128 protein-coding genes and 7 pseudogenes (1 of these 135 running past the window's edge) are annotated in these 108,911 nt (G+C 70.3%); 57 read left to right on the top strand and 78 right to left on the bottom strand.

What is annotated here, in order from left to right; all coding sequences use genetic code 11:
- The 29 genes from AB0G17_RS13080 to AB0G17_RS12940 form a co-directional block, all read right to left on the bottom strand.
- On the bottom strand, window positions 1-104 hold the start of the coding sequence (locus tag AB0G17_RS13080) for a hypothetical protein (protein WP_361380204.1). The gene continues 400 nt to the left of window position 1, outside the view; the window shows 104 of its 504 coding nt (coding positions 1-104); it begins with the start codon at window positions 102-104; the stop codon falls past the left edge of the window.
- A complete protein-coding gene (locus tag AB0G17_RS13075; protein ID WP_361380201.1) occupies window positions 104-493 on the bottom strand; it encodes a hypothetical protein in 390 nt (129 codons plus the stop codon). The genes AB0G17_RS13080 and AB0G17_RS13075 overlap by 1 nt, the downstream gene beginning before the upstream one ends.
- Before the next feature lie 10 nt (window positions 494-503).
- The gene (locus tag AB0G17_RS13070) at window positions 504-2,834 is read right to left on the bottom strand and encodes a hypothetical protein (RefSeq protein ID WP_361380198.1); all 2,331 of its coding nucleotides are present in this window, start codon (window positions 2,832-2,834) and stop codon (window positions 504-506) included.
- Window positions 2,834-5,404, bottom strand: coding sequence for a hypothetical protein (locus tag AB0G17_RS13065; protein WP_361380195.1), 2,571 nt, complete (start codon window positions 5,402-5,404; stop codon window positions 2,834-2,836). Before AB0G17_RS13065 ends, AB0G17_RS13070 begins: the two co-directional genes overlap by 1 nt.
- Before the next feature lie 142 nt (window positions 5,405-5,546).
- The gene (locus AB0G17_RS13060) at window positions 5,547-6,008 is read right to left on the bottom strand and encodes a hypothetical protein (protein WP_361380192.1); all 462 of its coding nucleotides are present in this window, start codon (window positions 6,006-6,008) and stop codon (window positions 5,547-5,549) included.
- 8 nt (window positions 6,009-6,016) lie between these two features.
- A complete protein-coding gene (locus AB0G17_RS13055) occupies window positions 6,017-6,514 on the bottom strand; it encodes a hypothetical protein (RefSeq protein ID WP_361380189.1) in 498 nt (165 codons plus the stop codon).
- Between the two features lie 9 nt (window positions 6,515-6,523).
- Window positions 6,524-7,510, bottom strand: a complete 987-nt coding sequence (locus AB0G17_RS13050; protein WP_361380186.1) for a phage tail tube protein — start codon at window positions 7,508-7,510, stop codon at window positions 6,524-6,526.
- On the bottom strand, window positions 7,510-7,779 hold the full coding sequence (locus tag AB0G17_RS13045) for a hypothetical protein (RefSeq protein WP_361380183.1): 270 nt from the start codon (window positions 7,777-7,779) through the stop codon (window positions 7,510-7,512). The genes AB0G17_RS13050 and AB0G17_RS13045 overlap by 1 nt, the downstream gene beginning before the upstream one ends.
- Before the next feature lie 24 nt (window positions 7,780-7,803).
- Window positions 7,804-8,268 carry a hypothetical protein gene (locus AB0G17_RS13040; protein WP_361380180.1) on the bottom strand — a complete coding sequence of 155 codons (465 nt, stop codon included), beginning with the start codon at window positions 8,266-8,268 and terminating at the stop codon, window positions 7,804-7,806.
- Window positions 8,268-8,828, bottom strand: a complete 561-nt coding sequence (locus tag AB0G17_RS13035) for a hypothetical protein (RefSeq protein ID WP_361380177.1) — start codon at window positions 8,826-8,828, stop codon at window positions 8,268-8,270. The genes AB0G17_RS13040 and AB0G17_RS13035 overlap by 1 nt, the downstream gene beginning before the upstream one ends.
- Window positions 8,806-9,066: a hypothetical protein gene (locus AB0G17_RS13030; protein WP_361380174.1), complete on the bottom strand. Its 261-nt coding sequence runs from the start codon at window positions 9,064-9,066 to the stop codon at window positions 8,806-8,808. Before AB0G17_RS13030 ends, AB0G17_RS13035 begins: the two co-directional genes overlap by 23 nt.
- Entirely contained in the window at window positions 9,066-9,455 is a 390-nt protein-coding gene (locus AB0G17_RS13025) for a hypothetical protein (protein WP_361380171.1), read from the bottom strand. The genes AB0G17_RS13030 and AB0G17_RS13025 overlap by 1 nt, the downstream gene beginning before the upstream one ends.
- A gap of 43 nt (window positions 9,456-9,498) precedes the next feature.
- A complete protein-coding gene (locus AB0G17_RS13020) occupies window positions 9,499-10,761 on the bottom strand; it encodes a phage major capsid protein (RefSeq protein WP_361380168.1) in 1,263 nt (420 codons plus the stop codon).
- A 63-nt stretch (window positions 10,762-10,824) separates the two neighbouring features.
- Window positions 10,825-11,565, bottom strand: a complete 741-nt coding sequence (locus tag AB0G17_RS13015; protein WP_361380165.1) for an HK97 family phage prohead protease — start codon at window positions 11,563-11,565, stop codon at window positions 10,825-10,827.
- The gene (locus tag AB0G17_RS13010) at window positions 11,555-12,874 is read right to left on the bottom strand and encodes a phage portal protein (RefSeq protein WP_361380162.1); all 1,320 of its coding nucleotides are present in this window, start codon (window positions 12,872-12,874) and stop codon (window positions 11,555-11,557) included. The genes AB0G17_RS13015 and AB0G17_RS13010 overlap by 11 nt, the downstream gene beginning before the upstream one ends.
- Entirely contained in the window at window positions 12,871-13,029 is a 159-nt protein-coding gene (locus AB0G17_RS13005; protein WP_361380159.1) for a hypothetical protein, read from the bottom strand. The genes AB0G17_RS13010 and AB0G17_RS13005 overlap by 4 nt, the downstream gene beginning before the upstream one ends.
- Window positions 13,023-14,537, bottom strand: coding sequence for a terminase (locus AB0G17_RS13000; protein WP_361380156.1), 1,515 nt, complete (start codon window positions 14,535-14,537; stop codon window positions 13,023-13,025). The genes AB0G17_RS13005 and AB0G17_RS13000 overlap by 7 nt, the downstream gene beginning before the upstream one ends.
- Window positions 14,494-14,745, bottom strand: coding sequence for a hypothetical protein (locus AB0G17_RS12995; protein WP_361380153.1), 252 nt, complete (start codon window positions 14,743-14,745; stop codon window positions 14,494-14,496). Before AB0G17_RS12995 ends, AB0G17_RS13000 begins: the two co-directional genes overlap by 44 nt.
- A gap of 246 nt (window positions 14,746-14,991) precedes the next feature.
- Window positions 14,992-15,435, bottom strand: a complete 444-nt coding sequence (locus AB0G17_RS12990) for an AAA family ATPase (RefSeq protein WP_361380150.1) — start codon at window positions 15,433-15,435, stop codon at window positions 14,992-14,994.
- 2 nt (window positions 15,436-15,437) lie between these two features.
- A complete protein-coding gene (locus tag AB0G17_RS12985) occupies window positions 15,438-15,719 on the bottom strand; it encodes an HNH endonuclease (protein ID WP_361380147.1) in 282 nt (93 codons plus the stop codon).
- Between the two features lie 14 nt (window positions 15,720-15,733).
- Window positions 15,734-16,081 carry a hypothetical protein gene (locus AB0G17_RS12980; RefSeq protein WP_361380144.1) on the bottom strand — a complete coding sequence of 116 codons (348 nt, stop codon included), beginning with the start codon at window positions 16,079-16,081 and terminating at the stop codon, window positions 15,734-15,736.
- 240 nt (window positions 16,082-16,321) lie between these two features.
- Window positions 16,322-16,702 (bottom strand): DUF6221 family protein, encoded by a 381-nt coding sequence (locus AB0G17_RS12975; RefSeq protein ID WP_361380141.1) that lies wholly within the window; start codon window positions 16,700-16,702, stop codon window positions 16,322-16,324.
- An 8-nt stretch (window positions 16,703-16,710) separates the two neighbouring features.
- Entirely contained in the window at window positions 16,711-16,848 is a 138-nt protein-coding gene (locus AB0G17_RS12970; protein WP_361380138.1) for a hypothetical protein, read from the bottom strand.
- 77 nt (window positions 16,849-16,925) lie between these two features.
- Complete coding sequence (locus tag AB0G17_RS12965) at window positions 16,926-17,696, bottom strand: hypothetical protein (protein WP_361380135.1); 771 nt, start codon at window positions 17,694-17,696, stop codon at window positions 16,926-16,928.
- On the bottom strand, window positions 17,693-18,205 hold the full coding sequence (locus tag AB0G17_RS12960; RefSeq protein WP_361380132.1) for a hypothetical protein: 513 nt from the start codon (window positions 18,203-18,205) through the stop codon (window positions 17,693-17,695). Before AB0G17_RS12960 ends, AB0G17_RS12965 begins: the two co-directional genes overlap by 4 nt.
- The gene (locus AB0G17_RS12955) at window positions 18,202-18,735 is read right to left on the bottom strand and encodes a hypothetical protein (protein ID WP_361380129.1); all 534 of its coding nucleotides are present in this window, start codon (window positions 18,733-18,735) and stop codon (window positions 18,202-18,204) included. Before AB0G17_RS12955 ends, AB0G17_RS12960 begins: the two co-directional genes overlap by 4 nt.
- Window positions 18,735-19,466 carry a DUF2637 domain-containing protein gene (locus AB0G17_RS12950; RefSeq protein ID WP_361380126.1) on the bottom strand — a complete coding sequence of 244 codons (732 nt, stop codon included), beginning with the start codon at window positions 19,464-19,466 and terminating at the stop codon, window positions 18,735-18,737. Before AB0G17_RS12950 ends, AB0G17_RS12955 begins: the two co-directional genes overlap by 1 nt.
- A gap of 57 nt (window positions 19,467-19,523) precedes the next feature.
- Window positions 19,524-19,844 carry a hypothetical protein gene (locus AB0G17_RS12945; RefSeq protein ID WP_361380123.1) on the bottom strand — a complete coding sequence of 107 codons (321 nt, stop codon included), beginning with the start codon at window positions 19,842-19,844 and terminating at the stop codon, window positions 19,524-19,526.
- Window positions 19,841-20,137 (bottom strand): hypothetical protein, encoded by a 297-nt coding sequence (locus tag AB0G17_RS12940; protein WP_361380120.1) that lies wholly within the window; start codon window positions 20,135-20,137, stop codon window positions 19,841-19,843. Before AB0G17_RS12940 ends, AB0G17_RS12945 begins: the two co-directional genes overlap by 4 nt.
- A 142-nt stretch (window positions 20,138-20,279) precedes the next feature.
- Here AB0G17_RS12940 and AB0G17_RS12935 point away from each other — a divergent pair, with 142 nt between their 5' ends.
- Window positions 20,280-20,537: a hypothetical protein gene (locus AB0G17_RS12935; RefSeq protein ID WP_361380117.1), complete on the top strand. Its 258-nt coding sequence runs from the start codon at window positions 20,280-20,282 to the stop codon at window positions 20,535-20,537.
- Between the two features lie 51 nt (window positions 20,538-20,588).
- Here the strand turns inward: AB0G17_RS12935 and AB0G17_RS12930 are convergent, their stop codons facing one another.
- The 20 genes from AB0G17_RS12930 to AB0G17_RS12835 form a co-directional block, all read right to left on the bottom strand.
- A complete protein-coding gene (locus tag AB0G17_RS12930) occupies window positions 20,589-21,290 on the bottom strand; it encodes a hypothetical protein (protein WP_361380114.1) in 702 nt (233 codons plus the stop codon).
- 94 nt (window positions 21,291-21,384) lie between these two features.
- Window positions 21,385-21,552: a hypothetical protein gene (locus AB0G17_RS12925; RefSeq protein ID WP_361380111.1), complete on the bottom strand. Its 168-nt coding sequence runs from the start codon at window positions 21,550-21,552 to the stop codon at window positions 21,385-21,387.
- Window positions 21,553-21,697: 145 nt separating this feature from the next.
- Window positions 21,698-22,036: a hypothetical protein gene (locus AB0G17_RS12920; RefSeq protein WP_361380108.1), complete on the bottom strand. Its 339-nt coding sequence runs from the start codon at window positions 22,034-22,036 to the stop codon at window positions 21,698-21,700.
- Window positions 22,033-22,233: a hypothetical protein gene (locus AB0G17_RS12915; protein ID WP_361380105.1), complete on the bottom strand. Its 201-nt coding sequence runs from the start codon at window positions 22,231-22,233 to the stop codon at window positions 22,033-22,035. Before AB0G17_RS12915 ends, AB0G17_RS12920 begins: the two co-directional genes overlap by 4 nt.
- A 112-nt stretch (window positions 22,234-22,345) precedes the next feature.
- The gene (locus AB0G17_RS12910; protein ID WP_361380102.1) at window positions 22,346-23,008 is read right to left on the bottom strand and encodes a hypothetical protein; all 663 of its coding nucleotides are present in this window, start codon (window positions 23,006-23,008) and stop codon (window positions 22,346-22,348) included.
- 47 nt (window positions 23,009-23,055) lie between these two features.
- Window positions 23,056-23,328: a hypothetical protein gene (locus AB0G17_RS12905; protein WP_361380098.1), complete on the bottom strand. Its 273-nt coding sequence runs from the start codon at window positions 23,326-23,328 to the stop codon at window positions 23,056-23,058.
- Window positions 23,325-24,227, bottom strand: a complete 903-nt coding sequence (locus tag AB0G17_RS12900; protein ID WP_361380095.1) for a hypothetical protein — start codon at window positions 24,225-24,227, stop codon at window positions 23,325-23,327. The genes AB0G17_RS12905 and AB0G17_RS12900 overlap by 4 nt, the downstream gene beginning before the upstream one ends.
- Before the next feature lie 101 nt (window positions 24,228-24,328).
- Window positions 24,329-24,565 (bottom strand): hypothetical protein, encoded by a 237-nt coding sequence (locus AB0G17_RS12895; RefSeq protein ID WP_361380092.1) that lies wholly within the window; start codon window positions 24,563-24,565, stop codon window positions 24,329-24,331.
- Window positions 24,562-24,888 (bottom strand): WhiB family transcriptional regulator, encoded by a 327-nt coding sequence (locus AB0G17_RS12890; protein WP_361380089.1) that lies wholly within the window; start codon window positions 24,886-24,888, stop codon window positions 24,562-24,564. The genes AB0G17_RS12895 and AB0G17_RS12890 overlap by 4 nt, the downstream gene beginning before the upstream one ends.
- Entirely contained in the window at window positions 24,885-25,322 is a 438-nt protein-coding gene (locus AB0G17_RS12885; RefSeq protein WP_361380086.1) for a helix-turn-helix domain-containing protein, read from the bottom strand. The genes AB0G17_RS12890 and AB0G17_RS12885 overlap by 4 nt, the downstream gene beginning before the upstream one ends.
- Window positions 25,319-25,561, bottom strand: a complete 243-nt coding sequence (locus AB0G17_RS12880) for a WhiB family transcriptional regulator (RefSeq protein ID WP_361380607.1) — start codon at window positions 25,559-25,561, stop codon at window positions 25,319-25,321. The genes AB0G17_RS12885 and AB0G17_RS12880 overlap by 4 nt, the downstream gene beginning before the upstream one ends.
- A 56-nt stretch (window positions 25,562-25,617) precedes the next feature.
- Window positions 25,618-25,917 carry a hypothetical protein gene (locus AB0G17_RS12875; protein ID WP_361380083.1) on the bottom strand — a complete coding sequence of 100 codons (300 nt, stop codon included), beginning with the start codon at window positions 25,915-25,917 and terminating at the stop codon, window positions 25,618-25,620.
- Complete coding sequence (locus AB0G17_RS12870; protein WP_361380080.1) at window positions 25,917-26,696, bottom strand: ERF family protein; 780 nt, start codon at window positions 26,694-26,696, stop codon at window positions 25,917-25,919. The genes AB0G17_RS12875 and AB0G17_RS12870 overlap by 1 nt, the downstream gene beginning before the upstream one ends.
- Entirely contained in the window at window positions 26,693-27,748 is a 1,056-nt protein-coding gene (locus AB0G17_RS12865) for a lambda-exonuclease family protein (RefSeq protein WP_361380077.1), read from the bottom strand. The genes AB0G17_RS12870 and AB0G17_RS12865 overlap by 4 nt, the downstream gene beginning before the upstream one ends.
- Window positions 27,745-28,404, bottom strand: a complete 660-nt coding sequence (locus AB0G17_RS12860) for a hypothetical protein (protein WP_361380074.1) — start codon at window positions 28,402-28,404, stop codon at window positions 27,745-27,747. Before AB0G17_RS12860 ends, AB0G17_RS12865 begins: the two co-directional genes overlap by 4 nt.
- Window positions 28,401-28,655 (bottom strand): hypothetical protein, encoded by a 255-nt coding sequence (locus AB0G17_RS12855; protein WP_361380071.1) that lies wholly within the window; start codon window positions 28,653-28,655, stop codon window positions 28,401-28,403. Before AB0G17_RS12855 ends, AB0G17_RS12860 begins: the two co-directional genes overlap by 4 nt.
- Window positions 28,655-29,458: a hypothetical protein gene (locus AB0G17_RS12850; protein WP_361380068.1), complete on the bottom strand. Its 804-nt coding sequence runs from the start codon at window positions 29,456-29,458 to the stop codon at window positions 28,655-28,657. The genes AB0G17_RS12855 and AB0G17_RS12850 overlap by 1 nt, the downstream gene beginning before the upstream one ends.
- On the bottom strand, window positions 29,455-29,760 hold the full coding sequence (locus AB0G17_RS12845; protein WP_361380065.1) for a hypothetical protein: 306 nt from the start codon (window positions 29,758-29,760) through the stop codon (window positions 29,455-29,457). Before AB0G17_RS12845 ends, AB0G17_RS12850 begins: the two co-directional genes overlap by 4 nt.
- On the bottom strand, window positions 29,760-30,239 hold the full coding sequence (locus AB0G17_RS12840) for a hypothetical protein (RefSeq protein ID WP_361380062.1): 480 nt from the start codon (window positions 30,237-30,239) through the stop codon (window positions 29,760-29,762). The genes AB0G17_RS12845 and AB0G17_RS12840 overlap by 1 nt, the downstream gene beginning before the upstream one ends.
- 79 nt (window positions 30,240-30,318) lie before the next feature.
- Window positions 30,319-30,588 carry a helix-turn-helix domain-containing protein gene (locus AB0G17_RS12835; RefSeq protein ID WP_361380059.1) on the bottom strand — a complete coding sequence of 90 codons (270 nt, stop codon included), beginning with the start codon at window positions 30,586-30,588 and terminating at the stop codon, window positions 30,319-30,321.
- Between the two features lie 665 nt (window positions 30,589-31,253).
- On the opposite strand from AB0G17_RS12835, the gene AB0G17_RS12830 reads away from it, so the two are divergent.
- Window positions 31,254-31,535, top strand: a complete 282-nt coding sequence (locus AB0G17_RS12830; protein ID WP_361380055.1) for a hypothetical protein — start codon at window positions 31,254-31,256, stop codon at window positions 31,533-31,535.
- A gap of 153 nt (window positions 31,536-31,688) precedes the next feature.
- Window positions 31,689-31,955, top strand: coding sequence for a hypothetical protein (locus tag AB0G17_RS12825; RefSeq protein ID WP_361380052.1), 267 nt, complete (start codon window positions 31,689-31,691; stop codon window positions 31,953-31,955).
- A gap of 75 nt (window positions 31,956-32,030) precedes the next feature.
- Here AB0G17_RS12825 and AB0G17_RS12820 read toward each other — a convergent pair whose 3' ends face one another.
- The 4 genes from AB0G17_RS12820 to AB0G17_RS12805 form a co-directional block, all read right to left on the bottom strand.
- On the bottom strand, window positions 32,031-33,293 hold the full coding sequence (locus tag AB0G17_RS12820) for a site-specific integrase (protein WP_361380049.1): 1,263 nt from the start codon (window positions 33,291-33,293) through the stop codon (window positions 32,031-32,033).
- A 591-nt stretch (window positions 33,294-33,884) separates the two neighbouring features.
- A complete protein-coding gene (locus AB0G17_RS12815; RefSeq protein ID WP_361380046.1) occupies window positions 33,885-35,342 on the bottom strand; it encodes a catalase in 1,458 nt (485 codons plus the stop codon).
- 202 nt (window positions 35,343-35,544) lie between these two features.
- Entirely contained in the window at window positions 35,545-36,459 is a 915-nt protein-coding gene (locus AB0G17_RS12810) for a 2-hydroxy-3-oxopropionate reductase (RefSeq protein WP_361380043.1), read from the bottom strand.
- Between the two features lie 57 nt (window positions 36,460-36,516).
- A complete protein-coding gene (locus AB0G17_RS12805; RefSeq protein WP_361380039.1) occupies window positions 36,517-37,371 on the bottom strand; it encodes a TIM barrel protein in 855 nt (284 codons plus the stop codon).
- A gap of 135 nt (window positions 37,372-37,506) precedes the next feature.
- Here AB0G17_RS12805 and AB0G17_RS12800 point away from each other — a divergent pair, with 135 nt between their 5' ends.
- From AB0G17_RS12800 to AB0G17_RS12770, 7 genes are all read left to right on the top strand, one after another.
- Entirely contained in the window at window positions 37,507-37,758 is a 252-nt protein-coding gene (locus AB0G17_RS12800; RefSeq protein ID WP_101392679.1) for a hypothetical protein, read from the top strand.
- The gene (locus AB0G17_RS12795) at window positions 37,755-38,132 is read left to right on the top strand and encodes a helix-turn-helix domain-containing protein (RefSeq protein ID WP_361380035.1); all 378 of its coding nucleotides are present in this window, start codon (window positions 37,755-37,757) and stop codon (window positions 38,130-38,132) included. Before AB0G17_RS12800 ends, AB0G17_RS12795 begins: the two co-directional genes overlap by 4 nt.
- Before the next feature lie 157 nt (window positions 38,133-38,289).
- Window positions 38,290-38,811 (top strand): 2-oxo-4-hydroxy-4-carboxy-5-ureidoimidazoline decarboxylase, encoded by a 522-nt coding sequence (uraD, locus tag AB0G17_RS12790; protein WP_361380032.1) that lies wholly within the window; start codon window positions 38,290-38,292, stop codon window positions 38,809-38,811.
- Window positions 38,811-39,209: a hydroxyisourate hydrolase gene (gene uraH / locus AB0G17_RS12785; RefSeq protein WP_361380029.1), complete on the top strand. Its 399-nt coding sequence runs from the start codon at window positions 38,811-38,813 to the stop codon at window positions 39,207-39,209. Before uraD ends, uraH begins: the two co-directional genes overlap by 1 nt.
- 5 nt (window positions 39,210-39,214) lie before the next feature.
- Window positions 39,215-40,162 (top strand): factor-independent urate hydroxylase, encoded by a 948-nt coding sequence (gene pucL, locus AB0G17_RS12780; RefSeq protein ID WP_361380026.1) that lies wholly within the window; start codon window positions 39,215-39,217, stop codon window positions 40,160-40,162.
- Window positions 40,163-40,296: 134 nt separating this feature from the next.
- Window positions 40,297-41,682 carry an 8-oxoguanine deaminase gene (locus AB0G17_RS12775; protein WP_361380023.1) on the top strand — a complete coding sequence of 462 codons (1,386 nt, stop codon included), beginning with the start codon at window positions 40,297-40,299 and terminating at the stop codon, window positions 41,680-41,682.
- 404 nt (window positions 41,683-42,086) lie between these two features.
- A complete protein-coding gene (locus AB0G17_RS12770) occupies window positions 42,087-43,397 on the top strand; it encodes a nucleobase:cation symporter-2 family protein (RefSeq protein WP_361380604.1) in 1,311 nt (436 codons plus the stop codon).
- An 86-nt stretch (window positions 43,398-43,483) separates the two neighbouring features.
- On the opposite strand, the gene AB0G17_RS12765 is transcribed toward AB0G17_RS12770, so the two are convergent.
- Complete coding sequence (locus AB0G17_RS12765) at window positions 43,484-44,260, bottom strand: chitosanase (RefSeq protein ID WP_361380601.1); 777 nt, start codon at window positions 44,258-44,260, stop codon at window positions 43,484-43,486.
- Window positions 44,261-44,464: 204 nt separating this feature from the next.
- On the opposite strand from AB0G17_RS12765, the gene AB0G17_RS12760 reads away from it, so the two are divergent.
- Entirely contained in the window at window positions 44,465-45,073 is a 609-nt protein-coding gene (locus tag AB0G17_RS12760) for a TMEM175 family protein (protein ID WP_361380020.1), read from the top strand.
- A 109-nt stretch (window positions 45,074-45,182) separates the two neighbouring features.
- Here the strand turns inward: AB0G17_RS12760 and AB0G17_RS12755 are convergent, their stop codons facing one another.
- Window positions 45,183-45,779 (bottom strand): TIGR03086 family metal-binding protein, encoded by a 597-nt coding sequence (locus tag AB0G17_RS12755; RefSeq protein ID WP_361380017.1) that lies wholly within the window; start codon window positions 45,777-45,779, stop codon window positions 45,183-45,185.
- Between the two features lie 160 nt (window positions 45,780-45,939).
- Between AB0G17_RS12755 and AB0G17_RS12750 the strand changes: the two genes are divergently transcribed.
- Entirely contained in the window at window positions 45,940-46,926 is a 987-nt protein-coding gene (locus AB0G17_RS12750; RefSeq protein ID WP_361380014.1) for a fibronectin type III domain-containing protein, read from the top strand.
- Here AB0G17_RS12750 and AB0G17_RS12745 read toward each other — a convergent pair.
- The 3 genes from AB0G17_RS12745 to AB0G17_RS12735 form a co-directional block, all read right to left on the bottom strand.
- The gene (locus AB0G17_RS12745) at window positions 46,916-48,124 is read right to left on the bottom strand and encodes an FAD-dependent monooxygenase (RefSeq protein WP_361380011.1); all 1,209 of its coding nucleotides are present in this window, start codon (window positions 48,122-48,124) and stop codon (window positions 46,916-46,918) included. The two genes, AB0G17_RS12750 and AB0G17_RS12745, sit on opposite strands and share 11 nt — an antisense overlap.
- Window positions 48,125-48,204: 80 nt before the next feature.
- Entirely contained in the window at window positions 48,205-49,824 is a 1,620-nt protein-coding gene (gene aceB, locus AB0G17_RS12740) for a malate synthase A (RefSeq protein WP_361380008.1), read from the bottom strand.
- Window positions 49,825-50,062: 238 nt separating this feature from the next.
- On the bottom strand, window positions 50,063-50,671 hold the full coding sequence (locus AB0G17_RS12735; protein ID WP_361380005.1) for a nucleotidyltransferase family protein: 609 nt from the start codon (window positions 50,669-50,671) through the stop codon (window positions 50,063-50,065).
- Window positions 50,672-50,824: 153 nt separating this feature from the next.
- Between AB0G17_RS12735 and AB0G17_RS12730 the strand changes: the two genes are divergently transcribed.
- Window positions 50,825-51,136, top strand: coding sequence for a DUF5955 family protein (locus AB0G17_RS12730; protein WP_361380002.1), 312 nt, complete (start codon window positions 50,825-50,827; stop codon window positions 51,134-51,136).
- Between the two features lie 244 nt (window positions 51,137-51,380).
- Here AB0G17_RS12730 and AB0G17_RS12725 read toward each other — a convergent pair whose 3' ends face one another.
- The 5 genes from AB0G17_RS12725 to AB0G17_RS12705 form a co-directional block, all read right to left on the bottom strand.
- Entirely contained in the window at window positions 51,381-51,959 is a 579-nt protein-coding gene (locus AB0G17_RS12725) for a hypothetical protein (protein WP_361380000.1), read from the bottom strand.
- A gap of 9 nt (window positions 51,960-51,968) precedes the next feature.
- Window positions 51,969-52,781 (bottom strand): papain-like cysteine protease family protein, encoded by an 813-nt coding sequence (locus AB0G17_RS12720; protein ID WP_361379997.1) that lies wholly within the window; start codon window positions 52,779-52,781, stop codon window positions 51,969-51,971.
- 9 nt (window positions 52,782-52,790) lie between these two features.
- Window positions 52,791-53,117 carry a hypothetical protein gene (locus AB0G17_RS12715; RefSeq protein WP_361379994.1) on the bottom strand — a complete coding sequence of 109 codons (327 nt, stop codon included), beginning with the start codon at window positions 53,115-53,117 and terminating at the stop codon, window positions 52,791-52,793.
- An 84-nt stretch (window positions 53,118-53,201) separates the two neighbouring features.
- The gene (locus AB0G17_RS12710; protein WP_361379991.1) at window positions 53,202-53,843 is read right to left on the bottom strand and encodes a response regulator transcription factor; all 642 of its coding nucleotides are present in this window, start codon (window positions 53,841-53,843) and stop codon (window positions 53,202-53,204) included.
- The gene (locus AB0G17_RS12705) at window positions 53,840-55,009 is read right to left on the bottom strand and encodes a sensor histidine kinase (RefSeq protein WP_361379988.1); all 1,170 of its coding nucleotides are present in this window, start codon (window positions 55,007-55,009) and stop codon (window positions 53,840-53,842) included. Before AB0G17_RS12705 ends, AB0G17_RS12710 begins: the two co-directional genes overlap by 4 nt.
- Window positions 55,010-55,142: 133 nt before the next feature.
- Here AB0G17_RS12705 and AB0G17_RS12700 point away from each other — a divergent pair, with 133 nt between their 5' ends.
- A complete protein-coding gene (locus AB0G17_RS12700; RefSeq protein ID WP_361379985.1) occupies window positions 55,143-56,180 on the top strand; it encodes an FtsX-like permease family protein in 1,038 nt (345 codons plus the stop codon).
- Entirely contained in the window at window positions 56,177-56,866 is a 690-nt protein-coding gene (locus tag AB0G17_RS12695) for an ABC transporter ATP-binding protein (protein ID WP_361379982.1), read from the top strand. Before AB0G17_RS12700 ends, AB0G17_RS12695 begins: the two co-directional genes overlap by 4 nt.
- A gap of 200 nt (window positions 56,867-57,066) precedes the next feature.
- Here AB0G17_RS12695 and AB0G17_RS12690 read toward each other — a convergent pair whose 3' ends face one another.
- Window positions 57,067-57,867 (bottom strand): IclR family transcriptional regulator, encoded by an 801-nt coding sequence (locus tag AB0G17_RS12690; protein ID WP_361379979.1) that lies wholly within the window; start codon window positions 57,865-57,867, stop codon window positions 57,067-57,069.
- A 334-nt stretch (window positions 57,868-58,201) separates the two neighbouring features.
- Between AB0G17_RS12690 and allB the strand changes: the two genes are divergently transcribed.
- The 5 genes from allB (at window position 58,202) to AB0G17_RS12665 (ending at window position 63,973) form a co-directional block, all read left to right on the top strand.
- Window positions 58,202-59,539: an allantoinase AllB gene (allB, locus tag AB0G17_RS12685; protein WP_361379976.1), complete on the top strand. Its 1,338-nt coding sequence runs from the start codon at window positions 58,202-58,204 to the stop codon at window positions 59,537-59,539.
- Between the two features lie 4 nt (window positions 59,540-59,543).
- A complete protein-coding gene (gene alc, locus AB0G17_RS12680) occupies window positions 59,544-60,674 on the top strand; it encodes an allantoicase (protein WP_361379973.1) in 1,131 nt (376 codons plus the stop codon).
- Between the two features lie 175 nt (window positions 60,675-60,849).
- Window positions 60,850-62,079, top strand: a complete 1,230-nt coding sequence (locus AB0G17_RS12675; RefSeq protein ID WP_361379970.1) for a histidine kinase — start codon at window positions 60,850-60,852, stop codon at window positions 62,077-62,079.
- Window positions 62,076-62,759, top strand: a complete 684-nt coding sequence (locus tag AB0G17_RS12670; RefSeq protein WP_361379967.1) for a response regulator transcription factor — start codon at window positions 62,076-62,078, stop codon at window positions 62,757-62,759. Before AB0G17_RS12675 ends, AB0G17_RS12670 begins: the two co-directional genes overlap by 4 nt.
- A gap of 122 nt (window positions 62,760-62,881) precedes the next feature.
- On the top strand, window positions 62,882-63,973 hold the full coding sequence (locus AB0G17_RS12665; protein ID WP_361379964.1) for a cytochrome P450: 1,092 nt from the start codon (window positions 62,882-62,884) through the stop codon (window positions 63,971-63,973).
- Between the two features lie 24 nt (window positions 63,974-63,997).
- Here AB0G17_RS12665 and AB0G17_RS12660 read toward each other — a convergent pair whose 3' ends face one another.
- Window positions 63,998-64,765, bottom strand: coding sequence for a hypothetical protein (locus tag AB0G17_RS12660; RefSeq protein ID WP_361379961.1), 768 nt, complete (start codon window positions 64,763-64,765; stop codon window positions 63,998-64,000).
- A 100-nt stretch (window positions 64,766-64,865) separates the two neighbouring features.
- On the opposite strand from AB0G17_RS12660, the gene AB0G17_RS12655 reads away from it, so the two are divergent.
- On the top strand, window positions 64,866-66,077 hold the full coding sequence (locus tag AB0G17_RS12655) for a cytochrome P450 (protein ID WP_361379958.1): 1,212 nt from the start codon (window positions 64,866-64,868) through the stop codon (window positions 66,075-66,077).
- A gap of 18 nt (window positions 66,078-66,095) precedes the next feature.
- Here the strand turns inward: AB0G17_RS12655 and AB0G17_RS12650 are convergent, their stop codons facing one another.
- Window positions 66,096-67,094, bottom strand: coding sequence for a Gfo/Idh/MocA family oxidoreductase (locus AB0G17_RS12650; protein ID WP_361379955.1), 999 nt, complete (start codon window positions 67,092-67,094; stop codon window positions 66,096-66,098).
- Between the two features lie 155 nt (window positions 67,095-67,249).
- Between AB0G17_RS12650 and AB0G17_RS12645 the strand changes: the two genes are divergently transcribed.
- The 13 genes from AB0G17_RS12645 to AB0G17_RS12585 all read left to right on the top strand — a co-directional run bounded on the left by AB0G17_RS12645 (window position 67,250) and on the right by AB0G17_RS12585 (window position 80,452).
- Window positions 67,250-67,969: a GntR family transcriptional regulator gene (locus AB0G17_RS12645; RefSeq protein ID WP_361380598.1), complete on the top strand. Its 720-nt coding sequence runs from the start codon at window positions 67,250-67,252 to the stop codon at window positions 67,967-67,969.
- Window positions 67,970-68,149: 180 nt separating this feature from the next.
- Window positions 68,150-69,154, top strand: a complete 1,005-nt coding sequence (locus AB0G17_RS12640) for a sugar ABC transporter substrate-binding protein (protein WP_361379952.1) — start codon at window positions 68,150-68,152, stop codon at window positions 69,152-69,154.
- Between the two features lie 128 nt (window positions 69,155-69,282).
- Window positions 69,283-70,266 (top strand): sugar ABC transporter substrate-binding protein, encoded by a 984-nt coding sequence (locus tag AB0G17_RS12635; RefSeq protein WP_361380595.1) that lies wholly within the window; start codon window positions 69,283-69,285, stop codon window positions 70,264-70,266.
- The gene (locus tag AB0G17_RS12630) at window positions 70,263-71,312 is read left to right on the top strand and encodes an ABC transporter permease (protein ID WP_361379949.1); all 1,050 of its coding nucleotides are present in this window, start codon (window positions 70,263-70,265) and stop codon (window positions 71,310-71,312) included. Before AB0G17_RS12635 ends, AB0G17_RS12630 begins: the two co-directional genes overlap by 4 nt.
- A complete protein-coding gene (locus AB0G17_RS12625; protein ID WP_361379946.1) occupies window positions 71,309-72,163 on the top strand; it encodes an ATP-binding cassette domain-containing protein in 855 nt (284 codons plus the stop codon). The genes AB0G17_RS12630 and AB0G17_RS12625 overlap by 4 nt, the downstream gene beginning before the upstream one ends.
- A 190-nt stretch (window positions 72,164-72,353) precedes the next feature.
- Entirely contained in the window at window positions 72,354-73,502 is a 1,149-nt protein-coding gene (locus tag AB0G17_RS12620; protein ID WP_361379943.1) for an ROK family glucokinase, read from the top strand.
- Entirely contained in the window at window positions 73,502-74,092 is a 591-nt protein-coding gene (locus AB0G17_RS12615) for a hypothetical protein (RefSeq protein ID WP_361379940.1), read from the top strand. Before AB0G17_RS12620 ends, AB0G17_RS12615 begins: the two co-directional genes overlap by 1 nt.
- A gap of 543 nt (window positions 74,093-74,635) precedes the next feature.
- The gene (locus AB0G17_RS12610; RefSeq protein WP_361379937.1) at window positions 74,636-75,022 is read left to right on the top strand and encodes a hypothetical protein; all 387 of its coding nucleotides are present in this window, start codon (window positions 74,636-74,638) and stop codon (window positions 75,020-75,022) included.
- Between the two features lie 158 nt (window positions 75,023-75,180).
- Window positions 75,181-75,378 carry a transposase gene (locus AB0G17_RS12605; RefSeq protein ID WP_361379934.1) on the top strand — a complete coding sequence of 66 codons (198 nt, stop codon included), beginning with the start codon at window positions 75,181-75,183 and terminating at the stop codon, window positions 75,376-75,378.
- 435 nt (window positions 75,379-75,813) lie between these two features.
- On the top strand, window positions 75,814-76,800 hold the full coding sequence (locus AB0G17_RS12600) for an MsnO8 family LLM class oxidoreductase (RefSeq protein ID WP_361379931.1): 987 nt from the start codon (window positions 75,814-75,816) through the stop codon (window positions 76,798-76,800).
- A gap of 246 nt (window positions 76,801-77,046) precedes the next feature.
- Window positions 77,047-77,148 carry a DUF1963 domain-containing protein gene (locus AB0G17_RS12595; protein WP_361379928.1) on the top strand — a complete coding sequence of 34 codons (102 nt, stop codon included), beginning with the start codon at window positions 77,047-77,049 and terminating at the stop codon, window positions 77,146-77,148.
- A 26-nt stretch (window positions 77,149-77,174) separates the two neighbouring features.
- On the top strand, window positions 77,175-78,368 hold the full coding sequence (locus tag AB0G17_RS12590) for a hypothetical protein (RefSeq protein WP_361379925.1): 1,194 nt from the start codon (window positions 77,175-77,177) through the stop codon (window positions 78,366-78,368).
- 68 nt (window positions 78,369-78,436) lie between these two features.
- Window positions 78,437-80,452 carry a PE-PGRS family protein gene (locus AB0G17_RS12585; RefSeq protein WP_361379922.1) on the top strand — a complete coding sequence of 672 codons (2,016 nt, stop codon included), beginning with the start codon at window positions 78,437-78,439 and terminating at the stop codon, window positions 80,450-80,452.
- A 165-nt stretch (window positions 80,453-80,617) separates the two neighbouring features.
- Here AB0G17_RS12585 and AB0G17_RS12580 read toward each other — a convergent pair whose 3' ends face one another.
- Complete coding sequence (locus AB0G17_RS12580) at window positions 80,618-81,103, bottom strand: NADAR family protein (RefSeq protein WP_361379919.1); 486 nt, start codon at window positions 81,101-81,103, stop codon at window positions 80,618-80,620.
- A 1,434-nt stretch (window positions 81,104-82,537) separates the two neighbouring features.
- On the opposite strand from AB0G17_RS12580, the gene AB0G17_RS12575 reads away from it, so the two are divergent.
- Both AB0G17_RS12575 and AB0G17_RS12570 read left to right on the top strand, forming a co-directional pair.
- On the top strand, window positions 82,538-83,242 hold the full coding sequence (locus AB0G17_RS12575) for a DUF4097 family beta strand repeat-containing protein (protein ID WP_361379916.1): 705 nt from the start codon (window positions 82,538-82,540) through the stop codon (window positions 83,240-83,242).
- 553 nt (window positions 83,243-83,795) lie between these two features.
- A pseudogene (locus AB0G17_RS12570) lies at window positions 83,796-83,935 on the top strand (IS630 family transposase); the annotation flags it as partial.
- A gap of 178 nt (window positions 83,936-84,113) precedes the next feature.
- On the opposite strand, the gene AB0G17_RS12565 reads toward AB0G17_RS12570, so the two are convergent.
- The 3 genes from AB0G17_RS12565 to AB0G17_RS12555 form a co-directional block, all read right to left on the bottom strand.
- A complete protein-coding gene (locus tag AB0G17_RS12565) occupies window positions 84,114-85,592 on the bottom strand; it encodes an aldehyde dehydrogenase family protein (RefSeq protein WP_361379913.1) in 1,479 nt (492 codons plus the stop codon).
- 101 nt (window positions 85,593-85,693) lie between these two features.
- Window positions 85,694-86,677, bottom strand: a complete 984-nt coding sequence (locus AB0G17_RS12560; RefSeq protein WP_361380592.1) for an aldo/keto reductase — start codon at window positions 86,675-86,677, stop codon at window positions 85,694-85,696.
- A gap of 667 nt (window positions 86,678-87,344) precedes the next feature.
- Complete coding sequence (locus AB0G17_RS12555; RefSeq protein WP_361379910.1) at window positions 87,345-88,175, bottom strand: oxidoreductase; 831 nt, start codon at window positions 88,173-88,175, stop codon at window positions 87,345-87,347.
- A gap of 183 nt (window positions 88,176-88,358) precedes the next feature.
- Between AB0G17_RS12555 and AB0G17_RS12550 the strand changes: the two genes are divergently transcribed.
- Together AB0G17_RS12550 and AB0G17_RS12545 are read left to right on the top strand one after the other, a co-directional pair.
- A complete protein-coding gene (locus AB0G17_RS12550) occupies window positions 88,359-89,174 on the top strand; it encodes an enoyl-CoA hydratase/isomerase family protein (protein WP_361379907.1) in 816 nt (271 codons plus the stop codon).
- A gap of 252 nt (window positions 89,175-89,426) precedes the next feature.
- A complete protein-coding gene (locus AB0G17_RS12545) occupies window positions 89,427-90,359 on the top strand; it encodes an SDR family NAD(P)-dependent oxidoreductase (RefSeq protein ID WP_361380589.1) in 933 nt (310 codons plus the stop codon).
- Here the strand turns inward: AB0G17_RS12545 and AB0G17_RS12540 are convergent.
- Window positions 90,305-90,949, bottom strand: a complete 645-nt coding sequence (locus AB0G17_RS12540) for a TetR/AcrR family transcriptional regulator (protein WP_361379904.1) — start codon at window positions 90,947-90,949, stop codon at window positions 90,305-90,307. The genes AB0G17_RS12545 and AB0G17_RS12540 overlap by 55 nt on opposite strands.
- 25 nt (window positions 90,950-90,974) lie before the next feature.
- Here AB0G17_RS12540 and AB0G17_RS12535 point away from each other — a divergent pair, with 25 nt between their 5' ends.
- The 3 genes and pseudogenes from AB0G17_RS12535 (at window position 90,975) to AB0G17_RS12525 (ending at window position 92,607) form a co-directional block, all read left to right on the top strand.
- Window positions 90,975-91,769, top strand: coding sequence for an enoyl-CoA hydratase/isomerase family protein (locus AB0G17_RS12535; protein WP_361379901.1), 795 nt, complete (start codon window positions 90,975-90,977; stop codon window positions 91,767-91,769).
- Window positions 91,766-92,050 (top strand): annotated as a pseudogene (locus tag AB0G17_RS12530) (alcohol dehydrogenase catalytic domain-containing protein); the annotation flags it as partial. The gene AB0G17_RS12535 and the pseudogene AB0G17_RS12530, both read left to right, overlap by 4 nt.
- 128 nt (window positions 92,051-92,178) lie before the next feature.
- Entirely contained in the window at window positions 92,179-92,607 is a 429-nt protein-coding gene (locus tag AB0G17_RS12525) for a zinc-binding dehydrogenase (RefSeq protein ID WP_361380637.1), read from the top strand.
- A 246-nt stretch (window positions 92,608-92,853) separates the two neighbouring features.
- Here AB0G17_RS12525 and AB0G17_RS12520 read toward each other — a convergent pair whose 3' ends face one another.
- Window positions 92,854-93,066: a hypothetical protein gene (locus AB0G17_RS12520; protein WP_361379898.1), complete on the bottom strand. Its 213-nt coding sequence runs from the start codon at window positions 93,064-93,066 to the stop codon at window positions 92,854-92,856.
- A gap of 467 nt (window positions 93,067-93,533) precedes the next feature.
- On the opposite strand from AB0G17_RS12520, the pseudogene AB0G17_RS12515 reads away from it, so the two are divergent.
- A pseudogene (locus AB0G17_RS12515) lies at window positions 93,534-93,678 on the top strand (aminomethyltransferase beta-barrel domain-containing protein); the annotation flags it as partial.
- A 9-nt stretch (window positions 93,679-93,687) separates the two neighbouring features.
- Here AB0G17_RS12515 and AB0G17_RS12510 read toward each other — a convergent pair.
- A complete protein-coding gene (locus AB0G17_RS12510; RefSeq protein ID WP_361379895.1) occupies window positions 93,688-94,707 on the bottom strand; it encodes a helix-turn-helix domain-containing protein in 1,020 nt (339 codons plus the stop codon).
- Between the two features lie 198 nt (window positions 94,708-94,905).
- On the opposite strand from AB0G17_RS12510, the gene AB0G17_RS12505 reads away from it, so the two are divergent.
- The 5 genes and pseudogenes from AB0G17_RS12505 to AB0G17_RS12485 all read left to right on the top strand — a co-directional run bounded on the left by AB0G17_RS12505 (window position 94,906) and on the right by AB0G17_RS12485 (window position 97,902).
- Window positions 94,906-95,424 carry a cupin domain-containing protein gene (locus AB0G17_RS12505; protein WP_361379892.1) on the top strand — a complete coding sequence of 173 codons (519 nt, stop codon included), beginning with the start codon at window positions 94,906-94,908 and terminating at the stop codon, window positions 95,422-95,424.
- 337 nt (window positions 95,425-95,761) lie between these two features.
- Window positions 95,762-96,667, top strand: coding sequence for a ribosome-inactivating family protein (locus AB0G17_RS12500; protein WP_361379889.1), 906 nt, complete (start codon window positions 95,762-95,764; stop codon window positions 96,665-96,667).
- Between the two features lie 158 nt (window positions 96,668-96,825).
- A pseudogene (locus AB0G17_RS12495) lies at window positions 96,826-97,024 on the top strand (transcriptional regulator); the annotation flags it as partial.
- 145 nt (window positions 97,025-97,169) lie between these two features.
- The gene (locus tag AB0G17_RS12490) at window positions 97,170-97,454 is read left to right on the top strand and encodes a transposase (protein WP_361379886.1); all 285 of its coding nucleotides are present in this window, start codon (window positions 97,170-97,172) and stop codon (window positions 97,452-97,454) included.
- A 55-nt stretch (window positions 97,455-97,509) separates the two neighbouring features.
- On the top strand, window positions 97,510-97,902 hold the full coding sequence (locus tag AB0G17_RS12485) for a RidA family protein (RefSeq protein ID WP_361379883.1): 393 nt from the start codon (window positions 97,510-97,512) through the stop codon (window positions 97,900-97,902).
- A 16-nt stretch (window positions 97,903-97,918) separates the two neighbouring features.
- Here the strand turns inward: AB0G17_RS12485 and AB0G17_RS12480 are convergent.
- The 3 genes and pseudogenes from AB0G17_RS12480 to AB0G17_RS12470 form a co-directional block, all read right to left on the bottom strand.
- A pseudogene (locus AB0G17_RS12480) lies at window positions 97,919-98,310 on the bottom strand (transposase); the annotation flags it as partial.
- 95 nt (window positions 98,311-98,405) lie between these two features.
- Window positions 98,406-98,687, bottom strand: a complete 282-nt coding sequence (locus tag AB0G17_RS12475) for an acyl carrier protein (protein WP_361379880.1) — start codon at window positions 98,685-98,687, stop codon at window positions 98,406-98,408.
- Between the two features lie 2 nt (window positions 98,688-98,689).
- Complete coding sequence (locus AB0G17_RS12470; protein ID WP_361379877.1) at window positions 98,690-99,784, bottom strand: beta-ketoacyl-ACP synthase III; 1,095 nt, start codon at window positions 99,782-99,784, stop codon at window positions 98,690-98,692.
- Window positions 99,785-99,946: 162 nt separating this feature from the next.
- Between AB0G17_RS12470 and AB0G17_RS12465 the strand changes: the two genes are divergently transcribed.
- From AB0G17_RS12465 to AB0G17_RS12445, 5 genes are read left to right on the top strand one after another with little or no spacing between them, the layout of a single operon-like run.
- Complete coding sequence (locus AB0G17_RS12465) at window positions 99,947-100,924, top strand: beta-ketoacyl-ACP synthase 3 (protein WP_361379874.1); 978 nt, start codon at window positions 99,947-99,949, stop codon at window positions 100,922-100,924.
- Window positions 100,925-100,937: 13 nt separating this feature from the next.
- Window positions 100,938-101,168, top strand: a complete 231-nt coding sequence (locus AB0G17_RS12460) for an acyl carrier protein (RefSeq protein WP_361379871.1) — start codon at window positions 100,938-100,940, stop codon at window positions 101,166-101,168.
- A complete protein-coding gene (locus AB0G17_RS12455) occupies window positions 101,165-102,124 on the top strand; it encodes an alpha/beta hydrolase (protein WP_361379868.1) in 960 nt (319 codons plus the stop codon). The genes AB0G17_RS12460 and AB0G17_RS12455 overlap by 4 nt, the downstream gene beginning before the upstream one ends.
- Before the next feature lie 36 nt (window positions 102,125-102,160).
- Entirely contained in the window at window positions 102,161-103,357 is a 1,197-nt protein-coding gene (locus AB0G17_RS12450) for a nucleotide disphospho-sugar-binding domain-containing protein (RefSeq protein ID WP_361379865.1), read from the top strand.
- Entirely contained in the window at window positions 103,347-104,288 is a 942-nt protein-coding gene (locus AB0G17_RS12445) for a hypothetical protein (RefSeq protein ID WP_361379862.1), read from the top strand. The genes AB0G17_RS12450 and AB0G17_RS12445 overlap by 11 nt, the downstream gene beginning before the upstream one ends.
- Here the strand turns inward: AB0G17_RS12445 and AB0G17_RS12440 are convergent.
- A complete protein-coding gene (locus tag AB0G17_RS12440) occupies window positions 104,256-104,882 on the bottom strand; it encodes a hypothetical protein (RefSeq protein ID WP_361379859.1) in 627 nt (208 codons plus the stop codon). The two genes, AB0G17_RS12445 and AB0G17_RS12440, sit on opposite strands and share 33 nt — an antisense overlap.
- Window positions 104,883-105,133: 251 nt before the next feature.
- On the opposite strand from AB0G17_RS12440, the pseudogene AB0G17_RS12435 reads away from it, so the two are divergent.
- The 3 genes and pseudogenes from AB0G17_RS12435 to AB0G17_RS12425 all read left to right on the top strand — a co-directional run.
- Window positions 105,134-105,429: pseudogene (locus tag AB0G17_RS12435) on the top strand (transposase); the annotation flags it as partial.
- 45 nt (window positions 105,430-105,474) lie between these two features.
- Window positions 105,475-106,053, top strand: a complete 579-nt coding sequence (locus tag AB0G17_RS12430) for a TetR/AcrR family transcriptional regulator (RefSeq protein WP_361379856.1) — start codon at window positions 105,475-105,477, stop codon at window positions 106,051-106,053.
- Window positions 106,054-106,133: 80 nt separating this feature from the next.
- Window positions 106,134-106,916 carry an oxidoreductase gene (locus AB0G17_RS12425; RefSeq protein WP_361379853.1) on the top strand — a complete coding sequence of 261 codons (783 nt, stop codon included), beginning with the start codon at window positions 106,134-106,136 and terminating at the stop codon, window positions 106,914-106,916.
- Here the strand turns inward: AB0G17_RS12425 and AB0G17_RS12420 are convergent.
- Window positions 106,880-107,699: pseudogene (locus AB0G17_RS12420) on the bottom strand (helix-turn-helix domain-containing protein). The gene AB0G17_RS12425 and the pseudogene AB0G17_RS12420 overlap by 37 nt on opposite strands.
- A gap of 413 nt (window positions 107,700-108,112) precedes the next feature.
- Here AB0G17_RS12420 and AB0G17_RS12415 point away from each other — a divergent pair.
- On the top strand, window positions 108,113-108,490 hold the full coding sequence (locus AB0G17_RS12415) for a hypothetical protein (protein ID WP_361379850.1): 378 nt from the start codon (window positions 108,113-108,115) through the stop codon (window positions 108,488-108,490).
- Window positions 108,491-108,525: 35 nt separating this feature from the next.
- On the top strand, window positions 108,526-108,777 hold the full coding sequence (locus AB0G17_RS12410) for a hypothetical protein (protein ID WP_361379847.1): 252 nt from the start codon (window positions 108,526-108,528) through the stop codon (window positions 108,775-108,777).
- Window positions 108,778-108,911 lie beyond the last annotated feature (134 nt).

Genomic DNA, 108,911 nt, shown 5'->3' with positions numbered 1-108,911 from the left:
GTCCATGCTGCGATGAGGTCGTTGAACGGCTCGCGGATCTCCTGGTTCAGGAGCGCGGCTGTGACGACCTCACCAACGACCCAGGTCCGGGGGGTGGCCACCATCAGACAGTCGCTCCCTTGGGATCATCCTCGTGCCGCCAGTTCCGCAGGTGCGGGAGCTCGTCCTCGACGGCCGCCTCGACAGCCGCCGGATCGTCGGGGAAGATCAGCCGCACCCAGCCGTAGCCGCACTCGGTGCACGCCATCCGGTGGTCGTCCGGGCTCACCACCTGAGCTGACCCACAAGGGCAGTCGGCAACCCAGCGGTTGTGATTGACCCGCGCGAACAGCCGCTGCCCGATCATGAATCCATCCGGCATGACCAGGCGCCGTTGTGTCCGCTGCTCGACCCATCGGAACACCAGCTCAGCCGGGGCGACCAGAATCCAGGCGTCCGGGGGCATGCTCGGCGGGGGCAGGTAGAACGTCTCTGCCCGCTGGACAGGGATCACGGGCGCCTCCTCAGTACGCGAGCCGGGTAGTGGAGTCGAGGACGGAGTAGGCCGAGTCATCCAGCACCCACACCGAGTCGACGTCCGACCGCGAGGTACGGAAGTTGATCAGATGCTCGTTGTGGCTGATCTGCTCGGTGTAGCCCTCGACAGTGACGGATGCAGTCGACGACGGAGCTTCGGCTGGCAGGCCGGTCACGGTGAACGCCGTGTCGATGTCCGCGTTCAGCAGCGCCTGGTAGGTGGCCGTGCTCAGGCTGGACGCGATGACGGGGAGCTGCCGCATCTCGGCGGGCGGGTCCGCGTACCGGAGGATCGTCCAGTACGACGCATCGAGCACCTCGGCGTCCGTCGTCTTCAGGACGTCCAGGCTCTGCTGGTACGGCCCGTAAGCGCTGATCGAGGCCGCGTTCTTGACCCGCTGGGTGGCACCGCCCGGCCGCGAGCCGATGATCAGGTTCACGAGCTTCTGATCGTCGTCGGCGAACTCCACGTCCTCCGTCTCCAGATCGGCGTAGGCGAGCGACAGGGACGGGACCGGGTTGTAGCGCACCGACCGGCCATGGAAAACCAGTGCGGCCGAGGCCCGGTCGCAGAACAGCCTGCCGCCCTCCGTGCGCTCCACGTCCCGCATGTGCGACATGGGCGACTGACCCAGCTCGCCCTGGGAGGCGACAGCGGAGAACAACCCGAGCCGGATCACCGAGGAAACCCCCGCGTAGGTGGCCAGGCGTGCGATCCGCTCCCACGACAACTCGCCCGCGTGGCCCGTCGTGCCCGTGACGTAGTGGTCGACGATGTCCGCGATGTGCGGCAGACCGCCACTCGCCACATAGGCCGCGACGTGGGAGATCGTGCCGTCCCACAGGGAGCCGCCCGCGTACGTCGCCCCCACCGTCAGCAGCCTCAGATCAGACAGAGGCGACGTGGTGACGCCGTACGAGGAGCCGTCGACCCACACCATCTGCCCCGCCTCGTCGTACACCAGATGGTGCACGTTGCCGTCGGCGAGGTTCGGCGTGTTCGCGGTGCTCGTCGAGGTCAGCCCCGCGAACACCTGGTCAACGCGGACCTTCCCGGTGCCGGACTCCAGGGAGATTGTGGTGGCCGACAGGAACGCGGCCGGGTCGCTGGTGGCCCACGACATCAGCGCGCGGCCCTGGACGCTCGTGGAGAACCAGCACTCGAAGATGAGGTCGCCGGCATGCTCCACGGTCGTGAGGCGATGCACGATATCTGTCGACAGGTACTTCCCCGCCGAGGACGAGGCCGGGGTGAACAGCGGCGTGCCGAGCCCGTCGGACGGTGGGCCGATGCCCTCGGCGAAGGCGATCGTCCCGCCGCTGCCGGCCTGCGTCACGGCGAGGGACGGGTATGCGTGACCGGACTGGTCGCCCGCCGATACCGACGACGAGGGCTCGGACAGCGGATAGTAGACCTCCGCTCCCTCCGACAGCACCTCTTCCACCAGCATCGGCCCCAGAGAAGGCCGTCGGCTGAGGAGCTTGAACTGATCGCTGGCCGTGAAGTTCACGGTGGAGAGCAAGCCCTGCCAGCTGGTCGGCCAGGACGTCGCCATGCCGAAGTAGCGAGCGTGCACCGTGGCCGGGGTGGACGACCACGAGGTGGCCGCCGCCCCCTCCTCGACCTGCCCCTCGTCCAGCCACACATAGTCGCCGACCGCTGGAGACGTCGTCGTGGTGGTGATGCGCAGCAGCTGCGAACCGCCGGTCGCGGTCCACGTCACCGTAATGCGCTGCCAGCCACCCGTAAGCGTCGAGGCTGAGCCGACGGTCGTCCCGTCGATGTCGAGCCGGACGGCCGGCGCGCCGACGGGCACCCACACGTGCACGGATGCCGTGTACTGCCGGCCGATGGTCAGCCCGTAGAGGCGGCACTGCTGGATGCCACCGGTGCCGCTGTTCCGCCAGCCGATGCGGTAGGCGTAGGTCCCGCTCTTAACGTGGGTGGTGTCCCGGTCGGCGGTGTTGACCGACGCAGACGACGAGTTGGCCCAGCCGTTGGCCAGCGACTCGAACCCGGGATCCGTCAGGTAGTTGATCCCGCCGAGCACGGTGACCCACACGGCGACCGGGCAGTTCCGCTTGACGTAGGGGTAGTACGGCGAGGATGCCCGGCCCGGGGTGAACCGGCCGTCGCTGTTGTCGAGCCGCATGGTCAGCGTGCCGGTCTGCGTGTCCGACAGCTCGTCCTCGGCGCCGCGGGTGATGTTCACGGGGCTGGACGCCGAGTACCTGACATACGGGGTGATGTCCGTCCACTGGATGTCGGTGGCGGTCGGCGCGTAGCCGAACCCGGCCAGTACGGTGAGCCGCGTCATCACACCCCCAAGCTGATGTTGACCCCGCCTACGCGCTTCAGCCCTACCAACAGCTTCTGGATCTGCTTGGCCGTCGCGATCGGGTCGAGCGCACCGGACACGTTGATCACTACCGGTGCATCACTGCGGGCCGCGATGACGGCGCGCTGGCCGATGACGGGCCGCCCGGCGGAGGCCGGGACACTGGCCTTCCCGAGCTGGCCGTTGTTGACGGCCGTCATGAAGTCCAGCCCGTACTCCGCGACGGCCTTGGCGTTCATGACGAACTCTCGGTTGCTCAGGCGGGCGATGATGCTGTCCGAGGTGCTCGTGCCTGGACCGCGGACGGGCCCGCCTCCGGGGAATCCGACCAGGCCGCCGCGGGCGTAACCGCCGCCCTCGTGGGCGACGTTCCCGACGTTGCTGGTGTGGGTGACGATGAACGTACTGACGGTCTTGCCGTCGAGCGCATCGAGCTTCCGCCGGGCCTCGGCGACCGCCGACTCCAGCTGAGAGATCTGCGCACGGATCGCGGACGTCCGTGAATCCGGCACGCTGGCGAGCTTGCTCCTGGCCGCGCTCAGCTTCTCCTGAAGGTCTTCCAGGTTTCCGCGCAACCTGGCTGTCTTGTCGGGGGTCTTCAGGATCTGGTCGGCGAGGGCGGCGGCCTGGTCCTTGTTCAGGCCCATTTGCCGTGCGTACTCGATCAGCTTGTCCCGGCCGCGGCTGTAGATCCCGTTGACGTACTCCCACGACTTGCCGCCCTGACGGGCGCTGGCCGCCGCCTCATCGGTCTTCTGCGCCAGGTCGTTCAGGGCGGTCGCGGCGACCCGCCCTTTCTCCGTCGTCAGGTTCAGTTCCCCGCCCGACATCGACAGCGCGCCGGCGTTCTTCTTCGCCGCTTCGGCCGTCTTGGAGATCGCGTCCTCGAATGCGATCTCGGAGCTGATCCCCTGCCGGTTCACGTCGTTCAGCGCGATGATCGACTGCCGCAGCCCGTCAGTGCTCTGCTTCTGGGCATCCAGTTGCGCCTGGACCTGCTGCGCCTGCGCACCGAACAGGCCCATGCTGCGGGCCGTGAGCTCCTGCTCAAGGGCGGCATCGGCGAGCGCCGACTTGTACTTGTCGAGGTGGCCGTTGATCTCCTTGGACGTGAAGCCCTGCTTCTTCAGGGATGCAGTGACCAGCTCCAGGGCCGCACTGGCTCGTTCCGGGTGGCCGCCCTTGACCAGTGAGGTCAGAGCGTCGTCCAGTGCGGAGAACGCCTGCTTCGCTTCCTTCACCGGCGTCGAGTCCATGTGGATCAGCCGGGTCAGGAACTGCTGAGTCTTGTCCATGTTGCTCGGACGGGACAGGGTTCGCAGCGCCTCGCCCAGACCCTTCAGGTCCGAGCCGAACGCGCGCGCCGCCTCGCCAGTGACCTTGCCGCTCGTGCCGAGCTTGGTGAGCGAGGTGGTCAGCCGGTCCACATCCGGCGGCGCCTGCTTGCCAATCGAAGACAGCTTGATCATGGCCAGGACCAGCAGGCCGATTCCGGACGCTGCCACCGCCAGACGGGCGCTGAGCGACAGCGCCATGAAGGACACGCGGAGCGTGTTCACCATGCCGGAGGCGCCGATGGCTGCCGTCCCCATCGCGGTGATTGCGGTGCGGACTGCGATGAACGCGCCGGCCGCCAGCTGAATCCCGCTCGTGGCCAGACGCACGGCACGGATCGCCACGGCGGCCTGCATCAGGGTGGTGATGAATCCGGTAGGCAGCGATGCCACAACCCGCGCGAACGCGCCGGCGAGCTGGAGCACGCTCAGCCCCATACCGGCCGAGGCTTGCAGGACGTTGACTAGCGCGGCGCCGATGCTGCGCAGCGTCTCGGCGAGGACCGGCCCGGACTGGCGGGCGTAGTCCATGAACTCGGCGTAGCCCTTACCGACCTGCCCCGTGTTCAGCACCCGCGCGAAATGGATCAAGCCGTTGTTGGCGTTACGCAACGCGCCCACGGCGAACGCGTCGAACTTGGCGAACGCGCCATCCAGACCCGGGGTCGACAGGCTGCCGCCGATGATGGCCATGAAGCGGGACAGCTCGCCGCTGGCGCCCTTCACCAGTGGGGTCAGCCGTGGCAGGAGCGCTCCTGCCACGGCCAGGCCCTGCGTGAAGACGGGCATGGTGTCGCTGGCGAGAGCGTCGGACCAGTCCGTGTATTCGTCCTTGAGCTGGCTGAGCGCAACCGCCGCCTGCTGCGACGCCGGCGGCAACTTCGACAGCTGCCGCAGATACTCGTTCTCGGCCTTGACCGCGCCGGCCGAGGCGGCGCCTGTCTTCTCGACCGCGTCCTCGAACTTCTTCTGCGCCTTGGACGCCTCGCCGAGCGCAGTGATTTGCGGGATGACCGCAACACCGAACGCCGCCACAGCCGCGCCCGCCGCGCCCGCCTGTACCGCCAGGGGGGCCAGTGCAGCCGCCGCGGGGATCGCGGCCGAGAACAGCGCCAGCCGGTCAGCGAACTTGCCCGCGGACCTTCCGGCATCGTCGAGCACTTTCGACAGCCGGTCGCGTCCCTCCAGGGTGAACGTCAGCGTCGTGTTGGCCACTACTGCTCACCTCCAGCCGTACGGGCGACGTCAGCCTGGTACTGCTGAATCCAGGCGATGGCAGAGGCAAGCTCCTCGCGCGAGAGCTGGCTGATCTCCCACGGGCGGATGTGGAGCAGGTGGGCGAGCAGCCAGCGCCACGTCAGGATGTCGGCGCGGATTCCGGTGACGTCCCTGCGTCGGCCTCGGCCGCGGCTTTTGGGCCCGGCTCCGGCGTCGACAGAGCCGCATCGACGTCGGCGGACTCGTGCGCCAGATTCCGCAGGTGCACGATCATCGAGGCGAACTCCTCGCTGTCCGGGGAGTGGTCCTTGCGCAGGGTCTCCACAAAGTCGTCGACCTCCGCCTGATCGAGGCGGGCGGTCAGCCGGCGCCGCCACCCCGGCAGGTCGAACGCACTGAACCGCAGGGTGGGCTCAGCGCGCTTGCGGAACACCCACAGCACGGCGCGCATGGCCGTGGGCGACTGGCTGCGCAGCGACAATTCGACCTGGTTCCAGTCCTCGCCGGTGGCCGACTCGATCGCCGCCGACTCGATCGCGGACAGGTCGTCCGCCGACACCTCCTCGACGGTGCCGTCTGCGTGCTTGTACGTGACGATCACGGATTCTCCTATTCGAGCCTGCGCCGCACGTCGTCCAGGACGCGGGCGACTTCGGCTTCCATGCGGGGCTGGCTGCGGCGGACCGTGGTGTCCCACCAGGGCGGGGTAGCCCACTGGGTGGCCCACCTGCGTCGGTTGCCGAAGACGGGGTGCCTGATCCGGCCCTCGTTGATGACGATCGGCATGCGCCGCAGGTCGGCGGGCAGCCGGGACCTGTCCACCCAGACCTTCGCGCCCGGGTTGGCGGTGGTGCGGACGCTGATGCGGATGGCCTGCGCGATCGTGGCGCGCAGCGGCCGGGTGGTCGGTGACCGCCCGGACCGCCCGCCCCCCGAGGACGTGATGTTCACCGACCGGATGGCCGACTGGAGGTCGTCCCGGAGCGGCTCGGCTGCACGCCGGATGCGCCGCTGCATCGACGCCCTGATGTTCTCGTGACCGGCCGCCCTCAGGCGACGCTGAAGTTCCAGCAGGGTGCCGGTGCCGGTGATGCGGATGTCCTGCACCGGATCACCTCACAGCGTGCTGTCCGTCGACATGTACTCGATGACCGGCTGATTCGTGCCGTCGAACAGCCCGGTGAAGCTGAAGGACGGCTTCACGACATCAAAGCCGTCCACGGTCGGCGGAGCATCGTCGAGCTTGATCGCCGGAAGCTTGATCCGGAACGTCTCGGCATAGGTCGACGCGATGATCGGGCCGACGAACTCCCAGACCAGGCTGGTCGCCGCGTCGCTGGTGTGCAGGTCGTCCAGGGTGGTGCCGACATAGTCGGTCTCCAGACTCCCCGAGATCTTGACGAGGTCGTTGGAGATCGGCTCCTTCTTCAGCCCGGACTGTCCGGCGTAGAAGCGGTCGGTCGCTTGAGGCCTCTCGATCTTGACCGAGACCTTGCGGATCCCGTCGAGGGCGGTCTCCCCACCGTAGGTGCCCGCCTTCACCGCCATCTGTCCGAAGTGGAACGGACTCATGGACGGGTACGAGGCGACAGCCAAGGTCTGGGTCTCATCGGAGTCCTTCGCGTCGATGTCGAAGGACGCCATCAGCATCCCGCCGACCTCGCACGAGAACTCTGCGCTGATGATCTTGCAGCCGAGGAAGCTCTTGTCCGTGACCACCCCGGTAGTGAGCGGCACGCCCTTCTGGATGGTCAGGCTCTTGCCCGCGACGTCTGCCAGGGTGTGCGTCTGGAGGTAGGCCGTGGTCACCGCCTGCTGGACGGGCGTGACCGACGTGCCCATGAGTGCTTGGAGCAGGACTCCCATGGCCTTGTTGGTGACCTCCATGTCCAGGCTGCCGGACGCCTGGCGCTGGGTCACCACACGCCGCGACGACAGAGCGAGCAGCCGCCCGGCCGCGATGCCCGCGGACTGCGCGGTGGTCTTCTTGAGCGCCAACGATTCCTTCGTGAACTCGATGAACTTGGTCGGCGCCGCGTAAGTGCCATACGCGCTCTCGGCCGCGATGCCCATCTGGGCACCGAGCCCGGATCCGATCGCCATCAGTCCCCAACTCCCTTCGGTGCCGCCTTGACCGTGGTCTTCTTCGCCGGGGCATGCTGCACCGATTCCGGCTGCCCTTCCGGCTCGGGGCTTGCGTCTGGCCACACCCAGTCGGGGGGCTCAGCAACCGGCTCCCACGTCCCGGCCTGGCAGACGTATCCGCCGAACCGCTCGTCAGGGACGTCGATCACCTCGTCCAGTTCTACGGCCCGGTCCCCGAGTTCCGGCACGGTGACCGGCTCGGGGCCGATGAAGCGCACACGCGCCATCGCTCTCTCCTTCGATAGGGGTGATCAGATACGGGCCCGGCAGGCGACGGTGAAGGCGAGACCGGCCATGGCGCCCTCAGCCTGGAACTGCGCGAGGCTGCCCACGGTGAGCTCCGACCACAGGACAGCGCCGTTCAGCGTGGGTGCTGTCGGCGCCGCGTCGGTGGCGCGTAGGGCGGCCTCGACTTCGCCGACCATCGCGAAGACCCGGGCGCGGCGCAAGGCCATGTCCTTGTCGCCCGCGCGGGACTCGGCGTAACAGGAGATGTCGAACGCCTCGTCACGCGTCCGGGCGCCCGCGCTGGCGAACGACTGGTTCAGGCTGACCGCCGCCTCGGCCGTGGGCTGCCACCCCACGAAAATCAGGTCCCGGTCGGTGACGTTCACCGCTGTCGGGCCGTCCACGATCCGCACCCCAGCCAGGCCGGGTGCCGCCCGCAGGGTTGCCAGCAGGGCATCCACCGCGGCCGGTACGCGCGAGGTCAGCATCACGCCACCGCCGGGGGCAGCTTGTAAGGCTCCAGCAGCTGGAGCACCCGGTTCGGCACCGCGTAGCCCCAACCTGGAACAGGCTCGTTCACGGAGTAGTCGTCACCGCCGCCGACCCCACCCAGTGCCCGGGACGCCCCGTACTGGGTGCGCCACAGGTGCTGGAGCAGGATGCGGGCAGCGACGTTGATCGTGGCCGGGATGTCGGCCCGACCGGCCTGGTAGGTCACCGTCCAGGGGCCGCCGCCGAAGTAGCGCCCGTCCAGCCGGGACAACTCGCCGGTTCCCGGGTCGAGGGCGAGGGCTGCGACGTCCAGTGGCAGCCCGGCACTGAGGATCGGCGTCAGGGACGTGAGGGACAGCACGGGGCGCTGCCCTAGGACCATGGTCGTACTGCCGTTGCCGTGGATCGTCTCGGTCACCGTGCGAGGCTCCACCGGGCCCACCAAGTTCTCGATGACCGCGGTCAGACTTTCGATGTAGGCGAGCAGTTCCACATCGTCGGCTGTCGTTTGGATGTCGAGCTGGGCCTTGGCCTCAGCCAGCGTCAGCAGCGCCATCGCGTCCTCCCTGCCGGGCCCGGGTGGTCCTGCCGCCACCGCGCGGCCGGGCGGGGGCGCGGCGAGCCTTCTCGGGCGCTGCGGCCTCGGGCGTCTCGGGCGGCTCCTCGCGGACCATGACCGCGCGGCGACCGTCCGCCCACACGGCCGCCTCGGGGCCGGGCAGGTCAACGACCTGCCCCGGCTCCCAGACGAACCCGTCACCCGACACGCCGGTCAGCATGCGGATGCGCGCCATCAGTCACCCAGCCCCTGGTGCAGGTCATTGACCTCGCGCTCGGCCCGGGACTCGGCGATCGTTACAGCCTTGTCCTGGGCCGCCTTCAGTGCGGCCACCGCCTCATCGGGTTCCGACGAGCCTGTGCCCTCGTCGACCGGCCCGTCGCTGACCCCGCGCGCCGCGGTGTCCACGGCGCTCGCGGCCTGCTGACCGAGCTGCTCCTTGGCCGCGGCGATGGCGATGTCCTTGTCGCCGATGAACTCGGGGTTGATCTGGTCCATGGACCCGTCCGGCCGGCGCGAGGCCATGACGATCCGGTCGTGGTCTCCGTGCTGTGCGGCCTTGGGTGTCGGCGTGTTCTCCAGCACCCCCGTGTCGGGGGCGTCCTTCTTCGGCGTGATCGCCATGTCGCGCGCTCCTTCTGCCTCGTGGCGGGCGGGGGTTGCCTGATCAGGTGGCGGAGTTCTTGTAGGCCTTGTAGGCGCTGAAGTCCTGCGGGGTGCCGTCCGCCCGCGAGAACGCGAGGAATGCGACCTGGAGGTAGTCGGCGTACCGCTCGGCCAGGCGCAGGGTCTGGATGTCGCGGACGTCGCGGATCAGGTAGCCCGCGACGAAGTCGCCGAACAGGATGCTCTTGGCGTTGGCGGCCATGACCGGCATGTCCTGGTTGACGGTGTAGTTGTAGCCCAGCACCCCGTCAGGGACGCCGACCTGCACCGACGGCTCCCACAGCGGGCGCCCCTGGGTGTCCTTCAGCTTGCGGACGGTGGCCAGGGTGGAGTCGGCCCACATGAACTGGACGCGCCCGGAGTTGCGGTAGGCCGGGTCCACGGAGTGGATGAGGTCGATCAGGTCGTCGTAGGTGACCGAGGTGGTCTGCCCGGTGGCACCCGTCTTGCCGACAGTCGCGTTGGTCTGCACACCCTCCGGCTGGGCTGTGCCGGTGCCGGTGGTGAAGTGCGTGTTCTGGATGCGGCCGATGCGCTCGCCGAGCTTGCGGGCGAGCCAGTTCTCGATGTCGAACGCGTTGTCCTGGAGCAGCTGAAGGCTGACCCTGACCAGCTTCGACGTGTACATGTAGGCGCCGACGTCGTTCGTTCCGATCGTCACATCCTGCTCGGTGACCTGGCTGTTCTCCGCGAGGATCGCGCCGACGTTCGCGGTGTCGTCGTTCGTCGGCCACGGCAGCGTCGCCCCGGTCTCCGTCGTGATGGCCTCGGAGACCTCGCGCATCGCGCCGTAGAACTTCATGGTCTCGACCATCTGGGCGCGGAACGGGGGCGGCACCAGGTACCCGCCAGCGGCGCCGGTGGCCACGCCGGCGGCGCGCAGCTCCTTGCCGTCGAACCAGCCGGTGCGCAGGATGCCGCGCTCCTCGCTGGTGAGGTCCTGGCTTCCGTCGCGCATCCAGGACCGCCAGGCGTTGTTGTACGCCTTCACGCCGTCCTCGCCGCCGTGGCGGGCGCGCGCCTCCTCGGCCTCCTCGGAGTCGCCCCCGGCAGTGATGACCTGGGAGTAGTCCACGGACGCCAGCGCCGCGTGGCGCTGCTCGGTCTCGATCTCTGCGGACAGCTGCTCGACGTCGGCCAGCGCGGCGTCCCACGCCTGCCGGTCCTCTGCGGACAGCGGCTTGTCGTCGCCGCGCGACTGGAACTCCTGGGCCGCAGCCCAGGCGGTAGCCCGCTTGTCGAGCAGGCTCTGAAGGTTGGGCATGGTGCCTCCCAGCACGAAGAGCCCCAGCGCCAACGGCGAGGGGCAGGGGGGTTGTGAGAGCGGCTACCGCGCGAGCAGGTAGCGGGCGGCGAGCGCCTCCATGCGCATCGCCTGACGGCCCCCAGTGGTCTCTCCCGGCTGGGTTGCGTCGTCGCCGCGAGTGGGCGCGGGGCCCGGCTCGCGGCGGAAGTCATTGAGCTCGGGCCGGTACTTCGCCCGGCGGTCGAATGCGTCGTCACTGCCGCGAGCAGCCAGCGCCACGCCGACCGAGCGCAGGCCGGCGTCCGTGTCCTCGTAGGCGGGAAAGGTCACGGCCGAGACCTCGTAGAGCTGCACCTCGCGGATGATCCGCAGCTCCGCCTCCACGGTGTTGCCGTCCACGGTCTCGACGGGCAGCGGCTGCCACTCGTCCTTGACCACCCGGAACCCGAAGCTCATGCCGGTGATGTTCTTGTTACGCAGGTTCACCACAAGGTCGTTGACGTACGACAACTCGGTGTAGAGGTCCGCATCGACCGCCAGCCCCATTTCGTCCTGGGACAGGCGCAGCGATCCGGCCGAGACCCGGGCCACCACCATGCGGGTGTCGTGGTCAACGAGCATCCGGGCGTCGCCCTCGGCCAGCGTCTTCGAGAACGCGCCCGCGGCGATCTCCTCGTAGAAACCCCAGCTCAACGGATTGCCGATGGCGGTTCGGCTGTTGAAGACGGCAGCGTGCCCGGTGAATGCGGGCGCGCCGCCGTCTGCGCGGATCTCCACCCCGGCCGTGGCCAGGGTGAGGTCGCGTCGCTCCTCAGTCCTCATCGTCCTCGCCTTCCTGCCGGTGGGATCCGCTCAGCAGCTCGGTAGCCGCGGTCAGGTGCTCGGCCGCGCGCGCCGCCGCATCCGCAGAGGGAGGCGGCGCGGCCGTCTTCACGGTCGGGTCCGTGCCCAGCGGAGCCATGTACAGCGGCTGGAGCCGCATGTCACCCTCGGGCCCGATCGGCGTCAAGTCTTCGAGGTCGCGGATGTCGTTCGCCGAGTACGCCCCGGTGTCCCGCATCGCCCGGTAGAAGGTGGCGCGCGCCGAGCTGTCGCCGCGCAGCAGGCCGCCGAGCGCGTACTTGGCGTACTGCGACGCCGACAGCAGCTCTTTGGTGACACGCTGCTCGGTCGGCGTCAGCCACGTCGGGGCGAGATCCCACGTCACGAAGCCCTGCGCTTGCTGCTCCAGCCCCGTCCCCCAGCTGGTCGACTTCTGCGTCTCCATCAGCAGGAACAGCGGCACCCCGAACATCCTGGCGACCTCGACGACCTGGAACTGCCGCGACTCCAGGAACTGGGAGTCGCGGTACGGCATCGTCACAGGGTGGAAGGACGCTCCCGAGTCCAGGACGGCGACGTCGTGCGCGGCCTGATGCCCGCTCATCTTGGCTTTCCAGCTTGCCTTCAGCTGCGCGGCCTGGTCCGGGTTGAGGCGCTGCTCGGTCTGGAGGACCCCGGAGATCATGTTGCCGGACCCGTACAGGCGGGCCGCGGACTTCTCCGCAGCCAGACCTAGCGCGATGCCCTGCGCCGCGGCCCGGATCGGTGAGCAGCCCGTCACCCCGTCATAGCCCAGGGCGGGCAGGTGCAGGATCTCCCGCGAAGTCAGGCGCACCACGCGCCCCTTGTCGTCCGTGACCCAGAAGACTTTGCCGCTGGGGTTGTCCTCGCTCGGCTGCTCACGGTCGACCCTCACCCGGTCCGGGCGGACCGGCCACAGCTGCGCGATCACGCCAGCTCCGTTGCGGATCTTCTGGAGGTAGGCGTTGCCCCAGAGCAGCCGGTGCACGTACACCAGCCGCCACAGCTCGAAGCGCGTCAGCTCGGGGTGCGGATCATCCAGCAGCGCGACCGTCGCCCGGTCCTTCGTCCCCGCCGTGTAGACATGAAGCGGCAGCGCGGCACTCACGTTCGCAACCACCGACACGGCCCGCCACACAGCGGGCATGTGCAGCGCGCTCGTCTCACTGACCGCAACGCCCGCCTCCAGCGGCGCGCCGGCACCCAGCAGCTCGGCCAGTGACCCGGCCGTCAGCGGCACCGCGGGGTTCTCCACGCTGCGGCTCTCGAACAGCCCGAAGAGGCTCACGTCGTCCCCTTCCGGCTCGCCTGCGCCCGCTCTACGACCACGACACCCAGCAGCCCGCCGAGGATGAGGGCGGCCGGCACGGACCACAGGGCCACCCCGGCCACCACGGCCGCCACGAACACGATCTCCAGCGCCAACAGCAGGGCATTCACCACAGGTTCGGCGCCCCTTCCGGCTCCACGTCGGCCCGCTCAGCCAGCCCCCACGCGGCGTGCGTGACACCCACCAAGGGGCTGATATCGACCGACACGCCCCTGCGGGCCCAAGCCCATCCGTCGCCCACCGGCCGCTTGTCCGCGCCCGACAGAGCCGTCGCCAGCGGCGCCTGGTCAAGGTGGACGAGCATCTGCTCGGACACCGCGTCGAAGAACTGCCCACATGCCGCGGCCGCCTCGCGCGTCTTCATCTCGATCAGCAAATCTTCCCGGCCGAGCTTCTCCAGCCCCTTGCGGATCGCAGGGATCAGGGAAGCGGCCGGGCCGCCGGCGTCGATGACCACGGCGCACGGGCCCCACTTCTCCACCAGCTCCATCAGCCGGTCCACGACCCAGCCGGTGCCCGGCCGGTGGTCCACCACCTCGACGTGGACGGCGGGCCCGCTCCGTCCGGCGGCACAGATCGCCGAGTGGGACCGCTCAGGGGTCGTGTCGACGGCAAACGCCACCGGGTCGGCCATCGAGCTTGTCCCATCTGCCAGCGCCCGCCAGGCGTCCTCACCGATGACCGACCACGTGTCGCCCTGGTCGGAGGGGTAGTCGCCGACGCCGAGCCGCTCCCTGTTGAAGATCTCCTCCGACATGGTCAGCCGCTCGCGCTCGGTGTGCTCCAGCGTGAGCCGGTAGCCCAACGCAGGGTTGGCCTTGGCCACAGACAGCGGGGACCGCGGGTCGTCGTGGTCGGTGCAGTCAGGGGCGCACTCACGCACGTGCGGGTCGATCGACCACTCCAAGTAGGCCAGGGACGGGTCAGGCTGCCCGGACTCCATGGCGGCCAGTGCCCGGCGCCGCAGCCGTGCCAGCTGCACGGAGGGGGAGCCGATGCCGGCCGATCCGAAGTACCAGACCTGCGGGTCCTGCACGGCCGCCATCGTGGGCATGAGCGCCCCCATGGCGTCGTCACCCAGGATCATGTCCTCGTCGAGGATGTTGCAGTTGCCGGTGAAGCCTCGGCCGCTGCCGCCACTACGGGCGAGAAAGCGCAGGCGCTGCCCGGTCAGCAGCTCGACCGCCTCCTCGCCGGTCGTCCGCCGCACGGCCTTGACCCGCTTGCGCAAGCTGTCCGTGTTTGTGATCAGCGCGACGATCCGTCGGAACGCCTCCACCGAGGTCTTGAACTCGTGGGCGCTGTGAAGGATCAGCTTCTCGCCGAGGAGGAAGAGGCCCGCCAGCTCGCGGGCCTCGATGATCCCGCCCTTCCCGTTCTGGCGAGCAACGTTGATCGCGACCTCGAACGCCGACCACGAGCCGTCAGGACGCTCGCCAAGACCCACGTGGAGCGCGTACTTCTGCCAGTCGTCCAGGATCAGACCGGCCATGGCCGACAGCTCCACGGCCTCTTGCCCGGCGCTGGAGCTGTACGACGGCGCGGTGAAGATGCGCGGGCGCTGCACGCCGCGCACCTCATGCCCCGCGACGGCGGCCCTCTCGTCGAGACGTGAGCTCATCGACGGCATCCCCCTTCACCGCGGGCGGGGACAGTTTGCGGATGTCGGCCATCACTGCGCGCAGCTGTGCGGCGACCGCGGCCAGGGCGGTCGGTGCCTCGGCGGTGTCGGCGGACCGGGCGAGGGAGAGGGCCAGCGCGCAGAGCCCGGGGGCGACGGCCTCGGCGCCGAGCTGATCGATTTCGGTGCGGGTCTCGTCTTCCACCATGATCAACCACCCCCGTCACGGTGCGTGACATGCGCTAATTCATTGGAACTCGGTTCGCGGTGATTACGGAGAGTCGCTAAATCACTGGAGGTGGGATCTTGGAATTAGGCCGCGCAAAAAATCGGGCGCGAAGGGCGTTTGGGTCGCCCGGGAAGTCGCTGAACTTTTGATCCACTCTCTCCATGTGACCGAGCGCCGGGACAACGTGCGGCTCCGCTCAGCCAAGATCGTTTTGCGCTTCGTTCTTCACCAAGCGCGCGACGCTTGGGGCGTGACGGCGCGTGAGCCGCCGCGGCGGTGGTCGCGGTACCAGCGCGTGACCACAGCGTCCATCTGAGGGTCACGCATGTCCCTGACGCGGGCACGGACGATGGCCTCGCCCGGGTCTACCACCACGATGCGGGCGCCGAGCCTGCGGTAGCGCGCGCGTGCCTTGGCCTGCGGCATGGTGTGGATCAGGTACACGTCGGTGGTGGTGAGGTGTCGCTCGGCCTCGTGGATGGCGGCCTGGCGTGCACGGTGGACGATGCGGAGCAGCGTCGGGTCGTGTCGGTGGTGGTCTGCTCCGGGGCCGGCCATGGCCAGGGCCATGAGGTCGAGGTCGATCACGACGTCCGAGGGCCGGGCGTGCGCTTTGATCCAGCTGGATTTACCGGCGGCCGGGGGGCCGGTGACGACGATCAGGCCCACGGTCACCATCTCCGGGATGCGCGGGCCTGCTTGATCGTGGTCCGGTTCCCTCGTGCGCTGTTGCAGCGGCGGTGTGCCGAGCGCGCGTTGGCCGGATCGAGGAGGTCGCCGCCTCGGCTGAGAGGTACGAGGTGGTCGAGGGTGAAGGCGAGCGGGTGTCGGCTGGCCTCTGGCCCGGTGATCTCGTACGGGATGTTGTGGCCGCAGATCCAGCACGGCAGGCCGAGGGCGCGTTGCCGGATGCAGAGGCGGCGATACGGGCGCCCGTTGCGGATGCCGGCCACGGCCACCTCCCGGTCTACTGACCGCCGTCGGCTCCTGCGGTGATGGCGTCCTCCAGGGCGTCGCGCCCCTGCTGGTTCGACTGCGCGATGCCGTCCATGTACGCGTCGAGGTAGTCGTGGTCCGAGAGGCCGATGCACGGCTTCGGGGTCGGTGTGGACGGTACCTCGCCGTTCGGGCCGGGCGGGAGCGCGGCGACGGCGGTCGTGCACCGCTCGACGATCTCGGCGTGGGAGAGCGCGGGCGCCGTGGTCGGCGCTGAAGTGGTGCTGCTCGGCTGCGTCTTGGAGTCGTCGTCGCTGCCGCACGCGGCGAGCGCGAGGAGCAGAGCAGCGGTTATGACGGTGGCCGGGATGGTGCGCATGTTCCCCCCTGGATCTCGTGTGGTGGGGGGATGGTGGCACGGGCCGGGGTGGTGCGGGAGGGGTACGGCAAAGCCCCGCGCGGTGGCGGGGCTGTTGTTTCCGGGCATGCCGGATCTGCGGCCCATGATGGGGGCTGATCGTCCGGGATGCAACTACGAGGCCCCGCCGCGTCAGGGGGGCGCGGCGGGGCCGCTGCCGGGCGCTACCCGGCGCGAGACTCCAGGGTGGCAGCCCGGAGGCTACGGCCGCCACTCCTCGCGGTAGTCAGGGTGGCCGGCGTAGGGCAGGGCGAGCAGGCGGAGCAGATCGCCGTGGATCTCGTCGCGGCCCATGAGGAGAGCATGGTTCTCAACGCGAGCGACCAGCTGCCGCTTGGCGTCGACCTCGGCGAGGACGCGGGCCGGGTCGTGACGCAGGACGAACGGCAGAACCTCGGCGTCGACGTCGGACAGGACCACTTTGTTCCGGCCCGGGTCGGCAACGGCAACGTACTCCTCGAACACAAAGCTTCCGTCGTGGTCGCGGATCTCACGACGCTCCCACGATGGACCTGGGGCGGCGTGCGCCGCCCGCTCGTCCTCGTCGAGGCGGTCGCGGAGGAACTGCACCAGATCATCCATGAGAGACATCATCCCGCCTTCGGCTTGCCGGGGACGGGCTTCGGCTCCGGCGGGTAATGCCCACCACGCGACGCCTGATACGTCGTCGCGTGCTTCGGGTCGGGCCGGGTCTCCGGCGCGGTCGGGATGTCGCGGCGCAGTGCCATGATGACGGTCCTGTCTCGTGTGCGGGATAGGGACCGGGGCGGCCGGGATGCCTGGCAGCTGTCGGCCGCCCCGGGGTTCATGTGGCCGAGTGGCGGCCGGTCTTGATCACGCGGACGTGCGTACGCGCGGGCTGCTCGGGGTCGTTACGGATCTCCATCCGTACCCCCGCGATCTCCCGTAGCTCGGCTGTAGCTGTAGTTGTAGCTGCGCCTGTAGCTGGATCCTGACCTGCATCAACTACAGCTACGGGCTGGGCTACAGGCGGCGCCGGAGCGGGGTCGGGGAGGGCGTCCAGACGGACCCCCGTGGACACCCGGCGGTCGGGCCCCCGGACGCTGCCGGACACGGGCACCCCGGCCTGGTCGAGGACGGCCCGCACGTCGCCCGTCGTCCAGGCCTGACCGGTGGCCGTGGTGAGCCGCTCGGCGAGGGTGGAGAGGTGGGCGCCTTTTCCGCGTCCGGCGGCCCGCCGAATGAGGTCGAACAGCTCGGCGTCAGAGACCGCTCGCACGGGCTTGTCGTCGGCCTCCGGGAGGGGCTCCTCAACGGCGGCCGCCGCCGGTGCCGGACTGGGGCGCAGTGGTCGGCCGGAGCGCCACGCGGCGATGCCGAGGAGCGCGGCCAGGCCCCACAGGACGGCGGGGGCGGCGCGGACGATGCGCCACAGGATCCACAGTCCGGCGAGGAGCAGCGCGGCGCGGAGCCAGACGCCGAGTTCGGCCTGCCATCCGGTGAGGTCCCGGCGACGTCCGGCGCGCACCCAGGCGGCGGCGCGGTCGGTGACGCGGCGGGCGAGGAGCGCGGCGCCGTGGACGAGGCGGGACGCGGCGCGTTCGAGGCGGCTCACAGTGCTCCCCCGGCGACCAGCGCGTGCAGCTGCGCACCGGCCTGGTTGACCAGGCTGGGCAGACTGTTGAGGAGGGAGGCGACACCCGCGGTGATGCACAGGCAGGCTCCGCACCATGCGCCGCCGAGGATGCGCTTCTTGTCCGCTTTCCCGGCCGCCCGCCATGCGAGGACCACAACGACGGTGGCGAGGAAAACGATGACCGCGCCGTCCGGGCTGAGGGCGCCGAGCGAGCCGCGGGGAAGCGGGGCGCTGCTGGCGCTACCGGTGGTGACCGATACGGCCTTGTCCCCGGTCGAGTTGGCGACGCGGGGTGCGCAGCCGGACAGCCAGCCGAGCAGTCCCCCGGCGCACATGGTCGACATGGCGCCGAGGAGCGCGCCGAGACCGAACGGGGCCAGCTGCTTGGGGTCGCGTGATCCCTTCCACCAGGGCCTGATATTCGCGTAGAGCACGCCGAGGGTGATGGCCAGCCCGGCGAGGGACAGGCCCGCTGCGCCCGCGTTCACCGTGTCACCCCCGTAACCAGGGTGACCGGGTCGTACCAGCCCATGGCGCCCGTGCCGCCGATCAGGGCGGTGAGGGTGAGCAGGCGCGCCCACCAGCGGCCGGTGTGCTGGTCGAGGAGCAGCGCGACGCTGGCTCCGATGATGGCGAGGGCGTAGGCGCCGCCAATGCTGGCCGCGGCCCGGCAGGTGTGCAGCACTTCGGACCAGGTGGCAACCGGCCCGTGTCCGTCGGGCGGGAGCGGCAGGAGGACGGCGGCGGCTCCGGCGGTGAGGGTGCGCCAGCCGAGGAGGCGGGTCATCCACGACCAGTCCCAGCGCGGCGCGTCCGGGACGACCGCGATCGGCTGGGCACCGCGCTGGAGCACGTCGACAACGACGTGCACCTCAACGGGGCCCGGGGTGGGCGGGTCGGGCCATGGCCATGCGAACGGCGGCATTGGCGGGGGTGGCGGCTGCGGTGGTGCAGCCGGGAGCGGCAGCGGAGTGCCGGACGGGATGATCCGCGTCGGGGTGATCGGCTTCGGCTTCATCATGCGCTCCTCGGGAGCTGCGCCTGGATGCGCTGGGCTCGGCGCTGGCCGATGCGCAGCTCGGTCTGGAGCTGGCGCAGCGAGGCGGGTCGGCCGGTGTCGGCGAGCGCGGCTGCGTTGAGCGCGAGTGCGGCTGCGTGCAGCTCGGCGTCCGTGTCGGGCGCGTGGAGCTCGGCCACTGCGGCCGGGCGCTGGTCTGCGGCGGATGCGCAGTCGGCTGCACTCAGGGGCGGATGCGCGGGGCGCTGCGGCAGGGGCGGGAGGGCCGTCTCGATGGCCTCGGCCGCGGCCTCCTCGAAGGTGGCCGCGATGGGCTGGGGTGTGGCCGGGATGCGGCGCAGCGCCTCATGGACCTGCCGCATGAGTGCACCGAATGCGATCAGTGCAGCCGTGGGCGGGATGGCTGCGACGACGTATTCCAGTACGGATGCGTGAGCGCCGACCCCGGCGACGTTGAGTGCGATGGAGCCGAGCGAGCCGAGTGCGGCGAGTGCGATGGCCCACCAGTCGACTGCGCCGCGCAGGGAGGCGCGCAGCACAAGCAGCTCCCCGGCGACGATGAACAGGTCGATGGTGGCGGGCCATGCCCATGCCCGGGGGCCGGAGAGGCCGTTGACGTCAGCGATGTCGTGCAGGTGCTCGTAGCTGAGCCAGAACGCGGTTCCGGTCAGGGTGATGGTGACGAGTGCGGCGCCGGCGGCGAGGGCCGTGACGGCGTCGGGGCGCTTCATGGGTGCTCCAGGGGTGGCCCGGCCGCTGGCGTGCTGACGGCCGGGCCGGTCGGCGGGTCAGCGGCGGCGGGCGGCGATACCTCGCCAGCGGGCGGCTTCGGCGCGGGCGGCAGCCGCGGCGCGGGCGGGCTCAATCCCGGCGATGCCCTCGCCCGGGTCGTGGCCGTCCTCGCTGGCGATGTAGCACTCGATGAGGGATTCGACCTCGTCGAACATGGCGGCGCCGGGCGCCTCGTCGTCGTCGGGGTACGGCATGTCGATGCTGCCCCAGATGATCAGGCGTACGGCGCCGTCAGGGTCCAGGCCGGAGCTGTTCTCCAGGGTGGCGGCGATCTTGTCGAGGGTCGCGGCGACGTCCTGGGCCGTCGGCTGGATCATCGGGCACCTGCCGGAATCTTGCGGAGGCGCAGTGCGTACTCGCCGCGGGTGATCGGGGCGCCGACGCGCGGCATGACCGCGAGGAGCTGACGCTCCAGTGCCTCGGCCTCGGGGCTGAAGCCGTGCCGCTCGGTGCTCTCGGCGCAGGCGCGGGCGAGGCGGGTGTCCTCGGTCATGGCCGCGTGGGGCCGGACGCGGGTGAGGCGGTCGGCGATGGCGGTCAGGGCCTTCGTGGTGTCGCTGGTCGGGTCCGGCGGGGGTTCTGCGGTCTGGGTGTGCTGGGTAGGCTCCATGGAGCCTGCTCCTGTGATCGCTGGGGGTGGGCACCCCCGGCCCATATGGCGTTCCAGCGCCGGGCCGGGGGCTTTGTTGTTGCCCGACCCACGGTAGTCACCTCGTTGCCATATGGCAACGAGGTGAGGGAAGATGGTGCCCATGGCCGAGCCCGAAGGAGGGCCAGACATGGTGTCGTTCCGCGAGCTGGCGCGGCGGCTTGTCGCTGACGGAGTCGTCGAGAGGATCACCCATCAGCGGGTGTCGAAGATCGCCGAGACCGATCCGGACTTCCCGCCCGTAGTGCCGGTCGGTCGCTCGAAGGCCGTCGACTATCGGCTCGCGCGCCCGTACTTCGCGACGCGGAAGTCTCGACAGGGCCAGCGCACCGACCTTCAACGCCCGGCCTCCGAGGAGTAGCTCGCGGCACACGTGAGCCCCCGCCCCTTCCCGGGCGGGGGCTCTCTGCTGCTACGCGGCGGCCGGGGCGGCGCTCCAGGACGCTCGGCATCCGCCGCACGACGCCCGCATGCCCTGCATGGTTACCTGCCCGCCGCAGCGTGGGCACGGCTGGGCGAGCGCGAGCGCGGTGTCAACGCCTCGGTCGAGGGCCTGCTCGGCCCGCCAGATCGCGGTGCGTGTCGCGTTGCGGATGACGTGGTGGTCGTCGACGTCGAGGAGCCGGAACGGGCCCGGCTGGTCGGTGACTCGGGCGGTGAGCCAGTTGACGGCGGATTCCAGGCCGCGCACGGTCGTGCCGATGGGCCAGCGTCGCGGGTCGGCCGCGTCCTCGGCGGCGCGCTGCCGGCGGCGGGCGGCCTTCGTCGGGGAGAGCACCAGCCCGTGGGGGGCGGCGGCCATCGGGGCGAGCTGCGCGCGGGACGCGACTACGTCGGCGCACTGCCGCATGTCGACGGTGATCTCCCGCATCGCCTCGTAGATGTCGAGGCGGAGCGGGATCGGTCGGGCGCCGATCTGCTCGGGGCTGCGCTCCAGGGCCCGCAGTGCGGCGGCGGCCTGGAGTGCGTCGCGCTCGTCGGGTTCGGTGGCTGCGGCGAGGTGGGCGCGGATGCCGACGCCGTACCAGGCGTGAGCGGCGGGGGTGCCGAGGGTGTTGGCGAGGTCGGTCCATCTGAGGGTGAGGAGGTGGAGGGCGGCGCGGGTGGTGGTCATCGTGTGCTCCGTGGCGGTGGGCAGGTACGGTGATCGCACCGGATGGGGCGCGCCTGGCCTGGGGAGGTCGAAGAGGCGCGCCCCATCGCTGTGTTCAGGGGGCGGCGGCCCGGTCGTACTCGGCGAGCAGGTGCTCGACGTGGGCGCGCAGTAGGTCCGCCTCGGCCGGGGACTGCACGCCGCGTTGTACGCGGGACAGGAGCACGAGGAGCGAGTCGCGGAACTCGTAGCCGACGCCGGGCGGTACGGGCTGTTCGGTCACAGGTACTCCCCAACAGGGACGTCGACCATGGGTCGGGTGGGTGGTAGGTCGGGGTCGAGGTCGTCGTCGAAGCAGAGGCAGTACTGGTCTGCGTCGGACCAGTAGCAGCCCTCCTCGGCCCACAGGCATGGCGGGGGTTGGCCGGTCATCGTGCGGTCTCGCGCCAGCGGTGGCAGGTGGCCTCGTGCATGAATCCGCAGGACGTCCACCACTTTTCGCAGCACGCGGAGGCTGCGGCGACGGCGACGCATCCGTCGATCGCGTCGGCGACGGCGGGCGGCTGGTCGGCTGCGGTGGGCCGTGCGGCCCGCTCCTCGGCCCGTGTGCTGACGTACAGCGCGGTGTTGGCGCAGAGCCCCGCTCCGGCTCCGAGAGCGGCTGAGAGGGGCCACAGGGCGTCGTGGGCGTAGAGGGTGGCGAGGGACAGTAGTCCGATTCCGAGGAGCCAGAGCGCGGCGGCTCGGGCGTACTCGCCGGGCGTCACGGGGTCACCGCGATCTGGCCGAGCGGCACACCGGCGGCGATCTGCCTGTGCAGTTCACGCAGTCGAGTCATGGCGTGAGGTCCGCGGCGGCCGAGGGCGCGCTTGGCCGGGGTGGGGAGCGCGTCCCAGCAGGTGGGGCACAGGTACTGCCTGGGGTGACGCTGGCGGCCACAGTGGGCGGGGCACGGGGTGGTCATCGGTCGTTCCTCCAGGGCGTGTTGTGGTGGTCGCAGCTGTGGCCGGGTCACGGGATGCGGTCCGGGTCGATCGGCCCCCACGGCGGACGCGGGGGCGGAGCGGGCGGGGTGCTCACCGCGGCTCGCTGGTGGTCGTGCGCCCCGGGCAGGTGGTGGGCGCCTCGCTGCTGATCCGGTCGGTGAGCGGCAGCTCGAACGGAGTCCGGCCGCAGCACGGCGTGAGGCCGGAGCCGTCCGGCGGGCAGCCGTGGACGACCTCGGGGTCCGGCGCAGGCCGCTCCTCCTCGTCGGCCATGCGGAACAGGCGCTCGCTGACGTAGACGGCACCGGCCTCGCGGTCCTGGGCCATCTCGCCGCCGCTGCCCCGCAGCTCTTCAGCGCACTCGCCCGCCACGTTCGCGGCCTCGCGCAGGATCGCGGCCCGATCGGCAGGCATCCGCTTCGCGATCTCCACAAGTCGGGCGAGCCGCTCGCGGGCGCCCTCACCAGTCAGGTAGTCGCCACAGTCGCAGCCGGTGACCTCCGTGATGCAGACGTCCTCGAAGTGCAGCCGCTCCGGATGCCCGCAGATGCATGTGGGCTCGTCGGCGGGGAGGGTGGCCAGCACCGCGTCGGCGAGCGCGTCCACGTCGTAGGCGCACAGGGCGCAGCGGGCGTCGTACCGGTGATGCCGGTGATCCGCCGTGCCCTCGTAGTCGGTGCGCCGGGTGGTGAGTAGCGCCTCGGCGATGCGGGCGCGCAGTCCGGCCCGGTCGGCGTCAGGCTGGTCGGGCATGTGCTGCTCCTCGTGTGCGGGGTCGGGTGGAACCGAGTGGCGGGCGGTCAGGCGCAGATGACGCAGCGGTGGTCGGCGGACTCGGTGTCGTGGCAGCGGTCGATGCAGCGGCGGCAGTAGGGCGTGAGGCTGTACCTGGCGTGTCCGTCGAACCGGGCGTCGTCCGGGTCGAACGGCTGCCTGCACTTCGCGCACGCCGCGGGCTCCTCGGTGTCGGGCATGTGGTGCTCCTTCGTGCCGGTGATGGCGGTGATCTCTCGTGGGTCGATGCCGAGGCGGGTGAGGTGGTGGGTGAGGGCGCGGCGGGTGGCGGGCGTCATCCGGCTGTTCCTTCCTGGCGGTCCCGGGCGCGGTCGGCTTCGGCGGCGGCGTCGAGCTCGGCCATGCGCTGGCGGAAGCTCGGCGGGGTGGGGGTGGCGCCGCCGGGCAGGCCGACGAGGAACGCGCCTTGCGTGGCGGGGCGTTCGCGGGCGAGCCAGGACACCCAGAGCGGGCCGAAGTCGGCGGCGGTGGTGCCCTTGGCTTGGTGGTGGCGTACGAACTTTGCGGTGGCCGTGGCGGCAGCAGCTGCGCCGAGGCGGGTTAGGTCGGCGGCTGCGGCGGTGTGGTCGGCGGGGTTCGGTTTCCAGCCCGGAGGGATCTGAGAGAGAGGCGTCTGTGCGCGCGTGCCACTACCTGCACTCTGCTCTCTACGATCACCCCCCTTATAAGGACGGGTCGGGTCGGGTCGGGACGCGCGCGCGCGAGTCCCCGGTGAGTCCCCCCGGGACACGTCGCTGTGACCTGGGAGTTCGTCAGAAACGGGCCTGTGAATCGAGCTCGATTCGTCGTCGATTCGCGAGCGATTCGAGTCCGAATCGGCTCCGATTCGCGAACGATTCGCGGCCTCTTCCCGCTGACGGCGCTTCTTCGCGGCCGCCTTCTCCCGGCCCTCGCTGACCTCGTCACGGCTCGGCTGGTAGATCGCGAAGTCGTGCATCACGAAGTCGTCCCCGCCCGGCTGAGGGCAGCGCGCGCAGCCGTGGCCGGCGGCGTGCCACAGGCCCACCTGGACGAGCTTCTTCACCTGCGGGGCGGTCCCGTACATCGAGGCGATGGGGCCGGGGATGACGCCGTCCGTGAGGTGCATGGCGCTGTACGCGCCGCACCGCATCCACAGCCCCACGGCAGCGTTGCCCGCCCGAAGGATCTTCGGGTGGCTGTGTGCGGTGTCGTCCACCTTGAACCACGTCATCGACCGGTGCTCTTTCGCGCGAAGGTGCGGGGAATCGTTTGTGCTTGATCAGCGCGGGGCGGGCGGGGAAGAGCCCGCCCCGCCGGTCAGTGCAACCGCTCGTTCTCGTACGCCTCAGCCGCTTCCGCTGCCCGACGGGCGAGCACTTCCTCGGCGCAGACCTTGTGCGCTGGGGAGCCCTTCGAGTCGCGCAGCCGAGCGGGCTTGCCGCAGTAGCGGCAGGGACGCGGACGGGAGTCCCAGTGCGAGGAGCCGGACCAGTCGAGGAGCCCGGAGGCGGGCGGCTCGGGCGGCGGGGCGCGGCGGCGCCGATCGCCGGTCACGCCGCTGCCCTCTTCCCGAGGGCGCGACCCTGGCCAAGGCGCCGGGCGAGCGCGCTGCGCTCGTGCTCCGTGAGACCGCCGCGTACGCCGCTGCGCGATTGCGGGCGGCTCCCGCCTTCCTCGTCCATCGCTGAGCGGAGGCACACCGCCTTGACGGGGCACTCCAGGCAGATGGTCTTGGCCCGGCGGATGGCCGGCGGGTCATACCGGCCGGGGAACATCACCTCGGGATCGACGCGCGCGGGCTCCAAACACCCGCCGTGGTGGCGCCAGTCGTCACGAGGATCAGCGGCGTCAGGGGCATGACGCGGGATGAGGTTCACCGGCCACCGCCGAAAATCGCGGCGTAGGTGTCGTTGGTGCGATCGCGCATCGGCCGGTCCTCGACGTGGCCGGGGGCGACGCAGCCCTGCATGCCGCAGACGGCCTGGACCAGTCCGACAGGGGCGCGCTGGTAGCGCACGAGGAACGCGGCGACGGGCGCGGTGTAGCGGGTCCCACGAAACTTGAAGTGCGTGAAGCCCCCTGAGTGCGTGGGGCCGGCCCACTCCCAGTGGCCGTCGTCGAGGATGCGGCACCGCTTGCGCAGGGCGTGCTCCAGCGTGTCCGGGGACCGGGCACCGGCGCGGCATCTGGGGATGTCGAGGGCACGGCGGGCTCGGGCCACTGTGCGGTGTGAGACGTGGGCACGGGCAGCGATCTGCGTGTCCGTCAGGCCATCACGCAGCATCTCGGCAACGTCAGATCGGATCTTCACGCCGCCTCCTGCCCAGGCAGCAGGTGGCGACGCTCCCTCTCGGACAGCCCGCCCCAGACGCCGAACCGCTCGCCCCGGGTGAGCGCGTACTCCAGGCACGCGGCACGGGCGTCGCAGGCCATGCAGATCGCCTTAGCCGTGCGGCAGGTGACACCCGTCTCGGGATAGAAGATCTCCGGGTCGGTCTGCGCGCACATGGGGGTGACCCCCGTCGGCGGCACGAATGCTTGAAGCCTCACCGCGGCCGGGCGGCTCTGGGTCTGCCCGGCCGCGGGAGTGGTGAGGTCGAAGAGCGTCACTGCGCCACGCTCCTCGGCTTGTCTGCGCGCCGCTCCTGCCAGCGGGCGCCCGCGTCGAGGCTCGGGTTCGAGAGGCCGGTGGCGTCGTCGAGGCGCCGCTGAAGCGCCGCGATCCGCCGGTCCTTCGCGGCAAGCTCGGCCCGGTGGCGGGATGCGGCATCCACGTTCTGTGTGGCAACCCGATGCAGCGCGCCACTGTGGATACCGGCGAGCTTGCGGGCGTCGTCACGCTGGTCGGTTCGGACCTGGACTAGGTCTCTGAGGCGGGCGATCTCCCGCGACTTGGCGCCGAACATCACGCACCCCCGCTCGTACGGGCGCGGTACATGCGGCCGCCGATCGAGTCGAGCGTCTCCAGCTCGCCCGCCTCGTTCGGCACCCGGGCGTTCAGCATCCCGAGACCGCGAAGTTCGGTGCGGATCTGGTCGAGGCGGCTCGGCGTCGTCGCCGGGTCGAGCTGCTCGTCGCGGTACGACTCAGCCGTACGGACCGGCGCCTCGCCCCGCTCGATCCCGGAGGCGTCCGGGTCGGCGTCATTCGTGGGGACCAGGCCCCCGAGGAACAACAGCGACCGCAGCGCGGTGGACAGAGCCTTCGCGGTGCCCTTGTCGGCCGAGTCCATCGACTCGCCCGCGGACTGCACCTCGATGCTGTCGCCGGTCGGCCCCATGATCTTGTAAGTGACCGTGACGGTGCACTCGCGGGAGTTCTTCCCGCCCGACGTCTTCACGTCCCGGTACGCCGTTTCGGTGCGGATCGGCAGGACGAGCACGCCATGCAGGCGGCAAGCGGGTCCGAACGCGTTCAGGGCCGCGTCGACCCCCCGGAACCGGTAGCTGTTGGACGTGCCGGCCACCCCGAAGAGGCTGCCCTTGCTGATGGCCCGGACGTCGCCCATGACCCGGGACCAAGCCACCCACACGGGCACCTGCTCGGGGCCGTCTGGGCCGGGCTCGGGGATGCCGGGGTCCTCCAAAGGAGCCGGGGTGTACTCGGCGTCCGGTTCGGCGTCGAGGGTGGTGGGGGAATCGGTTCGGCCAGCGGCGGCCGCCGCCCGGTCAGCGAGAGTGGTCATACCTTGTGCGCCTCTCGTACGTCGTTCGGGATGTTGATGCGGCGCGAGACCCGGTCCTCGACACAGGCCGCGTACGCCTCGGGGTGCTCCTCGCGCAGGCGGGACGTGTCGCAGTACTCGCGGGACTGCTCGCGGTACTCGTAGGCGATGTGGCCGCCGAGGTAGGCGGCGCTGCCCTTGCCGAGCGCGCCGACCAGGCGTGCCTTCGCCCGCTTCTTCCGGCTGGCGGCTTCGCTCTCGTCGGCCCCCGCGTCCAGGTAGTCGGCGAGCGCGTCCTGCACGTCACCGTCGCGGTCGATGTGGACCTCCGATCCGTCGCGCTCCGGGTGCAGCTGCTCGTACAGGTCGAGCAGGACATCCGGGTCGGCGTCGGCGGGCAGGACCGGCGGGCGCCGCTCGGTGATCTGCTGCCACGCCCGTGCCCCCGCGGTTCGCAGGTCCGCGATCAGTTGCTCGTGCTCGGCGCGGTACACGGTGAACTGCCGGTAGTCGTTGCCGCCGATCAGGCAGGCGACGTGCAGGTGCGCGTAGCCGCACACGTCGATCTGGTGGAGCACCTGCGCGAGGACGTCGTCGGGGCAGCCGGTGCGCCACTGCGGCGCCTTGAACGCCGAGCGGCACTTGACCTCGACGGCGCAGCGTTCGCGCGTCGTCGCCGAGACCGGGCACTTCAGCACGCGCCGGTCAAGGGTGCACATCTGCCACGGCCGGTCCGTGTTCGCGACCAGGCCGACGCGCTGGACGACGGACCGGTTGCGGCGCGCCCACTCGCGGGCCACCGTCTCCTCCATCAGCCGCCCCCACAGGGCCGGTTCCGAGTCGTCGCCCTCCAGCGGCAGCCCGCCGGTCTTGTCGTGGTAGACCGACAGCGCGTTGCCGTAACGGCTCAGGCCGAGGATCGCGGCCATGTCCGAGGAGCCGATCCCCGAGCGCCGGGCGGTGAGCCAGGCGTCACGGTCGGCGTCGGCGGAGAGGATGAGGCGGCCGGTCGGGGTGACCCGGCGGCCGGCGGCCGGGACCGTGGTGGTCCCGGCCTGCTCGGTCGTCTTCATCCGGCACCACCGCCCTGCGGCGCGGGCGTGTAGTAGTGCCGGTTCGCCGCGCCGTGGGACTGGAGGAACCCGATCCGGTGCAGGGCCTTGAGGTCCTCCCGGGCCGCCTGACGCGTCGGCGTGTGGATCCCGATCGAGCGGTAGAACCGCTGCGCGCGGCGCGTCGTCCACTGCCCGCCGACTCGGTCGATCTCGCGGGCGAGCACGGCGAGCCGTACGGCCAGCAGGGACCGATGGCCGGGTCCGGCGAGCTGGACGGCGAGGCGCAGCCGCAGCTCGTCGTCGAGGACCAGTGCGACGGGCTGCCCGTCAGCGCTCATGCATGGGATGAGCGTGTTCTCGTCGTCGGTGTCGCCGGAGGGGCCCATCACGAAGCGGTCCCAGAACACGGCCAGGGGCATCGCTGCGGGCTCGGCCTTGCGGGCGTGTGCCTCCAACTCGTCGGCCATGCGGCGCAGCTCGGCGGCGTCGGCGTGCATTACCGTGTGCGCGGTGCGGCCGGGCGCCCACAGCTGGTCCGCCTGGGCCGCGATGTGGTCGGCGCCCTCGCGGAAGTCGGCGGCCTGCATCGCGTCCAGCGCCGCTGTCCGTGCGGCGGGCTCGATGGGACCGCCCCCGAGCAACACGTAGATCGCGTACCTGGCGTCGTTGCTCACGGCATCCTCCGGCGGCGCTGCATCGGCAGCGGGTGAGCGGCCAGGTAGGCGCGGGTCGCGACCATGGCCGGGTGGCGGATGTCGGCGGCACTTCGGCCGGACGAGGGCGCGGGCCGTCCGTCCGTGCGCGGGCGCAGACCGGCGGGCAGATGGTCGGCCACGGCCTGAGCCACGGCCGGGAGGATGCGGAAGACGAGCGCGACGGCCAGCCCGTACAGGACGAGGGCGATCGCGATGCAGCGAAGGACCATCACGACGACACCCCCGGCTCCGGGAGGTCGCGGCCGAGCTCGTACGGGTGGTGCAGCGGCGAGTCGTGCGGGTCCTCGACGGCGGCACGCGGCCTCACGAGGAGCTGGCGCAGCTTGGTTGTGGACTCGATGAACCGCGTGCTGTCCGGCTCGATGACGACGCTGACCGACTCGAACGCCGTGCAGTCGCAGAGCCGGACGGGGCCGACCGTGCCGTCCGCCGCCCGCAACCGGGACAGCTCCCCCCAGCAGGCGGTACCCGCGTGGTGATGGTCGGCTCCCGAGTGGCCGCAGGCGCAGCGCGCGCCCCGGGGCGGGAACGGCACGGCGACCGGAGGCGTCGCCCCGTCACCCAGCCGGGCTCGCAGCTGGGCCAGTTCCCGCACCGCGACGCGGAACTCGTTCTCCGCCCGGAGCCGTGCCTCGCCCGACTCCTCGACCCGGGCGTGCAGCTGCACGTTCGTCGCGAAGACGTCGTTCCGCTGGTCTCGCCATGCGTCCCGCTCGGCCTCGGCCGCCCGCAGCGCCAGCGTCACCTCGGCGAGGGCGGCGTTCGTCTCGTGGCGCTCCGCCCGCAGCCGAGCCAGCTCGGTCCGCTGATCCTCCTGGGCACCCATCGGCACCGGCAGCGCATCCGCCGACCCGACGATGCCCCGCTCGGCCAGCTCGACCAGCGTCGCCATCACGTACTCCGGGCACCGGCACACATCAGCCAGCGCATACAGCGCAACCCCGTCGCGGGTCACCGCACGCCGCGTCCACACGGCGCCGTCCCGCGTGTTCACCACCAGCGGGGCGCTCATGCGTCCCCACCACCCTCACGCTCCGCCTTCAGACGGGCGATCTCCTCACGGGCAGCGGCAAGCTCGTCAGCAGCGGTGCGCTGCCGGTCAGCGACCTCGGCAATCTGGTCCCGCCACCGCTGCACTCCCGCGAGCACCCGGTCCGCGACCGCGAGCTGCTCATCGACGCGCATGCCGGACGGGAACATCATCTGCAACTCGTTGGCGCGCGGGTCACGGCTCGGCCGCAGGCGGAGGGACGCGATCGGGAACGGGGCCGACTCGACAGTTCCTGACGTGGTCCAGAAGTCGCAGGCACGCATCACAGCGACACCTCGCTCGCGTCAGCCGCCGCCGTCAGAATCGTGACGGCCGCCTCAGCTGTACGGCCCTCGGCGTCGCCCCACTCCTCGACGATCGACTCCAGCGAGAAGATGTCCCCGTACGGGGGCTCGGGGGCGATCGTCAGCGCCACGACCCCGATCGCCGTGTCCGCGAGCTGGCACTCGCGATGCGGGTCACCGGTGGCCGCGCACTTGATCGCGGCGACGATGCTCATTGGCCGCTGCGAGTGCGGCAGTTCGTCACGGCTGACCTCGCGGTCGCACGGGTCGAGCAGGTAGTCGCCCTGCCACAGGCCGGTCAGCCGCAGGATCCGTGCCGCGCCGAGCAGGACCGCCGGAACGGTCGTCGGCCGGGGGATGGTGATCCCGGTGACCAGGACCGGGCGCCGGGCGCCGGTCGGGACGGACGTCGCCGAGTAGTCCTGCTCAGGCGGGCGGTGGATAGTCTTGGTGTTCACGGTTCCTCGTTTCTCGTGTGGATGAGGTGCCGAGGGGCTTCCTGGACCAGGCCCGGTCCGGGCGGCCCCGCTTGGTTGATCAGCCGACGCGCTGGACCGCGCCGCGACGCGGCAACGGACGCAGGGACGCCAGCGGGTGCGCGCCGCCCGACGGCGCGGGGACGGCGGCCAGAGGGCCGGTCGTCGGCTCGTGGTGGTGGATCGCGTCGATGCGCTCCAGGTCCGCGTCCGAGAAGGTGACGACGCGCCCCTTCTTGCTGTGCGGCAGGCGCTTGATGTGCCTGCGGAGCCACGACTCCTCGACGCGCAGCTCTGCGGCCGCCTCGGGGTACGTGTAGCGCCGGCTCATGACGCGGCCGCCGCGAGTGCGCCGGTGTCATCCGGTGCCGGGGTTGTGCGCCCGGTGGGCGCCCACAGAACCAGTTCGTCGACTCCAAGCCGTCTGGCAATTGCCAGAGCCACCCGGCGAGGGGCGGTGCACTGAGTGCCGGTCCGCAGAAAGCCGATCTTGCTGGGGTGGACCCCAACCTCGGTGGCGAGGTCTCGGACCGTGATGCTGCGCCCGTCGCCCGTCCGTCGCATGAGGAGTACGAGCAGGTCAGGGCTGACGAGGAGCATCTGGCCGTCAGCAGTAGGCACTGTTCACCTCCGTGTTCAGAGTGTCTATGTTCGTGAACAAGGACGACAGTACACAGCCGTAGACGCTCTGTCTACGATCGTGAACAAAGAATCCGGTGGGCGGGAATTGGTCAATACCGCTTTGCGCCCTATCGTGACCGTCTACGAACGTAGACACTCTGTGGTGACCCGTGAACAATGCGGGCGCCTGATCAGGGGAAAAGCTCGGCTCTCCCGATCAGTCACATAGACATCAGGTGTGCGGCTGGGGAGCGAGCAGGCAGGATGACCACTATGGCTGAGCAGCGAAATACCGAGCTGAGTACGCTCGTCCGCGATCGGCGGGCTGAGCTAGGCCTCAGCGGGCGGGCAGTAGTTGAGCGATCCGGCGGGGGAGTGAAGTCCGGGTGGCTCAACAAGCTGGAGCACAACACGGCGGCCGCCCCGACCCCTGAGCAGTTGCGCGGGTTGGCTCTCGCGCTGGACCTCCCGCTACGCCTCCTCCAAGAGGCCGCCGCTGCCCAGTTCCTGGGCATGGGTGAGGTCTGGTCGGGCGACCACCGCGTCCGTGTGCTCGTCGCCCGCATCGAGGAGATGTCCCCCGAGGACGTCGAGCAGCTGACCCAGATTGCTGACACCTTCTCCCGCAACCGCGGGCCCGCCAAGCCGTCGGAGTAGTACTACTTTCGACTACTCTCCGGTTCACTCTGGTCACAGTTGAACTGCTGTGGCATTGTCTGTGATCCGCCTGGGGGGCGAATCTGGAAGCTCACGCCTGCATGCTCGAACATAGGGGCTATATGTGGGCGGCGACACAGGGAGCTCGATTCGATGGCAGACGCAGAAGGTGAAGACAAGCAGGATGAGACAGACGGCGAGCGGCCAGCCGCCCGCTTCGAGATCAGAGACGAACTCCCAGGTGGACGCCTCGTCTACCCACTGATCGTCAACGGAGAGATGGTGTGGCTTGTGCTCCGCGGCCACATGACCGACGAACTGTGCGCCAGCGTGAACGAGTACCTACGTCACATCGTGGACTCGGGCATGTGGGACCAGCAGGACGGGGGCTTCACCGGAGACCCACGAGACGCCGGATAGCCCCCCGCCCCATAGCTCATACCACTCGCCGAAGGCCGCCCCGATCCCCCACCGGGGCGGCCACCGCGAGGGTAACTAGACCACCCTCTTGAGCGCCGGAGTCGCCGGCGGGCGGTCCACAGACATCGCGTTCTGAACAACTGCCGTGATCTCGGCATCGAGAGAGCGCACCAGATGCCCGTACCGGTCCACCGTCGTCGTGATCGACTCATGCCCTAGGCGCCCCTGAATGGCGGGCAGAGGAACGTTCCTCTCGATGAGCCATGCAACGTGCGTGTGCCGCAGGTCATGAATCCGAGGGCGCTTCGTCAGCCCCTTCTGGACGGCAGCTCGCACCGCTGGCGCCCAGCAACGCTCATGGAAGTTCGAATGGCGCCAGTACTTCCCGCTAGGCGTAAGGAAGACGTATGCGTCCGGCCCCTTACCAGCGATCAGGCGTCGGGCCATGGTCACTTGAGCAGGGGAGAGCGCCACCCTGCGCCGAGACTTCCGTGACTTGGGCGGACCGAGCTTCAACGGGTCCGTGCTGCCCTTCTTGGCGCGCTTCCAGGCGCGTTGGACCGATGCGGTAGGCGTGCTGGACCCGAGACTGAGGTCGCGCACTTGCAGCGCTGTGGCTTCACCCCATCGCATCCCAGTACCCACAAGCCAGTCCGCCAGGTCGCGTGCTGCGGGGTCGACGATCTCCTGAGCGAGGCGCTGATACTCGTCCCGCTCCAAGAACGTCATCTCCTCCTCGGTGTGGCTGTCCACCCGCGGCAAACGGGTCTTCGTGCAGCAGTTGACCGTGCGCAGCTGCGGCGTGGCGTCGACAGCTGCTTGCACGATCGAGAACATGAGGCCGTGCCGGTTGGAGATGGATTTGGGGCTGGCCGGTTTGCGGATCCACTTGTCAGCTTCCGTCGGGTGCGGTTGCCCCGTTTCCTCGGCTCGGATCCAGTCCTGCACGTCGTCCGCGGTGATGTTGCAGATAGTCGCAGGCCCGACGTGCCCATTCAGCTCGGTGTGCCGAATGCGCGACAGATGGAGCCTGACCTCGCTCAGGTAGTCATCCCGGGTGCGGTCTTCAATGCCCGTCAGCCTGTTGATGTACCGCTCGGCCCACGCGGTGAACGGCATGTCGCCGGGAACTGCTGCGGCCTCAACGAAGCCCTGCCCGCGTACCCACCCGTGAGGCCACCGCTCGCCGTGGGCCACGACGAGCAACTTGAACTGTTCGGCCGGCATCTCCTCGGCGAAGTTCTCGGACTCCCACGTTCCGCCGCGTCCCCCTTGGAGCCATCGGACTTGGTAGGTGAAGGAGCCATCCTTACGCTCGCGCTTCCTGATGGTCGCCATGGTAGGACGATAGGCCCATTTCCGGGGTGGCGTTTGGCCTGCGTTTGGCCACAAAATGAAACAAGATCAAGGCCTCACCTGAACATGCAGGTGAGGCCTTGATCATCGAGCGCTCGGTTCGGGACCGTAAACCGAACCCAGCGCCCGGGCTCTGAAGTGGGTACCGCCCGACGGGACGAGGCCGGCGCGACAGGACGTTCGCACCGCCGGGCGGAGCTTGGTGGGGGAGGTGGGCCGGCGGGCGGAGTCCGGCGCAGCCGGGCGAAGCCTGCGGAGCAGTGCGAGCGCGGCCGGGAGAAGTGGTCGTTCGCACCGCCGGGCGGAGTCGAGTGGGGGAGGGGTACGAGGCTCCCCCAAGCCCGTAAGGCGGGATCGCGGCGGCGGGCGATTGGTTTGGCCCTGGCGTCCTTCCTTCAGGTCAAGAAGGGGCCGGGGCGGACCTTGACCACCGCACTGGCATCGACGCGCCGCCGCGATCACCGGGTCGTCCGAAACCACCGGCCACCCCTCATCCGGGCCGATGGTTCGGACTGCGTACGGACCCGACCTCCCGTCAGGTCCGTACGCGGTCTGGGGAGATGCGACCGGGGATCAGTCCTCGCGCAGGGCGCGGACCGCCTCCTCCACGCGCTTGCCGTACTCGGCGTCCGCCGCGTGGAAGTGGGCCAGGTTCTTCTCGATCACGTCGTCGCGGGAGACTTGCGAGAGGCCGCCGGCGATGTTGGCGATCAGGCGGGACTTCTCGTCGTCCGACATCAGCCGGTACAGCTCGCCCGCCTGGAAGAAGTCGTCGTCCTTGACGTGGGTGGGAGCGGCGTGGGTGCCGGTCCAGCCCGCGACCGCCAGCGGGGCGGACAGCGCCGCGTCCGTCTGGGACGGGCCCGCGTAGGAGTTGGGCTCGTAGTTCTTGTCGTGGCGCGAGCCGTAGCGCGTCGCCATCAGGCCGTCGCGGCCGTAGTTGTCCGCCACCGTCGCCTTGGGCGCGTTCACCGGCAGCTGGGTGTGGTTGACGCCCAGACGGTAGCGGTGGGCGTCCGCGTACGCGAAGAGGCGGCCCTGGAGCATCTTGTCGGGCGACGGGCCGATACCGGGAACGAAGTTGTTCGGGGAGAAGGCCGCCTGCTCCACCTCCGCGAACACGTTGTCCGGGTTGCGGTCCAGGACCAGGCGCCCGACCCGCTGCAGCGGGTAGTCCGCGTGCGGCCACACCTTCGTCAGGTCGAAGGGGTTGAAGCGGTAGTCCGCCGCCTCGGACGCCGGCATGACCTGGACGTACAGCGTCCAGGACGGGTTCACGCCCCGCTCGATCGCCTGGAGGAGGTCGGTCTGGTGGCTGTTCGCGTCCTTGCCGACCAGCTCGGCCGCCTGCTCCGACGAGAGGGAGCGCACGCCCTGGTTCGTCTTGAAGTGGTACTTCACGAAGAAGGCCTCGCCCGCCTCGTTCGTCCACTGGTAGGTGTGCGAGCCGTAGCCGTTCATGTGGCGGTACGACGCCGGGATGCCTCGGTCGCCCATCAGCCAGGTGATCTGGTGCGTCGCCTCGGGGGCGTGCGCCCAGAAGTCCCAGACGTTGTCCGGCTCCTGCTTGCCCGTGAACGGGTCGCGCTTCTGGGAGTGGATGAAGTCGGGGAACTTGATCGGGTCCTTGATGAAGAAGACCGGGGTGTTGTTGCCGACGAGGTCGTAGTTGCCCTCTTCGGTGTAGAACTTGAGCGCGAAGCCGCGCGGGTCGCGGACCGCGTCCGCGCCGCCGAGCGAGTCCGCCACCGTGGAGAAGCGGATGAACGTCTCGGTGCGCTTGCCGACCTGCGAGAGGAAGTCGGCCTTGGTGAAGCCGGTGACGTCGTCGGTCACCTCGAAGTAGCCGTACGCGCCGGAGCCGCGGGCGTGGACCACACGCTCCGGGATCCGCTCACGGTTGAAGCGCGCGAGCTTCTCCAGCAGGTGCTGGTCCTGGAGGAGGATGGGGCCACCGACGCCGGCGGTGGCGGAGTTCTGGTTGTCGGCGACGGGGGCGCCGGACTCGGTCGTAAGCACGCGCTTCGACATCGTGACCTTCCGTACGGGAGCTGCACTGCTGAGCGGTCTGCGGTGTCAGGAGCGTAGGTACGCCCCGAAGCGAACGTCAACAGTTTGTTGAAAATGAAGTGGGGTGTTCCGGGCGGCGGCGACGCCTGGGCGCGACAGGACAGGTGTCAGCGCCACCGCCGCCCGGAAGTCTGGGGGAGCCGGAAGGCTCGTCAGGCGGGGGTCAGAGCTGGGCGCCGGAGAGGCGCTCGACCGCGCGCAGCAGCGCCGAGTGGTCCAGGCCGCCGTCGCCCTGGGCGCGCAGCGAGGCCACCAGCTGGGCGACGACCGCGCCGACCGGGAGCGCCGCACCGACGTTGCGGGCGGCGTCGGTGACGATGCCCATGTCCTTGTGGTGCAGGTCGATGCGGAAGCCCGGCGCGAAGTTCCGGTTGAGGAAGTTGTCCTTCTTGCGGGTCAGCACGGTCGAACCGGCCAGGCCGCCGTTGAGGACGTCGAGCGCCGCCGCGAGGTCCACGCCCGACTTCTCCAGGAAGACCACGGCCTCGGCGCACGCCTGGATGTTGACCGCCACGATGAGCTGGTTGGCGGCCTTCACCGTCTGGCCGGAGCCGTGCGGGCCGCAGAGCACGATGGTCTTGCCCAGCGCGTCGAAGATGGCCTTGGCCTCGTCGAAGTCGGCCTTGTCGCCGCCGACCATGATGGAGAGCACGGCCTCGATGGCGCCGGCCTCGCCGCCGGAGACCGGGGCGTCCAGGACGCGGACGCCCTTGTCCTTGGCGTTCTTCGCCAGGTCGACCGAGGTCTGCGGGGTGATCGAGGACATGTCGATCAGGAGGGCGCCCTGCTTGGCGTTGGCCAGGATGCCGGCCTCGCCGTAGGCGATGGCCTCGACCTGCGGGGACGCCGGGACCATGGTGATGATCACGTCCGCGTCCTTGACCGCGTCCGCGATCGAGGCCGCCGCGGTGCCACCGGCGGCGGCCAGGCGGTCCAGCTTGTCCTGCTCCAGGGTGAAGCCGGTGACGGAGTAACCCGCCTTGATCAGGTTCTCGGACATGGGCGAACCCATGATGCCGAGGCCGATCCACGCGATCGCCGGGCGGGTGGGCTGGGAAGAACCGGCAGGGTTGCTCATGGGGGTGCCTCTCTAACTGCTGTGGTACGTCAAGAAGTTCAGGGGGAGGCCGCGGCCTCAGTGCGCCGCGCGGGCCTCGGCCGGGAGCCACTCGAAGGACGCGGCCGCGTCGGCGGCTTTGTACTCCAGGCCGATCCATCCGTCGTAACCCGCCTTCGCGAGCTGGTCGAGCAGCGCCTCAAGGGGCAGCGAGCCGGTGCCCGGCGCGCCGCGGCCCGGGTTGTCGGCGATCTGCACATGGCCGGTCTTGTCCGCGTAGGCCTCGATGACCTGGGAGACGTCCTCGCCGTTCATCGACAGGTGGTAGATGTCGAGGAGGAACTTGGCGTTGCCGAGGCCCGTCGCCGCGTTGACCTTGTCGACGACCTCGATCGCGGACGGGGCGCTCACCAGCGGGTAGAGCGGCGACTCCGGCTTGTTGAGGGCCTCGACCAGGAGGATCGCGCCGATCCGGTCGGCCGCGCGGGCGGCCAGCACCAGGTTCTCCAGCGCGAGCGCGTCCTGCACCTGCGGGTCGGCGTCCTCCACCCGGTTGCCGTAGAGCGCGTTGAGCGCCTTGCAGCCCACCGAGGCGGCGAAGTCGGCCGCGACCTCGATGTTGGCGCGGAAGCGGTCCGACTCCTCGCCGGGTACGGAGAGGGCTCCGCGGTCGGGCCCCGGCAGGGCGCCCGCGTAGAAGTTCAGACCCACCAGCTGCGTGCCGGCCTCGTCGAGCGCCTTCTTCAGGGCGTCGAGCTCGGCCTGCGCCGGAGTGGGGGTTTCGATCCAGGGCCACCACAGCTCGACCGCCGTGAAGCCCGCCGCGGCGGCGGCCGCGGGGCGCTCCAGGAGCGGGAGTTCCGTGAAGAGGATCGAGAGGTTCACATCGAAGCGCTGGTCCGAGACGCGATCATGCTGAAAAAGAGGAGCCATGAGGTTCGGCGCTCCTTCCGTATTGCGGAAGTTACTTTCTGCTTGATGGAAGGTTGCAGGGTGGGCGGCGAGCTTGTCAAGGGGCCCGTCCGATCGGCCTCCCGGATCTCGCGATCCGGGCAGTAGGTTGTGCGCGTGCGATTGAGAGTGGAGTTCACGACCGAGCCCTTCGACCTGGACGAGGCGCCGCCGCATGCGGTGGCCGCCCGTGAGGTCCTGCAGACGGCGGCGCTCGACGCCGTGGACGTGGGCCCCTTCGGCAACACCGCCGAGGGCGGCGCCGACCAGGTGCTCACCGCCGTCGACGCGCTGCTGCGCAAGTCCCTGGCGGCCGGTGCCACCCGGGTGTCGCTCCAGGTCAACGTGGTGGGGGAGGGTGAGAAGTGACCGAGCCTGCCGACCACCCGCTGGTCACGGCGGTCAAGCCGCTGGTGGACGCCATGGGGGCGGAGATACTGGGCCCCGACCAGGCCCAGCCCGACGACGTGGTGCTCAGCTGGGAGGGCGAGGACGTCATCGCGGTGCGGCTGCCGCAGCTGTCGGACTCCCTCGATCACATCCTGGCCGCCATGGAGCGCCGCCACGGCAAGCCGCTGGCCGAGCTCGACCGCAAGGCCAAGCAGTCGGTCGTACGGACCCTGGAGGCGCGCGGAGCCTTCTCCGTACGCCATGGGGTGGAGACCGTCGCGTCTGCCCTCGGGGTCAGCCGCTTCACCGTGTACAACTACCTGAACAGGGAAAACGCGGCCAAAAGCGAGTGAGAACGCCCACCTGCGAGCCGTGCTCGCCGAGCCGCCGTCCGGGATCCCGGGCGGCGGCTTTTTGTTGCTCCAAGTTTTCAACAAAGTGTTGACGGGATGTTTCCGAGGGCGTTAGCTATCCGCAGCCCGTCCAGCACCCAGGCCACGGAGGCCGTTCGTGACTTCGACCTCGACGCCGGGCCTCGCCCGGTTCAACACCTCCGACGACAGCACGGCGCTCGCCGCGCTCCACGAGGTGTGCGCCAGCTCGGCATGGGGGAGCAAGCTGCTCGCCCAGCGCCCGTACGCCACCGTCGACGCGCTCTTCGCCGCCAGCGACGCCGCCATGGCCGAGCTGGACGTGAAGGACCTGGAAGAGGCGATGGCCGGGCACCCGCCGATCGGGCGGCCGAAGCCCGGCGACCCGACCTCCGCCCGCGAGCAGCGGGGGATGGCCGGCGCCACGGAAGAGCTCAAGGCCGAGATGCTCGAACTCAACCTGGCGTACCAGGACCGGTTCGGCCATGTCTTCCTGATCTGCGCCACCGGGGCCACCGGTGAGCAGATGCGCGACGCGATGAAGGCCAGGATCGGCAACACCGCCGAGGCGGAGCGCGAGATCGTGCGCGCCGAACTCGGGAAGATCAACCGAATCCGGCTGACCCGTCTCGTGGAAACAGCAGAAGAGGACAGGGACTGATGAGCACCGCCACCACCGCTTCGGTGTCCACGCACATCCTGGACACCAGCATCGGGCGCCCCGCCGAGGGCGTCGCCATCTCGCTCGCCGCCCGCTCGGGCCGCGACGCCGGGTGGGTGGCGCTCGGCGGATCCGCGACCGACGCGGACGGGCGCTGCAAGGACCTGCCGGCGCTGCCGGAGGGCACGACCCACGTACGGCTCGACTTCGAGGTCGAGCAGTACTTCAGCAAGAACGACGACCAGCAAGCCGAGGCGCAGCAGGACGCCCCCCGCGTAAGGGACAGCGGTGCGTTCTTCCCGGAGGTGGCGATCACGTTCGCCGTCGTGCCGGGCGAGCACTTCCACGTACCGCTGCTGCTCAACCCGTTCGGCTACTCCGTTTACCGAGGGAGCTAGCAGACATGACTGACATTTCCCGCCCCAATCGCCCCGTGATCCTCGGCCAGAACCAGTACGGCAAAGCAGAGAACCGCGTCGTCAAGATCACGCGGGACGGCGACACGCACCACATCAAGGACCTGAACGTCTCGGTCGCCCTCTCCGGCGACATGGAGGACGTGCACTACTCCGGCTCGAACGCGAACGTCCTGCCGACGGACACCACCAAGAACACGGTGTTCGCCTTCGCCAAGGAGCACGGCATCGAGTCCGCCGAGCAGTTCGGCATCCACCTCGCCCGTCACTTCGTGACGTCGCAGGAGCCGATCCACCGGGCGCGCATCCGCATCGAGGAGTACGCCTGGGAGCGGATCGCCACCTCCGACGCCAACTCCAAGTTCATCGGCTCGGACGAGGTGCGCCACTCCTTCGCCCGCAAGGGCCAGGAGCTGCGCACCACCCAGATCACCTTCGACGGTGAGAACTGGGAGGTCATCTCGGGCCTGAAGGACCTCACGGTGATGAACTCCACCAACTCGGAGTTCTGGGGCTACGTCAAGGACAAGTACACGACGCTGAAGGAGGCGTACGACCGCATCCTGTGCACCGACGTCTCCGCCGCCTGGCGTTACAACTGGACCAGCGACGAAGACCGGATGCCCAACTGGGAGAAGTCGTACGAGCAGGCCAAGAAGCACATCCTGCAGGCCTTCGCCGAGACGTACTCGCTCTCGCTCCAGCAGACCCTGTACCAGATGGGTTCGCGGGTCATCAACAGCCGCAGTGAGATCGACGAGATCCGCTTCTCCCTGCCGAACAACCACCACTTCCTGGTCGACCTCGAACCGTTCGGGCTCAAGAACGACAACGAGGTCTACTTCGCGGCGGACCGGCCCTACGGTCTGATCGAGGCCACCGTCCTGCGGGACGGCGTCGAGCCGCGGATCCCGGTCGACATGACCAACCTCTGACGCGGAGCGCCCCCGGACCCCGCCGCCCGGGGGCGCGTTCCCTCCCTCGGCACCCGTGGGCCTCCCGGCCCCGGCACTCAAATCCTCTAGGGTCCTGCCGTGCCCACTCATTGACGGAAAGAAGAGGAAGCACGATGGCACCATCGGCAGCCCAGCGCATCGTCATCGAGAACTGTGCGATCGCGACCGTAGACGCCGACGACACCGAGTACGCCTCGGGGTACCTCGTCGTCGCCGACAACAAGATCGAGTCGATCGGCGCGGGCAGCGCCCCGGAGGGCGTCACGAACGTGGTCCGGCGCATCGACGCCACCGGCCACCTGGTCACCCCCGGCCTGGTCAACACGCACCACCACTTCTACCAGTGGATCACGCGCGGCCTGGCCACCGACCACAACCTCTTCAACTGGCTCGTGGCGCTCTACCCCACCTGGGCGCGCATCGACGAGCAGATGGGCCGCGTCGCCGCGCAGGGCTCGCTCGCCATGATGGCCCGTGGCGGTGTCACCACCGCGATGGACCACCACTACGTCTACCCGCGGAACGCGGGCGACCTCTCCGGCGCGATCATCGGCGCCGCCTCCGAGATGGGCGTACGGTTCACCCTCGCCCGCGGCTCCATGGACCGCAGCAAGAAGGACGGCGGTCTGCCGCCGGACTTCGCCGTCGAGACCCTGGAGGGCGCGCTCGCCGGGACGGAGGAGACCGTCGACCGGTTCCACGACGCCTCGTTCGGCTCGATGACCCAGGTCGCGGTCGCCCCCTGCTCGCCGTTCTCGGTCTCCACCGAACTCATGAAGCAGGGCGCCGAGTTGGCCCGCCGCAAGGGCGTACGGCTGCACACCCACGGCTCGGAGACCGTGGAGGAGGAGCAGTTCTGCAAGGAGCTGTTCGGCATGGGCCCCACCGACTACTTCGAGTCGACCGGCTGGCTCGGCCAGGACGTGTGGATGGCGCACTGCGTCCACATGAACGACTCCGACATCGCCGCGTTCGCCCGCACCGGCACGGGCGTCGCCCACTGCCCGTCCTCCAACGCGCGGCTCGCGGCCGGTATCGCCCGCGTCCCCGACATGCTGAAGGCGGGTGTCCCGGTCGGTCTCGGTGTCGACGGCACCGCCTCCAACGAGTCCGGTGAGCTCCACACCGAGCTGCGCAACGCGCTCCTGATCAACCGTCTCGGCGCTCACCGCGAGGCCGCCCTCAACGCCCGCCAGGCGCTGCGGCTCGGTACGTACGGCGGCGCCCAGGTGCTCGGCCGCGCGGCCGAGATCGGCTCCCTCGAAGCCGGCAAGCTCGCCGACTTCGTGCTCTGGAAGCTCGACACCCTGGCCCACGCCTCCATCGCCGACCCGGTCACGGCACTGGTCTTCGGCGCCGCCGCCCCGGTGACGGCGTCGTTCGTCAATGGCAAGCAGATCGTCGAGGACAACCGGCTCCTCACGGTCGACGAGGACGCCATCGCCCGCGACACGCGGGCCGAGGCGCAGCGCCTCGCGCGGATCGCCGCGCAGGACTGATCCCGGCCCGGGATTCCCGCCCAGGAGTCCGGCCGAGGGGGACGGCCCTCGGCCGGTCGCCGTGGACCCGAGCGGGGTCCGCGGCAGCCGCGCCCGGGGGGTGCGCACCACATGGACGTGCGCACCCCCCGGGACGGTGACCCGTGCCCATCCCCGCACGGTCGCACCGCCGCTCCACGCCGCACCCCGTACCCGTACGAGACCCTGCCGTGCGCCGTACGTAACACCGCCGCATCACGCACGCGTCACACTGCACCACCTCCCTGACACCCGCGTCGCCGCCGACGCGTAACTGACCGGAGGAACCGCCCGTGGCCCCGCAGCCCAGGTTTCGCAACGATGCAGTCACTCCCGACCCCGCCACTCAGAAGCACCCGGTCGACGAGACCCTGCCCCCACTGAAGATGTTCACCAGCGGCCTCCAGCACGTGGCCGCGATGTACGCGGGCGTGGTGGCCCCGCCCATGGTCGTCGGGCCCGCCGTAGGGCTCACCGCCAAGGAGACCGCGTTCCTGATCGGCGCGAGTCTCTTCACCGCCGGGCTCGCCACCCTGCTCCAGACCATCGGGTTCTGGAGGGTCGGCGCCCGGCTCCCGTTCGTCAACGGCGTCTCGTTCGCCGGTGTCACGCCGATGATCGCCATCGGCAAGGACCGCGGCCACCAGGGCATGGCCGTCATCTTCGGGGCGGTGATCGTTGCCAGTGTGCTGGGCTTCGTGCTCGCCCCGTACTTCAGCAGGCTGCTCCGCTTCTTCCCGCCCGTCGTCACCGGCACCGTGATCACCCTGATAGGCGTCTCGCTGCTGCCGGTCGCCTTCCGCTGGGCCCAGGGCGGCAACGCCACCGCCCACGACTACGGTTCGATGAAGAACATCGGGATGGCCGCGCTCACCCTGGTCGTCGTGCTGGCGCTGCGCAGGCTGCTGCGCGGGTTCCTCCAGCAGATCGCGATTCTGCTCGGCCTGGTCGTCGGCACGCTGATCGCCGTGCCGTTCGGCATGACCAGCCTGGACGCGATCCGCGGCGCGGACGCGGTCGGCTTCCCCACGCCGTTCCACTTCGGCGCCCCGCACTTCGAGGCCGCCGCCATCGTCTCGATGTGCATCGTGATGCTGGTCTGCATGACCGAGTCGACCGCCGACATGCTGGCGCTCGGCAAGATCGTGGGGCGGCCGGCCGACGAGCGGACCATCGAGGGCGGACTGCGCGCCGACACCCTCGGCAGCGCGCTCAGCCCGCTCTTCAACGGCTTCATGGCCAGCGCGTTCGCCCAGAACATCGGCCTGGTCGCGATGACCAAGGTGCGCAGCCGCTTCGTGGTCGCCACCGGCGGCGGCATCCTCATCCTGCTCGGCCTGTGCCCGGTGGCCGCCTCCGTGATCGCGCTGGTCCCGCTGCCGGTCCTTGGTGGCGCGGGCATCGTGCTCTTCGGCTCGGTCGCGGCCAGCGGCATCCAGACGCTGTCCACGGCGGCCCTGGACAAGGGTGAGAACGCCCTGATCGTCGCGGCCGCGCTCGGCATCGGGCTGATCCCGATCGCCGCGCCGACCTTCTACGACGCCTTCCCGGAGAACGTCCGGGTGGTGCTCGACTCCGGCATCTCCACCGGCTGTGTGGTCGCGATCGTGCTCAACCTGGCCTTCAACCACCTTGGCCGGAAGGCGGGTTCGGAGGAGTCGGCGGTGTTGCCGGAACCCGTGGCGGCCGCGCACTGAGCCCGCTGTGCCCGGCCCGCGCGCGAGCGGCGCGTACGACACCCAGCCCGTGTCGTACGCGCCGCTCTCTCATGCGGGCGCCCGGATCAGTCGATGTGGTACGGATCGCCGTATACGTGCCAGTCGAGCGGTGTGTCGAGGTTGAGGTTGCCCTTCTTCAGGAACACCCGCTGCTCGGTGTCGACGCGGCTGGTGTCGCTGTGCGCCTCCTCCTGCTTCATCGCCCATACCCGGGCGTCGAGGAAGGCGTTGAGGTACTTCGTCTCGTCGCCGCCCTGAGCCGGCGGCTTCGCCTTGGCCAGGGCCTTCTTGCGGATGCTGCTGAAGCTGGTGGGGTCGGTGCCGTCGCCGTGCATGACGATGGCGTCGTAGTAGATGAACTGGCCGAGCGTGCCCACTCCGTCGGCCTTGCCCTGCTTGACGGCCGGGTCGAAGTAGACCCGGTCGCGCTCGTCGTTCTGGGCGTGCTTGAAGGCGGTCTCGGAGGCGGCCGTCTTCCAGTCCTTGGTGAAGCTGGGGTCGAGCCCGGCGTGCGAGTCGCTCCCGTTCACCTTGCGCAGCGCGGGCAGGTACTTCTGGAGCACGTTCCCGGGCTCGCGGGCGGAGTAGAGCTCGACCAGGTCCAGCATGTCGCCGGTGCCGGAGCAGAACCCGATGATCCCGGCGGTGTAGCCCCGGCCGTCGCCGATGTCCTCGATGTACTTGTACTGGCCCTTCCAGTTCAGTGAGGAGTTCTCCGCGCTGGAGACGAGCTCCATCGCGATTTCCTTCTTGGCCGGGTCGTCGAGCCCGGTCGCCGTTGCTGCCATGGGGGCATTGTGGCTGGTCACGGCGGTGGCCGTGGCCGCGGGTACGGCGATCACGGCGGCGCCGACCACAGCCGACGCGGTGATCCTGAGACGACGTGCGAGGGCGCTGCGGTGGGGGGTGAGCACCTGAACCTCCTGGGGGAGTTCGTCGTTCACTGTTTTGTTAGGAAACTTTCCTACCACTACCCCGACCGAGGCGTACAGCCTTGTGTCACAAGGAAGTTGAAGAATCCGGCCGCGTCGGGTTCAGTTCACCCGGTGAATGAATCGAGCCGGGTGGAGGCGTTCAGCGACGGTGTCTTCGCCATCGCGATCACCCTCCTGATCCTGGAAATCAAGGTCCCCCCGCACGCGGGCGACCACCTCTGGAGCGATCTGGCCGACCAGTGGCCCTCGTACGCCGCCTATGTGGTCAGCTTCCTGGTCATCGGCATCATGTGGGTCAACCACCACACGCTCTTCAGCTATGTGGCACGCGTCGACCGCACGCTGATGTTCCTCAATCTGCTGCTGCTCATGACCGTCGCGGCGATCCCATGGCCGGCCGGGCTGATGGCCGAATACCTCAGGGAGGACAACGCCTCACACGTGGCCGCCGCCGTCTACAGCGGGCTCATGGTCGTCATGGCCCTCAACTTCCAGGCGCTGTGGTGGCATGTGACCCGGACCGGCCACCTCTTCGACGAACGCGTCGACTTCACGGCCGCCCGGGCCACCCGCGCCCGCTTCGCGCTCGGCTCGCTCGCCTACCCGGCGACGGTGCTGCTCGCCTTCGTCTCGGCGCCACTGACGCTCGCCGCGCACGGGGTGCTCGCGGTGTACTACGGCTTCAACCAGCTCAGGGTCCCCACGAGGGACCCTGTCTGACGTTCCGGGCGGCCGCGGGCAGGAGCGACCCGGCCGGGGGGTGCCCAACGGGCCTTCCGGTCGGCCGGGGCGCTGCTCCTCGCCACGGCCGCCGCCGTGGCCGCCGGGCTCAGGCGGCCCAGCCCGGATCCCGCCCGCTGAGCCCGACCGCCCGGTCGAGGAGCGGGGCTTCCTTCGGCACCTCGACGACCGGCCCGAACGCGGGGGCGCGCCTCGCGTCGTCCCGGCTCGCGTCGAGGAAGCCGTGGACGACCTCCAGGCTCGCGGAGCCCGGATCGTACGGCTGGCCGGTGGCCCGCGCCAGGTCCCAGCCGTGCACGACGAGTTCGTCGAGCGCGACCAAGCCCGCGATCGCGGCGGGGAAGGTGACGCCGCCCGCCTGGGTGTCCCCGTCCCAGGCGTCCGGCGCGCGCCACGCCTCGGCCAGCGAGGCCAGCCGCCCGGGCAGTCCGGTGCGCCAGTCCGCGGGCAGCACGGGCGTGACGGACCCGGGGTCGGTGGCGGTGGAGGGCCCGAACTCCTTGCGGGCGGCCGCGTCGAAGGCGGTGGTGAGCCCGTCGATGTGCCCGAGGAGCTCGCGTACGGAGTACTTCGGGCAGGGCGTCGGCGCCCCGAGCTGATCGTCCCGTACGCCGCCGAGCAGGCGGGTCACGGCGCGGGCGGCGGGGCCGAGGTCGGGCCGGGGGGTCTGTGTGTGCGTATCCATGCCAGTGCAGACCGGGCCGGCGGCCGGAACTCATCGCGTCCGGCGGAACTTTCCCTACGGGCACGGCGCGACCGGATCCGTCCGCCCTCTTGCCGCACGCCGCCACCTGTGCGATATAGGTCTGGACCATCCCGTACGGAGGCGGAGGGAGGGACCAGTCGTGCGACACCCCGTCCGATACGCCGTGTTGGTCTGCGCCGCCCTCGCCCTCGCCGCCTGCTCGGCCACCGCCGACGAGCGGGACGGGCGCGCGCCCACCGTGCCCGGCGGGGTGACCGCGCAGGCCGGCAGCGCCACCTCCGTGCACGTCATGTGGGAGGCGTCGGCCGACGACAAGGGCGTCACCGGCTACGAGGTCCTCCAGCGGGGCGCACGGGTCAAGGCGGTGCCCGGCGAGAAGCACATGACCGACGTCGACGGGCTCGCCCCGGCGACCGCCTACAGCTTCACCGTGCGCGCCCGCGACGCCGCCGGGAACCTCTCGGCCCCCAGCGCCCCCGTGGCCGTCACCACGCCCGCCCCCACTCCCGCCGACCACGGCCCGCCCACCGCGCCGGGTGCCCTGCGGGGCCGGGCCGACGGGAGCCGCGCGGTGACGCTGAGCTGGCGGCGGGCGACGGACGACGTGGGCGTCACCTCGTACGACATCTACCAGGAGGACGTGCGCATCCACAGCGTCTCCGGCAGCGCGACCGGCGCCCGGGTCACCGGACTGCGGCCCGGGACCGTCTACACCTTCACCGTGCGGGCCCGCGACGCCGCCGACAACTCCTCGCCGGACAGCGACCCCGTCGACCTGACCACGGCGCCGGCGCCGGGCGCGCCCGCCAGTACCGCGCCCACCGAGCTGAGCGCACGTTACGGCGAGGCGGCGGGGGTGCCGACCGTGGAGCTGTCCTGGCGCCCACCGGACACGGGCGGCCCGGTCACCTCGTACCAGCTCTTCCTCGACGGACGCTTCACCACCACGATCGTGTTCGGCGCGGGCCCGCCCCCGGGCCGGGCGTCGTACACGCTCACCGTCGCCGCCGAGAAGCCGGGCACCCGCTACAGCGTCAAACTCCGGGCCCGGCTGCCCGACGGCACATGGGGCGACCTCTCGGCCCAGCGGACCGTCGTCATCGGCGGCCGGGGCGCTACGAGTTGAGCCGGCGCCCGCCGAACGCGCCCGATCCGTCCGCCTGTTGCCACCACTTCTCCAGCCCGCTCTGGTCCATCGCGCTCCAGTCCGGCGTCCGCTGGACCAGGCCGACGCCCAGTTGGCGGCCCAGCTCGACCATGGACCGGCCGGTCGCGGCCCGGCCCGTGTCGTAGGCGCGCAGCGCCGCCTGCCAGTCAGGTGTGCCGGTCAGGCACGACTCCAGGGCGGTGGCGTCCTGGAGCGCCTTGACCGCGCCGCCGCCGGTGTGCGGGCGGGCCACCGTCGCCGCGTCGCCCGCGAGGACGAGCCGGCCGCCGGCGTAGTGCGGCGCGGTGAAGTCGTACATCGGCTGGACGAAGAGCTCGTCGGCGGTGGTCGTGCGCACCAACTGGCCCCAGTAGGGCGCGAGCTGCGTGTCCGCGATGTGGGCGAGCCGGGTGTGCAGGGTGGCCGCGAGGGTGCCCGGCGGGAGGCTGGTCGGGTTGTCGAAGCGCAGATCGAGGTCCGGGGGAGGGGCGGTGTACAGCACCCAGTTGACCCGCAGCCCGCCCCGGCCGTCGGGGATGCGGTAGATGATGACGTGCCCGCCGGGGAACACGGCGTACACACAGTCCTCGTCGGGCCACAGCTCCGGAGCCATCAGCCGATCGGCCGCGAAGGCGCCCCGCCAGGCCAGATAGCCCGCGTAGGCGGGGCGCACCTCGGGCCACGCGGCCGTGCGCACCGCCGAGCGGTAGCCGTCGGCGCCGATCACCACGTCGAACCGCTCGCTCTCGCCGGAACCGGTCGCCAGCTCCACCCCGTCCGGCGTGACCTCCACCGCGCTGACGGCCGTCCCGGCCCGGAAGTCGGCCGACTTGGGCACCCGTTCACGCAGTTCGTGCCAGAGCGGACCCCAGTTGTACGTACGGAACGGGAACGGCAGCGCCCCGATCCGCCGGCCCAGCGGGGCCGAGCCGTCCTTCACGTACCAGCACCGCCGGCTCAGCTGGAGCCACGGCATCGCGGCGTCCATGTAGCCGGCCGCCTCCAGCTCCGCGTACCGGTCGTTGTGCACGGCGAGCCCGACGCCCCGGTCCGAGAGACGGCCCGGGGCCCGTTCGAACACGGTGACCTGTGCCGCGCCGCCCCGGTGTGCCGCCAGCGCCGCGGCACATCCGGCGATACTGCCGCCGACTACGGCGACCCTGCCTCCACGTAACATCCGCTCATTCTGGCAGGGCGGATGCGGCGCGGGGCCGGAGGCGAAGGATTCGCCCCGGCCCCGCGTGGGGTGACGTCGGGTCAGCCGCGCAGCTGCTCGTACGCGGGCAGCGTCAGGAAGTCCGCGTAGTCCGCGTCGAGGGAGACCTGCAGGAGCAGGTCGTGGGCCTGCTGCCAGCGGCCGGCCGCGAAGGCCTCCTCGCCGAGCTCGGCGCGGATGGCGGCCAGTTCCTCGGCCGCGACCTTGCGGGCGAGGTCGGCGGTGGCGAGCTCGCCGTTCTCGAACACCACCCCCGCGTTGATCCACTGCCAGATCTGCGAGCGGGAGATCTCGGCGGTGGCCGCGTCCTCCATGAGGTTGAAGATGGCGACGGCGCCGAGGCCGCGCAGCCAGGCCTCGATGTAACGGATGCCGACCTGGACGGCGTTGCGCAGCCCGTCGTAGGTGGGCTTGGCGTCGAGGGAGTCGATGGCGATCAGGTCGCCCGGGGCGACGGACACGTCCTCGCGCAGCCGGTCCTTCTGGTTCGGCCGGTCGCCGAGGACCGCGTCGAAGGAGGCCATGGCGATCGGGACGAGGTCGGGGTGGGCGACCCAGGAGCCGTCGAAGCCGTCGCCCGCCTCGCGGTCCTTGTCGGCCTTGACCTTCTCGAACGCGACCTTGTTGACCTCGGCGTCCTTGCGGGACGGGATGAAGGCCGCCATGCCGCCGATGGCGTGCGCGCCGCGCTTGTGGCAGGTGCGGACGAGGAGTTCGGTGTACGCGCGCATGAACGGGGCCGTCATCGTCACGGCGTTGCGGTCCGGCAGGACGAACTTGGCGCCGCCGTCACGGAAGTTCTTGACGATGGAGAAGAGGTAGTCCCAGCGGCCCGCGTTGAGCCCGGCGGCGTGGTCGCGCAGCTCGTAGAGGATCTCCTCCATCTCGTACGCGGCCGTGATCGTCTCGATCAGGACGGTCGCGCGGACCGTGCCCTGCGGGATGCCGACGTAGTCCTGGGCGAAGACGAAGATGTCGTTCCAGAGGCGGGCCTCCAGGTACGACTCGGTCTTGGGGAGGTAGAAGTACGGGCCCTTGCCGAGCTCGATCAGGCGCTTGGCGTTGTGGAAGAAGTAGAGGCCGAAGTCGACCAGGGCGCCGGGGACCGGGCGGCCGTCGAGGCGCAGGTGGCGCTCCTCCAGGTGCCAGCCGCGCGGGCGCATCACGACGGTGGCCAGCTGGTCGGCGTCCTTCAGCGCGTACGACTTGCCCGACTTCGGGTCGGTGAAGTCGATCCTGCGCTCGTACGCGTCGATCAGGTTGAGCTGGCCCAGGACGACGTTCTCCCAGGTGGGGGCGGAGGCGTCCTCGAAGTCGGCGAGCCACACCTTCGCGCCCGAGTTCAGCGCGTTGATGGTCATCTTGCGGTCGGTCGGACCGGTGATCTCGACCCGGCGGTCGTTGAGCGCGGCCGGGGCGGGGGCGACCTTCCAGTCGCCGTCGCGCACGGAGGCGGTCTCGGGGCGGAAGTCGAGCGTGGAGGTGCGGGCGATCTCCTGGCGGCGCTCACGGCGGCGGAGCAGGAGCTCGTCGCGGCGGGGCGTGAACAGCCGGTGCAGCTCGGCCACGAACGCGAGGGCCGCGTCGGTGAGCACCTCGTCCTGCCGGGGCAGGGGCTCGGCGTCGACGATGGCCAGCGGGGACGGCGCTGGTGCGGACATGTGCTGTCACTCCTTCGCGGGCGGTGCCCTCACCGTCCGCCGGAAGTCAGAAATGGCACTCGGTGCCATGACCCCGGGATGCGACTGGGGGCGCCGTCTCTGTCATTCGGGCGCTTCTGAACAGTGGATACTAGTTTCCTCATAGTGGAAGTTCAATGGTTTGTTGATATCGAGATTCTCCGGGTCGACAGACCGTGGCGCTGGGTGCCACCGCGTTCACTCCAGGTGTACCGGAGGATCAGTCCAGGCGCCCGAGATCCGCCTCCGTGTCGATGTCGTACGCCTCGGCCACATCCCCGCACTCGACGAGCCTGATCTCCACTTCGTGCGCGGCGAGATAGGCGCGCGCCCCGCGGTCGCCGTGCGCGCTCGTCGCGACCGGCTGCCAGCGGTCGGCGCCGAAGAGCACCGGATGGCCGCGCTTTCCGTCGTACGAGGCCGCCGCGAGCGAGGCCGGTGAGCTGTACGCGGCTCTGACGCGCCCGATCGCCTCCGCGCCGATGCCGGGCTGGTCCACCAGGCTCACCAGGGCCGCCCCGGCTCCCGTGCCGGCCAGCGAGGCGAGGCCGGCGCGCAGGGAGGAGCCCATGCCCTCGGCCCACTCCGGGTTATCGACCAGTACGCAGCCGTCGAGGCGGGCGCGGGCCCGTACCTCCTCGGCGGCGGCGCCGAGCACCACGTGCACGGTGGTGCAGCCGCCCTCGCGCAGCATCCGTACCGCGTGCTCCACCAGCGGGCGGCCCCGGTGCGGCAGCAGGGCCTTGGGCCGGCCGCCGAGGCGGCGTCCGCCGCCGGCGGCCAGGAGCAGGCCCACGACCTGCGGTTCATCCTTTGTTGCTTCTGTCATGACCCCACGTATACCGAATGCTCCCGCCGAATTCCGTCGACACGGTGGCGCGCGCCGGGCGTGATGGCGTTAACTGACCCGCAACTCCCGTCAGTTGACCTTCGCTGACGGGCTGTGAGCACCGGCACCAAGATGTGTGTGGGGGAAGGAACTTTGTTGCGACGCGTGGAGCAGAGGCCCGTGACCGGCGGCGATGTGGATCCCAGGGTGGCGGGGCTGCGGGTCGCCGTGGCACGGCTGCGCCGGGAGCTGGCGGGGTACCCGGGGGAGTTTCCGGACCGGGCGGTCGCGGAGGACGAGCTCGCGGCGCTGGACGCGATGGCGGTGTCCGGCGCGCCGGAGGTCTTGCGGCTGCGCCGCTCGCTGCTGTTGATCGCGGGGTCGATAGGGTCGGTGAGCGCGCTCTCCGTGGCCGTGAAGGGGGTCCGGGAGGCGGTCGACTTATTCGGCGAGCCGACGCGCTGACGCGGTGCCCGGGGTTCGTCTGCGGGCCGGTGGGGGCTGGTCGGGCCCACGCGGCGGAGCCGCAAAGTGTGACAGCCCCGCGCCCCTTTGGTTCTTGTTTGTCTGCGGGCCGTCTTGGGTTGCTCGCGCAGTTCCCCGCGCCCCTAAAGATGCCGCTCCGCGGCAATCGCCCTGGGCGCCCCGGAGGGGCGCATTCAGGGGCGCGGGGAACTGCGCGAGCAACCCACCACAACCCGCAGAACCCTCAGCCCCCGCCCCGGTCGTCCTCCACCTCCGGTGGCAGTACGTCCTGCGGCGCGTTCTGGGCGAGCAGTGCGAAGAGCTCGGCCGCCGGGTAGGCGCGGTCCGCCTCGGCGCCCGTCGGGGCCGGGGCCGCCGGGATCAGGGTGTCCGAGGCGGGCGAGTGCAGCCAGACGGCGATCAGATGGACGGCCGGCAGGTGCAGCAGCCGCACCTCCGCGTCGTCCGGCTCACGCCCGGCGGCCTCCAGCGCGGCCGCCGTCCCGGCCACGAAGGGCCCGTAGTTGAGCTGGCTGAAGACATGGCCGCCCGCCTCGTCCCGTACCGTCTCGGCGAGCGCGACCGGCCCCGAGTCGTGCTGGACGAGATAGCGCCAGGCGACCGGCCGGGCCCGGTCCAGGCCGCCCGGCAGATCGGCGAGGCCGATCACGTACATCTGGAGCGGATGCGCGAGCCGGAGCTCGTCGGCCGTCGCGGGGAGCAGCGTCGCGGTGCGGACCCGGCCGAGGCCCGCGAGGAGCTCGACCCCGGCCTCGGCGGCCGAGCGCGACTCCTGGGGTGGCTGCGGTACGTGAAGCGCCATGGTCCGTCCCTATGCCCGGGTGTAGTAGCTGTGGGTCCAGGTTCCACTGCCCTGGTAGCTGGTGGCGAGCGTGTTGTAGACCTGGTCGGACCGGCCGTAGATCGGGTCGTCGACGGCCACGATCGCGTCCGAGCCGCTCAGCGGCGCGTCCACGCCCATCGCGGTGAGGAAGTGCCCGCCGCCGGTCGACCAGCCGATCCGGACGCACAGCGGGCGGCCCGCCTTGATCTCGGACTCCACGGTCGCGAAGTCCACCCGGTTGGAGACCATCCGGTCGAAGTGGCCGACGATCCTGAGCGGATTGTCCAGCGGCTGCTGCGAGTTGCAGCCCGCGCCGCTCGCCCCGCCGCCACAGCAGTCGGTGCGCCCGGTCTGCGAGTTGGCCACCGCGCACTGGGTCCAGGTGCTGCCCGCGTTGTAGAAGAGCGCGATGCTGGTCGACACGGCCGCCCAGCACCAGTTGGTCTGCTGCTGGTGCTGCATCGCGAAGGCGAGCCGGCCGCCGTCCCACAGCCGGTAGACCGGCTTGTCGTCCAGGACCGTGATGTCGGTGACGATGTGCAGCGGCGCGCCCCAGTCGACGGTGACCACGAAGCTCACCCCGTGGTTGGGGTCGTACGGCGGGGAGTGCGGGCTGATGTTGCTGACCCGCACCGGCGCCGCGCCCACGAACCGGGGGCTGTGCTTGAGGTCGTTGGGGTCGACGCTGTACTCGGAGACCGTGACCACCACCGTCGAGTCGTGGTCGATGATGCCCCAGTTGAAGTTCAGTGCGGTACGGCCCTGGAGGCCGGCCCAGTACTGACGTGCGGTACGCGGCATCGGCCCCCCTCAGCCGTTCTGGTACTCGATGGCGACCGGCGGGCCGTCCAGGACCGTGATGTCCGTGACGATGTGCAGAGGCGCGCCCCACTCCACGTTGACCGTGAACGTGACGCCGTGGTTCGGGTCGTAGGGCGGCGAGTGCGGGCTGATGTTCTCCACCGTGATCGTGGCGGCGCCGATGAACCGGGGGCTGTGCCGGGGGTCGTTGTTGTCCACGCTGTACTCGGACGCGGTGACGATCACCGTCGAGTCGTGGTTGATGATGCCCCAGTTGAAGTTGAGTCTGGTGCGTCCTTGCAGATTCCACCAGTACTGGCGGGCTGTCTGTGGCATACGGGGCCTCCGCGCGGGTCAGGCCGGACACATGCCGCATCCATGCCCGCCGCTATCGCCCGTCACGCGTGGGCGTAGACGAAATCAGCCCGGCTGCCTGATGAGCCGGCGCGCGCCGGCCGCCGCGACCGCCGCCGTGCGCGACTCCACTCCCAGCTTGGAGTAAATATGGACGAGATGGGACTTGACGGTTGCCTGGCTCAGGAAGAGCCGCTTGCTGATCTGCTGATTGGAGAGCCCCTCGCCGACCAGCTGCAGCACTTCGAGCTCCCGGCGGGTGAGCGCCTCGGCCGGGGTGCGCATCCGGTCCATCAGCCGGTGCGCGACCGCCGGGGCGAGCGCGGACTGCCCGGCCGCCGCCGTCCGTACGGCCGCCGCCAGCTCCTCCGGCGGCGCGTCCTTCAGCAGGTACCCGGCCGCGCCCGCCTCCACGGCCGCCAGGATGTCGGCGTCCGTGTCGTACGTGGTGAGGACGAGCACCCGGGGTGCGCCCGGCCGTGCGGTGATCGCGGCGGTGGCGGCCGAGCCGTGCATCCCGGCGCCGAACTGAAGGTCCATCAGCACCACGTCGAAGCCGTCCGAGGCCGCCAGCTCCACCGCCCGCTCGGCGGTCGCGGCCTCCCCGGTCACCGTGAAGTCCGGCTCGGTGTCGAGGACGGCCCGCAGCCCCGCCCGTACGATCGGGTGGTCGTCGGCGAGCAGCAGCCTGATCGGCGCCGTGGTCACACCGCACCCCGTTCCCGCACCGGCAGCGGCAGGGTGATCGCGACCGCCGTGCCCTGGCCCGGCGCCGACTCGACGCTCAGGGTGCCGCCCAGCGAGCGCGCCCGCGACCGCATCGCCGGGAGCCCGAAGCCGCCGCTGCCCGAGGGGCGCTCGCGGCCCGGGTCGAAGCCCTTGCCGTCGTCGACGACATCCAGTGCCACCGAGGTGTCCATGAAGCTCAGGGTGATCTCCGCGCGCCCGGCCGCCGCGTGCTGGACCGTGTTGGCGAGCGCCGACTGGGCGATCCGCAGCAGCGCGACCTCGTACGGCGTCGGCAGCTCGACCGGCGTGCCGCTCACCCCGAACCGCACGGCCGGGCCGGGCGTCGAGGCGCACAGGCGCTCCAGGGCGCCGGGCAGCGAGGCCCGCTCCAGCCCGGGCGGGGTCAGCGCCCGGACGAACCGGCGGGCCTCCGCCAGGTTGTCCTGGGCGGCCGCGCGGGCCTGCTCGACGTGGGCGCGGGCCGGGTGGTCCGCCGCGAGCGCGCGCTCGGCGGCCCGCAGCAGGAGCTGGATGGAGGACAGGCCCTGGGCGAGGGTGTCGTGGATCTCCCGGGCGAGGCGCTCGCGCTCGGCGAGCGTGCCCGCCGCGCGCTCCGCCCCGGCGAGCTCGGCGCGGGTCGACACCAGCTCCTCGATCAGCTCGCGCCGCCGCTCGCTCTCGCGGTACAGCGCGTCGTAGCCGAGGACGGTCGCCACCGCCACGGCCGCGCCGAGCGGCGGCCCGATGAAGGTGCCGGGAGTGATCTGCTCACCGTGAAGCAGGAAGCTCGCGATGGCCGCGCCCGCAGTCGCCGCCACGGCGGGCAGGCCCCAGCGCTGCGGCAGCAGGTGGAGCTGGAGGAAGTAGAGGGGGAAGGCCACCCACAGGGCGTCCGGCGACAGCGCGAGCAGCACCAGCCAGACGGCGCAGAGCGCGCCGAGCCACCCGGCGCCCGCGCGGGTGCGGGGCCGCACGGTGGGCGTCAGCACCCCTGCCGCGTACACCGCCGCCATCGCGCCCACCGCCGCCAGGGCTGCCGCGTCGCCCACCGCCCGTACCGCGACGAGCGCGAGCAGCCCGGTGAGCAGCGCGTGCAGACACAGGCGCGGCAGCCGGGCGGCCGGGGTGTGGGGGCGGGAGTCCATAGGCCTTCCAGCGTAAGCGGGCCCGGCCCCGGCCCGGTCAACCGAAAGTTTGATGTGCGGATACATCCTTCGATCCGGTCGAAGTGTGCTGTGGCGCGATGTCCCGGCGGGCCCGGGCCGGAAGGCTGGAGCCATGTTCGTCGCATGGAGAGACCTCCGGTTCGCCAGGGGCCGGTTCGCGCTGATGGGCACGGTGGTGGTGCTCATCACCCTGCTCGTCGGCCTGTTGTCCGGGCTGACCGCCGGGCTGGCCCGGGACAACACCTCGGCCGTGGCCGGGCTGCCCGCCGACCGGCTCGCCTTCGCGGCGCCGCCCGGCGGCCGGGCGGTGTCGTTCACGAGCTCGGTGCTCGGCCCGTCCGTCTGGGAGGGGTGGGGGCGGACGCCCGGGGTGCGCGGCGCCGAGCCGGTCGCGATCTCCACGGTGAACGCGAAGGCAGGGGAGCGGACGGAGGCGGTGTCGGTGTTCGCCGTCCGCCCCGGTTCGGGTCTTGCTGCGGTACGGGAGGGGGGCGTGGTGCTCTCGCGGGGCGCGGCGGACAAGCTGCGGGCGGCCGAGGGGGACACGGTCACCGTCAACGGCCGCGCGCTGAGGGTCTCGGCGGTGCGCGGCGAGGACGCGTACAGCCACACGCCGGTCGTCTGGACGGCGCTCGCGCCCGGGGCCCCGGCGACCGTGGTGGCCCTGACCCTCGGCGACGGCGTGGATCTCGCGGCGGCGGACCGGGCGCTCGGCACCACGACCCGCACCCTGGACGGTGCGCTCTCGGCGCTCCCCTCCTACCGGGCCGAGAACGGCTCGCTCCAGCTGATGCGCGGCTTCCTCTTCGTCATCTCGGCGCTGGTGGTGGGCGCGTTCTTCACCGTGTGGACGATCCAGCGCAGCGGCGACATCGCGGTCCTCAAGGCGCTCGGCGCGTCCACGCCCTACCTCCTGCGGGACGCGCTGGGGCAGGCGGTGCTGATGCTGTGCGCGGGGACGGCCGCCGGGACGGGGCTCGCGGCGGCGGTCGGCGGGCTCGTCGAGAACGCCGTGCCGTTCGTCCTCGACGTACGGACCACGCTGGTGCCCGCGCTCGTCCTGATCGGCCTCGGCGTGCTCGGCGCCGGCCTGTCCATCCGGCGGATCACCGCCGTCGACCCGCTGACCGCGCTGGGGAGTGCACGATGACCGCGCCGCTGTTCCTGGACTCCGTGACGCTGACGTACCCGGACGGCGACGGGCGGCTCACCGCCCTCGACGAGGTGTCCCTGACCGTGCCGCCCGGCACGCTGACGGCGTGTGTGGGGCCGTCGGGGTCGGGCAAGTCCAGTCTGCTCGCGGTGGCGGCGACGCTGATCACGCCCGACCGGGGCCGGGTGGTGCTCGCCGGGGCCGAGACGGGGGAGCTGAGCGCGGCCGAGCGGGCGGCGCTGCGGCGCGAGCGCGTGGGGATCGTCTTCCAGCAGCCGAATCTGCTGCCCTCGCTGACGGCCGCGGAGCAGCTTCAGGTGATGGCGCATCTGGCCGGCCGGGCCCCTGGGGCTGCCCGCGCGCGAGCCCTCGAACTGCTGGACGCGGTCGGTCTCGCGGACCGGGCGGACCGGCGTCCGCACCAGCTGTCCGGGGGGCAGCGGCAGCGGGTGAACATCGCTCGGGCGCTGATGAACTCGCCGTCGGTGCTGCTGGTGGACGAGCCGACCAGTGCGCTCGATCACGCCCGGGGGGCGGCTGTCCTGGACCTGTTGGTCCGGCTCACCCGCGAGCGGGGGACTGCGACGGTGCTGGTCACGCATGACGTGGCGCATCTTGAGCGGGTGGATCACGTCGTGGAGATGGCGGACGGCAGGTTGGGTGCGGGGCGCGCGGTCGCCTGACGGTCCCTCCGGGGAGGGGCGGGTTCTTTGTCTGCGGGCTGGTGGGGGCTGGTCGCGCAGTTCCCCGCGCCCCTGAGAATGCCGCTGCGCGGCAATCCCCGGGGCGCCCCGGAGGGGGCTTTCAGGGGCGCGGGGCGGTGACATGTGCGGCTCCGCCGCGCGGGCGCGACCAGCCATCCACCGGGCCTCACCCGAACCGCTCAGCCCTGCCCCGTGTTCGCCAGCGCAGCGGAGAGTTCCTCCGCGATCCCCTGCAGGATCGGGACGATCCGATCCGTCGCCGCCTCCGTCACGCGGCCCGCCGGGCCCGAGATGGAGATGGCCGCGGCCGTGGGGGAGTTCGGCACCGGCACCGCGAGGCAGCGGACTCCTATTTCCTGCTCGTTGTCGTCGACCGCGTACCCCGCCTGCCGCACCTGCTCCAGCGCGTCGAGGAAGCCCTCGGGCGTGGTGATGGTCTTCTCGGTCGCGGCGGGCATGCCGGTACGGGCGAGCAGCGCCCGGACCTCCTCCGGCGGGGTGTGCGCGAGGAGCGCCTTGCCCACGCCCGTGGAGTGCGGCAGCACCCGCCGGCCCACCTCGGTGAACATCCGCATCGAGTGCTTCGAGGGCACCTGTGCCACGTACACGATCTCGTCGCCGTCGAGCAGCGCCATGTTCGCGGTCTCGCCGGTCTCCTCGACCAGGCGGGCCAGATACGGCCGCGCCCAGGTGCCGAGCAGCCGCGAGGCGGACTCGCCGAGGCGGATCAGGCGGGGGCCGAGCGCGTACCGCCGGTTGGCCTGCTGGCGTACGTAGCCGCAGGCCACCAGCGTGCGCATGAGGCGGTGGATGGTCGGCAGGGGCAGGCCGCTGCTGGCGGAGAGCTCGCTGAGGCCGACCTCGCCCCCGGCGTCGGCCATCCGCTCCAGGAGGTCGAAGGCGCGCTCGAGGGACTGGACGCCACCGCTCGCGGCGGATGGCTTGGAGGCGTCGGTGGTGCTGGCGCTGGACGTCGGCACGGCGCGGTCCTTTCAGCTGGCAGGCGAGGCAGCAGCCTACCTGTGTGTTCTTCGCCGTACAGTGCGTACGTGGGGCGTCCTTGCCGGTCAGAGCGGGTTTGTCCGTTCCGGTGGGGCACCCCGTGGCGATAGCTACATTCTGGGAAGCGAAAGTCTAATTCCATTGTGTGGAAACCTCCAAGACCCACGCCGTCGGCCACCGTGGGAGCCCGGACACCCTTGACGGCTCCGCGCCCGGCGTGAAGACTCCTTCAACAGTTCGTTGAAATTCGACTGGCTGGATTCCATCGCGGAAGTTCCAGGCGGAAGTTCCATCGCGGAAGTGAGGGCTCGGGTGTCCGACGTCAACCTGGTACTGCGCTCGTCGCGCGTCATCACGCCCGACGGCACCCGCCCCGCCTCGGTCGCCGTCGCCGGCGGCGTGATCGACGCGGTGCTGCCGTACGACGCCGAGGTGCCCGCCGGGGCGCGCCTGGAGGACTTCGGCGACGACGTGCTGCTGCCGGGCCTCGTCGACTGCCACGTGCATGTGAACGACCCCGGCCGCACCGAGTGGGAGGGCTTCTGGACCGCCACCCGGGCCGCGGCCGCGGGCGGCATCACCACTCTCGTCGACATGCCGCTCAACTCGCTGCCGCCGACCACCACCGTCGCCAACCTGCGCGTCAAGCAGGACGTCGCCCGCGCCAAGGCGCACGTGGACGTCGGCTTCTGGGGCGGCGCGCTGCCGGACAACGTCAAGGACCTGCGGCCGCTCCACGACGCCGGAGTCTTCGGCTTCAAGGCGTTCCTCTCGCCCTCCGGTGTGGCGGAGTTCCCCGAGCTGAACCAGGACCAGCTGGCCCAGTCGCTCGCCGAGATCGCGGGCTTCGACGGGCTGCTGATCGTGCACGCCGAGGACCCGCACGAGCTGGCGGCCGCGCCGCAGACGCCCGGCCCCAAGTACACCGACTTCCTGGCCAGCCGTCCGCGCGTCTGCGAGAACACCGCCATCGAGTCGCTGATCGCCGCAGCCAAGCGGGTCGGCGCCCGGGTGCACATCCTGCACCTGTCCTCCTCCGACGCGCTGCCGGTGATCGCCGCCGCCAAGCGCGAGGGCGTGCGGCTCACCGTGGAGACCTGCCCGCACTACCTCACGCTCACCGCCGAGGAAGTCCCGGACGGCGCGAGCGAGTTCAAGTGCTGCCCGCCGATCCGCGAGGCCGCCAACCAGGACCTGCTGTGGGCGGCGCTCGCCGACGGCACTGTCGACTGCATCGTCACCGACCACTCGCCGTCCACCGCCGACCTCAAGACCGAGGACTTCGCCACCGCCTGGGGCGGCATCTCCGGCCTCCAGCTGAGCCTCTCGGCCGTCTGGACGGAGGCGCGCAGGCGCGGCCACACCCTGGAGGACGTGGTGCGCTGGATGTCCTCCGCCACCGCCTCGCTCGTCGGCCTGGAGCGCAAGGGCGCCATCGAGGCCGGCCGCGACGCCGACTTCGCGGTCCTCGCCCCCGACACGACCTTCACCGTCGACCCCGCCGAACTCCAGCACCGCAACCGCGTCACCGCGTACGCGGGCAAGACCCTGCACGGTGTCGTCAGGTCGACCTGGCTGCGCGGCGAGCGCATCCAGGAGAACGGCACCCCCACCGAGCCCACCGGCCGCCTGCTCGAAAGGAACAACTGACGCCGTGAGCGCGCTGCATTCCATTGCCCTGGCTTCCTTCACCGGTGACGCCAGCCCCTACGGGGGCGGCGACCCGTACGCGGACTACCGCACCGCCGACTTCCCGTTCACGCACTACGCCGACCTCGCCGACCGGCGCCTGGGCGCCGGTGTCGTCGCGGCCAACGACGAGTTCTTCGCCGAGCGCGAGAACCTGCTGAAGCCCGAGGCCGCCGAGTTCGACCCCGAGCACTTCGGCCACAAGGGCAAGATCATGGACGGCTGGGAGACCCGCCGCCGCCGCGGCGTCTCGGCCGCACAGCCGCACCCCACCGACGAGGACCACGACTGGGCCCTGGTGCGCCTGGGCGCCCCCGGTGTCGTCCGCGGCATCGTCGTCGACACCGCCCACTTCCGCGGCAACTACCCGCAGGCCGTCTCCGTCGAGGCCACCTCCGTCGCGGGCTCCCCGTCGCCCGAGGACCTGCTCGCCGACGACGTGAAGTGGGTGACCCTGGTACCCCGTACGGCGGTCGGCGGCCACGCGGCCAACGGGTTCGCCGTCGACGTCGAGCAGCGCTTCACACACCTGCGCGTCAACCAGCACCCCGACGGCGGCATCGCCCGGCTGCGGGTGTACGGCGAGGTCGCCCCGGACCCGCGGTGGCTCGCCGCCCTCGGCACCTTCGACCTCGCGGCCCTGGAGAACGGCGGCCAGGTCGAGGACGCCTCCGACCGCTTCTACTCGCCCGCCACCAACACCATCCAGCCGGGCCGCTCCCGCAAGATGGACGACGGCTGGGAGACCCGCCGCCGCCGCGACAAGGGCAACGACTGGATCCGCTACCAGCTGGCGGCGCACTCCGAGATCCGCGCGGTCGAGATCGACACCGCCTACCTCAAGGGCAACTCGGCGGGCTGGGCGGCGCTCTCCGTGCGTGACGGCGAGTCGGGCGAGTGGGCCGAGATCCTGCCCCGCACCCGTCTCCAGCCCGACACCAACCACCGGTTCGTCCTCGACGCCCCGGCGGTCGCCACGCACGTACGCATCGACATCTTCCCCGACGGCGGCATCTCCCGCCTGCGCCTGTTCGGCTCGCTGACGAGCGACGGCGCGGCGCGGCTGAACGCCCGCCACCAGGAGCTGGGCGGCTGACGACACCCGCCCACGCGCGGGGCGCTCCGGCCGACAGCACCGGAGCGCCCCGCGCCCTTGGGGGGCGCGACCGGCCACAGACCCCCGCAGCCGAAAGTCTCGGACCGTACGACTTTGGTAGCGCACCCCGGCCGGAACCGGATCCCGCGCCCCTGACCTGCGTAGCGTTGGTGGCATGACACCCGCTGGTCCCGAGTACCGCTGGCTGCTGCCGTCCGCCGTCGTCGCCCCCGAACTGCCGGGCGACCGGTCCGACCGGAGCAGGCCGCGCCGTACCGTACGGGACTGGGTCGTCGACACGCTCGCCTTCGTCTGTGCCGCCGCCATCGGGCTGCTCGCCACCGACGCCATGAAGACCCCCGGCTACTCCGAGGCCGTCCAGGCGATCGACCTGCTGGCGGGTGCCCTCGCCAGCTGCACGGTCTGGCTGCGCCGGCGGTGGCCCGTGGGGCTCGCCTCGGGGCTCGTCGTCGTCACCATCGCCGAGCCGGTCGCCTCCGGCGCGCTGCTCGTCGCCCTGTTCAGCCTGGCCGTGCACCGGCCCCTCAAGCCCGCCGTCGCCGTAGTCGGCGCCGCCGCCGTGCTCAGCTCGGTGCTGCAGCCGTTCGTGCGGCCCGACCCGCACACGGGCGTGCTGGCCAACGCGGTCACCGGCACCGTGATGATCCTCCTCGTCATGGGCTGGGGCATGCTCGTACGCGCCCGGCGCCAGCTCGTCGCGGCGCTGCGCGAGCGGGCCGTGCGCGCCGAGGAGGAGGCCGCCCTGCGGGCCGAGCACGCCCAGCGCCTGGCCCGCGAGGCCATCGCCCGCGAGATGCACGACGTCCTCGCCCACCGGCTCACCCTGCTCAGCGTGCACGCGGGCGCCCTGGAGTTCCGCCCGGACGCGCCCCCGGCCGAGGTCGCCCGCGCCGCCGGGGTCATCCGCGACAGCGCCCACGAGGCCCTCCAGGACCTGCGCCAGATCATCGGCGTGCTGCGCAGCCCCGACGAGGGCGCCGAGGACCGGCCCCAGCCGACGCTCGCCACCCTGGACGCGCTGATGGCCGAGTCCCGCGAGGCCGGGATGAAGGTCACCCTGGACAGCCGGATCGGGGATCCCGCCACGGTCCCGGCGGCCACCGGGCGCAACGCCTACCGCATCGCCCAGGAGGCGCTCACCAACGCCCGCAAGCACGCCCCCGGCGCCGAGGTCGCCGTGACCGTCACCGGCCGCCCGGGCGACGGACTCACCGTCGAGGTGCGCAACCCGGCACCCGTCGGCGACGTACCGGAGGTGCCCGGGTCGGGGCAGGGGCTGATCGGGCTGACCGAACGCGCCACACTCGCGGGCGGCCGGCTGGAGCACGGGCCCACGCCCGGTGGCGGGTTCGAGGTCCGCGCCTGGCTACCGTGGGCCTCATGACCATCCGGCTGCTGGTCGTCGACGACGACCCCCTCGTCCGCGCGGGACTCACCTTCATGCTCGGCGGCCGTGACGACCTGGAGATCGTGGGGGAGGCCTCCGACGGCTCCCAGGTCGAGGAGCTGGCCGACCGGCTGTGCCCGGACGTGGTCCTGATGGACATCCGGATGCCGAACGTCGACGGGCTCACCGCCACCGAGTCCCTGCGCGCCCGCTCCGACGCCCCCGAGGTCATCGTCCTGACCACCTTCCACGCCGACGAGCAGGTGGTACGGGCGCTGCGCGCGGGCGCCGCCGGGTTCGTCCTCAAGGACACCGCGCCCGCCGAGATCGTCGCCGCCGTACGCCGGGTGGCGGCGGGCGAACCGGTGCTCTCCCCGGCCGTCACCCGCCAGCTGATGCGGCAGGTGGCGGGCGCGCCCGAGGACGCGGGAGAGGGCCGGGCGGCGCGGGCCCGGGCACGGATCGGCCAACTCGCCGAGCGGGAGCGGGAGGTGGCGGTCGCCGTCGGCCGCGGCCTGTCCAACGCCCAGATCTCGGCCGCCCTCTTCCTCAGCGTGCCCACCGTGAAGACCCATGTCTCCCGCGTCCTGGCCAAGCTCGGCCTCAACAACCGTGTCCAGATCGCGCTCCTGGTGCACGACGCCGGACTCCTCGACGACGAGGGCGACGTACGCTGAAACGAGCCGACGCCAGGGGGAAGAGGAGCCGTGCCGCTCGTCGATCTGCGGGACCACGAGGCTTCACCGCCAACCCGTATCCGTACTACGCCAAGCTGCGCACCGAAGGCCCCGTGCACCGCGTGCGCACCCGTGAGATGGACGAGGTCTGGCTGGTCGTCGGGCACGACGAGGCGCGGGCCGCGCTCGCCGACCCGCGGTTCTCCAAGGACTGGCGCCAGACCGGCGACTGGGACTATGCGTCCACCGCGGTCAGCCACAACATGCTGGAGACGGACCCGCCGCACCACACCCGGCTGCGCCGACTGGTGGCGCGCGAGTTCACCCCGCGCCGCATCGAGGCGCTGCGCCCGCGCGTCCAGGAGATCACCGACCGGCTGCTCGGCGCCATGCTGGCCGCGCCCGGCCGCACCGCCGACCTGATGGACACGCTGGCCTTCCCGCTGCCGATGACCGTGATCTGCGAACTGCTCGGCGTGCCCGACCTGGACCGGGAGACCTTCCGCAGACTCTCCAACGAGGCCGTGGCCCCCACCCAGAACGACGGGAAGAACTCCTCGGTACGGGAGATGGGCGCCTACCTCGCCGAGCTCGTCGAGGACAAGCGGTGCGACGGGCCCGCCGACGACCTGATGAGCGCGCTCATCCGCACCGGACACGAGGACGGCGACAAGCTCTCCCCGGACGAGCTCATCGGCATGGCCTTCCTGCTCCTCGTCGCGGGCCACGAGACCACGGTCAACCTCATCTCCAACGGGGTGCGGGCGCTCCTGGGGCACCCTGAGCAACTCGCCGCGCTCCGCGCCGACTTCGACGGGCTGATCGACGGCGCCATCGAGGAGATGCTGCGCTACGACGGCCCGGTGGAGACGGCCACGTACCGCTTCACGCGCGAGAGCGTCGAGTACGGCGGCACCGTCATCCCGGCCGGGGCGCCCGTGCTCGTCGCCCTCGCCTCCGCCGGGCGCGACGCGTCCCGCTACCCCGACCCGGACCGCTTCGACATCCGCCGCGCCCCGCAGAGCCACCTCGCGTTCGGGCACGGCATCCACTACTGCCTGGGCGCCCCGCTCGCCCGGATGGAGGGCCGCATCGCGGTCCGTACGCTCCTGGAGCGCGCCCCGGGCCTCGAACTCGCGGCGGACGAGGCGTCGTTGGAGTGGCTGCCCGGGATGCTCATCCGGGGGGTGCGCCATCTGCCGGTGCGCTGGTGACGTGCGGCTTTGGCGGTGCCGCGCTCACGCCTTGCGGGCGGCCGCCGCCCTGCGGCGGTGCTCGCCGCGCAGCACCAGCCCCGGCCATTCGTCGCCGTACGCGCCGCACACCGAGACCGACCACAGCGACCACTGCTGCGGCACCGAGTAGTACGGCACGAGCAACCGCGCGGTGCGCAGCCGGGACACCTTCACCGGGACCAGCGCGGGCAGCACGTCCGGCTGCTGGCCCGCCAGGATCGCCTTGCGGCAGGACGCGCAGGCGGGCCTGCGGTCGGCCGCCGCCTCACGCGGCCCGGTCCGGCGCCGGGCCCGCTGCCGGTGCTGCTTGCGCGGCGGCGGGCCGGTGTGTTCGACGGCCGCGTGCAGCGGGTTGTAGTAGCAGCGCTCCGGCGCCCTGGGTTCCGGTTGCCCGGCGCGGCGCGCGTGCAGGGCCGCGAACCGTACGAGCGCGCGCTCGGCGAGCACCGCCGCGGCGGCGAGGTCCGGCAGGTCCGCGGCCTCGTCCAGCAGCTTGCCCGCCGCCTGGAACGCGTCGAGCACCCAGGTGTAGTCGCGCTCGGCGGGCGCGTCGAAGCCGGGAGTGGGGCCGTCCTCGCTTCGCTCCACCGGGAGTTCGGCCGCGCGCAGCACCTCGCCCACGGCCGTGACCCGGGCCGACACCAGCCGCTCAAGCCGCTCGCGGGCCGTCTCCCACTCGTCCAGGACCCGCTGCTGCTCCTCCTTCGACGGCTCCCACCGGCGCCCCTCGGGCGCGGCCGGACGCACCATTCCCAGGAACCACCAACGCATCGGCACCGCACCTCCCCTCGCTGCGACCAGGGTAGAAGCCCCCCAAGCTACTGGAGAGTTAAGGTGAGCCCGCTCACTCGGCCCCCTGAAAGGACCCGCGTTGACCAGCAACGCCATTGAGGACGCCATCGTCGACCTCGCCGCCCTCGGCGAGGACTTCACGCGTGACCCGTACCCGGTCTACGCCGAGCTGCGCGAGCACGGACCGGTGCACCGCGTCCGGATGCCCGAGGGCGCGGACGCCTGGCTCGTGGTCGGGTACGAGGCGGGGCGCGCCGCGCTCGCCGACCCGCGGCTCTCCAAGGAGTGGCGCAACGCCGCGCCCGGCCTCGGGGTGAAGCCGGTCGCCTCCGGCACCACCATGCTCAGCTCCGACGCGCCCGTCCACACCCGGCTGCGCAAGCTGGTCACCAGGGAGTTCACCCCGCGCCGGGTCGAGAGCATGGCGCCGGGCATCCAGCGGACCACCGACGGGCTGCTCGACCGGATGCTCCAGGAACCGGGCCGCCGGGCCGACCTGGTGGAGGCGCTCTCCTTCCCGCTGCCGATCACCGTCATCGGCGACCTGCTCGGGGTGCCCGCCCTCGACCAGGACAGCTTCCGCGAGTGGTCCAACGCCTCCGTCTCGGCGCCCGCGCTGGCCGACCGGATGGCCGCGGCCAAGTCGATGTCGGAGTATCTGACCGCGCTCCTCGCCGCCAAGCGCGAGCAGCCCGGCGACGACCTGATGAGCGCGCTGATCACCACGGCCGACGAGGACGGCGACCGGCTCTCCGGCCCCGAACTGCTCGGCATGGCCTGGCTGCTCCTGGTCGCGGGCCACGAGACGACCGTCAACCTGATCTCCAACGGGGTCCTGGCGCTGCTCAGCAACCCGGAGCAACTGGCCGACCTGCGGGCCGACTTCGACGGGCTGATAGACAACGCGGTGGAGGAGATGCTGCGCTACGACGGCCCGGTCGAGACCCCGACGTATCGTTTCACCACCGAGCCCGTCGACATCGGCGGCACGGTGGTCCCCGGCGGCGGACAGCTCGTCCTCGTCGCGATGGCCGACGCCAACCGCGACCCGGACAAGTACGCCGAGCCGTCCCGCTTCGACATCCGGCGCGACCCGCGCGGCCATGTGGCCTTCGGCCACGGCATCCACTACTGCCTGGGCGCGCCGCTGGCCCGCCTGGAGGCGCGGATCGCGATCCGCTCGCTCCTTGAGCGGTGCCCGGGCCTGGCGCTCGACATCCATCCGGCGGCGCTGACCTGGCGGTCGGGGATGCTGGTGCGCGGCCCGGAGAGCCTGCCGGTCAGCTGGTGAACCCCGGCCGCCGGGCGCTCATCCGGTGAACTCCGCGAGGGCGACCGGGCGGCGCTCGTGCCGGGAGCGCTCGCACGCCTCCGCGACGCGCAGCGCGTGCAGGGCCTCCCGGCCGTCGCAGGGGTTCGCCAGCTCGCCCCGTACCACCCGTACGAAGGCGTCGAGCTCGGCCCGGTAGGCGGGGGCGAAACGCTCCAGGAAGCCGGGCCAGGGGTCGGCGGCGGGCCCGGGCGCGCCGGGCTCGGCCGAGGTCAGCGGGGTGCGCTCGCCGAGACCGACGGCCAACTGGTCGCGTTCCCCGGCCAGTTCCATCCGTACGTCGTACCCGGCGCCGTTGCACCGCGTCGCCGTCGCCGTGGCGAGGGTGCCGTCGTCGAGGGTGAGCAGGGCCGCGGCCGTGGCGACGTCCCCGGCCTCGCGGAACATCGCGGGCCCGGCGTCCGAGCCGGTCGCGTACACCTCGGTGACCTCACGGCCGGTCACCCAGCGCAGGATGTCGAAGTCGTGGACCAGACAGTCCCGGTAGAGCCCGCCGGAGAGCGGCAGATACGCGGCGGGCGGCGGCGCCGGGTCCGAGGTGATCGCCCGCACGGTGTGCAGCCGCCCCAGCCCGCCGTCCCGTACGCGCTCGCGGGCCGCCGCGTACCCCGCGTCGAAGCGCCGCATGAATCCGATCTGGAGGACCGTTCCCGCGCTCTCCACCTCGTCGAGCGCCGCCAGCGTCCCGGCCAGGTCCAGGGCGATCGGCTTCTCGCAGAAGACGGGGAGCCCCGCGCGGGCCGCGCGGGCGATCAGGCCGGCGTGCGCGGCGGTCGCCGAGGCGATCACCACCGCGTCCGGGCCGGCCGCGAAGAGCTCGTCGACCGTGGCGGCCGTGGCCCCGGTCCGCGCGGCGGCCGCGGCGGCCCGCGCGGGGTCGGCGTCGGCGACGACGAGCTCGGTGACCGAGGGATGTCGGGCCAGCACCTCCGCGTGGAAGGAGCCGATACGTCCCGTTCCGATGAGTCCGATGCGCATGGCCAAAAGGTGACGGCGCCCGGTCGTCCTGTCAAGAGTTTGTCCTGACAATCAGACTTCACGACTTCCCGTCAACATGGCCCGAGCACTACGCTCACCTCGTGTCCAAGCAGCCCAGAACCGCGCCGGATCCCGCCGTGCCGCTCCAGCTCAGCGTGGACCGCACCAGCCCGGTCCCGCTCTACTTCCAGCTGTCCCAGCAGCTGGAGGCGGCCATCGAGCGGGGCACCCTCACGCCCGGCAGCCTCCTCGGCAACGAGATCGACCTCGCGGGCCGCCTCGGCCTGTCCCGCCCCACCGTCCGCCAGGCCATCCAGGCCCTGGTCGACAAGGGCCTGCTGGTGCGCCGCCGGGGGGTGGGCACCCAGGTGGTGCACAGCCAGGTCAAGCGCCCGCTGGAGCTGAGCAGCCTCTACGACGACCTGGAGGCGGCCGGGCAGAAGCCCGCCACCAAGGTGCTGCGCAACACAGTGGAACCGGCCACCGCCGAAGTGGCGGCGGCGCTGGGCGTGCCCGAGGGCGACGACGTCCATCTGGTGGAGCGGCTGAGGTACGCCCACGAGGAGCCGATGGCCCAGCTGCGCAACTACCTGCCGGGCGGGCTGCTCGCGCTCGACACCGTACAGCTGGAGGCCACCGGCCTGTACCGGCTGATGCGCGGCGCGGGGATCACCCTGCACAGCGCCCGGCAGTCGGTCGGGGCGCGGGCCGCGACGGCCGCCGAGGCCGAGCTGCTCGCCGAGACCGAGGGGGCTCCGCTGCTGACGATGCAGCGCACCACGTTCGACGACACCGGGCGGGCCGTGGAGTTCGGCACGCACGTCTACCGGGCGTCGCGGTACGCCTTCGAGTTCCAGCTGCTGGTGCGGCCGTGACCCGGCGCGGGAGCGGGCCGGGTAAGAATGTTCGGACAAAGTATTGACGTGTCCGTCCGTGCGCCGCTACTGCTATCTCCCGGGGGACAACCCCCGGACCCCCAGCCGGAAAAGCAGGCCATTCCACGGGAGCAGTAACCCACGTGCCGCGTAGCGCGGCCGGGACGGAAGGCGGACCCCATGCGCATACCCCGCACGGCAGCCACGGCGACGGCGGTGGTCGCGGCCCTCGCACTCGCGGTCGCTGGATGCAGCAGCTCGGGCGGCAAGAGCTCCGAGGAGAAGACGCAGGACGCCGGGGGCGGCGGCAAGGGCGTCTCCACACCCCGGATGAAGATCGCGATGATCACCCACTCGGGCGAGGGCGACACCTTCTGGGACATCGTCCAGAGCGGCGCGAAACAGGCCGCCGCCAAGGACAACGTCGACTTCCTCTACTCGGCCGACAAGGAGGGCCAGCAGCAGTCGCAGCTGATCCAGGCGGCCATCGACCAGAAGGTCGACGGGATCGTGGTCACCCTGGCCAAGCCCCAGGCCGTCCAGGACGTCGTCAAGAAGGCGGTCGCGGCGGGCATCCCGGTCGTCACGATCAACTCCGGCGCCCAGTACTCCAAGCAGCTCGGCGCGATCGGCCACATCGGGCAGGACGAGGGCGTCGCCGGCGAGGCGGTCGGCGAGCAGCTCAACGCGAACGGCAAGAAGAAGGCCGTCTGTGTGATCCACGAGCAGGGCAACGTATCGCTGGAAGAGCGGTGCGCCGGGGTGAAGAAGACCTTCAAGGGCTCGGTGGAGAACCTGAACGTCGACGGGACCAACACGCCCGCCGCCACCTCCTCCATCGAGGCGAAACTCCAGGCCGGCAGGGACATCGACGCGGTGGTCACGCTCGGCGCGCCGATCGCGGCCGCCGCGGTCAAAGCCAAGGGCGACGCGGGCAGCTCCGCCGAGGTCGACACGTTCGACCTCAACGCCGCCGTGATCAAGCAGTTCAAGGCCAAGGAGATCGGCTTCGCGGTCGACCAGCAGCCCTATCTCCAGGGGTATCTCGCGGTCGACGAACTGTGGCTCCTGAAGTCCAACGGAAATGTCGTCGGCGGCGGCAGGCCGGTCCTCACCGGCCCCGCGATCGTCACCGAGAAGGACGTGCCGGCGCTCGAGAAGTACACCGCTCGCGGTACCCGATGATCCGCCGCCGACCTCACGTGACCCATACTTGGGCGGCCGGGGCAGGTCCGCACCAGTCCCGGACGCACCTGGGAGTACAGCAAGAGGAGCACGGCGTCGTGGCAAGGGTTCGGACAGGGGTACGCGCGATCGGCGCGGTGCTGGCGGCGGTGCTCGGAGCTTCCCTGGTGGGATGCAGCAGCACCGGGGGCAAGCGCGCCGAGGACGCGCGCAAGGCCGCCACCGCCCAGGGCAAGGCGGCGGTGAACACCCCCCGCTGGAAGATCGCCATGATCACCCACTCGGGCGACGGCGACACCTTCTGGGACATCGTCCAGAGCGGCGCCAAGCAGGCCGCCGTCAAGGACAACATCGACTTCCTGTACTCGCACAGCGACCAGGGGCAGCAGCAGGCGCAGTTCGTGCAGGCGGCCATCGACCAGAAGGTCGACGGGATCGTCGTCACGCTCGCCAAGCCGGACGCGATGAAGGACGCCGTCGCCAAGGCCGTCAAGGCCGGCATCCCGGTGATCACCGTGAACTCGGGCTCCGAGAAGTCCAAGGAGCTCGGCGCGCTCACCCACATCGGCCAGGACGAGACCATCGCGGGCGAGGCCGTCGGCGAGGAGCTCAACAAGCGCGGCAAGAAGAAGGCGCTCTGCGTCCTGCACGAGCAGGGCAACGTCGGCCACGAGCAGCGCTGCGCGGGCACCAAGAAGACCTTCAAGGGCGATCTGCAGAACCTCTACGTCACCGGCACCAACATGCCCGACGTCCAGTCCTCCATCGAGGCCAAGCTCCAGGCCGACAAGTCCATCGACTCCGTGGTCACCCTCGGCGCGCCGTTCGCGGACACCGCCGTCAAGGCCAGGAACTCCGCGGGCAGCTCCGCCGAGGTCGACACCTTCGACCTGAACGCCAAGGTCGCCTCCGAGCTCAAGGACGGCACCCTCGGCTTCGCCGTCGACCAGCAGCCCTACCTCCAGGGGTACGAGGCCGTGGACCTGCTCTGGCTCTACAAGTACAACGGCGATGTGCTCGGCGGCGGGCTGCCGGTGCTGACCGGACCTCAGATCATCACCAAGGACGCCGCCGCCGAGCTGGAGGAATACACGAAGCGGGGGACCCGATGACCGCCACAGCGCCAGCGCCCGCGTCCGCCAAGGACGAGCGGCTGATCCACCGGTCCGTGCTGCGCAAGCTGCTCGGCCGCCCGGAGCTCGGCTCGGTCGTCGGCACCATCGCCGTCTTCGTCTTCTTCTCGATCGTCGCGGACAGCTTCCTGCGAGCCTCCAGCCTCTCGACCGTGCTGTACGCGGCGTCGACCATCGGCATCATGGCGGTGCCGGTGGCGCTGCTGATGATCGGCGGCGAGTTCGACCTGTCGGCCGGTGTGCTGGTGACGACGTCGGCCCTCGTCTCGTCGATGTTCAGCTACCAGATGACGGCGAACGTCTGGGTGGGCGTCGGGGTCTCGCTGCTGACCACGCTCGCCCTCGGCGCCTTCAACGGCTTCATGCTGACCCGTACCAAACTGCCCAGCTTCATCATCACGCTGGGCACCTTCCTCATGCTGACCGGTCTCAACCTCGGCTTCACCAAGCTGATCAGCGGCACGGTCTCCACGAAGTCCATCTCCGACATGGAGGGCTTCGGCTCCGCGAAGAAGGTCTTCGCCTCCCAGCTGAGCGTCGGTGACGTCGACCTCAAGGTCACCATCCTGTGGTGGTTCGGTCTGGTCGCGCTCGCCACCTGGATCCTGTTGCGCACCCGCTTCGGCAACTGGATCTTCGCGGTCGGCGGCGAGGCCGACGCGGCCCGCGCGGTCGGCGTACCGGTCTACAAGACCAAGATCGGCCTGTACATGGGCGTGGCGTTCGCCGCCTGGATCTCCGGCCAGCACCTGCTCTTCTCGTTCGACGTCGTTCAGTCCGGCGAGGGCGTCGGCAACGAGCTGATCTACATCATCGCGGCCGTCATCGGCGGCTGTCTGATCACCGGCGGCTACGGCTCCGCGATCGGCTCGGCGGTCGGCGCGTTCATCTTCGGCATGACCAGCAAGGGCATCGTCTACGCCGAGTGGAACCCGGACTGGTTCAAGTTCTTCCTGGGAGCGATGCTCCTTCTGGCCACCCTGCTCAACGCATGGGTGCGCAAGCGGGCGGAGGCGACGGCATGACGGACGCGACCCTGACCAAGAGCACCGGGAGCAGCGAGAGCGCCCTCGTGGAGCTCGACGACGTCAGTAAGTACTACGGCAACATCCGCGCCCTCGAAGGCGTCTCCCTGGAGGTCCACGGCGGCGAGATCACCTGCGTCCTGGGTGACAACGGCGCCGGCAAGTCCACCCTCATCAAGATCATCGCGGGGCTGCACCGGCACGACGCCGGCGCCTTCCGCATCGAGGGCGAGGACGTCTCGCTCGGCAACCCGCGCGAGGCGCTCGACCGGGGCATCGCCACCGTCTACCAGGACCTCGCGGTCGTCCCGCTGATGCCGGTGTGGCGCAACTTCTTCCTCGGCTCCGAGCCGACCAGGGGCGCGGGCCCCTTCAAGCGCCTCGACGTCGACCTGATGCGCCGCACCACCCACGCGGAGCTGCTGCGCATGGGCATCGACCTGCGCGACGTGGACCAGCCCATCGGCACCCTGTCGGGCGGCGAGCGCCAGTGCGTGGCGATCGCCCGCGCGGTCTACTTCGGCGCCAAGGTCCTGGTCCTGGACGAGCCCACGGCGGCGCTCGGCGTCAAGCAGTCCGGCGTGGTGCTCAAGTACGTGGCGGCCGCCCGGGACGCGGGCCTCGGCGTGGTCCTCATCACGCACAACCCGCACCACGCCTATCTGGTCGGCGACCGCTTCGTCCTGCTCAAGCGCGGCACGATGACCGGCAGCCATCTGCGCAGCCAGATCACCCTGGACGAGCTCACCCGCCAGATGGCGGGCGGCAGCGAGCTGGAGGAGCTCAGCCACGAGCTCCAGCGGGCCCCGGAGCCGGACCTCGGCGCCCGGCCCGCCGACACCGCCACGTAACGGCCGGGGCGGGCGGGGCGGCCGGGGCGGCACGGGCGCGCGAGGTCGGCTCCCGGCCGGGGTGGCAGAATCGGGCACGGCGGGCGCCGTCCGCCGCCGGTCACCCCGGCTCCCCGAGACCTCCAGGGACGACACCAGTCGTGCGAGCACTCCAGGACACCCCTCCGACTCCGCGAAGGGGTGCGGCCCGATGAACACCTACCGAGGCTCCGCCCGGGCCACCGTCCTGCGTACAGTCGGCACCCGGGAGCGCCGCTCGCACCTGACCGCCCCCCGCGTCCCCACCGTCGGCATCGACATCGGCGGCACCAAGGTGATGGCGGGCGTCGTCGACGCCGACGGCACCATCCTGGAAAAGATCCGCACCGAGACGCCGGACAAGTCCAAGAGCCCCAAGGTCGTCGAGGACACCATCACCGAGCTGGTCCTGGACCTCTCGGACCGCCACGACGTGCACGCCGTCGGCATCGGCGCGGCCGGCTGGGTCGACGCCGACCGCAGCACCATCCTCTTCGCCCCGCACCTCGCCTGGCGCAACGAGCCGCTGCGGGACGCCCTGCAGTCCCGCCTCGCCGTCCCGGTCATGGTCGACAACGACGCCAACACGGCCGCCTGGGCCGAGTGGCGGTTCGGCGCGGGCCGCGGCGAGGACCACCTCGTCATGATCACCCTGGGCACCGGCATCGGCGGCGCGATCCTGGAGGACGGCCGGGTCAAGCGCGGCAAGTACGGCGTGGCCGGCGAGTTCGGCCATATGCAGGTCGTGCCCGGCGGCCACCGCTGCGCCTGCGGCAACCGCGGCTGCTGGGAGCAGTACAGCTCCGGCAACGCCCTGGTCCGCGAGGCCCGCGAGCTGGCGGTCGCGGACTCGCCGGTCGCGTACAACATCCTGGAGCGGGTCAAGGGCAACATCCCCGACATCACCGGGCCGCTCATCACCGAGCTCGCGCGCGAGGGCGACGCCATGTGCGTCGAGCTGCTCCAGGACATCGGCCAGTGGCTCGGCGTCGGCATCGCCAACCTCGCGGCCGCCCTCGACCCGTCCTGCTTCGTCGTCGGCGGCGGTGTGAGCGCGGCCGACGACCTGCTGATCGGCCCCGCCAGGGACGCCTTCCGGCGCCATCTCACCGGCCGTGGCTACCGCCCCGAGGCCCGTATCGCCAAGGCGCAGCTGGGCCCCGAGGCGGGCATGGTCGGCGCCGCCGATCTGGCCCGCCTGGTCGCCCGCCGCTTCCGCCGCGCCAACCGCCGCCGGGTGGAGCGCTACGAGCGGTACGCCCAGGTCGCCGAGGCCGTACGCAAGTCGAGCTCCGCCCGCACCACCCAGGAATCGCCGTGATGACCCCCGCAGACCGGCCGGCCGTGCCGCGCCAGTCCCCGCCCCCGGACCTGCCCCCGGCCCCCGAGGACCGCCGGCACATGATCCGCCGCCGCTGGCTCACCGCGGTGATCATCGTGCTGCTCATCGGGGTCCCGGCCGGCTACCTGGCCATCTCCGCCGGTCAGAGCCGCGACAGCGGACGCGACAAGGAGTCGGAGGCCTCGGCGACCGGCCTCCAGAACGACTGGCCGTCCAAGACCCAGCGCCGCATCTACGACGTGCCGGTCCCGTCCTCCGCCACGGACGTCAAGTACTTCGAGACCAACAGCTGGGCGGTGAGCAAGCTGTACGTGCAGTTCCGCACCACCGCGGCCGGTCTCGCCGAGTTCCTCAAGGACTGCGGCACCAGCACGGCGGCGCTGCGGCCCGGTTCGGTGGCGATCGGCACGTCCGACGCGCAGAAGGTCGGCTGGTCGTTCCCGTCCGGCCACGACTGGGCGGGCACCCGCCACGCCCAGAAGGACCCGCTGCCCACGCAGGACATCACGGTGGACGAGAGCGACCCCGACAACCCGGCCGTCTTCGTGGTCTCCACGGCGACGCCGTGACCGGGCGGGCGCGTCGCGCGACCGCCTGACCGGACGGTAGCCCGTGGGCCGGGCATCGGGCAGTCTTCTCGCCGGAGGAGACGACCTGAAAGTGATGTTGAGGACCGCCACCGAGGAGGGGGCGTTCCCGTTCACGACGGCTGTTTGGAAGGACCCTGCGGCGAGGTCGTACTTCAAGGACGGATCGACGGGTGCCGTTTCCGGCCGGGGTGGCTATGTCGTGCTCCCGCAGGCGTGCTGGGTGAAGGTCGGAAACGTCCAGGGCGGTCGTGTGGTGCGCCCGGCGGAACACACCGTCGCCACGGTCGAGGCCGCCATGGAGCACGGCACGGCAGACCGCATGGGACTGGCGCGGCTGCTCGTGAACACGGCGCGGATGCTCGTGAACACGGCGCGGAAGACCGCGAAACAGGCGGACTGCGACACCCCGGACCTGCGCGCCCCAGCGCCCTGTCCGAGCCCACCGAAGAACACCCGACACGCGCGCGCGAGGTCTGCGGACTGCCCGGCTTCACACTGCCCCGTGACGGCGTCATCGCGAGCGTGGCCGAACCCGGTCAGGAACAGCTGAACCACCAGACCGGAACGTGGACATGCGACCTGGCCCTGGACGGAAGCGCCGACGCGCGCCTCTCCCTCACCGCCACTTCTGAGGCGACCCTCGCCCGGGCGGCCCTGAACCGACCGGGCACCTTCACAGACCTCCCCAGCGGCAAAGGACTCACCTCCCCCCGCCAGGAGGCGGTACTGCACTGCACCGACGGGGACGTCTGCTTCACCGCCCACTGGAACACCGCGTACGCCAATGCCCTTCGCAAGCACACAGGCGGTGACGTATCCAAGGCCGCAGACCTCCGGCGCGCCACCCTGCAGAACTTCCTCAACGCGACCGCCGGCTCTCACTCCTGCCCGAACGTAACCCTGATGTAGCGCGGGGAGGCCGAAGTGCCGAACAGGTACGTGAAACTCGCGGGGTTCGATCGGAAGCTGGACCTCACTGAGCCGGATCTTGGAGTGGCAGGCGGGGCCGTGCCCCTGGAACGCTTGTTGGCAGACCGCCGATTGCCCGGTGGAGCGGGCCAGCAGGGGTGGGGTTCGGCTCGGACACGGCTGTCTCTCTGCTGATCGCGGTGGGGGAGAACCCGGACCGCCTGGACAGTGAGGCGTCCTTCGCCGCTTTGTGCGGAGTCAGTCCAGTCGAGCGTCCTCGGGACGCCGGCAGTACCGTTGGCTCAACCGTGGTGGCGATCGTCAGGCAGATGCCGCGCTCCATCGCATCGTGTTGAACCGTCTGCGGGTCGAGCCGCGCACTCAGGACCATTACGAGCGCCGGGTCAAGGAGGGTAAGACCCGTCGCGAAAACGTCCGTTGCCTCAAGCGCTATGCGGCCCGCGAGGTCTTCCACCTGGTCAGACAGCTACAGCCAGGACCCCGCTCATAGGGACCGTCGTCGTAACAATCACCCCACGTGATCAGCCCTCCCCACCCGGGGAGCTCAACTGGCCTCCGGTGGGGACCGGTTGTCCACGGACGGCTTCGGCCTCGTGTCTGTCGGGCAGTGGGACGCGGCGGACGTAGCGACTGATGCGGTCGACCAGCGCGGCGACGGCCTCGGACCGGAGGCAACTGGCGTACGGACCTCACCCACTGGCCCGAGCGCCCTGGCAGCGGAGACCACCCGCACCTGAGGCGGCCACCGATCCCTTCCCTATGCTGACGGCATGATCAATGTGCCGATTTCAGCGCTGGAAGTCGCAGTGGTCGAAGCAGGGACCCGTGGCGTGGAGACCCTGCGCGACAGCGCCAACTTCGCTCGCAGGCTCGAACTACTGGGGTATCACCGGATCTGGTACGCCGAGCACCACCATTCGCCCGCGATCGGCGCCTTCCCGCCCGTGGTGCTGATCGCTCATGCTGCGGCCTCGACCTCAGCCATCCGGCTCGGGTCGGGCGGAGTGCTGGCGCCCAACCACGCGCCCATAACGCTGGCGGAGCAGTTCGGAACACTGGCCGCGTTGCACCCGGACCGCATCGACCTGGGTATCGGCCGCGGCCCCGGCACCTTCGACGAGGCCACCGCGCGGGCACTGCGCCGCGGAGCTGGACCGGCGACGGACGCGCAGTACCACGACGACGTCGCTGCGATCCTGTCGTTCCTGGTCGACGAAGTGGCACTCGGCCCGCTGCCGGAGCCATGGCTGCTGTGCTCCAGTACCGCAGGTGCCGCCCTCGCCGCGCGACTCGGCCTGCCGATCGCCGTCGCACACCACATCCGGCCCGACAACACCTTCACGGTGCTGGAGCGCTACCGGGCGGCGTTCATCCCGTCCCGCTGGTGCGAGCAGCCCCGCGTTGTGGTGTGCGTGGAGGCGATATGCGCTGAAACGGAGAAGGAAGCGGCGTGGCGAGCCGGGCCCATGGACGTCGTCAAGGCCGGGCTGCTCAAGGGGCTGAGCGAGATTCCCTTCCCCACGCCCGCGGATGCCGCCACTCATCCCTTCACGGCGGAGGAGCGACAGGCGCTTGCCGGTTTCCGTGCGCAGCAGGCGTGCGGGACGCCCGAGGCCGTCGTACGCCGGCTCGCGCAACTGGCCGCCGAGACCGGAGCAGACGAACTCATGCTGACCACACCTGTCTACGACCTCGACGCCCGCGTGCGCTCCTACGACCTCATCAAGAAGCACTGCGAGGCCACGAATGCACCGTGACAACCGCGCGGCACCGAACCGTCCGTCCTGCCCCGCCCACCAGCGCTGCCCCGCGCGCCGCATCAAGGAGGGCATGACCCGACGCGCGATCGTCCGTTGCCTCAAGCGCTATGCGGCCGGGAGGTCTTCAACCTGGTCAGACAGCTACAGTGAGGACGCCGCTCATAGGGGCCGAGTGATAGCGCGTGATAGGTGAGGGCCCCCGGCTGGCTTGCTCCTACGTTCGATAGCGAGGAGGTCGCGGACATGATGTGGGGCGACGTGGGCACCCTGTACTGGTTGATCCGTCCGCAGGACCTGGCCGAGCGGCGGTTCGATCGCGCCATGTTCACCTGGCAGTGCAGCTGATGACTGCCTCGCCTCCTGCTTGGGGCGTGCACTACACGCTCTGTTTGCCCACCGAAGCTGCCGCCAGGGATGCCGCAGCCGAGCTCGTTGCGATGGGGCACCGCCTGACAGCCGTCCGGGTACACGATCACTTCCGATTCGAGCCGTCGAGCTTCTGGTACGGCAAACCGCCGACGGATCCCGAACTGGAAGGCTGGTGGCAGGTCTTCTCGCTGGCCGTCTACAGCGGTCACGACCGCATGGCGCTCGAGCCGTTCCTCCGGAGCGAGCGCATACGGGTGGCGCAGCTCGCCAGGGTGCACGGCGGCTTTTATCAGGGCTGCAGCGAGGGCCACGCGGAGACCCTGGAACGCGTCTTTCCAAGGGCTGGGCTGCTTCACGAACAGGACCGAGCCGAGGTGCCCCTGCCCACCCCGATGCCCGCAGAGCCTGCTCGCCCCCCAGCCGCTCCAGCCTGGCCCAGCAGTGAACTCGGTGAGCCAGGGTTCGTGGTCCAAGCCGTCGTCACCGCTGCAGAGCGCCTGTACCGCACAGAAGAGAACGCACCAGCTGCGGCGGCATGGCTGCTCGCCGAGAACTTCGCGTTCGGTGAGCCCTATGAGACCGCGTACGGCTTCCTCGGTGACCTCGCGGATGCCGTGGCCCATCAGGGAACCTGCACCGACACCACCGTGGAAGCCATCCCGTTCCTGGCAGAACTGATCCAGGACGACGCCGTACCCGTCGCCTGCCGGTTGATCCTGCTCGACGACCTTCTGCGCCTGTCGGTGACTGGGCCTTCGCTGGCAGTGTCTCTGGCGGACCGGACCACCGCCCTGGGCACCGCACGGCAGGAGCCGCCAGCTGACGAGCTGACGCGCCGTGCCATCGGCCGCGAACTGCCGCGCCTGCTGACTCTCTGGGACAGAGAGAGCGACGCGGTCCGCTTCACCCTTGCCGCACTCGCCACCGTCTACGGTGAGCAGAGCTGGCCAGTGCGATCACGGCTGGCCGAACTTCACGCTCCGGCAGACACCTCCCGTGGCCAGATCGTGGCACTCGTGACGGCGTTGGCCGACGCCGATGAAGACGCTCTGGCGCAGGTGCTGGGCCGGCTGTCCGCATGGCTGCCGCATGTCGAGGAGGAGATGTCCAGCCCGAACGTGCCCCTGCGCGACCTTGCCCTTGCCGTTCTCCCCGATCTCGTCATGGGGGAGGTCGAGTCGGCCATCGGCCTGTGAGACCTGACGACGGGCGTCAGCCCAGCGCATGGGGAGACGGCGAGCTGTTTCGGGCAGGATGGGATCCCATGGGTGGGAGAGACAAGCTGCTTGAGCTTCTGCAACATGCGGGGCTGGAAGTCGTGGGGGACTGGCGGATCGAGGAGGTACTGCCGCCCCGAGCTGCTTGGCGACCGGTGATTTCGGGCGACACCACGCCGGCCGTGGCCGTGCGGGCAGACCTGCCCGACCCGGTCGTCGAGCTCAACGCGCAGTGGCACCGGCTCGCGACCGACAACGGGGTCGTTGGCGAGGACGGCGTATTCCTTATCGATGTCGCCGGCGACTGGACCGGCTGTGCGCCCAGGCGCTGGGCCCGGGTGCGACTCACCGGTGAGTGGGACCTCGCCGGTGTGCTCGGTGAGCGGCCCGGGCAGCCGGAATTCCTCACGCTCTCGACGGACGGCAACAGCCTGATCGGGGTGACCACCGAGGAGGACGAGGTCTGGTTCATCCTCCTTGACCACATCCGGGAACGGCAGGAGGCAACCGCGCGGGCGGCGGCCCAGGAGACCCCAGGGGAGCGGGAGGCCGCTTGGGCGGAGCTGTTTCGGGGACCGGGGCCTTCGGAGCGGCTGTGCGAGCTGTGGGCGCACGGGCTGGCACTCAACCCGGCCACACCCGACGACCTCCTCGCCCGCCTCCTGGGCCTGTCGCACCACATGATGTGGCGCCCACTGCCGACCGCAGTCGTCGAGGCGGCCATGGTCCACCCGGATCCGAAGGTGCGGCAGCATCTGGCCGAGGTCCAGCCGAACATCACGACTGAACAATGGGCGCGCTTGATCCTGGGCGAAGAAGAGCCCCGTAACCGGTGGATCCTCACGCTGCTCGCGGCGGACCGGCAGGTCGAACTCACCGACGCCGCGTACGAACAGCTCGCGGCGGACCCGTCGGCACGGATCCGCGAAGAGGCCGCTCGCCTTGCCGGACTGCCCGTGCGGACACTCACCGCTCTGACCGCCGACGTCGCGTGGTCCGTACGGGCCGCGGCCTGCCCAAGGGCCTGGCCTTATCTGGGGAGTGTGGCTAGACGCGCGCTTCTCGACGACGCCTCCGGGAAGGTCCGCATCGAGGCGCTCCTCCAGTACCACCGGGAGCACCCGATGGCCCGATCCGCCTTTGGTGCCAAGGGACTTGAGGCCACCGAACTACAAAGCCGTGCGGTGAAGACCTGCCGTCTGGAGCGCTCCCTCACCGAACATCTGGCCCACCACGGTGAATCGGCCCAGCGTTGCATGCTCGCGGGCAACCCGCACCTGGACCCGGACCTGGTCAACATCCTCGCCCACGACCCCGACGAGAAGGTCCGCTCTGCGGTGGCCGTACGCTCCGACCTCACCGAGGAACAGCGGGCGGCCATCGATATCGACTTCGACCCGCGCGTCCATCACTACCCGCTCGACTGGGTCGTCGCGCTGCACGAGGACCCCGCCGAGATGCGCCGCTTGGCCGCCTCCTCTCACCCTCTCGTACGCAGAAGCGTCGCCCGGGCCCGGCGCCTCCCGCCCGACGTCGTCGAACTCCTCGCCCGCGACGAGGACCGTGTCGTACAGCTCTTCCTCGCGGAATCCTGCGACGACGCGCCCGCGGACATGCTGATGAGGGTGTGGCAGTGGTGGACCGGCAGCCTCAGCACCCCCGATCGCCCTCACGGTCATCCGGACTTCCCCCGCACCGGCCTGCTCCGGTACGCCGACGACCCGAACCCGCGGATGCGCCAACTGGCCCTGGACGACCCGAAGTCGACGGCCGGGTTGGTCGAGCGGTTCAGCCGGGACAGCGACGAGGAGGTACGGCACCGGGCCGCGAAGGACCCCCGGCTGACGCCCGCATCAGCGGTCCGGCTGCTCGACGACCCACACGAGCACATCCGCGGCGCGGCCGCACGACACCCCGGACTGCCCGCGCGGGTGCTGATTCGCCTACTGAGGGACAGGGACACCGCGCAGGACGCGGCTCAGCATCCGGCCTTGCCCGTCCGCGTCATGGAGCAGATGCTGCAGCCAATCCAGCCTCCGGCCAGTGCCGCACCGGGGCCGTGAGCGCGACCCAGCCGTGTCGGTCGTCCGCGTCTGGACACTTCGGGCCAGGCCGGAACTCGGGCAGGCCGTCAGTGTGCCCGGCCGGACTCGACCCACAACAGGGTTTCGTTCGGACTTCGATGAGAGGGGATGTCGGGGAGTTTGGGCATCGCGCACCTGCTCAGGTCACAGCCCCAAGAGACCAGCACGCCGCGCTTGCAGTTCGGAACGGATGAGTTCGAGGAGACGGCCCGTCCAGTTGCGGCCCCGGCCGCCGTTGTCGCCCCAGAAGGCCGAGTCCGCGTCGTCGTAGATCACGGTGGCGTCATCCGTCGCCAACAGGATCTTGGCCAGGTCGGGATGCTGATCGTACTTGGCACGCAGCAGCTCGGTCATGACGGCGGTCCGGGCCTGCTCCCAGCCCTTGCGGCGCGGTCCTCCAGCCGCGAGCTTGCTTGCGGCAGAACCGGTGCCCGCCTCTACGATCGCGGCCCGGACCTCGGGTTGAGCGACCGAGAGAGCCCAGTAGGCATGAGCGACAGAGGGATAGCGCACGCTCTCCACGACGATCGAGGCGGGGTAGTCGTTGCGCTGGCCGTCCCTGCCTGGGTTGGCCACCGGCTTGTTCGGATTCGAGTGGTACAGCTTGACCGCTGGCGCATACGGAGTCACCGGTCCGTCCGTCGGCACCCGCGTGGGCCGCTCGGCGAGCCACCGGGCCCGGTCCTCGAAGTAGGCGACTGCTCGGTCGTAGACCTCCTGCGTGATCGGCTGAGCGAGCGGGCGGTCTGGCCACCGGGCCCTGCCACCAGCACCCGCAGTGGCCAGTCCTTGCTGTCCATGTCGCCCAGCGCGTAGCGGCGCTGCGACACGGGGTTATGCGGTTCGGGGAAGTGTAGTTGAGGGTGCGAAGAGCGCGTTCTCGTAGGCAATCGGGGAGCGTTGTCCGAGCCGGGAGTGTCGGCGTCGGGTGTTGAGCGGCTGGCCCAGCGGAACGCCGCGAGCCGCGCGTGGCGAGCGGTGGGCCATGCCCTCGCACCCTTGGGGTTTCCCTCTTCATGGACGCGTTCCAGCTCTCTGCGGCGGCGTTGTCCGCGCTGCTGCCCCGGCGACGACGGTGACGGCGCCCGAGAAGCGCGGGGGCTGGTCCTTCACTGTTTGCCGCTAGCTTCTGATTTGTGCTTGTGCTGGCTGACGTGAGGGGTGGTGCCTACGTTGGCCCCGGGGGCGGCGAGCCCCTGGTCGTCCCCTTCGCCACCCTGAAAGCGACTGTTGCTCCGTCACCAGCCCACTGGACAGGTGCAGAGAAGGTCCAGCTCCATCAGCGCGGTGCCGGGACCGGAGACGTCCTGGATGGGCTTTGGGGTACTCGGTGTCCTCGCCGCCGGCCTTGCGTATGACGGTGGCGTGCTTGATGTAGCCGTACTTGCCGGTCTTCTCCGCGCGTATCGGTAGGTTCGGATATGTGGCCGCGCGGAAATAGGCTGGCGGGGCAGCCGGTTCAGCGCGACTGGATCGCAGGAGACGCAGAGTGGCCCGGCGCCCCGCGCGGGCCACGCAGACGCCGCGAGCCGGGCAACTCCCTGCAGCGCTTCGCGCGGCTTCGGACGGAAGCCCGATGTCCCGGAGCCTGCTTGCGAGCCGGCGGCCGGTCAGCGGCTTGCCGGGGCGCTGGGTCGGGAAGAGCCGGGGTGCGTTCTGGTCGTTGGACATCACCATGTGCTCGTGGCTGCGGGCGATTTCAACGAGCTGGAGGACGAGCTCATCCGGTGGGGGTGGCAGTCTCAGCGGTGTCTTGTAGAGCTGCAGGGGCGACGCCCTTCTGGTCGTGGATGACGTGCGCGGTGGTCAGGCGGCTGATCCGGCCTCGTTCGGGGCGGGGCATTCGGGCGGCAACCTCTTCCGGCGGAGCCCGGTGGTAAGTCACGTGACCTCCTCACGACGGCCGTGGTCGCCGTGAAGGTCACCCCAGTCCTGGCAATGGGGGGTTTTCCCCATCGTGAGCGGGACTGTGGCTGCGTAAAGTCACAGTGACTGATCACCGATCCAACTCGCTCCATACGGGGGAACTTGATGCGACGCCTACAGACGCGCGTCCTTGCCGCAGTGGCTTTGGCTGCCCTCACCGTCGGAGGGCTCTCCGCGTGCTCGGCCCTCGACCAGAAGACCTTCGAGGACGACGCCAAGGTGCCCCAGAAAATCACCTCGATCCGCCTCGACAGCGGGAACGGCGGGGTGAAGGTGGACGCCTCGGCGGACATCTCAACGACCTCCGTGCACCGAAAGGTCAACTACCGTGGTGACAAGCCGAGTGGCACTTCCTTCAGCGTCGAGAACGGCGTCCTGACGCTCTCCGGCTGCGGCAAGAACTGCGGCGTCGACTACGTCATCAAGGTGCCCGCCGGTCTTCCGGTGACGGGAGGCACGTCCAACGGCAGCCTCACACTGACCGACGTCGGCACGGTCGACGTGCACACGAGCAACGGCGAGATCGCAGTGAACAGCGCGAGAGGCCCGGTGAAGCTGCGCACGTCCAACGGTGACGTCAACGTCAAGGACGCCAAGGGCGGCGACATCGACGCGCAGACGTCGAACGGCGAGGTGACGATCCGGACGGCCACCCCACAGAACATCAAGGCCCGCACGACCAGCGGCAGCCTCACGATCACGGCCCCGCCCGCCAAGTACCAGATCTCAGCGAACGACTCCCACGGCGACAAGAAGGTGGCGTTCAAGAACGACCCGTCGGGCAAGTACCGCTTGGATCTGTCGACAACGAACGGTGACTTGACTGTGGAGTCGGCAGGCTAGTGACCTTCTTCAGAGCGGCCACGGATCACGGTCTTTCAGTCGCCGCTCTTTCATCCTCTCCGCTTTCGGACAGCTTCAGCTTCGGCTCCGGCGGCGAGGTGCCCGGCCCAGTCACGTCTGGCTCAGGCGACCCAGCGGAGTGCGGTATGGCAGTGCATCCCGGTCACGTCGGCGAGGATCGAATTGGGGAGATCAGCGGCAAGAGCGGCTGGCGGCGCGTTGCGTGCGGTGCGGACCGGGATGCCCGGGCCGGCGCCCTGCCCGGGCTGCGGGGCCGGCCGGGGGCGCGGGGCACCACCGCTGCGCCACGGGGTGGGCTGTCCCCGCAGGTCGGAACAAGGCTGGGGGACCGTGCACATGGCGGGTCCATAGGTCACAGGTGCGGCCCTTGCCAGGCGGCGCCGCCAGCGGTCTGCCTCCTCCACGAACTTCTGCGGAGCAGCCCCTTGATCTTTGACGTCGGTCATCGAGTAGTGCTGTGACCGGGAAGGTTCGCCGGGTTGCTCGTTGTGCTGGTTGGAAATGACTTCTCCAACCAGCATGGGGAGGCGGGATGGTGCAACCGGTGCGGGTTCGCGGGCTGACCGAGCAGGAGGGGCAGAGACTCCAGCACATCGTTCGGCGGGCCGTACCAGGTCGGTGCGGTTTCGACGGGCGACGATGCTGCTGGCCTCGGCCGGCGGCAGCACGGTGCTTGCAGCACCGACCACTCGCACCCCGGGAGGCCAGCGCGCGAGCCAACCACCTCGAAACGCCGAAGCCAGTAGGGCTTCTGACTGCCTGGGTCTGAGCGGCACTCGCGTCGGCGGCCATCGGTGCAGCTCCCGGTCGGGAGCTGCACCGAGCGCCGTACCGTCCCCGGCCGCGGAGGCTAGAAGGGATATGCGGGCCTCGTGTGCTGGACGGAGATCCAGTGCTGCCGGGTGAGTTCGTCGAGCAGGGCGTGCGTGCCGAAGCGGCCGAGCCCGGAGTTCTTGTCGCCGCCGAACGGTGTGTTGGGCATGTCGACGACGGGCGAGTCGTTGATGTGCGTCATGCCAGCCTCGATGCGGTGGGCGAAGGCCAGCGCGCGCTCGCCGTCCGCGCTGAAGACGGCACTCGACAGGCCGTACTCCGTGTCGTTGGCGATGCGCAGGGCCTCTTCCTCGTCGGCCGCCCGGATGACGGGCGCCACGGGACCGAAGATCTCGTTGCACGCCACGGCCATGTCGTTGGTCACGTCGGCCAGGACGTGGGGCGGCAGGACGAGGCCCTCCGGGTCTCCGCCGAGGAGTGTGGTGGCGCCCTGTGCCCGGCTGCGGGCGAGCAGGTCGAGGACGTTGTCCAGTTGGCGCCGGCTGATGAGGGGGCCCACCACGGTGTCCTCCTCGTTGGGGTCGCCGTACTTGAGCTCCCGTACCCGGTCGACGTATCGGTCGACGAACGCGTCATGGACGGCGTCCTGGACGATGACGCGGTTGGCGCTGATACAGATCTCGCCCTGGTGGAAGAACCTGCCGAAGACCGCCGCGTCGGTGGCGAGGTCCAGGTCGGCGTCGTCGAGGACCACCAGCGGGTTGTTGCCCCCGAGTTCGAGGGCGACACGCTTCAGCATCGGCGCGGTCGCGGCTTGGGACGCGATGTGTCGTCCCACCTGGGTGGAGCCGGTGAAGGACAGCAACGGCGACAGCGGGTTGAGCACGAACGCGTCCCCGATCGCGGACGCGGGACCGCTCACCACGTTCAGGACTCCCTGCGGCAGACCCGCCTCGGCGAAGATCCGGCCGAAGAGGAAACCGCCGGTGACCGGCGTTTCCTGCGAGGGCTTGACGACGACGGAGTTGCCGAGGACAAGGGCGGGCGCGACGACACGCGTCGTCAGATGCGCCGGCCAGTTCCAGGGACTGATGACGGAGACGACTCCGACAGGCTTGCGGTACAGCCGGTTCTCCTTTCCGGGGACATCCGCGGGGATGATGCGGCCTTCCGCGAGGTGGGGCAGCGTCGAGGCGTGCAGGGTGATCGCCCGGACGGCGTGCCACTCCGCCGTCGCCTTCATCCGGGTGCTGCCGGATTCCTGGATCAGCCAGGTGATGATCTCCTCCCGGCGCCGTTCCATGATCCCGACGGCTCGGCGCAGTACGTCCGCCCGCTCGCTCGGGAGTGCGTCCCCCCATTCCCGCTGAGCGGCACGGGCAGCGGTGAACGCCTCCGCGACATCGCCGGTATCGGCGTCCGCAAGGTCGAGCAGAACCTTGCCGGTGTAGGGATCGGTCACGGTGGTCGTCGTCGTGGCGCGCCCGGGGCGCCACGAGCCGGTGAGCTGGTCGCCGAAGGAATACGGCGGTGGCGGGGACGATGCTTCAGCCATGGTCTGCTGTCCTGTCTGTCGGTGTGCGGGTGCAGCGGGAGAAGGGAAGGGAAGGAGAGGAGAGGGGAAGCAGCGGGCGGATCGCCCGTCACGGATCGCCTTCACCTGCCGGCGGCGCCGGCGTGGCTGCTGCCATAGCGGTCTCCCGACACGGCGTCGAGGGGCACCGCGGCCTCGATGGCAGCGAGGTCGGAGGGAGATAGGCGTACCGAACCGGCGGCGGCGTTCTGTTCCAGGTAGGTGACGCGCTTGGTACCAGGGATCGGGACGATGTCGGAGCCCTGGTGGAGGAGCCAGGCCAGCGCCAGTTGACCCGGTGTGACGCCCGCTCGGTCGGAGAGCCGGGTCAGTGCGTTCACCATGGCCATGTTGCGCTTGATGTTGACGTCGGTGAACCGCGGCATCCTGCTGCGGATGTCGTTCGGCCCGATTTCCGCCGCCGAACTGATTCCTCCCGTCAGGAAGCCTCGTCCCAGCGGGGAGAACGGCACCACCGCGATGCCGAGTTCCCGGCAGGTGGGGAGTACCTCGTCCTCGATGTCACGGGTCCACAGCGACCACTCGCTCTGGAGTGCCGCCACGGGATGGACGGCATGAGCGCGCCGGATGGTGGAGGCCGAGGCCTCGGAGATCCCCAGGAAGCGGACCTTACCCTCGGCGACCAACTCGGCCATGGCACCCCAGGTTTCCTCCACGGGTACGCGGGGGTCGACTCGGTGCTGGTAGTAGAGGTCGATGTGGTCGACGCCCAGCCGGCGCAGGGACTTCTCGCAGCTCTCCCGCACGTACGAAGCGTCACCTCGGGCGTCCATGACGCCGTCTCGCCAGACGATCCCGAACTTGGTCGCCAGGAACGCCTCGTCTCTGCGATCCCGCAGTGTCTGCCCGATGAGTTCCTCGTTGGCTCCCTGCCCGTAGATGTCCGCCGTGTCGAACATCGTGACGCCCAGATCGAGGGCGCGCAGCAGGGTGGCCCGGGATGTCTCGTCGTCCCGTTCTCCGTAGGCATGGCTCATGCCCATACAGCCGAGCCCCACAGCGCCGACCCGGGTCGAACCGAGGGGCCTGGTGGGCAATATGTCGATCGTCATGCTTGTCTCCGATTGAATTTCGCGAGGAGCGCGTCCCGGTCGTGCCGGCGGATGGTCGCCGCGAGGCCATGTGCAAGATCCCGGTCCCTCTCCAGCCAGTGAGGCCGGAACCGGCGGGCGAGCATGTCCTCAACCCCCGCGTCGAAGTCTCTCTCCATGGGGGCGAGACGCTCGCGGACCGCGCTCTCTCCTCCTCCGTGCGGCGGCCGACGGTGCTGACGAGGCTCAAGGAACACACCAGGGTGGGGTGGGTGTGCGCAACCTGTGCGGCTACGAGGCCGCCGAGGGAGAACCCCACGAGATGGGTGCGAGGTCGCAGATGTGCGGCGGTGAGTCGGCCGTGTCGCGCAGGGTCGGTCCATCGCGCAGGGGCGGTCCATCGCGCAGGGTCGGTCCATCGCGCAGGGTCGGCACATGGGGTGCGAGAGCACCCGGAGCGTGGCCGAGCAGCGGGTGGAGGCTCACATCGAGCCGCCCGGGAAGAGGTCCGTGACGCGGTTCCACATGGTGGTGTCGAGGCCCAGACCGTGGATCAGGGCCACGTGCGGACGCTGATGCGCGGTGTCCTGCATGAGTTCTCCTGGGTGCCGTCCGGACGGCGATCCGCGGTCCCGACCTCGTCCGCCGGTCCGCTGACGGATCCGATGGGTCCGCCAGCGGATCAGACGTGCGCGGTGGACAGCGAGAGCTCGCGCCATTGCGCCAGTTCGTCCGCCATGAGCTCCAGCTTGGCCTCGACCCGTGCGACGCAGTCCGCTCCGAGCTGGATGCGCGTCGGCGGCTCGGGGCTGTCGGCCACGGCGATCACCGCGGCGGCCGCCTTGACGGGGTCGCCGGGCTGGGTGTGGTTGTTCTGTTTCGCCCAGGCCCTGGTGCCGCCCACTGTGGCGGCGTAGTCGTCGATCGTGCGCTCGGTGCGGTGCAGTGAGCTGCCGTCCAGGAAGTCGGTGCGGAAGACGCCGGGCTCCACGACGGTGACCGCGATGCCGAGCGGCGCGAGTTCCGCCCGCATGGCCTCGCTCAGGCCCTCCACCGCGAATTTCGTGGCTCCGTAGACCCCCCAACCCGCGCCCACGGTGAAGCCGCCCACGGAGCTGATGTTGAGAACCCGGCCGGAGCGGCGCTCGCGCATCACCGGCAGGACCGCCCGCGTGACGGACATAAGACCGAAGACGTTCGTGTCGAACAGGGACCGAGCCTCGTCGTCGGAGACCTCCTCGACCGCCCCGAGGAGACCCCGGCCGGCATTGTTGACCAGGACGTCGATCCGCCCGAACCGGTCCATGGCGGCAGTGACGGCGCCTTCCGCCTGCCCCTCGTCCGTGACGTCGAGGGGGAGGGCCAGCAGCCGGTCGCCACCGTCCGCGAGCTCCTTCTCCACGGCCCGGGGGTCGCGGGCGGTCGCCACGACGGAGTCTCCTCGCTCAACGGCTTGGCGTGCGATCTCCAGTCCGAAGCCGCGGGACGCTCCTGTGATGAACCACACCTTCATTTCGGATCCTCCAAGTGAACCGTCAAGTGATCCGTGAGCGGTTCGTCGTGATGTCTGCGTTTCGCAGGGGCGGGCGGGTACGGCCTTGCGGGTCTCTCAGACCAGCTTACATTACGTGTCTAACACGTAATGTAATTGCGAAGCAAGAGAGCCGCCGCCCTGCGGACTCACGAGGAGGAGCGCGTGTTGCCGACACCCGTGGCGGACGAAGGCGAACCGGTACAGCTCACGCCGGCGGGAGAGGTCGCGCGGATCCGCCTCAGTCGCCCCGGCCGTCTCAACGCCGTCGACGACCGGATGATCGACGCCTTCGCGTCCCACCTGGGCACCCTGCGCGTCCGCGACGACGTCCGGGTCGTCGTCCTGACCGGTGCCGGCCGGGCGTTCTGCGCCGGGGGTGACCTGAAGCGCCCGCCGCGCACCGGGCCGGCGGCGGAACAGACCGCGCTGCTGCGACGCCAGGCCGCCACGGTCGAGGCCCTCGCCGCGCTGCCCCAGGTCACCGTCGCTGCGGTGAACGGCGCCCGCGCCGGCCTCGGCGTCGGATGGGCCGCGGCCTGTACCCTGCGCGTCATCAGCGACACCGCGGTCGTCAACACCGCCTACCTCGCCGCCGGACTCTCCGGAGACTTCGGGGTCGCCTGGTGGCTCACCAGGCTGCTCGGTACCGGCGTCGCCGCGGACTGGATGCTGCGACCGCGCAAGATCGGGGCCCGCGAGGCGCAGGACCGTGGATTCGCCACCGTCCGGTGTCCCGGGAGCGAATTCGACGCGACCATGGAGGCCTTGGTCCGCGACCTGTGCGCGCGGCGCCCCGCAGCGCTGGCTGGGGCTCTCGCCAACCTCCGGCAGGCCCCCGACCAGCCGCTGTCCCGCTACCTGGACGACGAGAGCGCCAGGCATGTCGCCACACGCCGGGCGGGATCCGCGCTGCCGATCGCCGACGCGTCGGCGCACCGAGCGGTCCTGGACGAACTGGACGATAGGGCATCGCGATGAAGCCGTCATACCCCACCGTCCGCCAGGCGGCGTGAAGGCGTCCGGCCACGGCCAGGAGAGCGGCTCGGAAGGACTCGACGCCTACGTCGTCCGCAAGGCCGTACTCCAGCATCCGCCGCTCGCCCCCACCACGGCGAAGGACACCGCATGAACGACCACGTACAGCCACGGGTCGCCCTGATTACCGGCGCCGCCAGCGGAGTCGGCCGCGCGGTGGCACGCGAACTGCATGAACGCGGCTAACGGGTCGCGCTGCTCGACGTGCAGGGCGATGCCGCCGCCGAGGACGCCCGCGACCTCTCCGCCGACCACACCACCGCCCTGGCGTTCAAGGGGGACGTCACCGCCGAACGCGAAGTCGCCGCCGCCGTCCGGGAGGCGGCCGGGACCTGCGGCCGGCTCGACGTGGTCGTCAACTGCGGCGGTGCGGCCACACCCAGCATCCCCTTCACCGACACGACCTCCGCGTTGTGGCAGGACACCCTGGCCATCAACCTCATGGGCCCTGTGCACGTCAGCCGCGCGGCCATCCTTCTCCTGCGCGCCGGCCGGGGCGCCATCGTCAACATCAGCTCGGTGGCGGGCCTGCGCGCCCGGGCTCAGCTGTCCGCGTACTGCGCGGCGAAGGCGGTCCTGGTCTCGCTGACCCAGACCCTCGCTCTGGAGCTCGCGCCCGACCGCGTCCGGGTCAACTGCATTGCCCCCGGCGCAACGACCGTCAGTTCCGCGCCCTGTGCGCCTGGCTCGGCGCCCCCGAACTGGCCGACGAGCCGCAGTTCCGCACCAACACCCGAACGCGTGGCGAACCGCGCGGAACTCAGCCGTCGTATCGCGGACCTCATGGCGGGTGTCGACCTGGCGGAGGCCGCGGGGACGATGCTCGCGCACGGCATCCCCGCCAGTCCCGTCCGGCCACTGCCCGAGGTGGTGAAAGACCCGCAGGTCCGGCACCGGGAGATGGTGCAGGACGTCGGCGGCTACCGGGTCCTCGGCGTCTTGGTGAAGCCGGCCCGCACGCCGGGCGCGGTGACCACACCGCCCCGACCGCAGGGGGCCGACAGCCGTCGGGTGCTCAGCTGCCTCGGCATCGCATCCGACCGGATCGAGAAGCTGGTGCGCAACGGGGTCGTTCAGGCCCCGCCCGCCGACCTCGGCTCCGGCCTCGGCGAAGAGACGGAGGCGTGATGGCGCGCCCCTTCGAGCAAGATGGCGACGACCCGCTGCTCCCAGTCGTCGTCCAGGGTGAGTTCCTGCGTGTAGGCGCCGTAGAGCGCGCCGATGAGCATCGACGCCACGAGCGGGGCATCCGTCTCCGGCGGCAGTTCACCGGCGTCCACCGCCCTGGTGACGATCTCGGCGATGCGCTCCCGGCGCGGCTGGACGACCCAGCGGCGCCAGGCTTCGATGAGCTCGGGGTGGTGCGGCTCCTCGGCGAGCAGCGTGCCCACCATGGCCATGGGGACCGTGCGCTCGTAGGTCTCCCGTACGTCGTGCAGCTCCGCCACCAGATCCGCGCGCAGGTCGCCCACCGGGTGGGGACGGTCGCGGTGACTGTTGGCGATAGCCGCGGCGACGACTTCCGCCTTGTCCGACCAGCGCCGGTAGACCGCAGGCTTGGACACCCCGGCACGCTCGGCGATGGCTGCCACGGTCAGCCGCGGGAAGCCCACCTCCGCGAGCAGCTCCAGCGCCGCCGACAGGATCTGGTCGTCCGCGTCCAGCCGCGGCCGGCCGGGCCGGCGCCGAGCCTCGCCGTCAGCTCCTGCAGAAGTCATGCCCACAACCTACAAGGAGACGGCCGTGCCTGAGATCACGGACGTCGAGGTCGAACGCGACGGTGGAGTCACCCTCCTCCGGATGCGCAACCCCGGCAAGAAGAATGCCTTCGACCGGCACCTGCTCGACCGGCTGACCTCGGAGCTCGCCCGGGCGGGCCGAGACCCCGCGACGCGGGTGGTCGTCCTCACCGGAGCCGGGGACGCGTTCTGCGCTGGCGGTGACATCACCGCGATGGGCGGCGGCACCGACGCGACCGGCCGTCTGGACTACCTCACCGAGCACATCCACGCCGTGTCGCGTGCCCTGATGGACTGCCCCAAGCCGACCATCGCCATGATCAACGGCCCGGCGGTCGGCGCGGGACTGGACATCGCCCTCGCCTGCGACCTCAGGGTCGCCGCCCGGTCCGCCGTCCTACGGGAGGCCTACATCAGGGTCGGGCTGTCCGCGGGGGACGGCGGTGCCTGGCTGCTGCCCCGCCTCATCGGCCGCGGGCGTGCTCTGGACCTGCTGCTGACCGCACGAGCGATGAGCGCCGACGAGGCCGAGCACACCGGACTGGTCACGCTCGCCGTGCCTGACGCCGAGTTGAGCGAGCGGACCCTGGCGCCGGCCCACCGGCTCCAGGACATGCCCCGCAATGCCCTGACCGCCATGAAGCGGCTCGTCAACGACTGCGCGGAGACGTCCTTCGGCACCGGGCTGAACCTGTCCGCCCACTCCGTCGCCGTGCTGCAGAGCAGCGACGAGCACGCCGAAGCGGTCCACCGGACACGCGAGCGGCGCAGCCCCGAGCACACCGGGAGGAACACTTGAAGAACCGAGCAGCCGTCCTACGGGCCACCGGAGCCGAGCGGCCCTACACCACGGACCGCCCCCTCGCCGTCGAAGAACTCACGCTCGACGCACCTCGGCAGGGCGAACTACTGGTCCGCATACGCACCGCCGGCGTCTGCCACTCCGACCTGTCCGTCGTCACCGGCTCCCGGGTACGGCCCCTGCCGATGGCGCTGGGCCACGAGGCCGCCGGAGTGGTGGCCGAGGTCGGCCCGGCTGTCGCGGACGTGGCGGTCGGCGACCACGTCGTCCTGACCTTCGTGCCCAGCTGCGGCACCTGCGCCTACTGCAAGGAGGGCTCCGCCCCGCGCTGTGCGCGGCCGGCGGGGCCGCCAACGCCGCCGGTGACCTGCTGCGCGGCGGCGGACGACTGCACGACGCCGCGGGCGTGCCCGTCAGGCACCACCTCGGTGTGCCGGGCTTCGCCGAGTACGCGATCGTCGACCGCTCCTCGGCCGTCGTCATCGACGAGGACGTGCCCTTCGATGTGGCCGCCGTCCTCGGCTGCGCGATGCTCACGGGCTTCGGCGCGGTGCGTAACACGGCCGGAGTGTCGGCCGGTGACAGCGTCACCGAGCTCGGCCTCGGCGGAGTGGGGCAGGCCGCCGTGCTCGGAGCCGTCTCGTGCGGTGCGTCGCCGGTCGTCGCCGTGGACCCCGTGGCCGGCAAGCGGGAGCTGGCCCTCGCGCTCGGGGCGAGCCACGCCTGTGCCCCCGACGAGGCGGAGGGTCTGGTGCGCTCGCTGACCGGGGCGGCAGCCGCTGGGTGTTCGAGGCGGCCGGAGTACCCGCCGTCATGGAGCAGGCGTTCGCGTTGACCCGGCGAGGCGGCACGGCGGAGCGTGCCGGTGCCGTCGCCCATCACGGCGCCGCCATCGGCGTGGTCGCCGAGAGCGGTTGCCGCTAACAGTAGTGACCGGCGACGGACCTTGACTCTCCGTGCTGTCGTTCCCCGGCACCGCACTGGTGGCGTCGAATCAGTGAACAACCCGGCGGAGCACGCCGCTTGCTCTCCTTCGACCCCAAGCCCTCCTACAAGGCTCTCGAAATCTCCTCCTTCGACCTCAGAGGAGCTGAGTGGGACGTCCTTGGCCTGCGGCCGGGATGACCAGCGAGTGGTGCGGCTTGCACGCCATCGCGGTGAGCGGTTCGGCGGTGGTGCGCGGGGCGCCCTTGCGGCCGATCGGGACGATCAGCGCATGGTGGCGGCCCTGCGCGGCCAGCGCGGGCACCGGGCTGGGGATCGGCAGCTCGGTGCCGTGGTTGCGGAGCATCACGATGTACGGGTCAGTACCGAACCGTAGCGCTGCACGAGTGGCTCCTTCGCGAATGGAGTTGGTGAGACCGTCGGCCGGGCGTTGCCGCGCCCGGCCGACGGGGTGTGAAGGGGTCAGGAGCCCTGGGCGAGTTCGCCGCCGTGGTCGCGGGCGCACGAGAGTACGCGACCGCCAGAGGTGCGGTAGACATCGACGGAGCTGTCCTTGAAGTCGCCCCACACGGCGAGCCAGCCGTCGTGGTCGCCGACCTTCTGCTGGGAGTTGACCTTGCGCCGCCGGCGGTCGTGCCGCGGATGGTGATCTCCGAACCGTCGGCGAGAGGGACGCGCAGGTACGTGCCCGTGTTCCCTGTCTCTGACGGCCGCGTTGAACTCGTACCGCCGCGTCCGTCACACCTTTTCGGGACCCGCAGGACCGCCGTGTGGGCCCCGGCCGCGATCGGCAGCCCCGCGTATGACCGCCGCACGGTCGACGGCGAGCTGCACGTCACCTTCGACGAGCCGGTGCGGGGCGTCGCGCCGGGCCAGGCGATCGTGCTGTACACGGGCACGCGTGGTGGGTTCGGCGACGATCGCCACCACGCGGCGGCCCACGGCGGTGGGCCGAGCGTGAGGCCCTGAGCTACGGCCCCGCCTGCTCCTCGTTCCCGGCCCGCAGCGTCCGCGCGTACGCGGCGGGTGTCTGCCCGTACTGCCGCCGGCACGCCCGGATCAGGTGGCTGCTGTCGAAGAAGCCCCAGCGGGCGGCCGCCTCGCTGACGCTCAGGCGTACGGGGGAGGCGGTCAGGTCGCCGAGGGCGCGGTCGAGGCGGCGGCGCCGCACGTAGGCCATGACGGAGTCGCCCTGTGCGGCGAAGGCGCGGTGCAGGGTGCGTACGGAGACGTTCAGCTCCCCGGCCAGGGTCTGCGGGCCGAGGCCGGGATCGGCGAGGCGATCGTCGGCCAGTCGCCGCGCGGCGTCGGTCAGCGCCCGCGCGAACTGCGGCTCGTCGCCGTCGATCCTGTCGGCGAGGACGCCCTTGACCAGTTCCAGCAACGCGGCGCGGGCCGCGTGTACCGCGCCCGGGGACAGTTCGTCGAGGACGGGCCTCAGGTGGTCCAGGTAAGCGGTGAGCAGCCGGAGCGCGGGAGCGTCGGCCGGGCCGTCGACGGGGCGGTCGCCGAGGAGGGGACGCAGCTCGCCGGCAGGCAGGATGAGCACCTGCGAGCCGGTGCGTGGGCCGATGCCGAACTCCCACGACGGGTCGTTGTAGCGGGCGACGAACCGGCCGGCGGGGACGGTCAGCGGGCTGCCCCGGTTTTGCGAGCGGGTGAAGTGCCAGCCGCCCTGCTGGACGACGTGGAGGACCACGCGGTCGTTGAGGTGGTTGAACACCCCGCCGGTGCCGCCGGTGATGGCCTCGCTGTAGATGTCCTCGACCACCGCGTCGGCGATTTTGTGGTGGCGGATCCGGATCCGGTAGTCGCCGTCGTCGGCCGGGCGGGACGGCGGGATCGGGATCGCCTCTCCGACCTGCTCGTCCCAGCCGCGCCGCAGCAGGTCGAACGCGTCGGGGGCGCGGCCGGCCACCGACACGTCGACGAGGAACGTCCGGCCCGCCCGCGGCGGCGCACCGGGCGGTGTCCGCGGGTCCGGACTCACTCCTGCTCCCCGTCGGCTGCTCCGTCCCGGCAGCCGGTCGAACACGTGCTCATCTGATGGAAGTTAGCACGCGCCCCCGGTGGCACGGGCGTCCAGCGAACCGGGCACGCACGTCCACTTCGGGGGCGGGGCGCGGCTCCTAGCGTGTTGGACATCCAGCGGCGCGCGTGCGCCGGGCACACCGAGGAGTACCAACCCATGAGTTTCACCGTCCATGAGGGCCACAGAGATACGGACCGGCCCACCGGGGGAGTGCACGTACCGGCGGGAGCCGGGGTCACGACCTGGTTCAACGGCGACATCTACGGAGTCAGGCTCACCGCCGAGCAGACCGGGGGCGTGATCGGCGTCATCGAGGCGACCGTCCCCCCGGGCGGCGGCCCCGCCCCGCATGTGCACGCTGCCACCGACGAGACTTTCTACCTGGTCGGGGGCGAGCTGGAGTTCCTCGACGGGGACCGCGTCTTCACCGCCCGCACGGGCGACGTCGTCCACATCCCCCGCGGCACCGTCCACCGCTTCGTCAACCCGGGCATCCAGCCCGCCAAGCTGCTCTTCGTCTACACCCCGGGCGGTGCAGAGGGCCTCTTCGTCGAGGGCGGCGACGAGCCCGTGCCGGGCGTGCAGGTCCAGCCGTGGGGCCCGGAGCGGATCGACGACCGGATGCTCGGCCTCCTGGGGAAGTACGACACCGGCCTCCCGCCGGCTGACCGGTGAACCCCGTCCGCGCCTGAGGCGGTTCAGCGGGCGGTGGCAGGCGACGCCGGGTTGACCCCGACGCCTTAGTCGTGGTCGGCGCAACTCTGCTCGTAGCGGTGACGGCCCATGAAGACGCTCACCTGGTAAGGCGGCACAGCACCACAGCGCGCCCGGCCCTGACCGGTGCCCGGCGCGCTGTCACCCCCTCGTTCGCCCGACGAACACGGGGAACACCCAACGGCGGCAAGCAGCCCTGCCCTGCCCTTTGGGCACGGGCCGGTTACTTGGCGCACCCTGAAAGGAAGCAAGAGTGAAGAAGTCTTTGGGCGCCCCGCGAAGGGTTCGCTCGGCGCTGGTGGCTGCCACAGCCGTGGCCGCTGTGTTCACCGGCACTCTCACCACGGCGGGCTTGGCCCAGGCGAACACGGAATTCCGGCATGTGACGCATGTGTGGATGGACCTGGGCGACGGCCCCAGCGGTGAAGAGCGAATCCAGTACTCCACGTTCCTGGCCAGTCTGCGGGCGGCGGTGGAATCCCCGGCCGGAGGGGAGACACAGGACGCCAACGCCGGCCTTGTCCAGGCGTCCCTGAGCGCACTGGACGGACAGGGCAACCGGCACACCGTGGATTTGTGGATCAACCCGTCAAACCTGTACCTGGTGGGCTTCTCCAACGAGAACCACGTCACCTGGCAGTTCAACGACGTCCGAAGCAACGACGGACACGACATGGACCTCAACCGCCGGATAACGCAGACCACCGTCCCCTACCGACCGCAAACGTCCGGCCCGGTGCGTGATCTCTCCTTCGGGAGCAACTACAACTCCATGAGTGGAGCCGCCGGCCGCGACCGGTCGGCCATGGGCATCGGTTTCAACGACATCCGGGCCTCCATCGTGCAACTGGCCACGGTGCAGAACCCCTTCGGGGCGGGGCAGAGGGACACGGCCCGTTCCCTGATGCTGATGGTGCAGATGCTCTCCGAAGCTGCCCGCTTCAACGACATCGAGGGCGTCTTCCGCTCGGCGATGAGCACCTGGGATGTCCAGCGCCTGTCGTTCACGCACCAGCGGCTGGAGAACTCCTGGGACCCCATATCGGAGTACGCCCACGACCTGCAAGCGGGCCGGAACCCCCGCGCGCTCAACATCCCCGAGGTTGGGACGATCAACGGGATGAACTCAGTGCGACGCTACGTCCGGCTGCTCCTGGCTGACACGAAAGCCGCCAACGGTGACTGGAACCACGACGAGCTGTAGAAAACCGCGCTAACCCGCCCTGCTGAAGTGACCCCCGGGCGGACGTCGAAGCCGGTCACGTGGTGCCCCGCCGCCCCCCGGCGGGGCACCACGCTGCCATTTGTCGGCCACCAGACCGCCAAGGAACTCAGCCGGCCGACGGCGGTTGAGCCGGGCGCACCAAACGCTTCCACCACCACGCCGCCGGTGACCACATCGTTGCCTACGACGGACTGGAGATGGCCGCCGAACCCGGGCTCACCCTCACCATCTACACCGCCGAACCCGGCTCATCCCTCCGAAGAGGGGTTGCGCCTCCTCGCGTCCTGGGCCGCCACCCGAGATGTCGACGTCACGGAACCCTCCGCGACGAGCTGACCTCGACTTACGGCACGGCCCTGCCCGCCCCAGCCGGTATGGCCACACAACACCCCCCAGCGTGCTCACCCGCACGACTACTGAGTTTTTCGTTAGTTCTGTGGGTGCGGAGGCGGCAGTAGGCCCACGGGTTCGAAGCCGACCTGTGGACCCTGGAACTGGCCGGGATCGTGATTGGGCCTGGGCAGCGGACCAGGACTGGCTGACACTGGAGCGGCTGCCCGCCTACGCACCCGAACTCAACCCGGTGGAACTCCTCTGGTCGGCCATCAAGACCCGCGAGCTCGCCAACCTCGCCGGCGACCACCTCGCCGATGTCGCCGACGCCGCCGAATCCGGCATCCACCGCATCTGCTCCAACAACCAACTCCCCTGGCCCTTCCTCACCCACACCGGACTGACCATCCACCCCCAACCACCGCAGAACTAACGAGAAACTCAGTAGGGGGTGTTTCGAAAGTGCGGTGATCTGGGAGCATGGTGCGATGGATCATGTTCGGCAGATGGTTGGTTCTGGCTCGCCGCTCGAACCCCAAATCGGTTTTTCCCGGGCAATCCGCAAGGGGGCGCACGTCGCGGTGGCCGGGACCGCTCCCATCGGGGACGACGGAACGACCGTAGGACGAGGCGACGTCTATGCCCAGACTGTCAGATGTCTGGACATCGCAGACGCCGCACTGAAGGCAGCGGGGGCGTCGCTGGAGGACGTCGTGCGGACCCGCATCATGCTCACCGACGTGACTCGCTGGAAAGAAGCCGCACGAGCACACGGAGAGCGGTTCGCGTCGGTCCGTCCGGCCTGCACCTTCGTTGAGGTCTCACGCTTCATCGATCCCGAATGGCTCGTTGAAGTGGAGCTTGACGCCATCCTCGACTGACTCCCGGAAGCACTGGTCACAGCCACTCGTTGATGGCCGCGATCAGCACTGTGGCTTCGTAGCGGACGGCGAGCTTGTCGTACCTGGTGGCCACTGCGCGGTGGCGCTTGAGGTGATTGATCCCGCACTCCACCGCGTGGCGCTCTTTGTAGTCGTCCTTGTTGAACTTCGGGAGCCACCCGCCGAGGGAGCCGCGCTTCTTGCGGTTGGCGATCTGGTCGCGCTTCAGCGGGAGGGTGCAGCGGATGCCGCGTCGGCGCAGGTAGCCGCGGTTGGCGTGGGAGCCGTACGCCTTGTCCGCGCGGACCCGATCGGGGCGGACGCGTGGCCGGCCCGGCCCGATGCGGGGCACGCGGACTTCTCCAGCACGGTTTCGAACTGCGGCGAGTCGCCGCGCTGCCCGGCCGTTGTCCACTGCGACCGTGCCGAAGAGTGTTGAGTCCTCGCACGAATGCGATCCACCAGCCGGGGTCGGGTACCTGTCGGTCTAGAACCAAGGTCGTTCAGTCCTGGACGAGGTCACAGTCCAACGCCCCGGCGTTGACGTTCTGGGCGGTTGTAACCAGGTTGGCTGTTTCCGCGAGCGTGGTGTTCGGGGTGAGTTCCGTGTCGTCCAGAGCAATCGCGTAGTGATCGTTCACGGTGACGACCAGTTCTACGAGTGCGATCGAGTCCAGTTCCAGCTCCCCGAAGGTCGTTTCAGGTCGGAGTTCTGTCGGCGGTACAGCCAACCCTGTGGTGAGGTAGCTGACGATGAAATCGTATGGTGCCATTTGTCCGCTCATGGTCAATTTCCTTTGCGTGGTGTGAGGATGGGCCAGGAAAGTGCCGCTGACCCCCAGACGGCACCTCCGCCGAATGTGGTCAGGAGGGTTTTCGATCCTGGCTGCATGTCGATCTCGTTCATGACCAGGGGAATGGATGCCGACGAGGTGTTGCCCACCCGGCTGATGTTTCCGAACCGGCTCTCTTCGCTGACTCCGACAAGGTCGGCAACTTTTGACAGGATCCTCTGATTGGCTTGATGGCCGATGAACGCCTGCACGGAATCCGCGGACCATTGCATGTCCTGGAGAACCGCGCGTGAGGACTCGGTCATGCGTGAGACCGCGTGCTGGAAAAGCTGCTTTCCCTGCATGTTGACGCTGTGCCGGCGCCGGCCTTCCGTGACTTCGGGGTCGGGGGCCCTGGAGCCGCCGGCGGGGACGATGACCAGGTCCTTCAGAGCGCCGTCGCTGCCCAGCCGAACGCGGTGGACTGCCCCGGGTTCGGTGCCTTCTCCGTGCCGGAGAACGACCGCTCCGGCGCCGTCCGCGAAGATGACGGCAGTGGATCTGTCGGTGGGATCGATGAAAGTGGTCAGCGTGTCGGCGCCGATCAGCAGGACTCTTTCGACCGCGCCGGAGCGGATCCACACGTCTGCTGTTGCCAGGCCGTAGAGGAAACCGCCACAGGCGGCTCCCAGATCGAAGGCGGGTACGGTGCCGAGTCCCAGCTGGGCGGCGACGGCTGGCGCCGTCGACGGTGTGCGGTGGTCCGGCGTGGTGGTGGTGACGATCACTAGGTCCACGCCGCGGTCCCCAGCATTGAGCAGGGCGCGTTCAGCGGCGCGGACGGCCAGGTCACCAGTGCTGGTGCCGGGGTCCGCCCAGCGCCTCTCGATGATGCCGGTCCGGCTCCTGATCCATTCGTCGCTGGTGTCCAGCGCCGAGAAAGCCGGGTCGTCGTTCCTTACGACGCGGGGCGGAACATAAGCACCGATTCCACAGACGACCGACGAAATCGAAGAGGTCATCACATGCTCCTCGGGCAGGTCGAATGGTTTTCTTTCACGGCCATGACCGCGTATCGGAGAATCGCAGATCACCTCGGCGACGGTCAAACACCACCTCAGACATATCCTCACACAATAGAACTTTTATAAGGCTGATCCATGCGTGCCTCGCCGTCCGTAAATTGGATATCCGCTATTCAGCGTCTAGCATGGCGGCTCCCACGTATCGCAGCAGATCGGAGTTCCCGTATGAATTCAGGTAGGCGGGCGGTGCTGGCCGGCGTGGGGTCATGGGTTCCGCCGGATATCGTCTCCAATGGCGACCTGATGATCGACAGCATGGACATCTGGGTCCGAACGCGCATCGGTGTGGCCTCACGGCACAGGGTTAGCAAAGGGACCGCGACGGGGGACCTCGCGGTCAACGCGGCAGCTGCGGCGTTGCGCTCGGCCGGAGCGGCGACAGCAGATGTGCTCATTGTCGCCACTACGACGCCGGACCGGCTGTGCCCGGCGACAGCGCCCGACGTGGCGGCGCGTCTGTCCCTGGGCAACATCGCCGCCTTCGACTTGGGGGGCGGCTGCTCGGGATTCCTGTACGGCTGCGAGGTGGCGGCCGGTCTCATCGAGTCCGGAAGGGCGCGGCGGGTGGTGGTGGTCGGAGCGGACGCCGTGTCCTCGGTTGTCGACAGCACGGACCGTGCCACGGCCTACATCTTCGGGGACGGGGCAGGTGCCGCGGTCCTCGTAGCGGGCCATGCCGGTATGCCGGGCTGTCTGGGGCCCACGGTCTGGGGCAGTGATGGTTCACTGGCAGATGCCATCGCCATCGCCGGAGGGGGTTCCCGGCAGAAGGACCACGGCACCGATGGCGGCGACCGATTCGTGCGCATGCAGGGCGCGGTGGTGCTGCGTCAGGCTGTGCGCCGTATGGATCAGGCGGTACGCGCGGCGGTCGACGCCGCCGGCTGGCGCCTGGACGATGTCGACCGCCTGATTGCCCATCAGGCGAATGCGACCATCTCCTCCGCCCTTGCGGCGAGCCTGGGCCTCCCACGTGAACGGATGCCGTCCAACATTGCGGACACCGGCAACACCGCAGCAGCATCGGTTCCCCTGCTCCTGGCCGACGCGGCGTCGAACGGAACGCTGCGACCGGGTGACAGGGTCGCGCTGGTGGCGTTCGGGAGTGGCCTGACCTGGGCGGCCACCACCCTGGTGTGGCCCAGCACTCTTATCCCCCATTGATCCGGAGGTTTTCGTGGAAGATGAAGTTGTTCGGATCCTCACCCATGACGCGGGACTTCCCGCCGAACTCGTGAGCCCGTCGGCGACGCTGGCGAAGGCCGGGGTCGATTCCATGGCACTCGCGGTCCTGTCGATGGTGCTGGAGGACGCGCACGGTGTCGTGATCGGTGAGCACGAACTCGGCCAGGCCGCGACGGTCGGCGACCTGGCGTCCCTGGTGGCCGATCGGAAGGCCCTGGCATGAGCGCTTTCCCCGGCCTGCAGCGTGAACCGCACCCCTTCGCGGACGCCGACATCGACAACCACCATTTCGATCACGACGGCATGAGTTACGGCTGCCGGGTCGTCACGCCCCGCCGGCCCGCCGGGGAACCACTGCTGGTCATCGCGGGCGGCATGCAGGACATGTACTCCTGGGCCCGCCTGGAACGCCGGCTTGGATCACAGCACCAGATCCTGATCCACGAAATCCCCGACGTCGACCCCGCCCCCGACAAGGCCTACAACTGGGAGGCGCTGTCCTCGGCTGTCGTACGCACCCTGGATACGCTTGGCATCCCCACGTGCTGCGTGCTAGGCCCCTCGGCCGGCTACCCCGTCGCCTACCGCCTCGCCCAGAAGCATCCGCAACGGGTGTCCCGCCTGATCCTCATGGGCGCCAGCGCGCATCCGGTGACCGCCGTTACCGACGTCGTCCGTGAGGGGCAGCGCCGTTTGGCACTCCACGGGCCCGCCGCACCACGCTCACCGGACGACGCCGACCATGCCCGCGACGTGGAACGCGTGGTATCGGTACTTGTCAACGCGGACGCGGCGCGCACGATCACTCCCGTCCGCGCTGCCGCGCGTGTTCTGTTCAACCGGCTGTATACCGCCCCGTGGGACCCCCTCGTCCACTACGCGAGTGCTCGTGGGCACCTCCTCTTCGAGGGGATGCTGCCGCCCGGCGGCCTGAGCGGGGTCCCCACTCTGGTGTGTACGGGTGAGTACGACACCACCACGACCCCGGAGCAGAACCGTGAGATCGCAGCCACCATCGAGGGCGCGGTGTTTCTGCTGATGAAAAACGCGGACCATCTGCTCCACATGGAACGCGACGCGGAGTTCGCCGATCTCGTCTCCCGGTTCCTCACCGGCGCCAGCCTCCTCGACCTGCCCTACTGCCTCTCCCCGGAGGCTTCCATCGCCACCGGAAACTGACCGTCCGCCACCGCGGTACCAGAGACAGGCACACACATGCGCACTCTGCTCGTCACGGCAGGCACCTGGGGCGACGTCGGCCCCTACATCGGGCTGGGCCTGCGTCTCCAGCAGGCAGGCCACGTCGTAACGCTAGCTGCCCCCGCCCGCTACACCCCAGCGGTGCGAGAGCATGGACTGTCCGCCTGCGATCTCGACTTCGACCCGGCCCGGCTCCGGCCCGTCATGGACACGGCGACGTTGCGCGCCCACCAGAGTCAGATGCTCAAAACCCTCTCCAACGGCATCGTCAGTCGGCTCCTGCACGAGGTGACACGCGCCATGGACGAAGGCGAACCTGTCGCCACCGTTCTGTCGTCCAGCGGGACCGCACCCGTCGTGGCCGCCATCGCGGCCCGCCGCGGCATTCGCCACGTCTGTCTCCCCCTGCAGCCCACCGTCGCCTGGCAGCAGGCACCGGAAGCAGGTGATCCCTCCAGCACCACAGCCATGCTCCTGCACCACCATACGATGCGGCGGACACTCACCGCCCTCGTCGCCCACCTGCTCGAAGACTCCCCCCACTCAGGCCGATGGGAGACCCTCCACGGCTTCAGCCGGCGCGTCGTCCCACGGCCCGCCAGCTGGCCGGACCACGCACAGATCTGCGGCTACTGGTGGCCCCCCACCACACTCGGCTGGAAGCCAGACCCCGCACTCACCGACTTCCTCCAGGCAGGACCCCCACCCGTCTACGTCGGCTTCGGCAGCCATACAGCTCTGGAGCAGCACCGCGTGAGCCAAGCCCAAGACCAGATCATCGAAGCACTACGCCAAGTCCGGCTGCGCGCCGTCATCCAGACCGGCGTCCCCCTGGCCGGAGAACCCAACGACGACCTCCACCTGGTGAACCACGTCCCCCACGAGTGGCTCATGCCCCGGGTCACCGCCGCCGTCCACCACGCGGGAGCAGGCACCACCGCCGCCACGCTGCGCGCGGGCATCCCGAGCGTGCCCCTCCCCATCATGACCGACCAGCCCTTCTGGGCCAGCAGACTCACCACCCTTGGGTGCGCACCGGAAGCCATCCCCCACACCGGGCTGTCAACGGCTCGACTCGCCCAAGCCCTGCAAGCCGCTACCAGCGAGCCCCGATACCGCGCCAACGCTCAGCGCCTCAGGCAACTGATCGCTTCCGAGGACGGCGCCGCAGCCGTCATCGAACGGATCACGCCCGGCAACTGTGCGGCCTAACCCTCCCCGCGACAGTCACACGCCTGCCAGACACACCAAAGATCAACCAACATTCGGGGAATACTCCTTGGATCTCCAATCGTGGCGCCACACGACGTACCGGCGGTTCGCAACCGCCCGACGTGTAAGGGTACTGCGCGAAAATCTACACACAATGTTCCCGGACATTTCAGACAGGCAACTCGATCATCTGACCGTTCGGTGCACACGGCAGGTTCTGCTGAGATTCTGCGAGTTCTTCACGCCGTCGTCCAGTCGCACCCGGTCGGGTTCCAGCAGGGTGAGCATCGCGAATCCTGAACGCCTGGCGAGGGGCCAAGGCGCGGTGGTCGTCACGGCACACATGGCATGCCCCATCCTTGCCGCCTACTGGATCGCAGAGAACTACGGTCCCGTATCGCTCGTCTCGTACACAAACAACCGCTACCCCAAAGTGCGGCTCTATCCATCCAGGAGAACGCGGCAGGTCAGATTCTCCAACGGCAGAGACCTCAGGCAGATCTCCGTCCTCCGAGAGCGTCTCGCACGCAATGAATTCGTCTTGGCCATGCCAGACACGCAGACACCCCCGCATGGAGGCGTCGAAGTACGGTTCTTCCGCCAACGCACACGGATGTTGGCGGGGCCCGCTCTACTCGCTTTGCAGGCGGGGGTCCCGCTCAACCCCCTGACGCTCTGGCATGACGGCTCATCAGTCATGCATGGTGAAATTCATCACGCTGTACGAATTTCCACACATGGCACCGTCCAGGAACGAGCAACGCAAGCAATCCAGGAAGTGGCGGACGTATTCGAGAAGGCGATCACGCGACATCCGGACAGCTGGGCGCTATTCAAACCGCTGTGGCCCTCCGCGATCGGCCACAAGAGTGGGCAGGCGGCTACGGACACGCAACGGTCACAGCCAGATACACCTCTTGCACCGCGATGACGCACTCGACGGGCGCTTACGGAAAACCATCTGACGTGACCGTGGCATATGGGCCGGCCATTTACAATGCTTTGCCCGGATGAGGTCAGCGTCCCGCTCCAGCGTGACCACCGCGTAGCTGTGCCGCAGCACATGAGGAGTCGCACGCAGCCCCACCTGCCCCGCCGCGCACCGGGCATTGGCATCGGCGAAAACCTGCTTCCAGCCGGACACCGACATCGGCAGCCCCCACTGGTTCAGCCACACCATCGCCGGCTCCCACCCATCGGGCCCCGCCACCAGCAGCCTGCGCCGCTCACCCGCCCCCAGACGCGACACCGGCACCCACCGCCCGCCGATCCGAACAGCCGGCCGCGCCGGATCCTCCACGACCGGCGACCGGGGACCCGGCGTGTAGAACCCGCGGGCCCGCCCGTAGTCGAGCATCTCCCGCCGATCCCATGCCATGTACTCCCACACCTCCCGCAGCGTCGACACCGGCACGTACACCGCGCGCCCCGAGCAACCCTTCGAGATCTCGTCGGGCAGCACCGTGCGGGCGTTGACGATCCCGGACCCGGGCGGAGGCAGCTCGGGCAACTCGAAGACGGTCAACGCCGCCTGCTCTGACAGCCGCAGCCCCGTATGGACCAGCGTGTCGGCGAACGCAGCGTTCCGGGCGGCCCACCGCCCGCGGAATCCCGGCCGCGGCAGCTCATCGGCGTCGAACCCGCACCGCCCTACATTCCTCCACCGCCGATAGGAGGCCGGCGGCAGCCCCCTCACCTCCCGGCGCGAACCGACCCGAGAGGCCTCCGCCGGCACCAGCCGCGCCGCACCACCCCCGGCCGCAGGCCACGCAATAGCACATCCCGGTTCCCGGCTGGCCCTACTCGATCATCTGCGCACTCGAACCCGGCCGCAGTTCGTGGACCCAACCGCTGGACGCGACCCGCCTGGCGCCCGGCGATGACACCGCCACCGTCACTGCCCTGCAGCTACGCAGTCTGCCCCGGCGGCTGATCGACTCCGGGCAGTGGCAGGAAAACGACCCCGACATTCTCGTCGTCGCGGACGCCGGATACGACGCCCCCCCCGCCTCGCGTTTCTCCTGCAGGATCTACCCGTGCAGGTGCTGGCGCGGATGCGCTCGGACCGCGTAACCTGCTTTTGACCTCAAGGTCAAAAATGGTGTTACGGTGGCGCCGTGGGCAGGCCTAAGCAGTTCGATCCGGACGTGGCGGTGGAGCGCGCGATGGGCGTGTTCTGGCGCAAGGGGTATGCCGCGACGACGCCGCAGGACCTCGTGGACGAGATCGGCATCGGCAAGGGCAGTCTGTACAACACCTTCGGCAGCAAGCATGCCTTGTTCGAGCGGGCACTTATGCGCTACCGCGACTCACAGGCCGCGTGGCTGGAGGCGCTTCTCGATCACCCCGGTTCAGCGAAGGATCGACTGCGGGGTGCGCTGGAGGCGCTGGTCGAGCTCGATCTGGGAGACCCGGATCGGCGCGGCTGCATGGCGGTCAACACCGCCGCCGAGTTGGCTACCTCGGACGCTGAGACGACGGACACGGTGCGCAAGATGTTCACACGTACGGAGAGTGCGTTCCGGGCGACCATTGAGGAAGGCCAGCGGGCCGGCGAGATCGCCGGTGGCCGCGACGCGGCGGCGACGGCCGCCTGGTTGCTCGCGACAGTGATCGGCATGCGGGTGCTGGCGAAGACCGCCGAGGATGCCACGCAGTTGAGGCGGGTCGTGGACGCGGCGATGGAGTCGCTCTAGTCCGGCACCGCGGGTCAGTGCCGTCCTCTTTTGTGGCCTAATTTTGTACCTGTAATTCAAATACGTTCAAGGAGTCTGACATGGAGCTCGATCTCGCCGGGAAGACCGCGGTCGTCACCGGGGCCAGCCGAGGCGTGGGCCTCGCGATCACACGGCAGCTCGTCGCCGAGGGGGTCCGCGTGGTGGGTGCGGCCCGCACGATCACGGCCGAGCTGAAGGAGGCCGGCGCCCACCCGGTCGCGGTCGACCTGAGCACGCCGGAAGGTGCCGAGGAGTTGGGGGCGCAGGCGCTCGTGGAACTCGGCGGCGTAGACATCCTGGTCAACAATCTGGGCGGCGGTGACACGTTCACCCTGAACGGGTTCCTCGCGACCGACGACGCCCTGTGGACGCAGAGCTTCGAGGTCAACCTGTTCGGCACGGTCCGGGTCACCCGTCGGCTGCTGCCGAGCATCTTGGAGCGCCGCGGTTCGGTGGTGAACATCTCGTCGATGAGCGCACGCTTGCCGGGCACGGGCCCGATCGAGTACGGCGTCGCGAAGGCGGGGCTTAACGCGTTCGGCAAGGCACTGTCCGAGGAGTTCGGCCCCCAGGGTGTACGTGTGAACACTGTCTCTCCCGGTCCGACGCGTACCGGTATGTGGGAGGACGCCAACGGTTTTGGTGCCCGCCTCGCAGAGGCGAACGGTGTCAGGCACCGCGACTTCGTGGCAGGGGTGCCCGCAGCGATGGGAATGACCACTGGCCGCATGGTCGAGGCCGACGAGGTCGCGGCCGTCGTCGCGTTTCTCGTCTCGGACCGCGCGGCAAGCGTCACCGGCGCTGATTACGTCGTCGAGGGCGGCGGCATCAAGACGGTGTGAGACGACTGGCGCGCTGGGGCGGTGAGGAGACGTCCGCCCCAGCGGATGCCCTTCTCGCTGCGGACGAAGGCGCGTCATTGCGCGGCCAAGACGTCGGGGTTCCGGGCATTCTGATTGCGCCAGTGCAGGTACCGGCGCAACTCACGTGCCTGACAGTGTGGTTGGGGTGATGGGAGTTGGCGAGGGTGAACTGTCACAGTGGCCCGAAGTGCGCCTCGATCGGGTTCGCCCAGGACGCGTTCGTCGGGGTGAAGCACAGCTCGACCTCGTTCTGGGCTGCCCAGCGCAGGATGCGCGCGTTCTTGTGGGCGGAGAGGTTGTCCAGGATCACGGAGATCGGGGCGCCGTCGGGACGTGCTGACCGGATGGTCAGCGTCTCGCGGCCGATGCGTATCGGACGGGCGACGTTGCGCCGCAGATGGCCGGCGAGCTTGCGAATCGACCAGCGGGTGAAGGGCCTGCCGAGCTTGGTGGGGCGGGTGGTGGCTTCTGGATGACGAACTCCTCGTCATCATCGCTGAGCAGGCGGGGACGGCCTCCCGCCCACTGAGGGTCCAGGCAGGCCAGCCCGATCTCGTTGAAGCGGTGGATTACGTCACGGACGGTGTCCTCGTCCGCCTGCACCAGACTCGCGATCACCGGCACGGTGTTCCCGCCCGCCGAGACCCGGAGCATCATCGCCCTGCGGAACTGCACCGTGCTGGTGCTGCCTCGCCGAACGACGCGCTGCGGCTTCTGCTCCTCCTGCTCAGTCAGGCTGCGAACCCTGACCGGCTCTGCCATTCCGCCACGCCACCCCGTACTGATCGGACATGACGTCACATTCAACCCGAGCGGGATCAGTGAGCACCAACTCGGTGATCGTTTCCGGTCACAGCACTGCCCCCGCCGGATGCTCCGGCGGGGGCTTTTGTGCGTAACGGGTCACGCTGGCGAGGGGCGCACTTCCGGGACCCGCTGTATTCGGGTTCGCCGCTGTCGAGGATGCGGAGCAGGGACGCGGTGACGACACGGGTGCTGCGGCCGATGCGGAGCACTCGGCAGGGGAACTCTCCCGGTAGTAATCGCCGTAAGACCAACGGAAATCGCTGACCTGCATTGATGTGACGCCGGCGCGTCCGGAGCGGTCCGGTGTACGGGTTCGGGATTCGACGAATGCCTCTTTGCGACGTGTGGGCGCTACTACGCTCCCTGGGGTGACCAGTCCGCTGCTGCCTCCGCCCGTTGCCCCGTCCGACCTGCTGAAGGTTCTCGAGGTGCTGGGCGTCAAGTTCAGCACCGGCCCTGACACCGGGAAGAAAGTGGATCTGGTCCTCGGTCTCTCGCACGGGTTGATCGGGGCGGCTGAGCAGCACGCGATGCGCGCCGAGCAGGCCGCCCGGTCGGTCGGAGCAGCGATCGACGACATTGGTGAGGCCACCGGGCAGGTGTTCAACGCGGCCGGCTGCCGCAGTGTCAGCGAGGAAATCGCGCTGCTCTCCTGGCGGGCGCAGCGCCATGCCCAGGCGGTCGGCCAGGTCAATGAGAACTATCCGCCAGACGAGTTGATGAAGACCATCGCGCTGGTTCGGTAGCTTTGTCGGGTCTGCTGTCTGCGGCGCAGAAGCCTGTGCTCACGCTGAACCGGGCGCTGGCCATCGCGATGGTCCAGGGGCCAGGTGCGGGTCTGGTCCTGCTCGACACCCGCGACGCCGACCCTCGCATAACCGGCAGCCACCGCCTCGCGGCGGTGCGGGCCCAACTGCTCGACATGGCCGGTGACCACGAGACCGCAGTCACGCACTATCGCGCCGCCGCGGAGCAGACCACCAGCCGCTCCGAACGGGAATACCTCCTTCGACAGGTCCACCGAACCTCCTGAGCTGGCACGCTGAACGATGCTCGGCCGCAGCCTCGGGCTCTAGGGCCTGTCTGATAATTGATCTTGTGGTGGGTCGTGGTGAGTTGACGGATGCGGCGTGGGAGCGGATAGCGCCCCTGCTGCCTGGTGTTGAT

The sequence above is a fragment of the Streptomyces sp. NPDC023838 genome, assembly GCF_040639555.1.
Classification (GTDB): Bacteria; Actinomycetota; Actinomycetes; order Streptomycetales; family Streptomycetaceae; genus Streptomyces.
Note: the sequence above shows the minus strand (reverse complement) of the source record. Positions and strands in the feature narration are given on the sequence as shown.

What these genes read in the sequence shown, in the direction of transcription:
- AB0G17_RS12600 (WP_361379931.1), top strand. Translation starts at nt 75,814, where the DNA reads ATGATCAATGTGCCGATTTCAGCGCTGGAAGTCGCAGTGGTCGAAGCA.
- AB0G17_RS12875 (WP_361380083.1), bottom strand. Translation starts at nt 25,917, where the DNA reads ATGTTCGGCGCCAAGTCGCGGGAGATCGCCCGCCTCAGAGACCTAGTC.
- AB0G17_RS12705 (WP_361379988.1), bottom strand. Translation starts at nt 55,009, where the DNA reads ATGGACTCCCGCCCCCACACCCCGGCCGCCCGGCTGCCGCGCCTGTGT.
- AB0G17_RS12555 (WP_361379910.1), bottom strand. Translation starts at nt 88,175, where the DNA reads ATGAAGGTGTGGTTCATCACAGGAGCGTCCCGCGGCTTCGGACTGGAG.
- aceB (WP_361380008.1), bottom strand. Translation starts at nt 49,824, where the DNA reads ATGTCCGCACCAGCGCCGTCCCCGCTGGCCATCGTCGACGCCGAGCCC.
- AB0G17_RS12835 (WP_361380059.1), bottom strand. Translation starts at nt 30,588, where the DNA reads ATGAGCCGGCGCTACACGTACCCCGAGGCGGCCGCAGAGCTGCGCGTC.
- AB0G17_RS12620 (WP_361379943.1), top strand. Translation starts at nt 72,354, where the DNA reads ATGAACACCTACCGAGGCTCCGCCCGGGCCACCGTCCTGCGTACAGTC.
- AB0G17_RS13050 (WP_361380186.1), bottom strand. Translation starts at nt 7,510, where the DNA reads ATGGCGATCGGATCCGGGCTCGGTGCCCAGATGGGCATCGCGGCCGAG.
- AB0G17_RS12950 (WP_361380126.1), bottom strand. Translation starts at nt 19,466, where the DNA reads ATGAAGCGCCCCGACGCCGTCACGGCCCTCGCCGCCGGCGCCGCACTC.
- AB0G17_RS12565 (WP_361379913.1), bottom strand. Translation starts at nt 85,592, where the DNA reads ATGGCTGAAGCATCGTCCCCGCCACCGCCGTATTCCTTCGGCGACCAG.
- AB0G17_RS12450 (WP_361379865.1), top strand. Translation starts at nt 102,161, where the DNA reads ATGCGCACTCTGCTCGTCACGGCAGGCACCTGGGGCGACGTCGGCCCC.
- AB0G17_RS13025 (WP_361380171.1), bottom strand. Translation starts at nt 9,455, where the DNA reads ATGGCGATCACGCCGAAGAAGGACGCCCCCGACACGGGGGTGCTGGAG.
- AB0G17_RS13035 (WP_361380177.1), bottom strand. Translation starts at nt 8,828, where the DNA reads ATGGCGCTGCTGACGCTGGCTGAGGCCAAGGCCCAGCTCGACATCCAA.
- AB0G17_RS12425 (WP_361379853.1), top strand. Translation starts at nt 106,134, where the DNA reads ATGGAGCTCGATCTCGCCGGGAAGACCGCGGTCGTCACCGGGGCCAGC.
- AB0G17_RS12755 (WP_361380017.1), bottom strand. Translation starts at nt 45,779, where the DNA reads ATGGATACGCACACACAGACCCCCCGGCCCGACCTCGGCCCCGCCGCC.
- AB0G17_RS13020 (WP_361380168.1), bottom strand. Translation starts at nt 10,761, where the DNA reads ATGCCCAACCTTCAGAGCCTGCTCGACAAGCGGGCTACCGCCTGGGCT.
- AB0G17_RS12865 (WP_361380077.1), bottom strand. Translation starts at nt 27,748, where the DNA reads ATGAAGACGACCGAGCAGGCCGGGACCACCACGGTCCCGGCCGCCGGC.
- AB0G17_RS12660 (WP_361379961.1), bottom strand. Translation starts at nt 64,765, where the DNA reads ATGCGTTGGTGGTTCCTGGGAATGGTGCGTCCGGCCGCGCCCGAGGGG.
- AB0G17_RS12700 (WP_361379985.1), top strand. Translation starts at nt 55,143, where the DNA reads ATGTTCGTCGCATGGAGAGACCTCCGGTTCGCCAGGGGCCGGTTCGCG.
- AB0G17_RS12980 (WP_361380144.1), bottom strand. Translation starts at nt 16,081, where the DNA reads ATGCGCACCATCCCGGCCACCGTCATAACCGCTGCTCTGCTCCTCGCG.
- AB0G17_RS12725 (WP_361380000.1), bottom strand. Translation starts at nt 51,959, where the DNA reads ATGGCGCTTCACGTACCGCAGCCACCCCAGGAGTCGCGCTCGGCCGCC.
- AB0G17_RS12475 (WP_361379880.1), bottom strand. Translation starts at nt 98,687, where the DNA reads ATGAGCGGACAAATGGCACCATACGATTTCATCGTCAGCTACCTCACC.
- AB0G17_RS12995 (WP_361380153.1), bottom strand. Translation starts at nt 14,745, where the DNA reads ATGGTGGAAGACGAGACCCGCACCGAAATCGATCAGCTCGGCGCCGAG.
- AB0G17_RS13015 (WP_361380165.1), bottom strand. Translation starts at nt 11,565, where the DNA reads ATGAGGACTGAGGAGCGACGCGACCTCACCCTGGCCACGGCCGGGGTG.
- AB0G17_RS12905 (WP_361380098.1), bottom strand. Translation starts at nt 23,328, where the DNA reads ATGACGCCCGCCACCCGCCGCGCCCTCACCCACCACCTCACCCGCCTC.
- AB0G17_RS12455 (WP_361379868.1), top strand. Translation starts at nt 101,165, where the DNA reads ATGAGCGCTTTCCCCGGCCTGCAGCGTGAACCGCACCCCTTCGCGGAC.
- AB0G17_RS12855 (WP_361380071.1), bottom strand. Translation starts at nt 28,655, where the DNA reads ATGGTCCTTCGCTGCATCGCGATCGCCCTCGTCCTGTACGGGCTGGCC.
- AB0G17_RS12825 (WP_361380052.1), top strand. Translation starts at nt 31,689, where the DNA reads ATGGCAGACGCAGAAGGTGAAGACAAGCAGGATGAGACAGACGGCGAG.
- AB0G17_RS12640 (WP_361379952.1), top strand. Translation starts at nt 68,150, where the DNA reads ATGCGCATACCCCGCACGGCAGCCACGGCGACGGCGGTGGTCGCGGCC.
- AB0G17_RS12815 (WP_361380046.1), bottom strand. Translation starts at nt 35,342, where the DNA reads ATGTCGAAGCGCGTGCTTACGACCGAGTCCGGCGCCCCCGTCGCCGAC.
- AB0G17_RS12945 (WP_361380123.1), bottom strand. Translation starts at nt 19,844, where the DNA reads ATGATCCAGCCGACGGCCCAGGACGTCGCCGCGACCCTCGACAAGATC.
- AB0G17_RS12955 (WP_361380129.1), bottom strand. Translation starts at nt 18,735, where the DNA reads ATGAAGCCGAAGCCGATCACCCCGACGCGGATCATCCCGTCCGGCACT.
- AB0G17_RS12970 (WP_361380138.1), bottom strand. Translation starts at nt 16,848, where the DNA reads ATGGCACTGCGCCGCGACATCCCGACCGCGCCGGAGACCCGGCCCGAC.
- AB0G17_RS13070 (WP_361380198.1), bottom strand. Translation starts at nt 2,834, where the DNA reads ATGACGCGGCTCACCGTACTGGCCGGGTTCGGCTACGCGCCGACCGCC.
- AB0G17_RS12910 (WP_361380102.1), bottom strand. Translation starts at nt 23,008, where the DNA reads ATGCCCGACCAGCCTGACGCCGACCGGGCCGGACTGCGCGCCCGCATC.
- AB0G17_RS12630 (WP_361379949.1), top strand. Translation starts at nt 70,263, where the DNA reads ATGACCGCCACAGCGCCAGCGCCCGCGTCCGCCAAGGACGAGCGGCTG.
- AB0G17_RS12870 (WP_361380080.1), bottom strand. Translation starts at nt 26,696, where the DNA reads ATGACCACTCTCGCTGACCGGGCGGCGGCCGCCGCTGGCCGAACCGAT.
- AB0G17_RS13030 (WP_361380174.1), bottom strand. Translation starts at nt 9,066, where the DNA reads ATGGCGCGCATCCGCATGCTGACCGGCGTGTCGGGTGACGGGTTCGTC.
- AB0G17_RS12845 (WP_361380065.1), bottom strand. Translation starts at nt 29,760, where the DNA reads ATGCGTGCCTGCGACTTCTGGACCACGTCAGGAACTGTCGAGTCGGCC.
- AB0G17_RS12505 (WP_361379892.1), top strand. Translation starts at nt 94,906, where the DNA reads ATGAGTTTCACCGTCCATGAGGGCCACAGAGATACGGACCGGCCCACC.
- AB0G17_RS12585 (WP_361379922.1), top strand. Translation starts at nt 78,437, where the DNA reads ATGGGTGGGAGAGACAAGCTGCTTGAGCTTCTGCAACATGCGGGGCTG.
- AB0G17_RS12915 (WP_361380105.1), bottom strand. Translation starts at nt 22,233, where the DNA reads ATGACCACCCCGTGCCCCGCCCACTGTGGCCGCCAGCGTCACCCCAGG.
- AB0G17_RS12595 (WP_361379928.1), top strand. Translation starts at nt 77,047, where the DNA reads ATGATGTGGGGCGACGTGGGCACCCTGTACTGGTTGATCCGTCCGCAG.
- AB0G17_RS12675 (WP_361379970.1), top strand. Translation starts at nt 60,850, where the DNA reads ATGACACCCGCTGGTCCCGAGTACCGCTGGCTGCTGCCGTCCGCCGTC.
- AB0G17_RS12540 (WP_361379904.1), bottom strand. Translation starts at nt 90,949, where the DNA reads ATGACTTCTGCAGGAGCTGACGGCGAGGCTCGGCGCCGGCCCGGCCGG.
- AB0G17_RS12935 (WP_361380117.1), top strand. Translation starts at nt 20,280, where the DNA reads ATGGCCGAGCCCGAAGGAGGGCCAGACATGGTGTCGTTCCGCGAGCTG.
- AB0G17_RS13040 (WP_361380180.1), bottom strand. Translation starts at nt 8,268, where the DNA reads ATGCTGACCTCGCGCGTACCGGCCGCGGTGGATGCCCTGCTGGCAACC.
- AB0G17_RS12695 (WP_361379982.1), top strand. Translation starts at nt 56,177, where the DNA reads ATGACCGCGCCGCTGTTCCTGGACTCCGTGACGCTGACGTACCCGGAC.
- uraH (WP_361380029.1), top strand. Translation starts at nt 38,811, where the DNA reads ATGAGCACCGCCACCACCGCTTCGGTGTCCACGCACATCCTGGACACC.
- AB0G17_RS12615 (WP_361379940.1), top strand. Translation starts at nt 73,502, where the DNA reads ATGACCCCCGCAGACCGGCCGGCCGTGCCGCGCCAGTCCCCGCCCCCG.
- AB0G17_RS12715 (WP_361379994.1), bottom strand. Translation starts at nt 53,117, where the DNA reads ATGCCACAGACAGCCCGCCAGTACTGGTGGAATCTGCAAGGACGCACC.
- AB0G17_RS12820 (WP_361380049.1), bottom strand. Translation starts at nt 33,293, where the DNA reads ATGGCGACCATCAGGAAGCGCGAGCGTAAGGATGGCTCCTTCACCTAC.
- AB0G17_RS12975 (WP_361380141.1), bottom strand. Translation starts at nt 16,702, where the DNA reads ATGGATGATCTGGTGCAGTTCCTCCGCGACCGCCTCGACGAGGACGAG.
- AB0G17_RS12670 (WP_361379967.1), top strand. Translation starts at nt 62,076, where the DNA reads ATGACCATCCGGCTGCTGGTCGTCGACGACGACCCCCTCGTCCGCGCG.
- pucL (WP_361380026.1), top strand. Translation starts at nt 39,215, where the DNA reads ATGACTGACATTTCCCGCCCCAATCGCCCCGTGATCCTCGGCCAGAAC.
- AB0G17_RS12485 (WP_361379883.1), top strand. Translation starts at nt 97,510, where the DNA reads ATGGATCATGTTCGGCAGATGGTTGGTTCTGGCTCGCCGCTCGAACCC.
- AB0G17_RS12770 (WP_361380604.1), top strand. Translation starts at nt 42,087, where the DNA reads ATGTTCACCAGCGGCCTCCAGCACGTGGCCGCGATGTACGCGGGCGTG.
- AB0G17_RS12625 (WP_361379946.1), top strand. Translation starts at nt 71,309, where the DNA reads ATGACGGACGCGACCCTGACCAAGAGCACCGGGAGCAGCGAGAGCGCC.
- AB0G17_RS12650 (WP_361379955.1), bottom strand. Translation starts at nt 67,094, where the DNA reads ATGCGCATCGGACTCATCGGAACGGGACGTATCGGCTCCTTCCACGCG.
- AB0G17_RS13045 (WP_361380183.1), bottom strand. Translation starts at nt 7,779, where the DNA reads ATGGCGCGTGTGCGCTTCATCGGCCCCGAGCCGGTCACCGTGCCGGAA.
- AB0G17_RS12940 (WP_361380120.1), bottom strand. Translation starts at nt 20,137, where the DNA reads ATGGAGCCTACCCAGCACACCCAGACCGCAGAACCCCCGCCGGACCCG.
- AB0G17_RS12930 (WP_361380114.1), bottom strand. Translation starts at nt 21,290, where the DNA reads ATGACCACCACCCGCGCCGCCCTCCACCTCCTCACCCTCAGATGGACC.
- AB0G17_RS12735 (WP_361380005.1), bottom strand. Translation starts at nt 50,671, where the DNA reads ATGACAGAAGCAACAAAGGATGAACCGCAGGTCGTGGGCCTGCTCCTG.
- AB0G17_RS12850 (WP_361380068.1), bottom strand. Translation starts at nt 29,458, where the DNA reads ATGAGCGCCCCGCTGGTGGTGAACACGCGGGACGGCGCCGTGTGGACG.
- AB0G17_RS12745 (WP_361380011.1), bottom strand. Translation starts at nt 48,124, where the DNA reads ATGTTACGTGGAGGCAGGGTCGCCGTAGTCGGCGGCAGTATCGCCGGA.
- AB0G17_RS12775 (WP_361380023.1), top strand. Translation starts at nt 40,297, where the DNA reads ATGGCACCATCGGCAGCCCAGCGCATCGTCATCGAGAACTGTGCGATC.
- AB0G17_RS12810 (WP_361380043.1), bottom strand. Translation starts at nt 36,459, where the DNA reads ATGAGCAACCCTGCCGGTTCTTCCCAGCCCACCCGCCCGGCGATCGCG.
- AB0G17_RS12805 (WP_361380039.1), bottom strand. Translation starts at nt 37,371, where the DNA reads ATGGCTCCTCTTTTTCAGCATGATCGCGTCTCGGACCAGCGCTTCGAT.
- AB0G17_RS12720 (WP_361379997.1), bottom strand. Translation starts at nt 52,781, where the DNA reads ATGCCGCGTACCGCACGTCAGTACTGGGCCGGCCTCCAGGGCCGTACC.
- AB0G17_RS13000 (WP_361380156.1), bottom strand. Translation starts at nt 14,537, where the DNA reads ATGAGCTCACGTCTCGACGAGAGGGCCGCCGTCGCGGGGCATGAGGTG.